General features: G+C 71.0%; 107 protein-coding genes and 1 pseudogene. 42 read left to right on the top strand and 66 right to left on the bottom strand.

Annotation, left to right across the window (positions count from 1 at the left end):
* Nucleotides 1–463: 463 nt before the first annotated feature.
* Both typA and KUM40_RS09445 read right to left on the bottom strand, forming a co-directional pair.
* A complete protein-coding gene (gene typA / locus KUM40_RS09450) occupies nt 464–2,371 on the bottom strand; it encodes a translational GTPase TypA (protein WP_217164983.1) in 1,908 nt (635 codons plus the stop codon).
* Nucleotides 2,372–2,503: 132 nt separating this feature from the next.
* A complete protein-coding gene (locus KUM40_RS09445; RefSeq protein WP_217164974.1) occupies nt 2,504–4,807 on the bottom strand; it encodes an ABC transporter family substrate-binding protein in 2,304 nt (767 codons plus the stop codon).
* Between the two features lie 309 nt (nt 4,808–5,116).
* On the opposite strand from KUM40_RS09445, the gene KUM40_RS09440 reads away from it, so the two are divergent.
* Genes KUM40_RS09440 through KUM40_RS09425 form a run of 4 tightly spaced genes read left to right on the top strand, consistent with a single transcriptional unit; the run spans nt 5,117 to nt 9,114 of the window.
* Entirely contained in the window at nt 5,117–5,407 is a 291-nt protein-coding gene (locus KUM40_RS09440) for a hypothetical protein (RefSeq protein WP_217164971.1), read from the top strand.
* A 55-nt stretch (nt 5,408–5,462) separates the two neighbouring features.
* Entirely contained in the window at nt 5,463–6,299 is an 837-nt protein-coding gene (locus KUM40_RS09435; protein ID WP_217164969.1) for a hypothetical protein, read from the top strand.
* Nucleotides 6,300–6,325: 26 nt separating this feature from the next.
* A complete protein-coding gene (locus KUM40_RS09430) occupies nt 6,326–8,350 on the top strand; it encodes a fumarate reductase/succinate dehydrogenase flavoprotein subunit (RefSeq protein WP_217164967.1) in 2,025 nt (674 codons plus the stop codon).
* Nucleotides 8,347–9,114: a succinate dehydrogenase/fumarate reductase iron-sulfur subunit gene (locus tag KUM40_RS09425; protein WP_217164965.1), complete on the top strand. Its 768-nt coding sequence runs from the start codon at nt 8,347–8,349 to the stop codon at nt 9,112–9,114. Before KUM40_RS09430 ends, KUM40_RS09425 begins: the two co-directional genes overlap by 4 nt.
* A gap of 15 nt (nt 9,115–9,129) precedes the next feature.
* Here the strand turns inward: KUM40_RS09425 and KUM40_RS09420 are convergent, their stop codons facing one another.
* The 8 genes from KUM40_RS09420 to KUM40_RS09385 form a co-directional block, all read right to left on the bottom strand.
* Nucleotides 9,130–10,311: a glycoside hydrolase family 18 protein gene (locus tag KUM40_RS09420; RefSeq protein WP_308401099.1), complete on the bottom strand. Its 1,182-nt coding sequence runs from the start codon at nt 10,309–10,311 to the stop codon at nt 9,130–9,132.
* A gap of 245 nt (nt 10,312–10,556) precedes the next feature.
* Nucleotides 10,557–13,169 (bottom strand): SpoIIE family protein phosphatase, encoded by a 2,613-nt coding sequence (locus KUM40_RS09415; RefSeq protein WP_308401098.1) that lies wholly within the window; start codon nt 13,167–13,169, stop codon nt 10,557–10,559.
* A 291-nt stretch (nt 13,170–13,460) separates the two neighbouring features.
* On the bottom strand, nt 13,461–13,922 hold the full coding sequence (locus tag KUM40_RS09410) for an ATP-binding protein (RefSeq protein ID WP_254394825.1): 462 nt from the start codon (nt 13,920–13,922) through the stop codon (nt 13,461–13,463).
* 5 nt (nt 13,923–13,927) lie between these two features.
* Nucleotides 13,928–14,356, bottom strand: coding sequence for a (deoxy)nucleoside triphosphate pyrophosphohydrolase (locus tag KUM40_RS09405; RefSeq protein WP_217164959.1), 429 nt, complete (start codon nt 14,354–14,356; stop codon nt 13,928–13,930).
* 75 nt (nt 14,357–14,431) lie between these two features.
* Nucleotides 14,432–14,623, bottom strand: a complete 192-nt coding sequence (locus tag KUM40_RS09400; protein ID WP_217164958.1) for an SPOR domain-containing protein — start codon at nt 14,621–14,623, stop codon at nt 14,432–14,434.
* Nucleotides 14,624–15,060: 437 nt separating this feature from the next.
* Nucleotides 15,061–15,813, bottom strand: coding sequence for a GntR family transcriptional regulator (locus tag KUM40_RS09395; RefSeq protein ID WP_217164956.1), 753 nt, complete (start codon nt 15,811–15,813; stop codon nt 15,061–15,063).
* Nucleotides 15,814–15,960: 147 nt separating this feature from the next.
* Complete coding sequence (locus KUM40_RS09390) at nt 15,961–17,118, bottom strand: DUF4190 domain-containing protein (RefSeq protein ID WP_217164954.1); 1,158 nt, start codon at nt 17,116–17,118, stop codon at nt 15,961–15,963.
* A gap of 223 nt (nt 17,119–17,341) precedes the next feature.
* Entirely contained in the window at nt 17,342–18,172 is an 831-nt protein-coding gene (locus KUM40_RS09385; RefSeq protein WP_217164952.1) for an oxidoreductase, read from the bottom strand.
* Nucleotides 18,173–18,279: 107 nt separating this feature from the next.
* On the opposite strand from KUM40_RS09385, the gene KUM40_RS09380 reads away from it, so the two are divergent.
* Nucleotides 18,280–19,203 (top strand): LysR family transcriptional regulator, encoded by a 924-nt coding sequence (locus KUM40_RS09380; RefSeq protein ID WP_217164950.1) that lies wholly within the window; start codon nt 18,280–18,282, stop codon nt 19,201–19,203.
* A gap of 30 nt (nt 19,204–19,233) precedes the next feature.
* On the opposite strand, the gene KUM40_RS09375 is transcribed toward KUM40_RS09380, so the two are convergent.
* The gene (locus KUM40_RS09375) at nt 19,234–21,444 is read right to left on the bottom strand and encodes a DEAD/DEAH box helicase (protein ID WP_217164947.1); all 2,211 of its coding nucleotides are present in this window, start codon (nt 21,442–21,444) and stop codon (nt 19,234–19,236) included.
* Between the two features lie 65 nt (nt 21,445–21,509).
* A complete protein-coding gene (locus KUM40_RS09370; RefSeq protein ID WP_217164945.1) occupies nt 21,510–22,082 on the bottom strand; it encodes a helix-turn-helix domain-containing protein in 573 nt (190 codons plus the stop codon).
* A 125-nt stretch (nt 22,083–22,207) separates the two neighbouring features.
* On the opposite strand from KUM40_RS09370, the gene KUM40_RS09365 reads away from it, so the two are divergent.
* Complete coding sequence (locus KUM40_RS09365; protein ID WP_217164943.1) at nt 22,208–22,834, top strand: bifunctional 2-polyprenyl-6-hydroxyphenol methylase/3-demethylubiquinol 3-O-methyltransferase UbiG; 627 nt, start codon at nt 22,208–22,210, stop codon at nt 22,832–22,834.
* 51 nt (nt 22,835–22,885) lie between these two features.
* On the top strand, nt 22,886–23,404 hold the full coding sequence (locus KUM40_RS09360) for a DinB family protein (RefSeq protein WP_217164936.1): 519 nt from the start codon (nt 22,886–22,888) through the stop codon (nt 23,402–23,404).
* A 45-nt stretch (nt 23,405–23,449) separates the two neighbouring features.
* Here the strand turns inward: KUM40_RS09360 and KUM40_RS09355 are convergent, their stop codons facing one another.
* The 19 genes from KUM40_RS09355 to KUM40_RS09270 all read right to left on the bottom strand — a co-directional run bounded on the left by KUM40_RS09355 (nt 23,450) and on the right by KUM40_RS09270 (nt 44,646).
* Complete coding sequence (locus KUM40_RS09355) at nt 23,450–24,646, bottom strand: FAD-dependent monooxygenase (protein WP_217164934.1); 1,197 nt, start codon at nt 24,644–24,646, stop codon at nt 23,450–23,452.
* Complete coding sequence (locus tag KUM40_RS09350) at nt 24,643–26,040, bottom strand: MFS transporter (RefSeq protein ID WP_217164932.1); 1,398 nt, start codon at nt 26,038–26,040, stop codon at nt 24,643–24,645. Before KUM40_RS09350 ends, KUM40_RS09355 begins: the two co-directional genes overlap by 4 nt.
* 14 nt (nt 26,041–26,054) lie before the next feature.
* The gene (locus tag KUM40_RS09345) at nt 26,055–26,888 is read right to left on the bottom strand and encodes a YoaK family protein (protein ID WP_217164930.1); all 834 of its coding nucleotides are present in this window, start codon (nt 26,886–26,888) and stop codon (nt 26,055–26,057) included.
* On the bottom strand, nt 26,885–28,696 hold the full coding sequence (locus tag KUM40_RS09340) for a gamma-glutamyltransferase family protein (RefSeq protein WP_217164928.1): 1,812 nt from the start codon (nt 28,694–28,696) through the stop codon (nt 26,885–26,887). The genes KUM40_RS09345 and KUM40_RS09340 overlap by 4 nt, the downstream gene beginning before the upstream one ends.
* Before the next feature lie 52 nt (nt 28,697–28,748).
* Entirely contained in the window at nt 28,749–29,903 is a 1,155-nt protein-coding gene (locus tag KUM40_RS09335) for a DUF3500 domain-containing protein (RefSeq protein WP_302180829.1), read from the bottom strand.
* Nucleotides 29,900–30,712, bottom strand: coding sequence for an alpha/beta fold hydrolase (locus KUM40_RS09330; RefSeq protein WP_217164926.1), 813 nt, complete (start codon nt 30,710–30,712; stop codon nt 29,900–29,902). The genes KUM40_RS09335 and KUM40_RS09330 overlap by 4 nt, the downstream gene beginning before the upstream one ends.
* A 221-nt stretch (nt 30,713–30,933) precedes the next feature.
* Complete coding sequence (locus KUM40_RS09325; protein ID WP_217164924.1) at nt 30,934–31,551, bottom strand: TetR/AcrR family transcriptional regulator; 618 nt, start codon at nt 31,549–31,551, stop codon at nt 30,934–30,936.
* Between the two features lie 73 nt (nt 31,552–31,624).
* Complete coding sequence (locus tag KUM40_RS09320; RefSeq protein ID WP_374227362.1) at nt 31,625–32,794, bottom strand: pyridoxal phosphate-dependent aminotransferase; 1,170 nt, start codon at nt 32,792–32,794, stop codon at nt 31,625–31,627.
* A 50-nt stretch (nt 32,795–32,844) separates the two neighbouring features.
* Nucleotides 32,845–33,504 carry an RraA family protein gene (locus tag KUM40_RS09315; protein ID WP_217164922.1) on the bottom strand — a complete coding sequence of 220 codons (660 nt, stop codon included), beginning with the start codon at nt 33,502–33,504 and terminating at the stop codon, nt 32,845–32,847.
* A 140-nt stretch (nt 33,505–33,644) separates the two neighbouring features.
* A complete protein-coding gene (locus tag KUM40_RS09310) occupies nt 33,645–36,146 on the bottom strand; it encodes an FtsX-like permease family protein (protein WP_217164920.1) in 2,502 nt (833 codons plus the stop codon).
* Nucleotides 36,143–36,988, bottom strand: a complete 846-nt coding sequence (locus KUM40_RS09305; protein ID WP_217164918.1) for an ABC transporter ATP-binding protein — start codon at nt 36,986–36,988, stop codon at nt 36,143–36,145. Before KUM40_RS09305 ends, KUM40_RS09310 begins: the two co-directional genes overlap by 4 nt.
* A 186-nt stretch (nt 36,989–37,174) precedes the next feature.
* Complete coding sequence (locus tag KUM40_RS09300; protein ID WP_217164911.1) at nt 37,175–37,852, bottom strand: response regulator transcription factor; 678 nt, start codon at nt 37,850–37,852, stop codon at nt 37,175–37,177.
* A complete protein-coding gene (locus tag KUM40_RS09295; RefSeq protein WP_217164910.1) occupies nt 37,849–39,087 on the bottom strand; it encodes a sensor histidine kinase in 1,239 nt (412 codons plus the stop codon). The genes KUM40_RS09300 and KUM40_RS09295 overlap by 4 nt, the downstream gene beginning before the upstream one ends.
* Before the next feature lie 57 nt (nt 39,088–39,144).
* Entirely contained in the window at nt 39,145–40,224 is a 1,080-nt protein-coding gene (locus tag KUM40_RS09290; RefSeq protein WP_217164909.1) for an acyl-CoA desaturase, read from the bottom strand.
* A gap of 102 nt (nt 40,225–40,326) precedes the next feature.
* On the bottom strand, nt 40,327–41,583 hold the full coding sequence (locus KUM40_RS09285; protein WP_254394822.1) for an acyltransferase: 1,257 nt from the start codon (nt 41,581–41,583) through the stop codon (nt 40,327–40,329).
* Complete coding sequence (locus tag KUM40_RS09280) at nt 41,583–42,557, bottom strand: alpha/beta hydrolase (RefSeq protein ID WP_217164908.1); 975 nt, start codon at nt 42,555–42,557, stop codon at nt 41,583–41,585. The genes KUM40_RS09285 and KUM40_RS09280 overlap by 1 nt, the downstream gene beginning before the upstream one ends.
* A gap of 161 nt (nt 42,558–42,718) precedes the next feature.
* Nucleotides 42,719–42,844, bottom strand: coding sequence for a hypothetical protein (locus tag KUM40_RS42075; RefSeq protein ID WP_302180828.1), 126 nt, complete (start codon nt 42,842–42,844; stop codon nt 42,719–42,721).
* 179 nt (nt 42,845–43,023) lie between these two features.
* Nucleotides 43,024–43,926: a trans-aconitate 2-methyltransferase gene (locus KUM40_RS09275; protein ID WP_217164907.1), complete on the bottom strand. Its 903-nt coding sequence runs from the start codon at nt 43,924–43,926 to the stop codon at nt 43,024–43,026.
* A gap of 126 nt (nt 43,927–44,052) precedes the next feature.
* Entirely contained in the window at nt 44,053–44,646 is a 594-nt protein-coding gene (locus KUM40_RS09270) for a helix-turn-helix domain-containing protein (protein ID WP_217164905.1), read from the bottom strand.
* Between the two features lie 156 nt (nt 44,647–44,802).
* On the opposite strand from KUM40_RS09270, the gene KUM40_RS09265 reads away from it, so the two are divergent.
* The 12 genes and pseudogenes from KUM40_RS09265 (at nt 44,803) to KUM40_RS09210 (ending at nt 57,911) form a co-directional block, all read left to right on the top strand.
* The gene (locus KUM40_RS09265; protein ID WP_217164903.1) at nt 44,803–46,392 is read left to right on the top strand and encodes an MFS transporter; all 1,590 of its coding nucleotides are present in this window, start codon (nt 44,803–44,805) and stop codon (nt 46,390–46,392) included.
* A 269-nt stretch (nt 46,393–46,661) separates the two neighbouring features.
* A pseudogene (locus tag KUM40_RS42635) lies at nt 46,662–46,961 on the top strand (serine/threonine protein kinase); the annotation flags it as partial.
* 985 nt (nt 46,962–47,946) lie between these two features.
* Nucleotides 47,947–48,138: a hypothetical protein gene (locus KUM40_RS09255; RefSeq protein ID WP_217164901.1), complete on the top strand. Its 192-nt coding sequence runs from the start codon at nt 47,947–47,949 to the stop codon at nt 48,136–48,138.
* Between the two features lie 139 nt (nt 48,139–48,277).
* The gene (locus KUM40_RS09250) at nt 48,278–49,504 is read left to right on the top strand and encodes a hypothetical protein (protein ID WP_217164899.1); all 1,227 of its coding nucleotides are present in this window, start codon (nt 48,278–48,280) and stop codon (nt 49,502–49,504) included.
* A gap of 45 nt (nt 49,505–49,549) precedes the next feature.
* Nucleotides 49,550–50,461 carry a GNAT family N-acetyltransferase gene (locus tag KUM40_RS09245; RefSeq protein WP_217164897.1) on the top strand — a complete coding sequence of 304 codons (912 nt, stop codon included), beginning with the start codon at nt 49,550–49,552 and terminating at the stop codon, nt 50,459–50,461.
* Nucleotides 50,448–51,686 (top strand): arginase family protein, encoded by a 1,239-nt coding sequence (locus KUM40_RS09240; protein ID WP_217164895.1) that lies wholly within the window; start codon nt 50,448–50,450, stop codon nt 51,684–51,686. Before KUM40_RS09245 ends, KUM40_RS09240 begins: the two co-directional genes overlap by 14 nt.
* Nucleotides 51,683–52,876: a hypothetical protein gene (locus KUM40_RS09235; RefSeq protein ID WP_217164893.1), complete on the top strand. Its 1,194-nt coding sequence runs from the start codon at nt 51,683–51,685 to the stop codon at nt 52,874–52,876. Before KUM40_RS09240 ends, KUM40_RS09235 begins: the two co-directional genes overlap by 4 nt.
* Nucleotides 52,845–54,320: a hypothetical protein gene (locus tag KUM40_RS09230; RefSeq protein WP_217164891.1), complete on the top strand. Its 1,476-nt coding sequence runs from the start codon at nt 52,845–52,847 to the stop codon at nt 54,318–54,320. The genes KUM40_RS09235 and KUM40_RS09230 overlap by 32 nt, the downstream gene beginning before the upstream one ends.
* Nucleotides 54,321–54,322: 2 nt before the next feature.
* Nucleotides 54,323–54,829 (top strand): hypothetical protein, encoded by a 507-nt coding sequence (locus tag KUM40_RS09225; RefSeq protein WP_217164889.1) that lies wholly within the window; start codon nt 54,323–54,325, stop codon nt 54,827–54,829.
* Entirely contained in the window at nt 54,822–55,367 is a 546-nt protein-coding gene (locus tag KUM40_RS09220) for a 2OG-Fe(II) oxygenase (protein ID WP_217164887.1), read from the top strand. The genes KUM40_RS09225 and KUM40_RS09220 overlap by 8 nt, the downstream gene beginning before the upstream one ends.
* Nucleotides 55,277–56,692: an MFS transporter gene (locus KUM40_RS09215; protein WP_308401096.1), complete on the top strand. Its 1,416-nt coding sequence runs from the start codon at nt 55,277–55,279 to the stop codon at nt 56,690–56,692. The genes KUM40_RS09220 and KUM40_RS09215 overlap by 91 nt, the downstream gene beginning before the upstream one ends.
* 232 nt (nt 56,693–56,924) lie before the next feature.
* A complete protein-coding gene (locus KUM40_RS09210; RefSeq protein ID WP_217164883.1) occupies nt 56,925–57,911 on the top strand; it encodes a helix-turn-helix domain-containing protein in 987 nt (328 codons plus the stop codon).
* Nucleotides 57,912–57,991: 80 nt separating this feature from the next.
* On the opposite strand, the gene ychF is transcribed toward KUM40_RS09210, so the two are convergent.
* A complete protein-coding gene (gene ychF / locus KUM40_RS09205; protein ID WP_217164881.1) occupies nt 57,992–59,080 on the bottom strand; it encodes a redox-regulated ATPase YchF in 1,089 nt (362 codons plus the stop codon).
* A gap of 362 nt (nt 59,081–59,442) precedes the next feature.
* On the opposite strand from ychF, the gene KUM40_RS09200 reads away from it, so the two are divergent.
* The gene (locus KUM40_RS09200) at nt 59,443–59,841 is read left to right on the top strand and encodes a DUF6542 domain-containing protein (RefSeq protein WP_374227360.1); all 399 of its coding nucleotides are present in this window, start codon (nt 59,443–59,445) and stop codon (nt 59,839–59,841) included.
* 10 nt (nt 59,842–59,851) lie between these two features.
* Here the strand turns inward: KUM40_RS09200 and ppgK are convergent, their stop codons facing one another.
* Nucleotides 59,852–60,592 (bottom strand): polyphosphate--glucose phosphotransferase, encoded by a 741-nt coding sequence (gene ppgK / locus KUM40_RS09195; RefSeq protein ID WP_217164874.1) that lies wholly within the window; start codon nt 60,590–60,592, stop codon nt 59,852–59,854.
* 29 nt (nt 60,593–60,621) lie between these two features.
* Entirely contained in the window at nt 60,622–61,692 is a 1,071-nt protein-coding gene (locus tag KUM40_RS09190) for a 4-hydroxy-3-methylbut-2-enyl diphosphate reductase (protein WP_217164872.1), read from the bottom strand.
* 104 nt (nt 61,693–61,796) lie between these two features.
* Here KUM40_RS09190 and KUM40_RS09185 point away from each other — a divergent pair, with 104 nt between their 5' ends.
* The 3 genes from KUM40_RS09185 (at nt 61,797) to KUM40_RS09175 (ending at nt 64,747) form a co-directional block, all read left to right on the top strand.
* Nucleotides 61,797–63,179 carry an APC family permease gene (locus tag KUM40_RS09185; RefSeq protein WP_217164870.1) on the top strand — a complete coding sequence of 461 codons (1,383 nt, stop codon included), beginning with the start codon at nt 61,797–61,799 and terminating at the stop codon, nt 63,177–63,179.
* An 86-nt stretch (nt 63,180–63,265) separates the two neighbouring features.
* Nucleotides 63,266–64,474: an exodeoxyribonuclease VII large subunit gene (xseA, locus tag KUM40_RS09180; RefSeq protein WP_217164867.1), complete on the top strand. Its 1,209-nt coding sequence runs from the start codon at nt 63,266–63,268 to the stop codon at nt 64,472–64,474.
* A gap of 9 nt (nt 64,475–64,483) precedes the next feature.
* Nucleotides 64,484–64,747 carry an exodeoxyribonuclease VII small subunit gene (locus KUM40_RS09175; protein WP_217164865.1) on the top strand — a complete coding sequence of 88 codons (264 nt, stop codon included), beginning with the start codon at nt 64,484–64,486 and terminating at the stop codon, nt 64,745–64,747.
* A gap of 40 nt (nt 64,748–64,787) precedes the next feature.
* Here the strand turns inward: KUM40_RS09175 and KUM40_RS09170 are convergent, their stop codons facing one another.
* Entirely contained in the window at nt 64,788–65,009 is a 222-nt protein-coding gene (locus KUM40_RS09170) for a DUF4287 domain-containing protein (protein ID WP_217164864.1), read from the bottom strand.
* Between the two features lie 257 nt (nt 65,010–65,266).
* On the opposite strand from KUM40_RS09170, the gene KUM40_RS09165 reads away from it, so the two are divergent.
* Complete coding sequence (locus KUM40_RS09165; protein ID WP_217164862.1) at nt 65,267–65,857, top strand: malonic semialdehyde reductase; 591 nt, start codon at nt 65,267–65,269, stop codon at nt 65,855–65,857.
* 75 nt (nt 65,858–65,932) lie between these two features.
* Here the strand turns inward: KUM40_RS09165 and KUM40_RS09160 are convergent, their stop codons facing one another.
* Nucleotides 65,933–66,457 (bottom strand): DUF4245 domain-containing protein, encoded by a 525-nt coding sequence (locus KUM40_RS09160; protein WP_254394840.1) that lies wholly within the window; start codon nt 66,455–66,457, stop codon nt 65,933–65,935.
* A gap of 134 nt (nt 66,458–66,591) precedes the next feature.
* Between KUM40_RS09160 and glpX the strand changes: the two genes are divergently transcribed.
* Nucleotides 66,592–67,623, top strand: a complete 1,032-nt coding sequence (gene glpX / locus KUM40_RS09155; protein WP_217164856.1) for a class II fructose-bisphosphatase — start codon at nt 66,592–66,594, stop codon at nt 67,621–67,623.
* 171 nt (nt 67,624–67,794) lie between these two features.
* Here the strand turns inward: glpX and KUM40_RS09150 are convergent, their stop codons facing one another.
* Together KUM40_RS09150 and KUM40_RS09145 are read right to left on the bottom strand one after the other, a co-directional pair.
* On the bottom strand, nt 67,795–68,172 hold the full coding sequence (locus tag KUM40_RS09150) for a WhiB family transcriptional regulator (protein ID WP_003973931.1): 378 nt from the start codon (nt 68,170–68,172) through the stop codon (nt 67,795–67,797).
* Nucleotides 68,173–68,276: 104 nt separating this feature from the next.
* Nucleotides 68,277–68,981, bottom strand: coding sequence for a DUF1707 domain-containing protein (locus KUM40_RS09145; protein ID WP_374227359.1), 705 nt, complete (start codon nt 68,979–68,981; stop codon nt 68,277–68,279).
* Between the two features lie 215 nt (nt 68,982–69,196).
* Here KUM40_RS09145 and KUM40_RS09140 point away from each other — a divergent pair, with 215 nt between their 5' ends.
* From KUM40_RS09140 to KUM40_RS09125, 4 genes are all read left to right on the top strand, one after another.
* A complete protein-coding gene (locus KUM40_RS09140) occupies nt 69,197–70,888 on the top strand; it encodes a fumarate hydratase (RefSeq protein ID WP_217164853.1) in 1,692 nt (563 codons plus the stop codon).
* 104 nt (nt 70,889–70,992) lie between these two features.
* Complete coding sequence (locus KUM40_RS09135; protein WP_217164851.1) at nt 70,993–72,396, top strand: aspartate ammonia-lyase; 1,404 nt, start codon at nt 70,993–70,995, stop codon at nt 72,394–72,396.
* 88 nt (nt 72,397–72,484) lie between these two features.
* Entirely contained in the window at nt 72,485–73,198 is a 714-nt protein-coding gene (locus KUM40_RS09130; RefSeq protein ID WP_217164850.1) for a DUF402 domain-containing protein, read from the top strand.
* 297 nt (nt 73,199–73,495) lie between these two features.
* Nucleotides 73,496–75,628: a SpoIIE family protein phosphatase gene (locus KUM40_RS09125; RefSeq protein WP_217164848.1), complete on the top strand. Its 2,133-nt coding sequence runs from the start codon at nt 73,496–73,498 to the stop codon at nt 75,626–75,628.
* Nucleotides 75,629–75,740: 112 nt separating this feature from the next.
* Here the strand turns inward: KUM40_RS09125 and KUM40_RS09120 are convergent, their stop codons facing one another.
* Nucleotides 75,741–78,092 (bottom strand): transglycosylase domain-containing protein, encoded by a 2,352-nt coding sequence (locus KUM40_RS09120; RefSeq protein ID WP_217164846.1) that lies wholly within the window; start codon nt 78,090–78,092, stop codon nt 75,741–75,743.
* A 248-nt stretch (nt 78,093–78,340) separates the two neighbouring features.
* Here KUM40_RS09120 and KUM40_RS09115 point away from each other — a divergent pair, with 248 nt between their 5' ends.
* The 5 genes from KUM40_RS09115 (at nt 78,341) to KUM40_RS09095 (ending at nt 83,296) form a co-directional block, all read left to right on the top strand.
* The gene (locus KUM40_RS09115; protein ID WP_217164844.1) at nt 78,341–79,279 is read left to right on the top strand and encodes an SPFH domain-containing protein; all 939 of its coding nucleotides are present in this window, start codon (nt 78,341–78,343) and stop codon (nt 79,277–79,279) included.
* Nucleotides 79,276–79,629, top strand: coding sequence for a hypothetical protein (locus KUM40_RS42630; protein WP_374227358.1), 354 nt, complete (start codon nt 79,276–79,278; stop codon nt 79,627–79,629). The genes KUM40_RS09115 and KUM40_RS42630 overlap by 4 nt, the downstream gene beginning before the upstream one ends.
* Nucleotides 79,630–79,746: 117 nt before the next feature.
* Nucleotides 79,747–80,271, top strand: a complete 525-nt coding sequence (locus KUM40_RS09105) for a PadR family transcriptional regulator (RefSeq protein WP_217164842.1) — start codon at nt 79,747–79,749, stop codon at nt 80,269–80,271.
* Nucleotides 80,268–80,957, top strand: a complete 690-nt coding sequence (locus KUM40_RS09100; protein WP_217164840.1) for an ABC transporter ATP-binding protein — start codon at nt 80,268–80,270, stop codon at nt 80,955–80,957. Before KUM40_RS09105 ends, KUM40_RS09100 begins: the two co-directional genes overlap by 4 nt.
* Nucleotides 80,954–83,296 (top strand): ABC transporter permease, encoded by a 2,343-nt coding sequence (locus tag KUM40_RS09095; RefSeq protein WP_217164838.1) that lies wholly within the window; start codon nt 80,954–80,956, stop codon nt 83,294–83,296. The genes KUM40_RS09100 and KUM40_RS09095 overlap by 4 nt, the downstream gene beginning before the upstream one ends.
* A 114-nt stretch (nt 83,297–83,410) precedes the next feature.
* On the opposite strand, the gene KUM40_RS09090 is transcribed toward KUM40_RS09095, so the two are convergent.
* Nucleotides 83,411–84,349 carry a hydrogen peroxide-inducible genes activator gene (locus KUM40_RS09090; RefSeq protein ID WP_217164836.1) on the bottom strand — a complete coding sequence of 313 codons (939 nt, stop codon included), beginning with the start codon at nt 84,347–84,349 and terminating at the stop codon, nt 83,411–83,413.
* Between the two features lie 138 nt (nt 84,350–84,487).
* Here KUM40_RS09090 and KUM40_RS09085 point away from each other — a divergent pair, with 138 nt between their 5' ends.
* Both KUM40_RS09085 and KUM40_RS09080 read left to right on the top strand, forming a co-directional pair.
* A complete protein-coding gene (locus tag KUM40_RS09085) occupies nt 84,488–85,042 on the top strand; it encodes a peroxiredoxin (protein WP_217164834.1) in 555 nt (184 codons plus the stop codon).
* Nucleotides 85,043–85,048: 6 nt separating this feature from the next.
* Nucleotides 85,049–85,585 (top strand): alkyl hydroperoxide reductase, encoded by a 537-nt coding sequence (locus tag KUM40_RS09080; protein WP_217164832.1) that lies wholly within the window; start codon nt 85,049–85,051, stop codon nt 85,583–85,585.
* Nucleotides 85,586–85,649: 64 nt separating this feature from the next.
* On the opposite strand, the gene KUM40_RS09075 is transcribed toward KUM40_RS09080, so the two are convergent.
* From KUM40_RS09075 to KUM40_RS09065, 3 genes are all read right to left on the bottom strand, one after another.
* On the bottom strand, nt 85,650–87,146 hold the full coding sequence (locus KUM40_RS09075; protein ID WP_254394821.1) for an AI-2E family transporter: 1,497 nt from the start codon (nt 87,144–87,146) through the stop codon (nt 85,650–85,652).
* 139 nt (nt 87,147–87,285) lie between these two features.
* Entirely contained in the window at nt 87,286–87,993 is a 708-nt protein-coding gene (locus tag KUM40_RS09070; protein ID WP_217164830.1) for a transglycosylase SLT domain-containing protein, read from the bottom strand.
* Between the two features lie 439 nt (nt 87,994–88,432).
* Nucleotides 88,433–89,758 carry a PhoH family protein gene (locus tag KUM40_RS09065; RefSeq protein WP_217164828.1) on the bottom strand — a complete coding sequence of 442 codons (1,326 nt, stop codon included), beginning with the start codon at nt 89,756–89,758 and terminating at the stop codon, nt 88,433–88,435.
* 964 nt (nt 89,759–90,722) lie between these two features.
* Here KUM40_RS09065 and KUM40_RS09060 point away from each other — a divergent pair.
* Nucleotides 90,723–91,955 (top strand): winged helix DNA-binding domain-containing protein, encoded by a 1,233-nt coding sequence (locus tag KUM40_RS09060; RefSeq protein ID WP_217164826.1) that lies wholly within the window; start codon nt 90,723–90,725, stop codon nt 91,953–91,955.
* Nucleotides 91,956–92,004: 49 nt separating this feature from the next.
* Here the strand turns inward: KUM40_RS09060 and KUM40_RS09055 are convergent, their stop codons facing one another.
* The 6 genes from KUM40_RS09055 to KUM40_RS09030 all read right to left on the bottom strand — a co-directional run bounded on the left by KUM40_RS09055 (nt 92,005) and on the right by KUM40_RS09030 (nt 97,359).
* Entirely contained in the window at nt 92,005–92,814 is an 810-nt protein-coding gene (locus KUM40_RS09055) for a class I SAM-dependent methyltransferase (protein WP_217164824.1), read from the bottom strand.
* A 121-nt stretch (nt 92,815–92,935) separates the two neighbouring features.
* The gene (locus KUM40_RS09050; RefSeq protein WP_217164822.1) at nt 92,936–93,811 is read right to left on the bottom strand and encodes an LLM class flavin-dependent oxidoreductase; all 876 of its coding nucleotides are present in this window, start codon (nt 93,809–93,811) and stop codon (nt 92,936–92,938) included.
* Between the two features lie 137 nt (nt 93,812–93,948).
* Complete coding sequence (locus tag KUM40_RS09045; protein ID WP_217164820.1) at nt 93,949–94,986, bottom strand: hypothetical protein; 1,038 nt, start codon at nt 94,984–94,986, stop codon at nt 93,949–93,951.
* A complete protein-coding gene (locus tag KUM40_RS09040; RefSeq protein ID WP_217164818.1) occupies nt 94,974–95,639 on the bottom strand; it encodes a hypothetical protein in 666 nt (221 codons plus the stop codon). The genes KUM40_RS09045 and KUM40_RS09040 overlap by 13 nt, the downstream gene beginning before the upstream one ends.
* Before the next feature lie 334 nt (nt 95,640–95,973).
* Nucleotides 95,974–96,486, bottom strand: coding sequence for a hypothetical protein (locus KUM40_RS09035; RefSeq protein WP_217164816.1), 513 nt, complete (start codon nt 96,484–96,486; stop codon nt 95,974–95,976).
* Nucleotides 96,487–96,696: 210 nt separating this feature from the next.
* Entirely contained in the window at nt 96,697–97,359 is a 663-nt protein-coding gene (locus KUM40_RS09030) for a hypothetical protein (RefSeq protein WP_217164814.1), read from the bottom strand.
* Nucleotides 97,360–97,679: 320 nt separating this feature from the next.
* Between KUM40_RS09030 and KUM40_RS09025 the strand changes: the two genes are divergently transcribed.
* A complete protein-coding gene (locus tag KUM40_RS09025; RefSeq protein ID WP_217165119.1) occupies nt 97,680–98,054 on the top strand; it encodes a DUF192 domain-containing protein in 375 nt (124 codons plus the stop codon).
* Nucleotides 98,055–98,150: 96 nt separating this feature from the next.
* On the opposite strand, the gene KUM40_RS09020 is transcribed toward KUM40_RS09025, so the two are convergent.
* The 4 genes from KUM40_RS09020 to KUM40_RS09005 are packed head-to-tail and all read right to left on the bottom strand — an operon-like array spanning nt 98,151 to nt 101,385.
* On the bottom strand, nt 98,151–99,053 hold the full coding sequence (locus KUM40_RS09020; RefSeq protein WP_254394819.1) for a hypothetical protein: 903 nt from the start codon (nt 99,051–99,053) through the stop codon (nt 98,151–98,153).
* A 3-nt stretch (nt 99,054–99,056) separates the two neighbouring features.
* Entirely contained in the window at nt 99,057–99,773 is a 717-nt protein-coding gene (locus KUM40_RS09015; RefSeq protein ID WP_217164812.1) for a hypothetical protein, read from the bottom strand.
* A complete protein-coding gene (locus KUM40_RS09010; RefSeq protein ID WP_217164810.1) occupies nt 99,773–101,077 on the bottom strand; it encodes a putative T7SS-secreted protein in 1,305 nt (434 codons plus the stop codon). Before KUM40_RS09010 ends, KUM40_RS09015 begins: the two co-directional genes overlap by 1 nt.
* Nucleotides 101,078–101,079: 2 nt before the next feature.
* The gene (locus KUM40_RS09005) at nt 101,080–101,385 is read right to left on the bottom strand and encodes a hypothetical protein (RefSeq protein WP_217164809.1); all 306 of its coding nucleotides are present in this window, start codon (nt 101,383–101,385) and stop codon (nt 101,080–101,082) included.
* Between the two features lie 252 nt (nt 101,386–101,637).
* Here KUM40_RS09005 and KUM40_RS09000 point away from each other — a divergent pair, with 252 nt between their 5' ends.
* The gene (locus tag KUM40_RS09000; protein ID WP_217164808.1) at nt 101,638–102,033 is read left to right on the top strand and encodes a DUF192 domain-containing protein; all 396 of its coding nucleotides are present in this window, start codon (nt 101,638–101,640) and stop codon (nt 102,031–102,033) included.
* Here the strand turns inward: KUM40_RS09000 and KUM40_RS08995 are convergent.
* On the bottom strand, nt 102,030–102,203 hold the full coding sequence (locus tag KUM40_RS08995; protein ID WP_217164806.1) for a hypothetical protein: 174 nt from the start codon (nt 102,201–102,203) through the stop codon (nt 102,030–102,032). The two genes, KUM40_RS09000 and KUM40_RS08995, sit on opposite strands and share 4 nt — an antisense overlap.
* Nucleotides 102,204–103,102: 899 nt before the next feature.
* Here KUM40_RS08995 and KUM40_RS41165 point away from each other — a divergent pair.
* Genes KUM40_RS41165 through KUM40_RS08980 form a run of 3 tightly spaced genes read left to right on the top strand, consistent with a single transcriptional unit; the run spans nt 103,103 to nt 104,289 of the window.
* Nucleotides 103,103–103,486 (top strand): hypothetical protein, encoded by a 384-nt coding sequence (locus KUM40_RS41165; RefSeq protein WP_254394818.1) that lies wholly within the window; start codon nt 103,103–103,105, stop codon nt 103,484–103,486.
* Between the two features lie 43 nt (nt 103,487–103,529).
* The gene (locus KUM40_RS08985) at nt 103,530–104,087 is read left to right on the top strand and encodes a hypothetical protein (RefSeq protein ID WP_217164804.1); all 558 of its coding nucleotides are present in this window, start codon (nt 103,530–103,532) and stop codon (nt 104,085–104,087) included.
* Between the two features lie 10 nt (nt 104,088–104,097).
* Complete coding sequence (locus KUM40_RS08980; RefSeq protein ID WP_217164802.1) at nt 104,098–104,289, top strand: hypothetical protein; 192 nt, start codon at nt 104,098–104,100, stop codon at nt 104,287–104,289.
* A gap of 15 nt (nt 104,290–104,304) precedes the next feature.
* Here the strand turns inward: KUM40_RS08980 and KUM40_RS08975 are convergent, their stop codons facing one another.
* From KUM40_RS08975 to cpaB, 12 genes are all read right to left on the bottom strand, one after another.
* Complete coding sequence (locus KUM40_RS08975; protein WP_217164800.1) at nt 104,305–104,847, bottom strand: hypothetical protein; 543 nt, start codon at nt 104,845–104,847, stop codon at nt 104,305–104,307.
* A 44-nt stretch (nt 104,848–104,891) separates the two neighbouring features.
* Nucleotides 104,892–105,515, bottom strand: coding sequence for an OmpA family protein (locus KUM40_RS08970; protein ID WP_217164798.1), 624 nt, complete (start codon nt 105,513–105,515; stop codon nt 104,892–104,894).
* An 8-nt stretch (nt 105,516–105,523) separates the two neighbouring features.
* Nucleotides 105,524–106,114, bottom strand: a complete 591-nt coding sequence (locus tag KUM40_RS08965) for a hypothetical protein (protein WP_217164796.1) — start codon at nt 106,112–106,114, stop codon at nt 105,524–105,526.
* Nucleotides 106,115–106,147: 33 nt separating this feature from the next.
* The gene (locus KUM40_RS41160) at nt 106,148–106,747 is read right to left on the bottom strand and encodes a pilus assembly protein TadG-related protein (RefSeq protein WP_254394817.1); all 600 of its coding nucleotides are present in this window, start codon (nt 106,745–106,747) and stop codon (nt 106,148–106,150) included.
* Complete coding sequence (locus tag KUM40_RS41155) at nt 106,744–106,944, bottom strand: Flp family type IVb pilin (protein ID WP_254394816.1); 201 nt, start codon at nt 106,942–106,944, stop codon at nt 106,744–106,746. Before KUM40_RS41155 ends, KUM40_RS41160 begins: the two co-directional genes overlap by 4 nt.
* Nucleotides 106,945–107,274: 330 nt before the next feature.
* On the bottom strand, nt 107,275–108,210 hold the full coding sequence (locus KUM40_RS08955; protein ID WP_254394815.1) for a DUF5936 domain-containing protein: 936 nt from the start codon (nt 108,208–108,210) through the stop codon (nt 107,275–107,277).
* A gap of 14 nt (nt 108,211–108,224) precedes the next feature.
* A complete protein-coding gene (locus KUM40_RS08950) occupies nt 108,225–109,169 on the bottom strand; it encodes a type II secretion system F family protein (RefSeq protein ID WP_217164792.1) in 945 nt (314 codons plus the stop codon).
* Between the two features lie 10 nt (nt 109,170–109,179).
* Nucleotides 109,180–110,517 (bottom strand): CpaF family protein, encoded by a 1,338-nt coding sequence (locus KUM40_RS08945; protein WP_217164790.1) that lies wholly within the window; start codon nt 110,515–110,517, stop codon nt 109,180–109,182.
* 24 nt (nt 110,518–110,541) lie between these two features.
* Nucleotides 110,542–110,892 (bottom strand): TadE/TadG family type IV pilus assembly protein, encoded by a 351-nt coding sequence (locus tag KUM40_RS08940; RefSeq protein ID WP_217165110.1) that lies wholly within the window; start codon nt 110,890–110,892, stop codon nt 110,542–110,544.
* Between the two features lie 193 nt (nt 110,893–111,085).
* On the bottom strand, nt 111,086–111,415 hold the full coding sequence (locus KUM40_RS08935; RefSeq protein ID WP_254394829.1) for a pilus assembly protein: 330 nt from the start codon (nt 111,413–111,415) through the stop codon (nt 111,086–111,088).
* Between the two features lie 92 nt (nt 111,416–111,507).
* Complete coding sequence (locus KUM40_RS08930) at nt 111,508–112,764, bottom strand: P-loop NTPase (protein WP_217164785.1); 1,257 nt, start codon at nt 112,762–112,764, stop codon at nt 111,508–111,510.
* Nucleotides 112,765–112,771: 7 nt separating this feature from the next.
* On the bottom strand, nt 112,772–113,479 hold the full coding sequence (gene cpaB / locus KUM40_RS08925; RefSeq protein ID WP_217164783.1) for a Flp pilus assembly protein CpaB: 708 nt from the start codon (nt 113,477–113,479) through the stop codon (nt 112,772–112,774).
* Between the last annotated feature and the right edge of the window lie 73 nt (nt 113,480–113,552).

Raw genomic sequence — 113,552 nt, 5'->3', positions numbered from 1 at the left:
CTGCCATCCTCCGGGGAACGAACCACAGGTTCGAGGTCTCGGTTCGATCACAGATAGGGGCCAGATCTTTCAAAATCCGGACAAAGGGTTTGGTGCGAGATCGATGCGAAACGGACTTGTTACACATCTAACGGTGGTGACTGTCCGTATAACGGACGTCTCCGCGACAGAAATTGATTGCGCGTAACGTGCGCTCGGTGCAAGCTGAGCCGCAGGTCTGTCTCGCGTCCGGCACATCGCGTCCGGCACATCCGTCGGCGCCGGGCGCGGCGGAGTGCCCCCGCGCAGGCTAGTGCGGGTCCGCCCGCCCGGCGCGGGCCCGCCGGCAAATCTAGGGTTTTCCCTATTTTCCCTATAGCTGAGTCGTGCCTGCGCCGCGCTCGCGCCACCCGTCACGCCGAACGGCACCGGACACCACGTCAGTCGTGGTCTCCGGTGCCGTCCGGGTGTTCCCGCGGTGGGGTCAGCCGTGCTTGGCGCGGCTCGCGGCGCGGGCGCGCTCGCGGGCGACCAGGTTCACCTTGCGGATGCGCACGGACTCCGGGGTCACCTCGACGCACTCGTCGTCGCGGCAGAACTCCAGCGACTGCTCCAGCGAGAGCTTGCGCGGCGGGACGATCGCCTCGAACGAGTCGGCCGCGGCCGACCGCATGTTGGTGAGCTTCTTCTCCTTGGTGATGTTGACGTCCATGTCGTCGGCGCGGGAGTTCTCGCCGACGATCATGCCCTCGTACACCTCGGTGCCGGGCTCCGTGAAGAGCACGCCGCGCTCCTGGAGGTTGGTCATCGCGAAGGCGGTGACGGCACCGGAGCGGTCGGCGACCAGCGAGCCGTTGTTGCGGGTCGTGAGGGTGCCGAACCAGGGCTCGTGGCCCTCGTGGATGGAGTGGGCGATGCCGGTGCCGCGGGTCTGGGTGAGGAACTCCGTCCGGAATCCGATCAGACCGCGGGAGGGGACCACGAACTCCATGCGGACCCAGCCCGAGCCGTGGTTGGACATGTTGTCCATCCGGCCCTTGCGGACGCCCATGACCTGGGTGACCGCGCCCATGTGCTCCTCGGGAACGTCGACCGTCATGCGCTCGACGGGCTCGTACGTCTTGCCCTCGACGTCCTTGGTGACGACCTGCGGCTTGCCGATGGTCAGCTCGAAGCCCTCGCGGCGCATCTGCTCCACCAGGATGGCCAGCGCCAGCTCACCGCGGCCCTGCACCTCCCAGGCGTCCGGACGCTCGGTGTCCATGACGCGCAGCGAGACGTTGCCGATCAGCTCGCGGTCCAGACGGTCCTTGACCTGGCGGGCGGTGACCTTGCGGTCCTTGACGGCCGCCTTGCTGTCCGCGCCCTTGCCGGTGGCGCCGCGGCCGACCAGCGGGGAGGTGTTGGTGCCGATGGTCATGGAGATCGCGGGCTCGTCCACCGTGATCAGCGGCAGCGGGACCGGGTTCTCCTGGTCCGCCAGGGTCTCGCCGATCATGATGTCCGGGATGCCGGCGACCGCGCAGATGTCACCGGGGCCGGCCTTCTCGGCGGGCTTGCGGGTGAGCGCCTCGGTCATCATCAGCTCGGAGATCCGCACGTTCTGCACGGACCCGTCGCGCTTCATCCAGGCGACGGTCTGCCCCTTCTTCAGCTCGCCCTGGTGGACGCGGAGCAGGGCGATACGGCCGAGGAAGTTGTCGGCGTCCAGGTTGGTCACGTGCGCCTGGAGCGGGGCCTCCTCCTCGTACGTCGGCGCCGGGATGTAGTCCAGGATCGTCGAGAAGAACGGCTCCAGGCTGGTGGAGTCGGAGGGGACCGTGCCGTCGTCGGGCTTGGTGAGGGAGGCGACGCCGTCCCGGCCGCACGCGTAGACGATCGGGAACTCGATCTGCTCCTCGTCGGCGTCCAGGTCGAGGAAGAGGTCGTACGTCTCGTTGACGACCTCGTCGATCCGGGCGTCGGGGCGGTCCGTCTTGTTGATGCAGAGGATGATCGGCAGCCGCTGGCTCAGCGCCTTGCGCAGCACGAAGCGGGTCTGCGGCAGCGGGCCCTCGGAGGCGTCCACGAGCAGCACGACGCCGTCGACCATCGACAGACCGCGCTCGACCTCGCCGCCGAAGTCGGCGTGGCCGGGGGTGTCGATGATGTTGATGGTGATGACGTCGCCGCCATCCTTCGGGTGGTACTTCACCGCCGTGTTCTTGGCGAGGATCGTGATGCCCTTCTCACGCTCCAGGTCGTTCGTGTCCATCATGCGGTCGTCGACGGTGTCGAGCTGGTGCGCGGCGAAGGCGCCGGCCTGCTTGAGCATTCCGTCGACGATCGTGGTCTTGCCGTGGTCGACGTGAGCGACGATGGCGACGTTGCGGATGTCGTGGCGCGTGGCCATATGAGGCGTACTCCCGGAGGGTGTGAGGACGGCCCTCGCGGACGTCCTTGTCACGCGGGCCTGCCGGGCGGTACATGCCACGGCCTCACCCAATGGTACGGGGCCCCGGGGGCTGCGGCTTGCCGGGAGGGTTCAGGACGAGGGCGAGGCGGAGGGCCTGGAGCCCTGGGCGCCCTTCTTGAGGAAGCCCATGTCCTCGTAGACCGGCGTCTCGAAACCGAAGGCTCCCGCGTTGGCGAGGTTCTCGCGGGCCGCCATGAGCTGGGGACGCTGGTAGAGCGGGATGGAGCCGGCCGCCGCCCAGATCCTCGAGTCGGCCTTGCGCAGCAGGTCCCGGGCCTCCTTCTGGTCCAGGGTGGCCAGGGCCCGGTCGAAGAGCTGGTCGACCTGGTCGGTGCCGACCCGGGTGTAGTTCTGCGCGACGTTCAGGGAGCCGTCGGCGGCCGGGACGGGCTTGGCGTAGATGGGGCGGGCGTCAGTGGCGGGAAAGGCGGAGGCGGGCCAGGAGTAGAGCGCCAGGTCGTACTCGCCGGAGGCGATGTGGTCCTTGAAGTAGCTCTCGTCGGGCACCTTGGTGATGTCGGTGCCGATGCCGATCTCCTTCAGCATCTTTGAGACACGGTCCGCCACGGTGCGCAGCGCCTCGGATCCGGGGCCGGAGGGGAGGACGAAGCGCAGGGTGAGGGCCTTGCCGTCCTTGGCGAGCGGGGCCGTCACCGAACCGGCCGGGGCCGCGGTGCCCTTGGGCGCGTAGGCGCCGGGGGCGCCGCCCTGTGCGGTGTTCTTGCCGCTGCTGTGCTTCTCGTCGCTCTCCTGGTCGGTGCCGTCGGTTCCGTCGGCTCCGTCCTTGCCGTCCTTGCCGTCGTCACCGGTCGCGTTCTTGTTGTCCTCGCCGACGATGTACGTGCCGTCGTCGCCGTCCTGGGACTTCTTCTCGGCCTTGTCGCCTTGATCCTTCTTCTTGTCCTTCTCGGCGCCGGCCGCCTTCTCCTCCTCGGTCTTCTTCACCGGGCCGCCGGGGACCCACCCGGCGTCCGCGAGCAGGGCCCGGGCCTCCTTGGCGTTCTGCTCGCCGAGTGCGCCGCTGCCGTCGGCGTAGGCGGGCTGGCCGGACAGCGCGAGGTGGCTGCCGAGGGGCTCGGCGGGCAGGCCCAGCGGCTTCAGCACCGCCTCGGCCAGCTCCTCCCGGTCCAGGGCGCGGGCCACGGCCCGGCGGACGCGTTCGTCGGCGAGCGGGCCGTCGGCGCCGTTGAGGGCGAGCTGGGTGTAGGCGGGCTCCAGCGACTTGCGGACCTCGAAGCCGCTCAGGGCCTTCTGCCGGCGTTCGAGCTTCGCCTGCGCCTTGCGCCGCTTCTCGCGGGCGAGGATCTCCTCCTCGGCGGCGTCCTCGTCGGAGCCGTTGGCGATGGCCCAGGAGCGCAGCGCCTGGGCGGCGGACCTGCCCTGCGGGCCCTGGGCCGGTGCGCCGCCCGAGCCCTCGGCCGGGGTGCCGGACGGGTCCGCGGCCGGGGTGCCCGACGCACCCATGAGCGGGGTGCCTGAGGCCGCGTTTCGGGGGCCGGCGGCCAGGCTGACCTGCTCGGCGGTGTCCGGGTCGATCTCCGCCAGGTCGAGCTTTCCGGCGACCAGCTCGGCGACCCGCTTGTCGCGGGGGACGGCGCGCAGCACGATCTGGTCCAGCTTCGCCGGCTCGCCCCACCAGCGCGGGTTGCCGGTGAGGACGACCTGGTCGGCCTTGGTGTCGACCTTCTTCACGGCGAAGGGCCCTGCGGTGATCTTGAGCTCCCGCCGCGCGCCGTCGTTGAAGGCGTCGGGGGTGCCCATGACGTCCTTCGGGTACAGCGGCGTGAACAGGGCCTGCCAGTCGGCGTAGGGGCGGCTGAAGGTGACCTTGACCTCCAGGTCGTCGGCGCCGCGCTCGATCTTCTCGATGCGGTCGTACCCGGCGTTGCGGGCGGTCCAGTAGGCGCTGTCCTTTCCGGACAGGGCGCGCCACTGGGCGGCGAAGTCCGCGGCGCCGATCTCGCGGCCGTCGCTCCAGACGGCCTGCTGGTTCAGCTTGTAGACGACGACCTGCTTGGGCTCGGTGTCGACGACCTCGGCCGACTCCAGGTAGGCGGGGTTGCGCACCGGGCGGCCGGTCTCGTCCATCGTGTACATCGAGGGAAGCACGGCCTGCGCGACGCGGGTGGTGGTGGCGTCGGCGTCCGACTGGAAGGCGTTCAGCGTGTCCGGTACGGAGTCCACGGCCCAGCGCAGGGTGCCGCCGTCTGAGATCCGGGCGCGGGCCGCGGCGGCGACGTCCTGTTCGGCGAGCGGCTCGCCCGAGGGGTCCTTCGAGGTGCAGCCGGCCAGCGCGGGGACCGCGAGGACACCCGCGGTGAGGAAGGCGACCGAGCGCATGACCGCGCGCGGTGCGACGCCGACGTGGGACATCTCTGCTACCTCCGGAAGGCGCCGTATGCCTTGTATGCCTGATATGCGGTATTCAAGTTGATCATTTGTATCCGGACGGGGATGCGGCCACTGAAGAGGAAACGGTTCGGCGACGCCGGGAGACACGGCGACGGTGGTGCGTAAGGCCACCCGTGCGGCGCAACGCCACCCGCGGTGCACCGATACGCCCCGGCCAATCGCTGCACATCCCTTCACAGCGACAGGTGTGACGCGCAACACTCGCAGGCGCATGAACGGCACCACCCAAGGCCGGCCCCGTGCCGTGTCCGACGGAAGTGAGGTCACGTCATGTCCGTGCACGACGACCTGTCATCGATGCAGCGCAGCCTGGACGAGCTGACCCGGACGGTGGCCCGGCTGGAACAGCGGCTGGGCGGCGGCGGTCTGGAGGTCCGCCGGGTCCGCACCGACGCCGACCACCTGCGCGAGAGCGTCGCGCTGCTGCGGGCGGCGGAAGCCGCGCCGGACGCGCCCAAGCGTCCGGACCTCGTCCCGATCCCCGACACGCCGTACGACGGCTCGCTGTGGACGGACTCGGACGACGAGGGCCTCGGCGCCCGCGACCGCCGCGCCCCCTAGGCCTGTCCGACAGGCCCCAGAACCGGCCCTCAACCCGACCGACCGGAGTCGCCCAGTGGCCACTGGTACGGAACCGCCAGCCACCGAAGCCCATCCCCCGGGCGGTGGCGTCCACACCCGGACGCGCGCCGCCATCCGCGCCCCGCACCTGCGCACCGACCGCTGGTGGCTGGCACCGGCCGCCACCGCCGCGGGTCTGCTGGCCTTCGTCGTCTACTCGACCTGGCGGGCCTTCGCGGGGTCCGACTACTACGCGGCCCCCTACGTCTCGCCCTTCTACTCCCCCTGCCTGGCGGAGAACTGCGAGCCGATGCGCTCCGGGCCCAACTGGGAACTCTTCGGCGGCTGGTGGGGCATCTCCCCCGCGATCATCATCCTGATCTTCCCGCTCGGCTTCCGCCTGACCTGCTACTACTACCGCAAGGCCTACTACCGCGGCTTCTGGGCGTCCCCGCCGGCCTGCGCGGTGGCCGAGCCGCACCAGAAGTACACCGGCGAGACCCGCTTCCCGCTCATCCTGCAGAACGTCCACCGGTACTTCTTCTACGCGGCCCTGCTGGTCGCGGGCATCCTCACCTACGACACGGTGCTCGCCTTCCGCGACGAGGACTACGCGTGGGGCCACATGGGCCTCGGCACCCTGGTGTTCCTCGCCAACATCGCGCTGATCTGGGCGTACACCCTCTCCTGCCACTCCTGCCGGCACATCGTCGGCGGCAAGCTCAAGCACTTCTCCCGGCACCCCGTGCGCTACCGGATGTGGCAACTGGTCGGCAAGCTCAACGCGCGGCACATGCAGCTCGCCTGGGCGTCGCTGGTGAGCGTGGCGCTCGCCGACTTCTACGTGTACCTGGTCGCGTCCGGTGTCTTCGACGATCCGCGTTTCTTCTGATGATTTCCGATGAGTGAGGCCTTCTGATGTCCGTGGTCGACCGGCAGGAGTGGGACGTCGTCGTGGTGGGCGCGGGCGGTGCCGGGCTGCGCGCCGCCGTCGAGGCCCGCGAGCGAGGCGCCCGTACCGCCGTGATCTGCAAGTCCCTGTTCGGCAAAGCGCACACCGTGATGGCCGAGGGCGGCATCGCCGCCGCCATGGGCAACGTCAACTCCGGCGACGACTGGCAGGTCCACTTCCGCGACACCATGCGCGGCGGCAAGTTCCTCAACCAGTGGCGGATGGCCGAGCTGCACGCCCAGGAGGCCCCGCAGCGGGTGTGGGAACTGGAGACCTGGGGCGCGCTGTTCGACCGTACGAAGGACGGCCGGATCTCGCAGCGCAACTTCGGCGGCCACGAGTACCCGCGCCTCGCCCACGTCGGCGACCGCACGGGTCTGGAGCTGATCCGCACCCTCCAGCAGAAGATCGTCTCGCTCCAGCAGGAGGACTTCCGGGAGACCGGGGATTACGAGTCCCGGCTCAAGGTCTTCCAGGAGTGCACGGTCACCCGCGTGCTCAAGGAGGACGAGCGCAGCGAGGTGGGGGTCCCCCCGGCCGAAGGCTGGGGGAAGGTCTCGGGCGTCTTCGGCTACGAGCGCGAGACCGGCCGCTTCTTCGTGCTCGAGGCGCCCTCGGTGGTGATCGCCACCGGCGGCATCGGCAAGTCCTTCAAGGTGACGTCGAACTCGTGGGAGTACACCGGGGACGGCCACGCGCTGGCGCTGCTGGCCGGGGCGCCCCTGCTGAACATGGAGTTCGTGCAGTTCCACCCGACGGGCATGGTCTGGCCGCCGTCGGTGAAGGGCATCCTCGTCACCGAGTCGGTGCGCGGCGACGGCGGGGTGCTCAGGAACTCCGAGGGCAAGCGGTTCATGTTCGACTACGTCCCCGACGTCTTCAAGGACAAGTACGCGGTGACGGAGGAGGAGGGCGACCGCTGGTACGACGACCCGGACCACAACCGGCGGCCCCCCGAGCTGCTCCCCCGGGACGAGGTCGCGCGCGCCATCAACGCCGAGGTGAAGGAGGGCCGGGGCTCGCCGCACGGCGGGGTCTTCCTCGACGTTTCGACCCGGATGCCCGCCGAGGTGATCCGGCGCCGGCTGCCCTCCATGTACCACCAGTTCAAGGAGCTGGCGGACGTCGACATCACGGCCGAGGCGATGGAGGTCGGGCCCACCTGCCATTACGTGATGGGCGGCATCGCGGTCGACTCCGACACGGCTGCCGCGCGCGGGGTGCCGGGGCTGTACGCGGCCGGTGAGGTGGCCGGCGGCATGCACGGCTCCAACCGGCTGGGCGGCAACTCGCTGTCCGACCTGCTGGTGTTCGGGCGCCGGGCGGGCCGGTACGCGGCCGAGTACGCGACAGGGCGGGCGCGGGGGGCACGCGCCCGGGCCGACGACGCCCAGATCGACGCCGCCGCCGCGGAGGCGCTGAGACCGTTCTCGGCAGAGACGCTGGAGCCGGACGCCGGGCCGCCGGAGAACCCGTACACCCTCCACCAGGAACTCCAGCAGACGATGAACGACCTGGTCGGCATCATCCGCCGCGAGCCGGAGATGAAACAGGCCCTGGAGAAGCTGGCGGAGCTGCGGGTACGGGCCCGCCGGGCCGGCGTGGAGGGGCACCGGCAGTTCAACCCGGGCTGGCACCTCGCCCTGGACCTGCGCAACATGCTGCTGGTCAGCGAGTGCGTGGCGCGGGCCGCGCTGGAACGCACCGAGTCGCGCGGCGGGCACACCCGCGAGGACCATCCGACGATGGACCGGCGCTGGCGCCCGGCCAACCTGCTGTGCTCACTGGCCGACCGAACGGGCGATCCGACGGGCGACACAGCGGGTGATCCCACGGGCGATCCGACGGGCGACCGGGCGGTGGCGGACCAGGAGCGTGGCCGGATCAGCCTGGAGCGGCAGACCACCGAGCCCATCCGACCCGACCTGCTCGCCCTCTTCGAGAAGGAGGAGCTGGTGAAGTACCTCGCCGACGAGGAGCTGTCCGAATGAGCGGCTACGAGGCCCGCTTCAAGGTGTGGCGCGGTGACGTCGAGGGCGGCGGCCTGGAGGACTTCACCGTCGCGGTGAACGAGGGCGAGGTGGTCCTCGACATCATCCATCGCATCCAGGCCACCCAGGCCCCCGACCTGGCGGTGCGCTGGAACTGCAAGGCCGGCAAGTGCGGTTCGTGCTCGGCCGAGGTCAACGGGCGGCCGCGGCTGCTGTGCATGACCCGCATGTCCGTGTTCACCCCCGAGGAGACGATCACCGTCACGCCGCTGCGCGCCTTCCCGGTCGTGCGCGACCTGGTGACGGACGTCGGCTTCAACTACACCAAGGCGCGCGAGGTACCGGCGTTCGTGCCGCCCGCCGACCTCGGTCCCGGCGAGTACCGGATGACGCAGGAGGACGTGGACCGCTCGCAGGAGTTCCGCAAGTGCATCGAGTGCTTCCTGTGCCAGGACACCTGCCACGTCGTGCGCGACCACGAGGAGAACAAGCCCGCCTTCGCGGGCCCGCGTTTCCTCATGCGCGTCGCCGAGCTGGACATGCACCCGCTGGACTCGGCCGAGGACACCGGCCTGGACCGGGGGCGCACGGCCCAGGACGAGCACGGTCTCGGCTACTGCAACATCACCAAGTGCTGCACGGAGGTCTGCCCCGAGGGCATCAAGATCACGGACAACGCGCTGATCCCGTTGAAGGAACGGGCCGTGGACCGCAAGTACGACCCGCTGGTCTGGCTGGGGTCCAAGATCAGGCGCCGGTCCTAGACCACCGGACGGGCTCTAGCGGACCCAGCCCTCGCGGTACTCCTTCCAGTTGGTCTCCGTCGCCGCGAAGTCGATGTACGGGGCGACGCCGAAGAGCTCCCGGTCGGCGTCCGTCCGGGACAGTCCGAGGCGGACGCCGCGTACGGCGGCGGCGACGGTCTCGGCGTGGCCCCAGTGGTCGAAGTTGCTCTCGTAGTAGAAGGGCAGGCCCATCAGCAGGTGGGTGGTGGGCGGCGTGACCTCCAGGGCGAGGGAGGTCTGCTGGGCCACGTAGCCGCCGTAGGTGCCCTCCAGCGGCTGCGCGGTGTCGTACGACATCACGGCGATCTGGTCGACGCGCCGGGCGACCTGGCCGAAGAACTCCTGCGACCACCACTTGGGGTGCTTGGTGAACAGGCCGAAGACGGAGTGCAGGGCCGGGAGCGGGTCGATCTGGTGGGCGGCGACGGAGAGCTGCGCGTCCCGGGGCCGGGTGACGGCGCGTACGTCGTCCAGGAGGGAGAGGTAGTCCCGGTCGCCCGAGTGCAGCGGTTCCAGGTCGAGGTGGACTCCGTCGTAGCCCACGTCCAGGACCTGGCGGGCCGAGTCGACGACGGCGGCGCGGGTGTCGGCGTCCGCCAGGCGCATGCCGTCGGGGCCCTCGGTGGCGAGGACGTCGCCGAGGAAGGCCTGGACGCGGACGCCGGGCAGCTCCCGGTGCACGGCGTCGATCAGCCAGCGGGCCTTGGGGTAGAGGGACTCGGGCAGGGTGCCGTCGTGCTCCATCGGGCCGGTGTGGACGTACAGGTCGCGGATGCCGGACGCCTTGACGCGGCGGGCGAAGGCGGCGAGGTCCGCGTCGTCCTTGCGGCCGTCCACCCAGGCGTGGCCGAGCCACATCGCGTCGCGGTTCCTGGTGTACGTGCCGTCGGCGGGGTCGCCCATGTAGTTGACGCGGAGGGCCGTCTCGGCGGTGAGGAGGGGGAGGAGCAGGATCAGGAGGATGGTGATCGTCGTCCGGCGGATGCGGCGGATGCGGCGGGTGCGGGTGCCGGTGCCGGTGCCGGTTGCTGCGGTCGCCTCGGCTTCGCCTTCGGCGTCCCGGTTCCCACCCGCACCACCCGTGCTGCTCTCGTTGTCGGGTGTGGGTGGCCCCGGTGGGGTGCCCTCGGCGTCGGCGGCTGCCGGTTCGTTTTCTCTTGGTTCCGTGTCCTCCACGGTGTCCCCTCCCTGTGGTCCGTCCGTCCCCGGTCGCGGTGGCCGGTTCTCGCGCATACGCTCCGAGCGTGCTGCCAGCGGGGACGAGTCGAACCGGTGTTCCGGTTGCGGTCAGGGGTGCGTGGCGATGATCTCCGTCGATCTGGTGCCGCCCCTGGTCACGGCCGGGGCGGCACTGCTGCTGGCCGGGTACGGCCATGTGCGCCGCACCCGGCGGGCCCGGACCCGGACGACGCCGGGGCGGGTCAGAAGAGGCTCAGCAGTGCCTCCGCCGGGTCCGTGAGCCGGGTGTCGGCGCCCGGCAGGGGCAGCTCGAACCAGACCGTCTTGCCGCGCGGCGTACGGCGTGAGCCCCAGGCAGCGCTGAGCAGGCCGACCAGTTGCAGGCCGCGACCGCCCTCGTCGGTGTCCCGGGCGCGGCGCCGGCGGGGCTGGACCAGGCCGGAGTCCCAGACCTCGCAGACCAGGGTGCGGTCGAGGAGGAGGCGGAGCCTGATCTCGCCCTCGCCGTACCGCAGGGCGTTGGTGACGAGTTCGCTGACGAGCAGTTCCGTGGTGTCGACCAGCGGCTCCATGTCCCAGTCGAGCAACTGGGCGCGGGCGTACTCGCGGGCCCGGCCGACGCTGCGCGGCTCGCGCGGCAGGGTCCAGTCGCCGACCGAGTCGCTGGGCAGTCCCTGGACGCGGGCCATCAGCAGCGCGATGTCGTCCTCGCCGTGGTGGCTGTCGAGGGTGTTGAGGACCTGGTCGCAGACGTCCTCGAGGGGCTGCGTGGGGTCGGTGAGGGCGCCGACGAACGCCTGGAGACCCTCGTCGAGGGGGTGGTCGCGGCTCTCGACAAGGCCGTCGGTGTAGAGCGCGAGCAGGGCACCCTCGGGCAGTTCGACCTCCACCTCCTCGAACGGCTCCCCGCCGACGCCGAGCGGCAGGCCCGGCGGTACGTCGAGCATCAGGGCGCTCTCGCCGGGCTCGACCAGGACGGGCGGCAGGTGGCCCGCGTTGGCGAAGGTGCAGCGCCTGGTCACCGAGTCGTAGACGGCGTACACGCAGGTCGCCAGGTAGACCTCGGAGAGGTCGGCCTCGCGGGGGCGGCGGGCGGCCCGGGTGGCCTGCTGGACGCCCGAGGGGGCGCCGAGTCCGCGCGCGATCTCGTCCAGTTGGGAGAGCACCTCGGCGGGTTCGAGGTCGAGCTGGGCCAGGGTGCGTACGGCGGTGCGCAGTTCCCCCATCGCGACGGCGGCGCGCAGGCCGCGGCCCATGACGTCGCCGACGACCAGGGCGGTGCGGTGGCCGGGGAGTTCGATGACGTCGAACCAGTCGCCGCCGACCTCGCTGGCCCGGCCGGTGGCCGCTTCGCCGGGCAGGTAGCGGCAGGCGATGTCGAGTCCCGAGGCCTCCGGGTCGCCGGGCGGGAGCAGGGAGCGTTGCAGTATCAGGGCGCGTTCGTGTTCGCGCCGGTAGAGGCGGGCGTTGTCGATGCAGACGGCGGCGCGCGCGGCCAGCTCCACGGCGAGGGCGCGGTCGCGGTCGCCGAACGGCTCGCTGCCCTTGGTGCGGGCGAACTGGACGAGTCCGACGACCGTGTCGTGGGCGACCATCGGCACGGCGAGCGTGGACTGCACGAGGCTGCCGTCCTCGGGGGGCAGGGCGCGGGGGCGGGCCGTGCGCAGGGCGTCCGCGCAGGGCGAGTTGAACGGGTAGTGGTGGACGGCGCCGAGCTGGACGCGCTCGCCGGCGCCGTTGAGCGGGGCGTCGGAGACGGCGCTGGAGAAGGCGACGCGGCGCAGTTCCGCGCTGCCGTCGGCGAGGCCGGGCGGCGTCTCGTCGCCGACCAGCAGCCCTTGGTAGAGGTCGACGGTGGCCAGGTCGCAGAAGCCGGGGACGACGACGTCGAGGAGTTCGCGGGCGGTGGTCTCCAGGTCGAGGGAGTTGCCGATGCGGGCGCCCGCGTCGTTGAGGAGGGCGAGGTTGCGCCGGGCGGCGGCGGCCTCGCGGGCGGCCTGGCGGCGGGCGGTGATGTCGGTTCCGAGCCAGGCGACGCCGATGGGCCGGCCGGAACCGCTGTGCACGCGGTAGAGGTTGACGGACCAGTGGCGGCGTTCCCCGGTGCCCGGCACGGGGCCTGTGACGTGCATGTCCGTGATGGAGTCGCCGGTCTCGAGGACCCGGCGCAGGGTCGCGGTGACCCGGTCGCCCTCGGCGCGCGGCAGGTAGTCGTGGACGCCCCTGCCTCGGTGGTCGTCGGGGGTGCCGCCGAAGGTGGAGGCGAACCGCTGGTTGGCGCGGCGCACCCGCAGGTCGGGGTCGATCAGCAGGAAGCCGAACGGAGACTGGCCGAATATGGCCTGTGAGGCGGCGAGGTCGGTCTCGATGCTGCGCAGGACGCGGACGTCGACGACGATGCAGACGGCGGCCTTCTCGCCGTCCTCCGTCCGCGTCGGCATGACGTACACCTCGGCGAGCCCGCGCTGTCCGCGGCCGCGCTGCCCGGGTGCGGTGGAGGCGTCAGGGGCACGGAAGGGGACGACGCCGGTCCACTCCCGGCCGTCGAGGATCTCGGCCATCTTGCGCTGGCCGCGCTCGCGCAGGTCGGGATCGACGAAGGCGTCGATGGGGTCGGTGCCCACGGCGTGTTCGGCCGGAATGCCGAGGAGCTGCTCCGCACGCAGGCTCCACTGGTCGACGAGCCCGTCGGGGCCGATGGAGAAGGACGCGACCTTGATGTAGTCGTAGATGGAACCGGGCGGACTGCTCTGCCACACCGCGTCACCGAGTGGCGCGTCCTCCGACGGACCCCCGGACTCCGTGGACTCCTCGGAATCCGTGGACTCCGTGGCCCTCGCTGGTATCTCGCTCACGCGAACCGTCCCCTCCAGCTCACCGCGTCCGGCACCGGTCACCGGGAGCGGCTGCCCGCAGTATCCAGCACTACGGCGCCGCACGACACGGTGTTCACGATCACAGCACGGTCCCGATGGTTTTCGGTCCGGACCGTGACAACACTTCCAGTCTTCTAACCAGCGGACACGGCATCGAACCACGGAGTTCGACAACTGCCAGTGGCCTGAACCGGTTGACCCTCGGAGCAGAGGTATATATTGGGACATTTCGCCACGCCGGTAACGGTGCGTCACGCACCTGTCGCGCTGTCAGGGCACCGTGAGTTCGAACCACACCGTCTTGCCCGCCTCGCCGGGCCGGGTGCCCCAGCGGCGGGTGGCGGCCGCCACCAACTGCAGACCCCGGCCGTCCTCGTCCTCGGGGTGGGCGACGCGCTCGCGGGGCGGGTCCCGCAGCGGGTCGGAGACCTCCACCAGCAGCACCCCGGCGGCTCCGGCGGGCCGGCGGACCAGGCGGACGCCGATGGGTCCGGTGGCGTGCCGCAGGGCGTTGGTGACCAGTTCGCTGACCAGCAGGGCGGCGATGTCGCCGACGCCGTCGAGGTCCCACTCGGCCAGGGTGCGGCGGACCAGGGAGCGGGCGGTGCGCACGGCCTCCGGCGCCGCGGGAAAGACCCACTCGGCACAGCCGCCCTCGCTGTCGATCACGCCGCTCACTTCCCCGGCCGGCAACCCCACCCTTGTCCGGTTTCGTGGGGTTAATGGGCACATACCCTTTATCCGGGCTCGGTACCGCCGTTCACGGTGTTCGTCGCGAGGTGTCCGAGCACCTGCTCGACGGCCGGCACGTCCTGGTCGAGCCAGGGCACGTCCCACACCTGGGCGGGGGTCAGCCAGCGCAGGTCGTCGTGGTCCTCGAGGGGTTCGGGGGCGGCGGAGCCGGGGAGGAGGCGCGCGATCCACACGTGCAGGACGAACGGCGGCCTCAGGGGCCACTGCCCCGGGACGCGCTCACCGGGCTCGGCCGCCACCCCGAGTTCCTCGCGCAGTTCGCGCACTAGGGCCGCCTCGGGCGTCTCGCCCGCCTCGACCTTGCCGCCGGGCAGCTCCCACCGTCCGGCCAGTTCGGCCGGCGCGCTGCGGCGCGCGGCGAGCAGACGCCCGCCGTCGACCAGGGCGGCGCCCACCACGATCCGTTCCGTCATGCGCCGGAGCCTACGGCCCGTCCGGGGCGGCCCGCGCCGCCAGGGCAGGCGGCGCGGTCAGTCCGTCCGGCGCGGTCAGTCCACCGTGCCCGTTCCGGTCGTGCCGAGCCTCTCGACCCAGTAGAGCTGCCGCTGCCCGCGACCGTCGAGGGTGTCCGCGATCTTCTGGGCCTCGGCCCGGGTCGCGTACCTGCCCACGCGGTAGCGATTGCCGTTGTCGTCCTGCCGGAAGACCAGCCAGGGAAGAGTGACCGTACTGTCGTTCATCGCGCCCCTCCACTTCCCGCCCACGGCTTGCGCCGTGCCCCACCCGCCAAGGAAACCGCAATCCGCATATGCCCGAGCCTACGCCCAACCTTCACGGAGCGAATACGGCTTTGCACAAAGAGGTACGCAACCAGCCAGAACGCAGGGGGCGCACGATACAGAACGCGCCGTCCCCGCACGCCGATGCCTCCGGTCACAGGCATAACGGCACCAAGGGAAGCGACCTGCGGGAACGACCGGATTCCGGCGCCGCGCGGACGCCGGCGCGGGCGGCGGACACGTGTGCGAGCGGAGGAAAAGGGCGTGGACGGCGCACGACAGGCGTGCGCCATCTCACACCACGGCTTCACGCCGGGGCTTCACGCCACGGCTTCACACCACGCCCTCAGCGCGGCCTCACGCCACGGAAGGGCGCGTGAACTCCCTCGGCGACGCCGCTACTTGACGGGCAGGTGGTACGCCACCCGGTACCGGTCGGCCGGGACGACCACGTCGGCGGTCTCGACCGCGCGGCCCGAGGCGTAGAACGTGCGCTGGATGACCACGACCACGTGCCCCGGTACGCCCCCCAGGGCGAGCAGCTCCTCGGCGAGGCCGGGGCGGGCGCCGACCTCCTCGGTGACGTTGTCGACGACGACGTCGATGGCGGCCATCCGCTCGACGACGCCCATGCCGCCCAGCGGCCCCTCCTCGGGCAGCATCACCGGCGTGCGGCCGGTGAGGTCCAGCGGCTCCCACGAGGTGGAGAGCATGATGGCCTCGCCGGCCTCCCGGAAGACGTACCGCGTGCACATCACCCGGTCGCCGGGCTTGATCCCGAGCCGCTCGGCCACGGCTCCGCTCGCCTCGGCCTGCTCGCTGCGCGACTCCCAGGTGCCGCGCGCGTCGCCGTCGGCCTGCTCCTGCCGGAAGGGCGTGGCGCCGCCGGCCGGCCGGTACCCGGAGCGGGCGACGCGCCGGGGGACGGGCCGCTCGCGCACATAGGTGCCGGAACCGGAGCGGCCCTCGACCAGACCCTCGGCCATCAGCACCTTGCGCGCCTCCAGGGCGACGGTGTCCGAGACGCCGTACTCCTCGCGGATCCGCGCCTGGGACGGAAGGCGGGTATGGGGCGGCAGCAGGCCGTCGGCGATCTTCTTGCGGAGATCACCCGCGACACGCAGATACGCCGGCTGCTCACCGAATGTCACTGGCCGCTCCCATCAGGTTGTACAGACAGCAACAGCGTGGCAACCGTAGGTTGTACCAGGCAAGCGAAGGCCAAAGAATCACTCGATGTGATGACTTGCGGAGCCCGAGGGCTATGCGCAGGCACTTTCTCCCCGCTATGGCCGCCGTCACACCTCCAGGCCGGGTTCGTCTCCCCCACCGCCGTCGCCGTCACCGCCGCCCTCGTAGTCGGGCGGCGTGGTGGCCAGGCCCAGAGCCTTGCGGGCGGTGACCGTGGTGTCGGCCACGACGAGGTCGTAGCCCCTGCCGTAGTGCTCGTAGAACGCGTCGAGACCGGTGGCCTTCGCGGCCAGGCCCCACTCCTTCCGCGCCGCCTGAAGGTCCTCGACCAGCCCGGCGACCGGACGCTCGGCGCCGGCGGGCCAGCCGTGCCGCTCCAGCATGGTGATCTCGCCCCTGAGCGCCTCCGACACCTGCCCCGCCCAGACCCGGTAGCCCGCGAAGTCGTCCTCGACGGCCGCCGCCTCGGGCACCTCGTCCATGGCCCGGTTCAGGTAGCCCTCCGCCAGCAGGTACGTGTGCTGGTCCGGGTCGAGCCGGGCGACGTCGTTGCGCAGTGAGCCGGTCAGCGTGGAGCGTTCGTCCGTGTTCCCGAACAGGCAGGTGATCTCGCGGTCGCCGGTCCGCCAGCTCCCGGAGGTCGGGGTCAGGTAGTACACGTCGACATCGGCCGGCAGCGCCCACCGGTCCATCGCGTAGGCGTCCTGGAGGGCGTAGCACCGGTCGTCGGCGGCCCGTGTGAGGTCCGCGTCGCCCGGGTAGGAACCGCCCGGCAACTCGAAGGAGGCGAACACCTCGCCGTCGTGCTCCTCTTCGCAGGGCACCTGGTCGACGTCGTACGTCACGCCCTGGAGGGAGCCGCCCGGAGTGGTGAAGCACTGGCCCTTCTCGAGGGAGTAGGCGGTGCCCTCGCCGCGCGCGACGTCCCGGAAGCCGTCCCAGAAGCCGGCGACGGCGCCCGTGGAGAGCGCCACCACCCACAGTGCGAGCCCCACCGAGGACAGCACGCACCCGGCCACCGCGAACCCCTTGCCCCGCTCCCCCCGCCTGCGGATCCCGGCCAGCGCGATCAGTCCCAGCACGAGCCCGACCGCCGGCACGAAGCACAGGACACCGAGCACGAACGCGGCGACGGCAAGCCCGTTGAGGGGCGCCTGCCGGGGGTGGACGCCGTAGGGCTGCCCCCAGGCACCCGGGTAAGGCCCCTGCGGATACGGCCCCTGGGCGTAGGGCCCTTGGGGCCCGGGCGGCGGCGGTATGGACACGTGTACCGTGCTCCTCTTCCAGGGTTCGGGCGAAGACGCGGAGGCGCGGAGGCGCCGCGAAACGGTGGCCGGCCTCGCGGGTGGCCGACCGATCACTGAGCGCATGGTATGCGCGCGGCGGCACGTGTTCTCCACCGTGGGCGTGTGGCCCCTGTGGCCCCTGTGGCCCCGGAACCGTACCGCGGAGACGGCAGGCCCCTCTCCTCCTGCGTCCGCCCGCGGCTCAGTCGTCGAACGCGGTGGCCCGGGTGTGCTTCTCCCAGGCCTCGACGTCCTCGCGGACCTGGCCGAGGTGGCCGAGGACGGCGCTGACCCCGTCGTCGCCGAGCGGCAGCCGCAGCGGGGTGTGCTCGGCCGCCAGGGCGGCACGGATGACGGCCGCCGCCTTGGCGGGGTCACCGGGCTGGCTGCCGTCGCTCCCGGCGATCATCCCGCGGGTCTGGCCGACCTTGGCGTACAGACCGCTGTCCGTGCTGATGCCCGCGTTGCCAGCCTCGAAGAGCCCAGTGCGGAAGGAGCCCGGCTCGACGATCAGCACCTTGACGCCGAACTCCCGCACCTCGTCCGCGAGCCCCTCGGACAGGCCCTCCAGCGCGAACTTCGTGCCGCTGTACGCGGAGAACCCCGCGAAGGACAGTTGCCCGCCCATGCTGCTCATCTGCACGATGGCGCCCGAGCGCCGCTCCCGCATGTGCGGCAGCACGGCCCGGGTCAGCGCGGCAGGCCCGAAGACGTGCACGTCGAACAGCGCCCGCAGTTCGTCCTCGCCGGTCTCCTCGAAGGCACCGACGTGTGTCCGGCCGGCGTTGTTGACCAGCACGTCGATCCGACCGTGCCGCGCCACCACGTCCCGTACGGCGTCCCCGGCGGCTGCCGTGTCGGCTACGTCGAGGCGCAGCGCCTCCATCTGGTCGGGGTGCGCGGCCACGAGGTCGTCGAGCGCCTCGGGGCGCCGTGCCGCGCCGACCACGACATCACCGTCGGCCAGGGCGGCCTCGGCGATCGCCCGCCCGAATCCGCTGCTCGCACCGGTGATCAGCCATACCTTGTTCATATCGACTCCCTCGCGGCTCGTCTTTCCGTCCGGCTTTCCGTATCCGCCAACGACTGTGCCCGGAGGTCCGGTTGCCCGTCCAAGACCCATGGTGATAACCATCGGTTATGGCGACGGACGTACACGTGCGGGAGCTGCGCTACTTCGCGACGGTGGCCGAGGAACTGCACTTCACGCGGGCGGCCGAACGGCTGTACGTGTCCCAGCCGGCGCTGAGCAAGCAGATCCGGGCGCTGGAGCGGCAGTTGGGGGCCGAGCTGTTCCGTCGCGAGTCGCACGGCGTGACGCTCACCGAGGCGGGCACGGCGCTGCTGCCGCACGCCCGGCGGGTGCTGGCCGACTGGGCCGAGGGCGCGGCTGCGATGGCGGCGGTCCGGGCCGCGCGGCGCGGCACTCTGGTGGTCGGGATGAGCACCAGCCCCGGCCGCGGCGGCCTGCTGCCGGCGATCCGCTCCCGCTTCACCGCGGCCCACCCGGACGCGGTGGTGCGGCTGCGGCAGATGACCTGGGAGGACCCGACCGCCGGCTTGGCCGACGGCACGGCCGACGTCGCGTACGTGTGGCTGCCGCTGCCCGACGCCGGCCGCTACGCCTGGACGGTGGTCGCCGAGGAACCGCGCCTGGTCGCCCTCCCCGAGACCCACCGCCTCGCCGCCCGCACGGAACTCGACTTCGCCGACCTGGCCGACGAGCCGTTCCTCGCCCTGCCGCCGGAGGCGGGCGTGCTGCGCGACTTCTGGCTGGCACTGGAGGAACGGCGCACGCTGGAGGGCCCCGAAGTCCGACCCCCGCTCGTCGGCGCCGAGATCTCCGGCACGGAGGAGACGTACGAGGCCCTGGTCGCCGGCCTCGGCATCTGCCTCGTGGCCGTGGGCAACGCCCCGCTGATCACCCTGGGCGGCGTGACCACCCGCCCGGTCAGGGGCCTTGGCCCCAGCCGCTACGCCCTGGCCTGGCGCCGCGAGGACGAGGAGCGGCCCCTGGTCAGGGGATACGTGGAGGCGTGCCGCCGGGTGGCCGACGGGGAGTGACGCGGCTCAGGGCGCGGGACGCAACGCGGCTCAGGGCGTCGGTGCGGGACGTTCGTCGCTCAGGCCGAGGCGGGTCTGTTCCTCCTCGACGATCCGGCGGGCCAGGTCGGTGTCCGACACGTCCACGGCGTCCGGCGTCGACTCGGCCACGGCGCTGCGCCGGGCGTAGGCGTCGAAGAGGCGGGCCTTCCTCTCCAGCATCCGCACCATCCGCTCGTCCACTCCGCCGGTGGCCAGGAGCCGGTGCACACGGACCGGTCGGACCTGACCCATGCGGTGGGCGCGGGCGATGGCCTGGTGCTCGATGGTCGGCTTGATCTGGGGCTCGCACAGGATCACCACCGAGGCGGCCTGGAGGTTGAGCCCGACCCCGGCCGCCTGGATCTGCGCGAGCAGTACCGCCGGACCGGACGCGGCGGTGAACTCGTCGACGATCTGCTGCCTGCGGGCGGGCGGCACGGCACCGGTGAGCGGACCGAACACGCGGCCGTGCGCACCGGGTCCCGCACCGACCAAGGTGTCCTTGGTGTCCTTGGTGTCCAAGTCGTCCTCGACCACGCTCAGGACGTTCCGGAAGTGGGAGAAGACGACGACCTTGAGCCCGTTCTCCCCGGCCTCCCGCACGATCTCCCGCAGCCGCCCGAGCTTGGCGGACTTCTCGGGGCGCGCGTACGCCGCCCTGCGCATCGCCATGAAGTTGCCGTCGGCCACGGCCTCGCGGTAGGCCTCCTCGTCGCCGGCGCTCAGCTCCTCCCACTCGTCCGTGTGCTGGAGACTGGGCAGTTCGGTGAGGACGTCCGTCTGGTTGCGGCGCAGGTAGACCGGGGCGACCGCCTTGCGGAAGGCCACCGAGCCGGCCAGTCCGGTGCCGTCCTCGAGACGGTCGGCCACGCCCGGGTCGAGCATCCGGACCAGGTTGCGGAACTCGGCGACCCGGTTCTCCATCGGCGTACCCGTCATGAACAGCACGTGCTCGCCGTGGGCGGCCCACCGGTCGACCGCCTGCGACCGCAGGGCCTGCGGATTCTTCACGGAGTGCGCCTCGTCGACCACCAGCATCGCGAGTTCGCCCCCGTCCGGTTCCGGGAAGCCGCGCAGGGATTCGAAGGTGGTCACCGCGACCCCGCCCCGCTCCCGCCAGTCGGTGAAGGCGTCCTGCCGGTCCGGGCCGTGCAGCGGCATGGCCCGCAGGGTGCTGCGGGTCTCGATCTCGCGCGTCCAGTTGACCAGGACGCTCGCCGGGCACACCACCAGGAAGTGGGTCCGCCCGCCGGCCGCCAGGTGGGCCAGGGCCGCGATGGCCTGGATGGTCTTGCCGAGGCCCATCTCGTCGCCCAGCATCACCCGGCCGAGCGCCAGGGCGAAGCGCGCGCCGAACGCCTGGTATCCGCGCAGGGACACCCGGCGGTGGGAGTCGTCGAGGCGCAGGCCGCGCACCCGCTCCGCGATGTCGTCGGGCAGGAATCCCTCGGCGGCCGCGGTGTCGGGGGCCCGTCCGGCGATCTCGCCGAGCAGGCCGTAGTACTCGGCGGAGCGCAGTTCGAAGTCGGTCCAGGCCGCGAGGTCGCCCGCCGGTCCGCGCAGCAGGTCCACCGAGGCCTGGGCGAGCAGTTCGTGGGTGCCCGCCCGCTCGGCCTCCTCGGTGAGGGACCGGATCGCCGCGACGGCCTCCAGCACACGGGCCTTCCTGGCCCGTCCGGCCAGCAGCAGTCCGGTCCGCCCGGCGGCCGGGCGGGCGTCGGCCAGCAGCGGTCCGAGCCGCCGGGTGAGCGCGGTCGCCGCGTCGGCCGCGCGATGTGACTCCGGGCCCGCCTCCGCCAGCACGTGCAGGGCCACGACCAGCGCGGTCGTGCGCGGCTCGGGCCGGTCCACGTCCAGGTGCACGGCGGCCGTCTCACCGGCCGCCTGAGCCAACTGCCGTGCGGCGGCGACGATCTGGTCGACGGTCCGCTGCCCCACGCCCGGTATCTGCCGCAGCCGGTAGGGGCCGGCGTCGAGTACGGCCCGGACCGTGCCGAGGCCGCTCTGCTCGACGGCCCCCAGCCGCAGCCGCCCGTCGGTGACGTCCTGCAGCCGGGCCACGGGGATGGCGTCGAGGGCCTGCGCCACGGCCTCGTCGTGCAGTGGCTCAAGGGCTGCCCGGACGGCGTCGACGGCCCGTTCGTGGTCACCGGCGAGCGTCAGCGCGGCCTCGTGGAGCCGGGTGCCGCGTGCGACGGCCTCGCGCTCAGCGCGTCCCATCGGGTACCGGGCCCCCTCCCGGTCGCCGGAGGCCGGGCCGCCGCCCCGCCCGTTCCGGTGGCCGCTCAGTCACCGCGCACATGCGCCCGTACCCCTTGCAGGCCGAACAGGACGAGGAGTTCGACCGTGCCGCCGTCGGCGCTGCCCAGCCAGTGCGGCAGGGACGTGTCGAACTCGGCCGCCTCGCCCGGCGACAGCGTCAGGTCGCGCTCGCCGACCAGCAGTCGCAGACGGCCACCGAGCACGTACAGCCATTCGAAGCCCTCGTGGGTCTGCGGGGTCGGTTCGAGGGGTTCAGGACGGCTCGGGATGATCATTTTGAAGGCCTGGGTCCCGCCCGGCCGCCTGGACAGGGGTACGAAGACCATCCCGAACTTCCGGATCGGCTTCAGGTGGATCCGGGGGTCCCCCGTGCGGGGCGCGCCGACGAGGTCGTCCAGGGGAACGTCGTAGATGCGGGCGAGCGGCAGCAGCAGCTCCAGCGTCGCCCGGCGCTGTCCGCTCTCCAGCCGGGACAGGCTGCTCTCCGACACTCCGGTCGCCGCCGCGAGGTGGGCGAGGGTGATGCCGCGCTCGCGGCGGAGCGCGCGCAGTCGGGGGCCCACGGCGTCGAGTACGTCGTCCGTTCCGGCGTCCATCGGGCCACCTTGCCACAACAGCAAGATTTCGTGCCACATCGCGCCGCTCCTGGTGAGACTGGGCGCAGCCCCTGACCCCTACGCCCCTCACCTCTACAGCCCTCACCTATACAGATGGAGTTGCGATGAGCGCCACCGACGCGGTCGATTTCTGGGACGGTGTCTACGCCGCCCGACCGGCGGTCGCAGAACCCCGGCCGAACGAGCGTCTCGTCGAGACGGTCGCGGAGCTGCCTCCCGGCGACGCGTTGGACCTGGGGTGCGGCGAGGGCGGCGACTCGCTGTGGCTCGCCCGCCGGGGGTGGCGGGTCACCGCCGTCGACATCTCGGCCGTGGCGGCCGAGCGGCTCACCGGGCACGCCCGCTCGCACGGCCTCGGCGACCTGGTCCGGGCAGCGCGGCACGACCTGCGCGACTCCTTCCCCGAGGGCCGGTTCGACCTGGTCTGCGCCCACTACCTCCACACTCCCTTCGACCTGGACCGGTCGGCCGTCCTGCGTACGGCCGCGCACGCGCTGCGCCCCGGCGGGCGGCTGCTGGTCGTCGACCACGGCTCGACCGCGCCGTGGTCGTGGAACCAGGACCCCGACGTCCGCCACCCGAATCCGCGTGAGGTCGCGGCGGGCATCGGCCTCGACCCGGCGGCATGGGCGGTGGAGCGGGCCGACGCCCCGCGCCGGACCGCGACCGGCCCGGGCGGGCGCACCGCCGAGGTCGTCGACCACGTCCTGCTCATACGCCGCACGGCCTGAACACCCCGCGCCCGCGCCTGCGCCTGCGCCTGCGCCTGCAAGGAGGTCACCATGCCCAACACCACCCCCCGCACCCCCCGCACCGGCCGCACTCGCCGCCGGGACACCCCGCCGCCGAGGACCGGAAGCAGCGAGGCCGAGACCCTGCGCGGGTTCCTCGACTACCTCCGGACCTCGATCGCCGGCAAGGTCGACGGCGCCCCGGAGCCCCAGGTCCGTACGGCCGCGGTGGCGTCCGGCACGAATCTGCTCGGCCTGCTCAACCACCTCACGCACGTCGAGCGCGCGATCTTCCTGGGTCACGAGGTGGCCGACTGGCAGGCGACGTTCCGGGCCGCGCCGCAGGACGGCGTGGACGAGGTCGTCGCCCGTTACCGGGAGGCCGTCGAGCGCGCGAACCGGGTGCTCGACGCGTGCACCGACCTCGGCGAGCCGGTTCCCCGGCCGCGACCGGGCCGCCCCGCGCCCAGCGTCCGCTGGGCCCTCACCCACATGATCGAGGAGACCGGCCGGCACGCCGGCCACGCGGACATCCTCCGCGAGCTGATCGACGGGGAGACCGGGCGCTGACGCCGGTCGGTGGCCGCGCTCTCGTCCGGCGGCGCGGCGCCCGGCTCAGGGCATGGGCGTGAACGTGGGCAGTGCGAGGGCCGAGTGGGCCGGTCGTCCCGCCGGGGCGGGGATGGCGCTGAGGCCGCGCAGTCTGGCGTTGCGCTGTTCCAGGTCCCGGGCGGTGGTCGGGAAGAGGGTGGCGCCGCCCCGGCCGACCAGCCCCTGGTTCGCGGTCACGAACTCCCGGGTGTCGCGTTCGTAGGCGGCGAAGCCCGCGACGTGGCCCCGGTCCGCGAGGGAACCGGCGAGCATGTACGCGCCGACGAGGGCGAGACTGGTGCCCTGCCCGGTGAGGAACGAGGGTGCGTACGCGGAGTCGCCGACCAGGGCGATCCTGCCGCTGGTCCAGCGGGGCATGCGGATCTGGCTGACGCCGTCGAAGAACAGGTCGTCCGTGTCGCGCAGGGCGGCCAGCATGCCCGGGACCTCCCATCCCGCGTCGGCGAAGACCTCGGCGACCAGGTCGCGCTGGGCCTGCGGGTCCCGGAAGGCGTCCATCGGCGGCTCCGGCCGGGCGAAGTTCAGGAAGGCGTGCACCTCGTCGTCGTCGCCCACGGCGTAGAGGGCCGCGGCCCTGCCCGGGGTGTTCCACATCATGGTCTCGTGGGAGAGCCCGAAGGTGTTGCGCATGGTGAACACGGCGAAGCAGTAGCCGAGGTAGCGGTGGAACTGCTCCTCGGGGCCGAACAGCATCTCCCGGGTACGTGAGTGCATGCCGTCCGCGCCGAACACCATGTCGTACGTACGGCTTTCGCCCCCGCGGAAGGTGACGTCGACCCCGTGGCCGGTCTGGTCGAGGGTGTCGACGGAGTCGTTGAACAGGAACTCCACGTCGTCACGGACGGCCGTGTAGAGGGCGTCGGTCAGGTCCCCGCGCCGCACCTCCAGGTCCCGTCCGGCGACGCCGCCGGTGACGGCGTGGGGGTGCAGCGAGGTCACCTCGCCGCCGTCCCCGTCGAGGAAGGTCAGCCGTCGCAGGTCGATGTGCGCGTCCCGCAGGGGTGGCAGGATCCCCATCCTCTCCACGACGTCGAGTGCCGTGCCGCGCACGTCGATGGGGTAGCCGCCGCTGCGGAGTGTGCCGGCCCTCTCCACCACGGTGACCTCGTATCCGTAGCGGTTGAGCCAGTAGGCCAGGGCGGGTCCGGCGATGCTGGCCCCGGAGATCAGGACCTTGCGCCTCGGTGCGGTGCGGGTCATGCTTTGACTCCTTTGCTCATGGTGCGGGTGACGAACAGGGCCAGCGACACGACGACGCCGGCTATGACGAAGCCGGTGACGTAGGCCGATTCGGCCGCGACCTCCGACCCGGAAGGGGTCCCGGCGGTGAGCAGCGCACCGCCGAGCTGGCCGCCCACGGCGGAGCCGACCACGCGGCTCACCAGGATCAGGCTGGTGGCGATGCCGGTGTCTTCCTTGTCGACGGCGGTGGCGGTGCTGGTCATCATCGCCGTGACGCACAGGCCGTTGGCCAGCGCGATCAGCACCTTGCCGACGACGAGATGCCAGATCTCGCTGTGTACGGCCGCCACGGCGAGCAGGCCGACGGCCATCATGACGACGCCGGTGTTGACCACGGCGCGCGAGCCGAACCGCCGGTCCCCGATCCCGCCGAGCGGCCCGGCCAGCGTCGCGGCGATGGCGCCGGGCAGCAGGAAGAAGCCGATCTCGGTGGCGCTGGCGCTGAATCCGTATCCGTCGCCGCGCTCGTCGAGGAGCTGCGGAATCAGATAGACCGCCATCATGGTGCCGAGGCAGATGACGAACGTGAGCACGCACGCCTTCCATATCGCGGGCCGTGCCAGCATGCGCAGGTCGATCATCGGCGCGGCCGCACGCCGTTCGACCCTGATCCATCCGGTGACGAAGACGCCCAGCAGTACGACGAGGGCGGCGAGTACGAGTGGTGCGGAGCCGGCTTCGGGCGCCAGTGCGAGGACGAGCATGAGCGTGACCAGCATGCCGCTCAGGAGCAGCAGGCCGGGCCAGTCGATCCCGGAGTCGTCCGACCGGCCCGGCGCGTCGGCCGGCATCAGCCTGTTCACGACGAGGGTGGACGCGATGACGGCCATCGTCGGCAGCGCGAACATCCAGTGCCGGGAGAGCTGTTCCGCCACCGGCCCGGCCGACAGCATGCCGACCATCGACCCGCCGACGAAGAGCCCGCTGACCACGCCGATGGCCACCTTGGACTCGCCGGCGGGGAGGTGTTTGCGGACCACGATGAACGACAGGGGCAGCGCGCCGATCATCGCGCCCTGCAACACCTGACCGACCAGCAGCACCGGCAGGTTCGGGGCCAGGGCGGACACCGTGCCGCCGAGCGCGACCACGGCCATCAGCCGGATCAGGATCTTCTTCCCGCCGTAGCGGTCGCCGAACTTGCCCGCCAGCGGTGTGATGAGCGCGCCGGTGATGAGGAGGACGATGCTGAGCAGCGCCGACTCGGACTGGCTCATGTCCAGTTCGCGTTCCAGGAGCGGGATCGTCGGTGACACCACCGACTCCAAAGCGCCGGTGGACAGTGCCAGCACGCCGAGGGCTCCGACGGCGGCCTTCCCGATGGGGACCGGGGGAGCCAGGGTTGTGGTCATGAGTGTCCTTTCCGTCATGGCCGGGTGGGGGCCGTCGATGGAGCGGTCGATGGAGCGGTCGAGGAACTGCTCGGGGTCGCGGAAGTGCTCGGTGCGCAGGTGGTGGAGCCGGTCGTGGCTGCCGCCGCGTGGCCGAGGGCGGTCACGGTCAGTACGACGAGCGCTGCCGCCGCCACCGCGAGGCCTCCGTGCACCTGGCACAGCACGGCGCCGGTGACCGCTCCGAGGACGATGAGCGTGACGGCCGCGACGCGCCGCAGTGCCCCTTGGGGGCGGGCCGCTCCCAGCCGGGAGTCCGCCGCGAGACCGGTCAGCGTGGACGTGACGACCACGGTGGTGACGTCCTTCACCGCCAGGTGTCGGGCCGTCGCCGCCTGCGTCCCCATCGCCAGGGCGAGCGACGACGCCATCCACGCCCGGGTGCCGGAGGTGTCCGCGCCGATCACGGACAGGGCGAGCGCCGTGGCGGCCAGGGCCAGTGAGACGCCGCCCAGCAGACCCGTGCAGCGGCGGCTCCAGCCCGGGGCGGCGGTGCGCAGCACCCGCCCGGCCGCGGCCGCGCCGGCGAGAAAGGACACCAGCGCCACGGCCGGGCCGAGCACCGGCAGGTCCGTACCGCCCGAGGCCGCCATGCCGAGGATGACCACGTTGCCGGTCATGTTGCCCGCGAACACCTGGTCCAGGCGCAGGTATCCGACGGCGTCGACGACGCCCGTGGCGAAGGTGAGCGCGAGCATCAGGCCGGGCGGCGTCACGCGCTGCCGCACCAGCCGCCCGAGCCGGTGACCGCGGGTGGGGGTGGTGGGGGTGCGAGTGCGAGTGCGGGTGCGGGCCGCGCGGGCGCTCATCGCCCCGCCGCGTATCCCTGGGCGCCGCGCGGGTTCGCCGCCGCCCGCAGGACGCCGCTGTCGGGATCACGGGTGACGACGGACAGCCGGCCCTGGCTCCAGGGTCCGGAGACGGTCACGTCGTGGCCGCGTGCGCGCAGCTCGTCGACGACGGCGTGGTCCGCTCGTTCCTCGATGACCAGTCCGCCCGGTGTCCAGGTCCGCGGCCAGAACGAGCTGGGTACCGCGGTGGTGTGGAACGCGGGTGCGTCGATCGCCTCCTGCGGATCCATCCCGAAGGCGAGCGTGCGCACCAGGTAGAGCAGTTGCCACTGGTCCTGCTGGTCGCCCCCGGGCGTGCCGAGCGCGGCCACGGGAACGCCGTCCCGCAGCAGCAGGGTCGGGGTGAGCGTCGTACGGGGCCGCCGACCCGGCGCCAGGCGGGACGGCGCGGCCGGGTCCAGCCATGTCATCTGCAGCCGGGTGCCGAGCGCGAACCCGAGCTCCGGCACGGTGGGCGAGGACTGGAGCCAACCTCCCGACGGGGTGGCGGAGATGATGTTTCCCCAGCGGTCGACGACGTCGATGTGGCAGGTGTCGCCCCGGGTGTCGCCGGTCTGCTGCACGGTGGGTTCGCCCACGCCGTCGGCCCGGAGGGCGGGCCGGCCGGTGACCAGCGGTGGTATGTAGGGCCGGAAGCCGATGTCGCCGGGCCGGAACGCGGTCGACGCGGCCGCGCCGATCTGACCGGCGCGCTCCTTGCCGTACCGGGGCGACAGCAGCCGGCGCAGCACGGCCTCCGCGTCCGCCGGGTCCAGATGCCCGTAGAACGCCTCCCGGTCGGCCATGGCCAGCTTCAGTGCCTCGGTGATCGTGTGGATGCCCTCGGCGCTCGACGGGTCGATCCGCTCGTCGTCGAAGTGGTCGAGCAGGGTGAGGGCCTGCAGCAGCACGGGACCCTGGGACCACAGGCCCGCCTTCGCCACCGTGGTCCCCCTGAACCGCGCGGTGACCGCGGGCTCGAGGGAGGGAACGAAGTCGGTGAAGTCGGCGGCGGTGATCACTCCGGCGTGGTCCCCGCCCGAGGAGTGCCGGTGCGGTACGGCGGCGAACCCGGCCACGGCGTCTGCCACGAACCCCGTCCGCCAGGCGCGTCGGGCGGTTTCGATCCGTCCCGTTCTGCTCTCGCCGGCACCCGCGGCGCCCAGCCGGCGCAGGGTCCGCGCGTAGGCGGGGTTCGTGAGAGTGGCATGCGTCCGCGGGACTCGTCCTTCGGGCATCCACAGCGCGTACGACGTCGGCCAGTGCGTGCGGAAGAGTTCCTCGACGGTGGCCAGGACCCGCGCCAGTTGGGGCACGACGGGGACGCCGCGCTCGGCGTAGTGGATCGCGTACGCCAGGACGTCGGCGATCTCCCAGGTGCCGAACTGGGCGAGCAGCCACAGCCAGGAGTCGACGGCACCCGGGACGGCGGCGGCCAGGGCACCCGCGCCGGGGACGTGGTCAAGGCCTTCGGCCCGGAAGTGCTCGATCGTGGCCCCTCGCGGGGCGTGGCCCTGTCCCGCCAGTACGAGCGGCGGGGAGCCGGCCGCGGTGGCGAGCACGGCGACGAGGTCACCGCCGGGCCCGTTGAGGTGGGGTTCGGCCACGTGCAGCACGAAGGCGCCCGCCGTGGCCGCGTCGAACGCGTTGCCGCCCCGCTCCAGTACGGACTGGGCCGTCGCGGACGCCAGCCAGTGTGTGGACGCGCACATGCCGAACGAGCCGTGCAGCGTGGGGCGGGACTTGTGAGGGGGAGTATCGGTCGGTGACGGTTGTTGACCGGCCATGTGTGTCACATTCCGTTCCGGAGACGCGTGGTGGCCTGTGGCGCGTGGTGGCTTATCGCGCGTGGTGGGCGGCGTGGTGGGCGGCCAGGACGTCGCCGCCGAAGTCGGTCGCCGGATCACGCCATACGGCGTGGGCGTGGTTGGCGCCGCGGTGGACGTTGGTCCACTCGACGAGCAGCCGCGGGCCTTGCAGGCGGTAGTAGTGCGGTTCGCCGGCCGCGGTCGAGCCGGCCCAGGCGAGGTGTACGGCGTCCAGCGCCGCCGGGTCGTCGTAGCGGGGCAGCGGGGAGACCCCGGGCGGGACGCGGTCGAGGTAGGTGCCGAGCAGGGCCCGCAGCAGCTCCCGCTGGGCGGAGTCGAGTTCGGCGCCGGGCACGCCCCTGGGCGCCGGGGTGAGGGCCAGCGCCCGCCGGTTCGCGCCGTCGAGGCCGGTGGCCGGGTGCTCGGCACGGTCCGGGAGGTGCGGGCCGGGGCGCCACAGTTCGGCTCGCTTCACCACGCGGTCGTCGATCCGGGGGCTGTTGCCGGCCACGATGTCGTTCGGGGCGCGGGGCAGCAGTACCGCGCGGGCGGCGGACTCGGGGCGCAGGGAGCGGACCAGCTCGCGGGCCATGTCCTCGGCGGTCCCCAGCGGGCGCAGTGCCGCGCCGCCCAGCAGGGGCGACCCGGCCGGGTCCGCGCCCAGGAAGCACGGCGTGGTGGCGGCGACCCGCCCGTCCACCACGAGGTTGTTGAGCGAGACGTGGTGGCCGCCGAACCGCCATCCCCACGGCCGCGGTCCGCCGGGATCCCCGAAGACCCGCAGGTAGTACATGCTGGGATCGCGGGACCGTTCCCGTCCCCAGTTCACCGAGAAGCCCTCGGTGCGGTCGAGCACGTTCTCCAGGCCGAGCACGGTGGCGACCGTGGTGTATCCGGCTTCGGACAGTCCGCTCGCGACCAGCCGCATCACCAACCGCTGCTGGGCGGGGCGCTGCTGGTGGAAGGTCAGGCCGCCGTGGTCGGTGGGGGTGTAGAACCAGCGGGTGCGTTCGGCCTCTGCCGTGCCGTCGGCGCCCGGTGGCGGTCCGACCGCGGCCCCGCGCTGGTCGGCGTCCAGGGAGTCCAGCCACTCCTGGGCCGCCTCGGCCATCCGGTGCGCGGCCTCGCGGCTGAGGTCGGGGTCGGAGTCGGGGCCGAGGTCGCGCCCGGGGTCGGGGCCGGTCATGGCCTTGCGGGGGCGAGGAGGTACTCGCGCACCCAGCGGGCGATCGTGTCCGCGAACTCCACCGCGATGCCGTGCCGCCCGCCCTCGATCGAACGGAGTTCGGCGTTCGGGATCCGTCGCTCCATCAGGACGGCACCGGCGTAGGGCGCCAGCCGGTCCTCCGTGCCGTGCACGATCAGGGTGGGTGCGGCGATCTCCCCGAGGCGGTCCCGGACCTCGTGCTGCCGGGCGACGTCGTGGCGGCGGACGCCCTGCTCGGGAGTACGGGCGGTGAGCGTCCGGGCGGGCCGGGCGCGCTGCTCGGCCTGGCCTTCGGGGGTGAAGAAGAAGTCCCCGACCGCGTTCTGCCGCTCCTCGTGGGACATGTGCAGAAGCTCGTCGATCGCCTCGCTGCCCATGGCGAAACTCGGCGTGGTGGCGACCAGGACGAGGGACGCGACCCGTTCGGGGTGCCGGAGCGCGACGTGCTGCGCGACGGCGCCGCCGAACGAGGTGCCCAGCAGGTGCGCGCGCTGAAGCCCCAGCGCGTCCAGCAGGGCGACGAGGTCGTCGGCGAGGACGCCCAGCGTGTAGGGAACCGGGGGGTTCACGGTGATCCCCGAATCGCGTTGGTCGTAGGAGATCGCCCTGATCCCCGCGCCAAGTCGGGCGCGGAGGATGGCGAACTGGGTGCGGTCGCTCTCGCCGCCGTGAACGAGCACGAGTGGCACGCCGTCGCCCTCGTCGATGAACCCGACGTCGAGATCTCCCGCTCGTACGGTCGAACTGACCGGTTCGGCGGGTTCGTGCTTTTCCCGTTGCGTTGTCACCGCTGACCTCCTTGTCGATGCGGCACGTAGACGCTCATCCAATTTGAGAGGAGATTATCACTTAATGGTGCCGCTGAATCCTGTCTGCCGAACGAGAGGGAGTGTGCGGGGACGGCTGCGCGCCGGGCGTCATACCCGGGAGCCAATGTGGAGGTGCTACCCCGGTAGGGGGTGCGAGAGGTGCGAGAGGTACAAGAGGTGCGAGGGGTGGGGCGGGGCGGTCAGCCTGCTCGCGCCCAGCCGCGCAACGCGCCGCGGTACGCCTCGGACAGCCGGGTGACGACCTCCCGGCGGGACAGCCGCGTCTCCCGCGAGAGGTCCTGGATCTCCCGCGGGTCGAAGATCATGTTGCTGAGGAACAGGGCGTGCTCGAGCATCCCCTGCGGGAGCCCGAGGTCGTCGAGCAGTCCGCGCACGGGACCGCTCCAGGCGTCCCGCATGGCGACGATGGTCTCGTTCCCGGCGTGGAGCCGCTCCAGGTAGCCCCGTCGGGAGCGAAGCTGCACCAGCGCCGGGCCGTGCTCGGCGAGCAGGTCCACCCACTTGTCCACGACGGCGTCGAACAGCGGTCGCCCCTGGGCGGTCGACGTCTCGCTGAAGTCCCGGAGCTCCTCGACGACGCTGAGCACGTAGGCCTCGAGCACATCGTCCATCGAGGAGTAGTAGCGGTAGGCGGTGGCCGGGCCGATCTCCGCGCGGGACGCGACCGCCTGCATGGTGAGCTCGTCGGGCGTCTCCCGGGCAAGCTCGCCGACGGCCTCGAGGAGGCGCCGGCGGTTGCGGCGGGTGTCGCTGCGCAGCTTGCGCCCCCCGCGCGGGGCGGCCTGCTGATCGCTCACGGGCCTCCTCCGCCTCGTAGAAGTGCAGGCAAAGGGTATCGCCTCCGGGTGCGACACGTCCGACCCCTCGGCGTCAGGTTCCCGTGACGCCCAGGTGACGGACGATGCGGGCGAGCCCGGTCCGCAGGTCGTCCTCGGAGGCCGCGAACGAGATCCGGATGTGCCCCTCGCCCGAGGGTCCGTACTCGGCGCCTGCCCGCACCATCACCTTCCGTTCGGCCAGCTCGCGGGCGACCGTCTCGGAGTCCGGGCCGGCGTCGTAGCGGAGGAAGCCGTAGAACGCCCCCTCGGGCGGGACCAGGTGCAGGCCCGGGACGTCCGAGAGGTGCGCGACCACCAGCTCGCGGCGCCGGCGGTACCGGTCGACCATGGCGTCCACGACGCCGTCCGGCAGTTCGAGGGCGGCGAGGGCCGCGTGCTGGACCGCCGTGTTCAGCGAGCCGTTGAGGGTCCGGTGCACGTGAGCCGCCGCGTCCACCACCTCGCGCGGCCCGGTCAGGTATCCGACCCGCCAGCCGGTCATCGCGTACGTCTTGGAGAACGTCTGCACGTACACCGTCCGGTCCCGCAGCGATTCGACCGCCAGCGCCGAGGTCAGCTCGTGCCCCGGGTAGACCAGCCGGTGGTACGCCTCGTCGCTGACGACCAGGACGTCGGTGCCGTCGAGGAGGTCACCGAGGGCCTTGAGCTCCCGCTCGCCGTGCACGATGCCGGTCGGGTTCGACGGGTTAGAGAAGATCACCATCGCGGCGCCGGGCAGCGCGGCGGCCAACGCGTCGAGGTCCCAGTGCAGGTCGGGGCCGAGCGGGACGAAGTCCACGGTGCCCCCGGCGAGGACGACCAGGTCGGCGTAGAGCGAGTAGGCGGGCTCCGGGACGACCACGCGGTCGCCGGGGCCGACCGTCGCGAACACGACCGCGGCCAGCGCGGCGGTGGCGCCGTGGGTGACCACGACGTCGTCCGCGCTCCACGTCCGGCCGGGTAGCGCCGGCAGCCGGGACGCGAGCGCGGCGCGCAGTTCCCGCAGGCCCTTCTGGTCGGCGTAGTGGGTGTGTCCCCGGCGCAACGCGGCCACGGCGGCCTCGATCACCGGCGGCGGGGTCGGGAAGTCCGGCTCGCCCATGGCGAGGGAGACGGCGCCCGGCGGCGCGGGGGCGAGGGCCGGGCGCCGCGAAAGGCGCCGCAGTTCCCCGATCCGGAAGGCGGACGGTGTGCCGGTCGTCGGGCCACCGCCCCCGGTCACCGGGCCACCGCCGGTCACCGGGCCCTCGCCGGTCACCGCGCCACCGCCGGTCACCGGGCCACCGCCGCGCGGTCGGGGCGTGCGGCGAGGATGCGCTGCCGGAGCGCCTCCTCCTTCTCGCCGATCCCGTCGACCGCCTCGACGACCTCCCGCACGCGGTGCCGCGGGACGACGACGACGCCGTCGAAGTCGCCGACGAGCACGTCCCCCGGCGCCACCGCGACGCCGCCGACCGCCACCGGGAAGCCGATGGCGCCGGGGCCGTCCTTGAACGGTCCGGCGGGGGTGACCGCCCGCGCGTAGACGGCGAGCCCCATCTCGGACAGCGCCTGGACGTCGCGGACCGCGCCGTCGACGACGGCGCCGGCCACCCCGGCGTTCACCATAATCTCGCCGATGAGGTCGCCGACCAGCGCGCGGGTCATGTCGCCGTGCCCGTTGACGACCAGGACGTCGCCCGGCCGGGCCTCGTCGAGCGCTCGGTGGACGGCCAGGTTGTCGCCCGACCGCACGTCCACCGTCAGGGCGTTGCCCAGGAGTGCGGCGCGCCCGGTGAGCAGCCGGATGCCACCGTCCATCACGGTCATCCGTTCCAGCGCGTCACCGACGTTGGCGGCCGGCACCTCCCCCAGCCGGCGGATCTCCGCCGCCGCTGTGCGATCCCAGCTCGGAGCGATGGACACGCTGTCCGTCGCCGCGGCAATGAACACAATGACACCTCGTTCTTAAATAAGAAGACTGTCTCAGATAGAACGACCATAGCCTTCCAGGCGTCCGGCCACAACGGTTCGAGGGGCGGGATCGGCGTCACGCCGACTCCCGCCCCGTGCGCCCGCGCTACGACCGGCGGCTACGACCAGCGGCGCAACGCCGCCCGGGCCGGCAGGGTGACCGCGAGCAGGGCCAGGCCGCCCGCGGCGACCGCGAAGGACCCGTACACCAGCGGAGGCACATACGGCATGTCACCGGTCACGCCGCTCATCATCGGGATCAGCGTGGCCGCGGCGATCGCGGAGCCGATGACCAGGCCCACCCCGGCGACCAGCAGGCCCTCCCAGCGGAGCATCGTCATCACCTGACGCCGGGTGGAGCCGACCAGGCGCAGCGTGCCCAGTTCGCGGCGGCGGTCCAGGACCGTCATCACCAGGGTGTTGACGGCGGCGACGGCGGCGAATCCGCCGAGGACCGCGGCCATGGTGTTGTTCATCCAGGCGCCCAGCTTCGCGTCGCGGTTCTGCTCGGTGGCGTAGCCGGAGGCGTCGGTGACCTCGCCCAGGGCGGTGAGTGACTTCTCCGAACCGCCCCGCACCAGCAGTGTGCTGTCGAAGCCCGAGGTGACGTGCCCGGCCAGGGACGCCCGGTCCATGGTCACCGTGGACAGCCCGAGGCCGCGCCCGTAGACCGCGACGATCTCGGGGCTGGCCTCGGTGCCGTCGGGCAGGTAGAGCGGGAGCCGGTCGCCGACGCCTGCGTCCGCCGAGGTCGCCAGGGTCTTGTCGATGGCGATACGGCCCTCGCCGAGCCGGTCGAGGCTGCCCTCGCGTACGTCCAGGTCCTGCACCTTCGCCAGCTCGGCGCCGGAGCCGGTGACGCCCTGGGTGGCCGCGCCCAGGAGCGACTTGAACTCGCCGGAGCCGGTCGGCACCAGCACCTGCGTGTTCAGCAGCCCGACGGCCGCCTCCACGCCCGGCGCCCGTGCGGCGCGTGCCGCCGCGTCCACCGGGAGCCCGGCCGGGTCCGTCACCACGTGGTCCGCGGTGATGCCCGCGCGCAGTTGCTTGTCGGCGGCGTGGGTCTCGCTCGTGTGCATGAACACGAGGGTCGAGGAGAAGGCCACGGCGAGCACGATCGGGGTGATCGCGGAGGCGAGGCGGCGGGCGTTGGCACGGGAGTTGGCGGCCGCGAGCTGCGCGGCCGGGCCCGCGCCGCGCAGCGGGAGGCCGAACAGGCCCGCGCACAGCCGCGCCACCAGCGGGCCGAGCAGCCCGACGGCGAGCATGAAGAGCATGACGACGCCGAGGGCGGCACCGGCCGCGTCGTCCCCGGCGGAGCGGGCGGACACGCCGGTGAGGATCGCGCCGCCGACGAGGGCGCCGACGCCGAGGAGGGTACGGATCAGGCCGGGCCGCAGCCGCTCCACCGACGCCTCCGACAGTGCCTGCCCCGGCTTGATCTTCGCGGGCCGGCGCCCGGCCATCCAGCCGGCGCCGAGCGCGGTGAGCAGCCCCATGACGACGGCGGCGAGCAGCGGAAGCCCGGAGACGTGCAGATCCACGGCCTGCGGAATGGCGCCGCGGTCCTGCAACTGCCCGAACCACCAGTGCGCGAGCCCGATGCCGGGCAGGCAGCCGATGATCCCGGCGAGCGGTGCGACGAGCAGTGCTTCGGAGGCGACCGCGCGGCGGACCTGCCGCGGGGTGGCGCCGACGGCGCGCAGCAGGGCGAATTCGCGGGCCCGCTGACCGACCGAGAGCGCGACGGTTCCGGCGGCGGTGAAGACCGCGACGATGGCGGCGATGCCGCCGAAGGAGCCGCCGATTCCGAAGAGCGTCACCTTGGCGTACCCGAGGCCCGGGTCCTCGACGGCACCGCGGTCGTCGCCGGTGTGGACCTGGGCGCCGGAGCCCGCCAGGGCCTGCTTCACGGCGTCGGCGAGGGCGCCGGTGTCGGTGCCGTCCTCGGCCAGCACGATCACGGCGTCGGCCTTGCCGGGGTGCCCGGCGAGCGTGGGCGCCTGGGTGTCGGCGAACCAGGCCGTGGCGCCGGCGGCTTCGGTGTCGCGGGCGGTGTCCGCGGATCCGGCCTCGGCGACGCCGGCGACGCGGAAGTCCTGCTGCCCGGCGGCGGTCTGGAGCACCACGGTGTCGCCGACGGCGGCCCTCTCGGCGCCGGCCGTACCCGCGTCCAGCACGACTTCACCCTCGCGGGGCGCGGAACCGCTGGTCAGCGCGGTGCCGGTGAAGGCGTGCGAGCCCCATCCGTGCGCGGTGAGCGACCCTTCCCCGGCCCGTACGGGGAAGGTGAAGTCCGGGACGGCGGTGGCCGCACCTGGCGCGTCGGCGGCCTTCGCCGCCAGCCCCGCGTCGAGCCGTGCCGTGTCCGGCAGCGGGACGGCCTCCTTCTCGCGGTCCTCGCCGCTGCCGGTGACGATGTATTCGTTCTGGTCCGCGGCGGCCACGACCGGCGCGTTCGCGTACCGCTCCGGCGGCACCGAGGCGCGCAGGCTGGTCTCGAGCAGGATGCCGCAGGCGGAGACGATCAGGGCCGCCATCATCAGCGCGAGGAAGGTCCCCGCGAAGGACGCGGGCTTGAAGCGGACGGCCTCACGGGCGAGTCCGTTGGGGCGCCTCATGCCGCGACTCCCGCCATCGCAGCGGAGCGGGAGGCGCGCGAGGTGAGCACGGCCATGCGTGCCGCGATCTGCTCCGCGGAGCCGCGCTCGAGGTGGTCGGCGAAGGCGCCGTCGGCGAGGAACAGCACGCGGTCGGCCCAGGCTGCCGCGGACGGGTCGTGGGTGACCATGACGACGGTGGCGCCGAGGGTGTTCACCGCGTTCCGCAGCAGGCCCAGGACCTCGGCGGCGGTGCCGGTGTCGAGGGCGCCGGTGGGTTCGTCGGCGAAGATCACGTCGGGGCTGGTGACCAGGGCGCGGGCGACGGCCACGCGCTGCTGCTGGCCGCCGGAGAGCTCGCCGGGCCGGCGCTTCGCCTTGTCGGCGAGCCCGACCTGGGCGAGCACCGCCTGCGCCTGGTGGTGGTCCTGGCGCTGCCCGGCCAGGCGCATCGGGAGCAGCACGTTCTGCTCGACGGTGAGGGAGGGCAGGAGGTTGAAGGCCTGGAAGACGAAGCCGAGGCGGCTGCGGCGCAGCTCGGTCAGCTCGTTCTCGCTCATGCCGGTGATCTCCGTGCCGCCCAGGAACACGGATCCCGCGGTCGGCCGGTCGAGCCCGGCGGCGCTTTGCAGGAAGGTGGACTTGCCGGACCCGGACGGGCCCATGACCGCGGTGAACGTGCCGCGCGGCAGGGCGAGGTCGACGCCCGCGAGGGCGTGCACCGTGCCCGCCCCGCGGCCGTACTGCCGCCGGACGTCACGCAGTTCGACGGCGAGACCGGGCGTGGCTGCCGGGACCCCGGGCCGGTTGTCCACCTCCGGCCGGTTGTCCGCCTTCTGCCGCTTGCCCTTGCGTAGCCTCATGTCCCGTCTCCCTCTTACGCGCTTACGCGCACTTTCTGTGACGGGTGAAGAGTGCGGGGACGGCTGCGCGCCGGGCGTCATACCGGGGAGCCAATGTGGAGGTGCTACCGCGGTAGGGGGTGAAGGAGGGAGACGGGCGGAGGAGAGGGGCAGGGCGGGGCAAGGGGCGCGGGGCGCGGGCGGGTCCTACTCGCCCGGGGCGACAAGACCCGACTCGTAGGCGAAGACCACCGCTTGGGCGCGGTCGCGCAGGTCGAGCTTGGTGAGGACGCGGCTGACGTGCGTCTTCACCGTCTGCTCGGCCAGCACCAGGGTCTGGGCGATCTCCGTGTTGGACTGGCCGCGGGCCACCAGGGTGAGGACCTCGGTCTCGCGCTCCGTCAGGCCCTTGAGCCGCAGCGCGGGCTTGCCCCGCGCCGCGGCCGGCCGCTGCTTGGCGAAGTCCGCGATGAGGCGGCGCGTCACGGAGGGGGCGAGCAGCGCGTCGCCCGAGGCCACGACGCGGACCGCCGCGATGAGGTCGGCCGGCGGCGCGTCCTTGAGCAGGAAGCCGCTCGCGCCCGCCCGCAGCGCCTCGTAGACGTAGTCGTCGACGTCGAAGGTGGTGAGCATCAGGACGCGCGGCCGGTGGGTCACGCCCGGCGGCGGCGACAGGAGACGGCGTGCGGCCTCCAGGCCGTCCATCTCGGGCATCCGGACGTCCATCAGCACGAGGTCGGGATGGGTACGCCGGCTCAGCTCGACGCCCTGTACGCCGTCGGGGGCCTCGCCCACCACGTCGATGTCGCTCTGGGCGGCCAGCAGCGCGGCGAAACCGGCCCGCACCATGGCCTGGTCGTCGACGATGATGACGCGCGTCGTCACGTGAAGTCCTTTTCAGTAAGGGGAAGTTGGGCGGCGACCCGGAAGCCGCCGTCCGGCAGCGGCCCCGTGTCGAGGCTGCCGCCGATGATCCGCACCCGCTCGCGCATGCCGACGAGCCCGTGCCCGGTGCCGCCCACCTCGAGCGGCGTGCCGGACGGCTTGGGCGACGGCCCGTTGACGACCAGGACGATCAGCCGCGCGCCCTCCGCCGGATCGGGCTCCGACACCGACAACGACACCTGCGTGCGGGCACCCGGCGCGTGCCGCACGACGTTCGAGAGGGCCTCCTGGACGATCCGGTACGCGGACAGGCCGACCGCCTCGGGCACCTCGACGTCGCAGGGGGTGAACTCCACCGGCCCGCGGGCCCTGGCCGTCGCCTCCACCAACTGCCCGATCTGCGCCAGGCCCGGCTGGGGCACCAGCTCGCCCTGCGCCTCCTCGTTGCGCAGCACACCGAGGAGCCGTCGCATCTCGCCGAGCGACTCGCGCGCGGTCGCCGCGATGGAGGTGAACTCCTCCCGCACGTCGGGCGGCATCCTGTCGAGGCGGTACTCCGCGGTGTCCGCCTGCACCGTGATGACGGACATGTGGTGTGCCACCACGTCGTGCAGCTCGCGGGCGATCCGGGCGCGCTCCTCAAGGAGTGTCCGCCGGCCGCGCTCGGCCTCGCTGATCGTCTCCTGCTCGACCAGCCTGCGCTGCACCTCGGACCGCTCGCGCAGCACCCCGCCGAGCAGGAGCGCGACGCCCCCGAGGATGGTGAGCAGCAGGTCCTTGGCGCTGGAGCCGTGGGGCGGGACGAACCCCAGGGCCACGTTCGCGCCCGCCGTTGCCAGCCACACCAGCAGCAGCGTCCGGCGCCGCTCGCGCAGGCCCAGGGCGAGGCAGAGGCCGACGTACCCGACGATCTCCATGGGCGGGAACGGCCACAGCAGCCGCTCCTGGAAGTCGACGGTGAGCAGGACGAGCGCGCCGGCCACGTCCGCGGCGAAGACCACGTACCAGGCCTGCAGCGGCCGTACGACGGCGAGCAGCAGCGGCGCGGCCTGCGCGACGGCCAGCCCGGCGGCGACACTGCCGTTGAGGCCGTAGTCGGCGGTGAGGACCACGATGGTCGTGGGCAGCAGGGCCACGCACAGCACGAACGCCACGGCCCACGGCAGCCCCCGCACCCACCGCCGCGAGGCCCCCGCGAGCAGCGCGCGCGGGCGTTCCTCCTCCACTGAGGTCATGCGCACCAGCCTATGTGCGCCGCGACGGCGTCCGGACAGGCGCAAGGTGTCGGCTCCTCAGATGTCGGCACGCAGCGGTTCTCCCACTTCGTACATGTGCCGCAGGGCCTGCCGGTAGGAGTCGACGAGGCCGGTCTCGGTGTAGGGGATGCCGAGGTCGCGGCAGCGGGCCCGCACCATGGACTGGGCGAGCCTCAGGTGCGGGCGGGGCATGCTGGGGAACAGGTGGTGCTCGATCTGGTAGTTGAGGCCGCCGAGGAACCAGTCGGTGAGGAAGCTGCCCCTGACGTTGCGGGAGGTGAGGACCTGGCGCCGCAGGTGTCCCCACTTCTCGCCGTCGCGGTCCGGGTCGGGGTCGGGCATGTCCATCCCCTTGTGGTTGGGCGCGAAGGCCATGCCCAGGTGCAGCCCGAGCAGGGCCTGGTGGAGCGCCGCGAAGACGAGTGCGTGCGTGAGCGGCATGGTCGCCAGGAGCAGGGTGACGTACCCGGCGACGTGGGCGACGAGGAGGGTGCCCTCCACCAGCCGTTCGCGGCCGGTCCGGCGTCGCAGGTCCTGGAAGCCGTAGAGCTTCAGGGCGAGCCCTTCGAGGAGGGTCAGGGGGAAGAAGAGCCATGCCTGGTGGCGGGTGAGCCAGCCGCGGAAGCCCGTGCGGACGGCGGCCTGCTCGCTGGTGAAGACGAGGACGTCGGCGGCGACGTCGGGGTCCTTGTCGCGGTGGTTGGGGTTGGCGTGGTGGCGGTTGTGCTTGTCGTTCCACCACGCGCTGCTCATGCCGAGCAGCAGGTTGCCGTGGATGAGCTGGATGCGGCGGTTCGTGGCGCGGCTGCCGCTGATCTGGGCATGGCCCGCGTCGTGGCCGACGAACGCCGTGCGGGCAGACAGCACGGCGAGGACGGGGGCCAGCGCGACGACCCACCAGGAGCCGCCGACGAGCACCATGCCGGTGACGACGGCGGCCAGACCGAGCGCGTTGACCGCGATCATGCGCGCGTACCAGCCGCGGCGCCGGTCGAGCAGCCCTTGTCCCCTGACATCACGCAACAGCGGCGTGAACTCGCTGCCCGCGTCCGGTGGGGGCTGCGTCGCGGTGGCGTTCTCGGGGTGCGGCAGAGCGGTTTCGCCGACCGGGGACATGGTTGTACTCCTGTGTTCGGTGAGTGGTGGGAGTGGTGGGACTGCTGGGAATGGTGGGAGTGCTGGGGGCGGTGGAGTGATACGGCGATGGGGTCGTGTCCCTCACGCCGCCAGCGCGAAGTAGCCGAAGCCCGCGGCCAGCACGCCCGCCGCCGCCCGCCGGACCGTCCCGGCGCGCTCCCACGGGCTCTCCAGGGGCCGGGCGAACTTCGCGATCGCCACGAGCAGTCCCGCGAAGAGCGGCATCCAGGCCAGCCGCGCGAAGATCCATCCGGCCGTGTCCGGCGCCGCGGTCAGCCCGGGAATCTCCCCGAAGTACGAGGCGGGGACCGCGGCGGCGAGCATCGCCGTCTGGTGCCAGCACAGGATCGTCATCGCGGACAGGTTGATGATCACCACCGGGGCCCACAGCACGGGACGCCGCAGCAACCGGGCCAGCCGGTCGCGCAGCAGGATCGCCGCGCCGGACTGGGTCGCCGCGAGCGCCAGGACCAGCAGGGACGGCGGGTGGGAGTTGGTACGGGCCTCGCCGGGCACGCCCACCATCGACATCGGGTAGTGGAAGGCGAGCAGCAGGGTGGCGAACAGGGCCGCGCCGCCGGCGAGCAGCAGCCACGCCTCGCGTCGGCCCAGCCGCCTGTCCGCCCAGGACACGCCGAGCTGGTAGGCGAACATCCACCCCGGAAGCAGATTGAGCAGACTCAGCCAGGAGGGCATCGCGTCCGCGTACGGCCCGTAACGGAGGAAGTCGACCGCGGCGACCGAGCCGAGCAGCGGGGCGGCGGCCCAGAAGCCCAGGCGCTTGGACGCGTGGACGCAGTACGGCGTGAGGGCCGTGATCACGGCGTAGACGCCGACGAACCACAAGGGCTGGACGACCAGCGTCGACGCGGTGTGCAAGGTGGCGGTGGGGACCCCGAAGCCGTAGTGGAGGGTCGGCAGCAGCAGCGCGCACACGGCGGTGGCGCCCAGGACCGGGCGGCCCAGGCGGCGGAGCCGACCGGTGATCCACTCGCGGGTCGAGCCCTTGCGCCGCTGGTGGGAGAGGTACGAGGAGTAGCCGCCGACCAGGAAGAAGATGCCCAGTAGCTGCAGGATCCAGCCGGCCGGGGCCAGCGCGTCGAACGTGACCAGCGGGCTGGCGTTGTGCAGGCCGCCACCGGTGTCGCGGGTGAAGCCGCCGAGCAGCCAGTGGCCGGTCGGGACGGCCAGGAGTGCCAGCGCGCGCAGGCCGTCGATGGCGCGGTCGCGGTGGGCGGGGGTCCGGCCGTCGATCTTCGCGCTGAGCCTCGCGAGCTTCGCGGGGGTCTTCAGGGTCTTGAGGTTCGTCAGGGTCGTCAGGGTCGTCAGGGACTTCATCACAGGCCTCCGTCGGCGATCGCCGCGAACGCGGTCAGAGTGGAGGTGCCGGGCGTGAAGTACTCGTCGTGCGCCGGAACGTCGTCGGCGGGCAGGACGCTCGCGCCGAAGCCGGGCGAGGTGGGGTCCGCGCCGTGGCCCAGGCCCAGGAACTCGACGTTGGGGACGCGGTCGATCCAGTCGGCCGGGGACTTCGCCGCCCAGACGTGGGCGTCGGTGCCGAGCGCGGTGACGCTGTCGGCGCGCATGCCGGGCGAGCCCATGACGACGATGTCGCTCGCGTCGGTGCCGGCGGCGGCGAGGCCGCAGACCACCGAGCCGTAGCTGTGGCAGAAGAGGGCAGGGTCGGGCAGTCCGGCGGCGTCCAGGCCCTCGGTGAAACGGACCAGCCGCTCGGCGCCGGCCTCCGCGAGCCGGCCCGTCGCCAGGTCCAGGCCGATGCCGGAGGGGGTGGTGTAGCCGGCCCAGGCGATGACGGCCGTGTCGTCACCCGCCTCCTCCTGGAGGTCGGCGGCCCGCTCGGCCGTACGGTCGAACCTCGAGATGTCGATGTCCGAGCCGGGGACGACCACCGAGACGTGGGCGGCGCTCTCCAGGTCGCCCACGACCTGCGCGATCAGGCCGCGACCGCGCGCGTCGTACGCCAGGACCTGGTCGCCCGCGGGCGCGTTGGCCTCGTACCGGAGCTTCACGGGGGCGCCGTCGAGGTTGCCCACCACAGTGGGGTGGTCCTCGACGAGCCGCTGCCCCTGAGCGCGGGTGAGCCCGGCGAAGAAGGCCGCGACCTCGGACGGGGTGGCCGTGGCGGGGTCCGGCAGCTCCCTGCCCAGGGAGTCGTCCGCCAGCCAGGCGGCCGTGCCGGGGAGCGGACCGCTCGGCGCGCTCTCACTGCTCGCCGAGGCCCCGCCGGCCGTGCCACCGACCAGCAGCGTGGTCAGTACGGCGGTGGTCAGCAACGTCCTGAAGCGGCGCATTCCGCCCGCCTCCCTCTGTCTCGTCCTGTGTCGTCCGGGGTGACGAGCAGAAAGTAGGGAGACGGTGACGGCCGACGCGTCACACCGGGGAGCCAAGCCGCCGTGATACCGGGGTAGGGGGTGGACCAGGCGCCGCCGCTACCGGTCGCGCCCGCCGCAGCTCACGCGGTGAGCCGGTGTGCGATGTCCCGCGCGACGCGGCGGATCTCGGCGTCGGTGGCGTCGAGGCCCTGCGAGGCGAGCAGCACGATATTCGCGCTGAGCAGCGCGGACCGAAGACGCAGCACGTCCTCGGCGGGGGCGTCCGGACCGGCGACGATCGCACACAGCTCGGAGTGCCGTTCGAAGGCGCTCGAAGGCGCTGCTCCCCTCGTCCGGCCGGAGGTCGCGCATCACGCGGTGGTTGGCCACCACGAAGCGCAGCGCTGGAACAAGGTCCACGACCTGCTTGGCCGGCCATCCGTGGTCAGGTGCGGCGGGCAGCCCAGACGGTGCGCTCCGTGCGTACCGTCAGGTCGTCGCGGCGCAGGATGCTGTGCGGGCCGCCGGTGTCGAGGAGCTGGTCGAGCGCGGTGAGGTCCTCAGGGGTGAGCCTGTCGGCGACGATGCCGCGGATGCGCCGCAGGATGCCGGTGGCGTAGCGGCCGATCGCTTCGCTGCGACTGCCGTCGAGGTTCACGGTGATGGCGCGTTCGCCCTCGACGGTGAAGCCGGCGGCCGTCAGCATCGGCCCCCAGTCGGCGCCGCGGTGGGGCATGTGTCCGGCTTGGCGGCGGTCGGCTGCGGCGTGGATGCGCTCTTCCAGGCCGGGACGCTCCTCGGGGGCGTCGGCGGGCAGGAAACGGGGGTGGCCGGCCAGTTCGACGACGGCGAACAGGCCGCCGGGTACGAGTGCGTCGTGGACGTTGCGCAGCGCGCGCTCGGGGTGGGCCATGTGGTGCATCGAGGCCGACGCCCAGACCAGGTCGGGTGAACCGAGGTCGGGCCAGGTGGCCTCGTCGAGGTCGGCCTGCACGGTGTGCACGCGCTCCTGTGTGCCGCGGGTGCACGCCTTGGTGCGCAGGCGTTGCAGGTGTTCGGCGGACGCGTCGACGGCGGTGATGTGCGCGCCGGGGAAGCGGTCGAGGAGGGCGAAGGTGCCCGCGCCCGTGCCACAGCCCAGGTCCACGATGTGGTGTGGGGCGGTCGGCAGCGGCAGCCATGCGGTGACGGAGGCGGTGTGCTCTGCAACGACCTCGGCGTCCAGGTCGAGGATCTCCGCCTGGCCGTCCATTGCCTGCTCGTGGGCCTGCTCGTGCGCCTGTGCCTGCTCGTGGTGGTGACCGTGCGAAGCACCGTGATGGGGGGTGGGCGTGTGCGCGTGGTTCATGCGTTTCACACTAGGACGACCCATGCGCCTCTGGCATGAGATCTCCCAGTTCACGCAAGGCAATGGCCCTGGGTGCTGCTCGAGACGCAAAAGGACACCGGGGCACCACCACGCGGCCCCTTGCCGTCATTCGAGAGCGCCCTGGGCGTCGTCGCTGTCGCCGCCGGACCGGTGGCCGCGGCGGGCGTCCCGGTCGAAGATGCCCAGGATTTCGCAGGGCCCGCCGTCGGCTCCGATCGCGTGCGGCATCATCGTGGGGAACTCGGCGGCCTGGTTGGCCTCGAGGCGGAAGCGGCGGTGGCCGAGCATGAGGATCGCCGTGCCGGACAGGACGACGATCCATTCGCGCCCCGGGTGGGCGCGCATGCGCGCCGGGTTCTCCGGGGGCGGTTCGGTCATGCGCTGGCGCACCACGCTCATTCCGGGGTCGGCCTTGATGGTCCAGCGCATCCGGCCGTGGGTGCTGTCGATCGTGGGGCTGGTGACGACGTCGTCGGCGGCGGTCTCCACGAGCTGATCGAGTGTGGTGTCCAGGGCGCGGGCAAGGGTGACCAACTGGTCCAGTGCGAGGCGCCGCCGGCCGTTCTCGATGCGGCTCAGCGAGGACTGACTCAGGTGGGCGCGCGAGGCCAACTCCTCCAAGGACCAGCCCTGCGCCACCCGCAGAGCGCGGATGCGTTTGCGTACGAGGCTGTCCAGATCTCCGTCTTCTTGCGTCATGAGCAACATCGTATGCCGCTGATGCAACACGGGCTTAGCGTCACGTGTGGATGGTCCGCGGCGCGGCGGCACTGACCCCGGCCCACCCCTCTTTCTTCACTCGGCGACCGGATCGACTCCGGTGCTGACTCGGCATGCCCCTTTTGGGAGGAATCCATGAGTACGAACCAGCCCGTACCGGCCGCGCAGGCCGGCCGGGGCGGCCCCGACGCGCGTCCGCTGCGCAAGATCCTGATCACCGTCTCCATCGCTCTGATGGCGGTCATCGCCTCGGTGACCGGGCTGAACGTCGCACAGACCCACATGGCCGTGGAATTCGACGCCTCCCAGAACACGGTCCTGTGGATCATCAACATCTACACCCTCGCCCTGGCCGCGCTGCTGCTGCCGCTCGGTGCCCTGGGCGATCGCCTGGGCCGAAAGCCCATGCTCGTCGCCGGACTGGGTGTCTTCGGCATGGCCACCGTGGTCGCGGGCCTGGCGCCGACGGCAGAGGTGATGCTCGGGGCCCGCGTGGCCGGCGGCATCGGCGCCGCCATGATCATGCCGATCACGCTCGCCGTCATCACCTCCACCTTCCCCGAGGAGCAGCGCGGCAAGGCGATCGGCGTGTGGACAGGTGTCGCCGGAGGCGGCGGCATCCTGGGCATGTTCCTCTCCGCGCTCCTCGTCGACGTCGCCGACTGGCGCTGGCTGTTCGTCCTGCCCGCGGCTCTGGTCGGCGTGGCCCTCGGGATGACCCTCAAGTGGGTTCCCAACTCCCGCGAGACCTCGGCCCATCGATTCGACACCGTTGGCGCTCTGGTCTCCGTCATTGCCGTGGTCGGCCTGATCTTCGTGCTGCAGGAAGGCCCCGAACGCGGCTGGACCGCCCCCGAGACGCTGATCAGTCTCGCTGTCGGCCTCATCGCCGCGGTCGGGTTCGTGGCCTGGGAGCTGTACCGCCGCGACGCCTCCCTGCTGGATGTGCGCCTGTTCCGGGAGCGCGGACTGTCGGGCGGCTCGATCACGCTGCTGGTGGTCTTCGGTGTCCAGGCGGGTATCGGCGTGGTCCTCTTCCCGTTCTTCCAGGCCGTACTCGGCTGGTCGGGTCTGCTGTCCACGGTCGCGATGATGCCCATGGCCGTCGCGATGATGGTGTCCTCCGGCCTGGCCCCCAGGCTGGCCGCCGGCATCGGCGCCCGCTCGACCATGGTGGTGGGCATCGCACTGGCCGGCGTCGGCATGGCGCTGATGGCGCTGTTCGTCTCCGTCGGCGGGGGCTACCCGGCCGTGCTGCCCGGCCTGCTCGCCATGGGCGTCGGCATGGGCCTGTCGATGACCCCGTCCACGGAGGCCATCACCGCCTCCCTGCCGCGCGAGAAGCAGGGGGTCGCCTCCGCCCTGAACGATGTCACCCGCGAGTTCGGCACCGCACTCGGCGTCGCGCTGCTCGGTGCGCTCGTGTCCGCCGGCTACCGAAGCTCCATCGACGACAAGCTGACCGGTATCCCCCGGGGCGCCGCGGACACCGCCCGTGAGGGTGTCGCCAACGCCGTCGAGGTCGCGGACAGCACCGGCCCGCACGCACAAGACCTGCTCCACGCGGCCCAGCAGTCCTTCGTCGACGGCTGGCAGCAGGCCATGTGGGCGGGCGCGGCCATCATGGCCGTCCTGTTCTTCTGGATCGCCGCCCGCGGACCCGGGAACACACCCGCCGCGGACGCCGATGAGCAAGCGCCCGCCGAGACCGTCACCGTCGACTGACCCCACAAAGGCCGGGCCGGCGGCCGGAAGGGCGCGACGAGCCCGAACCAAGGTCGGCCGGCGCCGTACGAACACCATGCGGTGACCGTCGGCCGTTGCCACCAGACATCCACCGATGGGCCGCGCACGCGACCGTACACGCGCTCGAAGGCGGGGCTACGCTGCGTTCTGCTTGCTGGACCGTGGCGCGGTCTGGGGGACTTGGGGCTGTGGTGGTGCGCGTACTGGCTGACCGATACCGGCTCGTCAGGCTGCTGGGGCGCGGCGGGATGGGGGCGGTGTGGGAGGCCCGCGACGACGTCCTGGGCCGTGGCGTCGCCGTCAAGGTGATCTCGGTACTCACGGGCGTCGGCAGCACCGCCGACGAGGCACGCGCCCGATTTCTGCGCGAGGCGCGGGTCACCGCCGCCCTGCAGCATCCACATGTCGTGACCGTGCACGACCTCGGCACAGCCGCCACCCCGGAGGGCGGCACACCGTTCCTGGCACACGCGGCCGGCGTCCTGCACCGTGACATCAAGCCCGCCAACATCTTCGTCGCCTCCTCCGGCCAGGTGAAAGTCCTCGACTTCGGCATCGCCCCGGGCCGCCGGCCCCTCGGCCACCGACGGCCGCATGACCCGCACCGGCGTCGTCGCCGGTTCGGCCGCGTACATCGCCCCCGAACAGGCCCGCGGCTACCCGGAGCAGCGCAGCGACCTGTAGGCGTTGGGCTGCGTCCTGTCCGAACTCCGCACCGGCCGAATGCCGTGCACCGCCCCGGACACCCTCGGGTTCCTGACCGCGCACCTCAACGACGCGCCGCCCGCGCCGAGCAGCGTGGCACAGGACATCTCGCCCGCCTGGGACCGGTTGATCCTCCGCCTCCTGGCGACGGACCCCGGTGACAGGTACGGCTCGGCCGCCGAAGTCGCCGATGAGCTCCGCGCGCTCGGCGGCCCGGCCGCCTCCACGCCACCGGTACCGTCGCCGCGCCCTGGACCCGCGGACACCGCTCCGTCACCCGAGGCCCCTCCCACCGTCACGGCCACGCGCCTCGACTCCCCCGGAGAGGCCGGCGAGGGACCACCGCTGAACCCAGGGACTCGAGCATGACGGCCCCCGGGGACTCCCAGTTCGGACTTCCTGGCAGGCGCTCTCCCCCGCACATTCGGCTCCCACCTCTACCGCGTCTTCCCAAGCTCGGCATCACCGCCCGCTCCCCACTGCGCGACGTGGTCGACGACACCCTGCCGGGCCGCGTACCAGCACAGTGGCACGCGCCTCACCCGTAGTCCGCCGCCGACCGGGTCGGGGAGCGCGCTTCACCATGGTTTTGCGCGACAGCGCAAAGGCTGGTGTGTGCGCCGTGTGTTGATGAGACTCCTCTACGACAGCGCGCTCCCGGTGGGGATGCCCCGTACCGGGACGCGCGTCCGGGACAGCTCCATCGCGGAGTACGGGGGACCCGTTTCTTTCGGCACCGACCTGTGGTCGTGTGCGGCCTCATGTGTCAGAGGCTGCTGTCTCCGTCCCATCGCGTTTCCGATCCCCATGGACCGCAAGGAGGAAGAAATGGCAGTCGTCGAAGCCGAGCTCCAGGAGCTCGAGAGCAAGCTGTCGGAGGTCTTCGAGCAGGAGGACTGGTCGCTGCCGGCAGACGAGTCGCTGTCGGTCACCCCGGTCGGGGAGACCGCCGGCGGTCTTGAGATCAACATGGATCTCAACACACTGGGCGGCAGCCGTCCGCGGCTGAACGAGGGCTGACGTCCGGCACCGTTCCAAGGCTTGTGCGTGGGCCGGGCTGCACCGGGCCCGCGCGCAGGCGCCCGACAGCGTGTACGACGAGGACTCCGGCCCGATGGCCGTTTCGGGGCCTCTCGGGTCACCTTGGAGGAAGGTAACGATGGTGACGCAGACGGCGCTTGCCGCGTCGGGCAGCCCGGCCGCGACCGGGAACGACGCGCTCTACTTGATGCCCCCTGAGGGCCTGCTGCGTGCTGCCGAGCGCGTCGGCACACCGGCGCTGATCTACGACATCGACGGTGTCGGCCATACGCTGCGACGGATGCGTGAGGACCTCGCCGCCGTGCCGGGTGTGGCGCTCAACGTCGCTCTGAAGTCCTGCCACACCCTCGCCGTGCTGCGGCGGATGACCCAACTGGGCGTGGGCTGCGACGTGGCGAGCGTGGGCGAACTCGACCTCGCCCGTCGGGCGGGGTTCAGGGAGATCACCGCGACGGGGCCCGCCTTCTCCGCCGACGACTTCCAGCGGATGAGGTCGGCCGGTGTCGTCGTCGATGTCGACTCGGCATCCCAACTCGCTCTGTACGGGGCGCACTTCCCTGGCACGGACGTGGGTCTGCGGGTGCGGGTTCCGCTCCCGGCGCCACTGGAGTCCGCTGCGACCTTCGGCCGGGACAGCCGGTTCGGCGTCGCCCCGACCGACCCGCGAACCGCCGAGCTCGTCGCGCGCCACGGGCTGCGGGTGACACGGCTGCACACGCACACCGGCCAGATGACGCCCGAGTCACTGCTGTTCAAGACCGCGTACCTCCTCCTGGTGGCGGAACATCACCGGGACGTGCACACCGTCGACTTCGGCGGGGGTTTCTTCCACCTGTACGAGAACCGGCCCAAACTCCTGCTCGCCCTGCGCAGGATGGCCACGATGGTGACCGACTGGCGCCGACGCACCGGCCGGAACATCCAGCTTCGGTTCGAACCCGGCGGTGCCGTACTCGCGCCGTACGGCTATCTGGTGACCGAGGTACGAGCGGTGGAGGACCGCCATCCCGTGTTCGGGCAGCGGGTGGTCACGGTGGACTGCTCGGCGTGGAACCTTGCTCCCTGGCACCGGCCGCAGGCGCTCCCGCTGTACGCGTCCGACGCCCCCGCGGAGCCCGTGCTGATCGCCGGGAACACGCTGTACGAGAACGACTTCTTCGGGCTGAGCGTGGACGGTGGACGGCATCCGATGCGGCTGCCGCCGCCCCGGGTCGGCGATCGGGTGGTCCTGACCGCCGCCGGCGCGTACACCATGACAAACTCCCGCAGATTCAACCGGATCGAGCCGCCGTCCGAGTACCTCTTCGACGACGGATCGCTCACCGCGGTGACACCAGCCTCCTAGGGCCGTGTTCCGCCCGACCCACCAGACGGAGGATGCTCGTCTGTCATGACCACCATCTCACTCCGCCCCGCCCGCCCGTCCGACCTGACGTTCATCGGCAAGCTCTGCGCGCGCAGCAGCACCGTCCCTGCCGAGGGCATCGGATACCCCCGCTGCGAGGACGAGACCGAACTCCTCGCGGAACTCGCCCTGTACGACTCCTCCCTCGAGGAGTTCGTGCACGTCGTCTGCGACTCCGAGGGCGCGCCGGTGGGCTTCACCGGGTTCCTGGTGTCCGACACCGACGACACGACGTACGTGTTCGGCCCGCTCCTCGACGAGGCGCACCACGACAGCAGGACGGCCGCCGCCGCGCTGAGGCTGCTCACCGCCGTGCCCACGGGTGGGCGCGTGTTGTTCAACTACGTGCAGGAGGAGAACACCGTGCTGGCCACAGCGCTGGTGGACTCAGGATGGCGGGCCGACTCACGGCAGTTGGAGATGCGGTACGCGGTGCAGGAGGCCCCGGCACCTGGTACGTCCGGCCCGGGGACCCCGTGGATCAGGGCGCTCACCGACCGGGACGACGCCGCGTTCGCGGCCGTCTCCGCGCTGCTCGCGCGTCAGCACCACTGGAGCTCCGACCCCGTGGCGCGGCTCGCCGACTACCTGGACGACGGCTACCAGGTCGCCGTGGCCGAGCGGGACGGCCAGGTGGCCGGCTGCGTGTTGTGGATCAGGGTCGACGACACCGACTTCGCGCGCCTCGACTACCTCTCCGTCGACGAGCCGCACCAGCGCCGGTCACTGGGCCTGGCGCTGGTCCGGCACACCCTGGAGGCCGTCCACGCCGCGGAGGACATCGAGTACCTCTATCTGAACGTCGACCCCCTCAACGAGACGGCCCACCGGCTCTACCTGCGCTGCGGGTTCACCGACAACGTACGGATCAGGAAGTACGTCCATGACCGTGACTGAACCGGACACCCAAGGTGTCGAGGCCGCACTGCTCGTGGTCGATCCCGACCTGGCGATCCTCTCCGCCGACCGCGAGACCACAGTCGTGTGGCACACGAAGAAGACCCACCGTGTCAGCCTGCGCACCGCCACCGCCGGACTGTGGCGCGCCTTCGCCGTGCCGCGCACCGTACGCAGCGTCGTCGAGCCGCTCGTCGCCGACAGCCCGGCGCTGCGGGAGCGGCTGTACGCGTCCGTGGCCGGGCTGCGCGAACAGGGCCTGCTCGTCCCGTACCTGCCCGACGGGGTGACGCTGCCCACCGGTCGCGGCGGCATGTTCAACGCGCCCGTCCTGCCGCTGGCCGACGCGCTGCGCGGGAACGCCAGTGACCTGGTCTTCATCGGCATGCCCTACGACGTCGGGGTGACACACCACCCCGGCAGCCGCTTCGCGCCCAACTTCCTGCGGCGGACGAGCGGGGCGCTGTTCCAGTACCGCGACACGGCCGACGGACCGCCGGGTGCATACGACCCGGTCGGCGGCCGGCAGTTGCTCGCCGGGCGACGGCTCGCCGACGTGGGGGACATCTCGCAGGTCGTGCACACCCGCAACGGGCCGAGTTTCGCGATGCTCACCCAGGTCGTGTCCGCCACCGCCGCCGCGGGCCGCCTGCCGGTCGTGATCGGCGGCGACCACTCCATCACGTGGCCCGTCGTCCAGGGGCTGACCGGGCATCACAAGGCACTGGGCGTGCTGCACATCGACGCGCACACCGACTACGCCGAGCCCCGTACGGACGGCTGGGAGCGGGATCTGCACCACGGCAACGTGATGAACTGGGTCATCGGACACGACAGCGTCCACCGGGTCGTCCAGTACGGAATCCGCCAGCTCGAGCAGCCGCGCTGTTCCCCCAGCGACAAACGCCTGGTGTGGCCGGGCACCACGGCCGCCACCGCCACGCCGCAGCAGCTCCTGGCCCAGCTCCCCGAGGACATCGCCTACCACGTCACCATCGACGTCGACGGCCTCGACCCCTCCGCTCTGGGCAGTACGGGGACCCCGCTGCCCGGCGGGTTCACCCATCGGGAGCTGGTGGCCCTGCTGGGTCTGCTCTGCCGCAGCCGTCGCATCGCGGGGATCGACATGGTGGAGGTGCTGCCGTCGGCGTCCGAGGTGGACGGACTCGTCGCCGCCGATGTGCTGCTGCGCACCGTGGACGCCGCCACCGGGCCCCGCTCATGACCGCCGCCGTCGAATCCGGCGCCGCCGTCGTCCCGGACACCGCGTCCTCGGCCCTGCGGCGCGCCGCTGCCGTCGTGGGCAGCCCGGCCCTCCTGTACGACGCGGCGGCGATCACCCGTACGGTGGAGAGCCTGCGCGCAGATCTCGCCCCTGTGTCCGACGCGCGGCTGTGCTTCGCCGTCAAGGCCAACCGGTTTCCCCCGCTGCTGCGGCACCTGGCCGCACTCGGGCTCGGCGCCGACGTGGCCAGCGAGCCCGAACTGGAGGCCGCGCTCGCCTCCGGACTCCGCCCCGTCCACGCGACGGGCCCCGCGCTGTCCGCTGCCGCCCTGCGCGCGAGCAGGGACAACGGGGCGCTGCCGGACGTCGACAGCCTGGCCCGGCTGCGTCAACTGGCCGCGGTCGCCGACCCGCCGTCGTCCATCGGACTGCGCGTGAGAGTGCCGGTGTCGCCGTCCGACGCGGAGGGGGCCGGGCTGCGCTGGAGCCGGTTCGGCGTCGACGCGACCGACCCCGAGCTGCACCGGCTGCTGGCCGACTCGGGTATCCGTGTGGTCCGGCTCCACGCGCACACAGGCGAACTGGCCACACCGGAACGAGTCGTGGCGCTGGTGCGGCTGCTGCTGAACTGTCTGCGGGTCTTCCCCGACGTCACCAGCGTCAACATCGGCGGCGGCCTGACCCTGCTGTACGCGGTACGCGACCGGGCCCGGCGGGCGTGGCGGGAGACCGGCCTCCTTCTGGACGCGTACCGCACCGCGCACGGACGCTGCCCGGAGCTGGTCGTCGAGCCCGGCATGCTCGTGACGGCGATGGCCGGCTTCCTCTCCGTCGCGGTCACCTCCGTGGACCGCGACCCGGGAGGCAGGCGCATCGTCACCGTGGACGCCTCCGGCTGGGCGTTGCTCGACTGGGCCAGGCCGCGGGTCGTGGGGGTCACACCCGACCGCGACGGTCTGGCCCGGCCCTACGACATCGCGGGCGCAAGCTGCTACGAGAACGACTATCTCCTGCGCGCCGCGACGCTGCCGCCCGTCGAGGAGGGCGACCGACTGCTGCTGTCGTCCGCGGGCGCCTACGTCAGCAGCATGGCGCGCATGATGCACGGTCTGCCGCTGCCCGCCGAATGGCTCGTCGACGGCGAGGAGGTGACAGGCCGTGGTGGAGAATCCCTCCGCGTGCCGCGCTGAGGGCGAGCGGCTGCTCGCCCTGGCCGGCCAGTTGGAAGCCCTGCCGGAGGGGCGCGACGAGACGGCGTGGAAAGCGTGGCGTGGCGCGGTCGCCGAGGTACTCGAAGGGGCACGGTGCGAATCGGTCGACGGCGAGCGGCTTCTCGACGAACTGGCCGCGCGCCTCAGGGAGATCTGGCTCACTCAGGCGCATCGCAGCACAGCCCGCCACTTCCGCTCCCCGCCGCTCACCGCGGACCTGCCCCGGCTGCCGTCCGGTCGCACTGTCGCCCACAGCTACGAGCGCAACATCCCGGCCACCGCCCTGGAGCGCCGGTGTGCCGCGCACGCGGCGGTACCGCAGGCGTGGCAGCCGGCCTTCGTGGCGTACGGCACCGGCATGGCCGCGCTCGCCGGTGTGCTGCAGACCTATCTGAACATGTCCCGCCCGACGCCCGGGGTCCCGCTGCGCCTGGGCCAGTGGGGCGCGTACTTCGAGACCGGCGTCCTGATCGAACTGCTGCGCGGGCCCGGCTTCGCCCCTCGGGCGTTCGGATCGCAGGGTGAGTTGCAGGGCGCGGTCGGCGCCGGTGAGCTGGATGTCGTCCTGGTCGAGCCGGTCCGCTACGACTGGGAGCTGGAAACGCTGGACCTGGCCGGGCTCGCACGGGCGTGGGGTGCCGCCGGTCCCGGCGGGCCCCGCGTCCTGGTCGTGGACACCACCCTCGTGTCCCCGGCCTGGTCCACCGGCGGCCTCCTGAACGCCCTCGCCGCCTGTCCGCCCGACCTGGTCGTCGAGATCCGCTCCGGGCTCAAACTCGACCAGCAGGGACTGGAGTTGGCGAACGCCGGATTTGTGGGTCTGTACACCCGTCACTCGGCCGGGGCGCAGGCCGGGGACATCGCGTCCGTGCTGCGCAAGATGCGCACGATCACCGGTACGGGCCTTTCGCTGTACGAACTGGCTGCCCTGGAGGCCCCGTTCGTCCTGGACCCGCGGACGACGCGGCAGCACGGCCAGTCGGTGTTCCTCAACAACGCCCTCGTGGCGACCGTGCTGTCCCGGCACCGCGGCGGCCTGTTCCGGCGGATCGTCCATCCGTCGCTGGGCGGTGATGCCCACAAGCCGTGGGCGCGGGCGCCTTTCGTGGTGTGCCATCTCGCCGAGGACTCCCTCGACAGCCACGGGCTGCTGCTCGCGGTCGTGGAGCACGAGGCCCGCCTCCGGGGGCTGACGCTCTCGCGGGGCTCCAGCTTCGGCTTCCGCGGCCACCGCTTCGAGACGATCGTGCCCCGACTCAGCGACCGGCGCGGACTCTTCAAGATCGCGATGGGGGCACGCAACGGCCCCTCCCGGGACCGCGTCGTCGGCCTGTTCGCCGAGCTCGCCGGATACCGCGACATCGCGGCACTCCGCGCCGCCTACCCCGATGTCGTCCCCGTCGACCTGAACGATCTGGAATGACCATGTCCCTCACTGCGAACACCCTGCCGCCGCTGGTGCTGCGCCCCGGCCTGGTCCGTGAGAGCGCCACCGTCATCGAGCTCGCCCGCGCCGCCCCGTACACGCCCGTGGCGGACACCGGGGCCCTGGAGACACTGTCCGACCAGCACGGCGTATCCCTGCCCGAAGGCCCCGAACGCGACGCCCTCACCGCCCGGATCGACGTCGGCGTCCTGCCCGGCGAGCCGCTCCGGATCGCCCTGCACCGCTACTCGCCCGGGGGCTACGCCCTGCCGCACCGGCTCCGGGACCGGTTGCCGGGGGCGTCGGACGGCCTCGCCTGGGTCGTGGTGTGCACGCTGACCGGCGCGGCCCTCGACGGCTGCACCGTGTGGGACGGCGAACGCTTCGTACGGGTGGCGGACGAGCCGGGCCTCGGCCTTCAGGCACGGCCCGACACCTGGTGCTGGACCAGCCCGGTCCTGGGCGACACCCGCTACACCCTCACCCTGGGAGGCCGCCGTGCGTGAGCTGCGTGTCATGAACAACGTGGTCGCCAACCACGCCCAGATCGTCGCTCTGGCCGAGCGCCACCGCGCCCTCTTCGCCGACTACCCGGCCCGGCGGACTCCGAGTGAACGGCTCGCGGACAGAGAGCCGTTCGACCCCTACCGTGACTCGGAGTACGAGGACGACGACCAGTACCACGTACTGCAGGCAGATCGGATGCCCCAGGAACTGCACGCCGCCATCCTGGCCGGAATCCTCCCGCCCGGCACCGTGCCCCCGGACCTGTACGTCCAGATCAACCGCTACGACCCGGGCGACTACGTGCTGCCGCACCGGGACTCGCTCCAGCAGGGCCTGTACATGCTGACCACGTCCGACACCGATGCCCTGGTCGCACAGGACGCCGACGGGCGGGCGGTCAGGGTCGTGGACCGGGCGGGGCGCTACATCACGCACGACCCCAAGGCATGGCACTGGGTGGATCCCGTCACCAGCGCGGCCCGCTACACCCTCGTCACCATTCCCGCACTGTCGTACCCGGAGCACTCGCAGCCATGAGCCAAGACGGCTACCGACAGTTCAGAATCATGTGGATCGGGCAGTTCGTGTCGCTGCTCGGTTCCGGCCTCGGCTGGTTCGCGGTGACCGTCTGGGCCTGGCGCACCAGCGGCTCCGCGACCCAGTTCGCGCTGCTCACATTCTGCTCGTTCGCCACCGGTCTCCTGCTCAGTCCGCTCGCGGGTGCCCTGGCCGACCGGCTGAGCCGCAAGGCACTGATGCTCCTGTGCGACACCGGACTCGCCCTGTGCAGTACCGCCCTGCTCGGCCTGTACGCGTCCGGCCAGCTCCAGGTCTGGCACCTGATGGTGCTCGCCGTACTGGAAGGAGCGCTGGAGTCCTTCCACTGGCTGGCGTACTCCGCGCTGGTCAGCGACCTGGTGCCGGACGACCGACGCAGCAGGGCGAACGGGCTGGTGGCCCTGGGCGACCCGGCCTCCGAGGTGCTCGCCCCGGCGGCGGGTGGCGTGCTCCTCGCCGTGTTCAGCCTGGGTGGTGTCATCCTCGTCGACCTGGCCACGTATCTCGTCGGGGTGTGCGCGCTCCTGATGACGCAGGTCCCCGATCACCGGGCCGGGGCGGACCCGAAGCACGCGCCTGCGGCACCGAGAACCCTGCGCTCGGACTTGCTGTTCGGATTCCGGTACATCTGGCGCAGTGCGCCGCTGCGTGCCCTGACCGGGTTGTTCCTCGTCATGAACCTGGTGGGTGGCGTCGCCTACGCCCTCAACCTGCCGCTGGTACTGCTGCGCGGTGACGACAGCAGTGTGCTGCTGGGTACGGTGGTCGCGGCGGGCGGCACCGGCGGGGTGCTCGGGGCGCTGCTGATGAGCGTGTGGCAGGGGCCACGCGCACGAGCCCGGTTCGTGGCACTGGGCATGGCGGTGGGCTGCGCTCTTGGCCCGATGCTGATGGCGGTCGCACACACGGCTGTACTGCTGGCCGCGGCGGCGTTCCTGGCCGCGTTCGTGCCGCCGGTCATCAACACCTCCTACCAGACCCTGTGGCAGGGCGAGGTCCCGAGTGAGCAACAGGGCAGGGTCTTCGGGGCCCGACGGGTGCTGACCCAGATCACCCTCCCCGTCGGCCTGCTGGGCTCGGGGCCACTGGTCGACTCCGCCCTCGGCGATGCCATCGGCGAGGGTACGGCCGCGGCCGACATGCTGGGAGCGGGCAAGGAGGGCGCCGCCGCGCTCGCGATCGGCATGGTGGCCGTCGTCGGCGTGATCGCCGCCTGCGCCGGAGCGCTCGCACCGTCGCTGCGGCGCCTTGACCACGCGTCCGCCGCACGGTCCGCGGCCGAGCCGCTGACGCACGCGCCTTGAACACCTCGGGGCCCTGAGCGCCGCCTACCCATACCACCTCTTGTCCACTTCTGTCACCCCCTGATGTTCCGGTTGACGCACGGGCGACGAGTACGTGAGGTGGGGATGCCGCCATCGACCAACGGCGGCGCCGACCACGGTAGGACGGGCGGACTTCCGCTGCCGTCGGGGCGCAGGCGTCTCGACGCGAGGGCAACGGCCGCACCGCAACGGGGGAAACGGGGGAAACGGCATGCTGCGGATCCACTTCACGGCTGAGGACAGAGGGCGCGTCCGGTTCGCGCAGGTAACGGACCCGCTGTGGGAGACCGTCCTCAGCGTGCATCAACTCGTCGGCCCGGCCGCCTTCTTCGCGCCCTGGCAGCGGCGCGCCCGTACCGCGCTGTCCACGGCTCGGCTGGGCGCGGACCTGAATCTGCTGACCACACTGGCCCCGGCCCGTTCCTACTTCCCCGACTTCCTCACCCCGGCCCTCGACTCACCGGGGTGTGTGGACACCGCGATCGACACGGTCATGTCCACGCGCCCCCGGCGGCTGCGCACCGACATCGGCCTCCTCGCCCAGGGGCTGCCGCGGCCGCCCATGTGGCTCGACGACATCGCCCGCGGCCGGCCGACCGCGCTGGCTCGTCTCGGCTCGGTGCTGCGCCGCTACTACGCTGCGGCCATCGCCCCGTATGTGGCGGACATGGCGCTGGGCATGGCCCACGTCCGTGACACCCTGTCGCGGCGGGCGCTGACGGAGGGCCCCGAGACCGTGCTCGGCCTCCTGACGCCCACGGCCCGTTGGCGCCCTCCCGTGCTGGAGGTCGACTATCCGGTGGAGCGGGACCTCCATCTGTACGGCCGTGGTCTGACACTGATCCCGAGCTTCTTCTGCCACCACCACCCCATCGCACTCGCCGATCCGGCGCTGCCGCCCGTCCTGGTGTATCCGGCGGGCCGGGGCAAGGTATGGATTCCGCGAACCGGCTCCGACCCGCGCACCGCATCTGCCCTGGAGTTCCTGATCGGCCCGACCCGTGCCGCCGCGCTGCGCTCGCTGGCCGTCGGGCACACCACGTCCGCGCTGGCTGCCAGAATCAGTACGTCCGTGCCCACGGCCAGCCGCCATGCCGCTGCGCTGCGCCAGGCAGGTCTGGTGTCGACGGAGCGTCAGGGTACGTCCGTTCTGCACACACGAACGCCGCTGGGCACACGACTGGTCCACGGGTGGTGAACCCTCGCGGTGCGTACGTACGGACAGCAAAGGCCACCCAACCGCTCCGTCGCAGGTCAGACGGCCTTTCGCCGGACGTATCAGACGTTGAAGCGGAACTCCACCACGTCCCCGTCCCGCATCACGTACTCCTTGCCCTCCATCCGCGCCCTGCCCTTGGCGCGGGCCTCGGTGACCGAGCCGGTGGCGACCAGGTCGTCGTAGGAGATGACCTCGGCCTTGATGAAGCCCTTCTGGAAGTCGGTGTGGATGACACCGGCGGCCTCGGGGGCGGTGGCGCCCTTCTTGATGGTCCAGGCGCGGGATTCCTTGGGGCCGGCCGTCAGGTAGGTCTGGAGGCCGAGGGTGCGGAAGCCGACGTGGGCGAGGGTGGCGAGGCCGGGCTCTTCCTGGCCGACGGACTGGAGGAGTTCGAGGGCCTCGTCCTCGTCCAGTTCGGCGAGGTCCGACTCCAGCTTGGCGTTGAGGAAGATCGCCTCGGCGGGGGCGACGAGGGCGCGCTGGTCGTTCTTGAAGTCGTCGTCGGTCAGCTCGTCCTCGTCGACGTTGAAGACGTAGAGGAAGGGCTTCGTCGTGAGGAGGTGGAGGTCGTGCAGGAGTTCCGCGCGCTCCGTGCCCTGGAGGATGCCCCGGGAGGAGAGGGTGTCGCCCTTGTCCAGGATCTCCTTGGCCTCCTCGATCGCCTTGACCTTGGGCTGGATGTCCTTCTTGATCCGCGACTCCTTCTGGAGGCGCGGCAGGGCCTTCTCGATGGTCTGAAGGTCGGCGAGGATCAGCTCGGTGTTGATCGTCTCGATGTCGTCCTTCGGCGAGACCTTGCCGTCGACGTGCACGACGTTCTCGTCCTTGAAGGCGCGGATGACCTGGCAGATCGCGTCGGACTCGCGGATGTTGGCCAGGAACTTGTTGCCCAGGCCCTCGCCCTCGCTCGCGCCGCGCACGATGCCCGCGATGTCGACGAAGTCGACCGTGGCCGGGAGGATCTTGTCGGAGGAGAAGATCTCGGCCAGTTTCGTCAGGCGGGGGTCGGGGACGCCCACGACGCCGACGTTGGGCTCGATCGTGGCGAACGGGTAGTTGGCCGCGAGCACGTCGTTCTTGGTCAGGGCGTTGAACAGGGTCGACTTGCCGACATTCGGCAGACCGACGATTCCGATCGTGAGCGACACGTTGCGACTTCCCGTACGTGAGGATGCGGAGGGGTGGGGCGGGGCGGGCCAGGCGTGGGCCGATCCACCAGTCTACGGGGTGGCCGGTACCGCCCCCGCTACGAGTCGAACACTTGGCCAGGCTCCGACCGACGGCGTGTCTGTCGGCCTATTCGGCACATAAACCGACCTAAGTTGGTCCAGTGGAGCAACACAGGACGCGACCCCCGCAGTACGTACCGCGACGAAGCCGGGCGCCGCTGCCCCCGCAGGGGCGGGGCGGCGCCGCTGCCGCCCGGCGGGTGGGACCTCGTGCGGCGGCGGTGCGGCCCGCCCCGCCGTCCGGTTCGCCCCTCGCGCGGGGGGTGCGTGCCCTGCGCGCGATGCCCAACCCCCGGCTGACGGGCCTGGGCAGCGGCCTGTTCTGCGCGGCCGTGATGGTCGTGCTCGGCTTCCTGGACGAACTGCTGTTCGGCGCGTCCCTGACCGTCTACGGCGTGCTGTTCGTGCCGGTGAGCCTGCTGACCGCGCTCTGGGTGCGCAGGGGCGACCTGCTGACCGCCCCCGTCATCGTGCCGATCGCCTTCGCCGTGGGTCTCGTGCCCGTGGCCGAGAGCGGGGACGGCGGCCTCGGTGGGCGGCTGATGGGGATCGTGACCGCGCTGGCCACCGAGGCGGGATGGCTGTACGGCGGGACGCTGGTCGCGGGCTCGACCGTGATCGTCCGCCGGATCCGGCTGATGCGGCGACGGGCCGCCGCCCGCAACCGGCCCCCGGCCTGACCGGCCCCGCTCAGCCGGCCGCCCGCATCGCCGCCCCGACGATCCCGGCGTTGTTCTGGAGCTGCGCGGGGACGATCTCCGCCTGGATGCCCTCGATGTGGGGCAGGAACTTCTGGGACTTCCGGCTGACCCCGCCGCCGATGATGAACAGCTCCGGCGAGAACAGCATCTCGACGTGGGCGAGGTACTTCTGGACGCGGTGGGCCCAGTGCTCCCACGACATGTCGTGGTCGTCCTTGACCTTGCTGGCGGCGCGCTTCTCCGCGTCGTGTCCGTCCAGCTCCAGGTGACCCAGCTCGCTGTTGGGGACGAGGACGCCGTCGGCGAAGACGGCGCTGCCGATGCCGGTGCCGAAGGTGAGCAGGATGACCGTGCCCTTGCGGCCGCGACCGGCACCGAAGTGCATCTCGGCGACGCCCGCCGCGTCGGCGTCGTTGACGACCGTCACGTCCAGCCCGCCCAGCCGGTCCGCGAACAGGGCCCGCGCGTCGGTGTCGACCCAGCCCTTGTCGACGTTGGCCGCGGTGCGCACCATGGCGCCGCCCGTCACCACGCCCGGGAAGGTGAGCCCGACCTGGCCGGTCCAGCCGAAGTGCTCCACGACCTCCTTGACCCCGTCGGCCACGCCGTCGGGGGTCGCCGGGTGCGGGGTCAGCACCTTGCAGCGCTCCTGGGCCAGCTCGCCCCTGTCGAGGTCCACAGGGGCGCCCTTGATCCCGGATCCGCCGATGTCCACGCCGAAGATCTGCATGGCCCTACGTTACGACGGAGGACTGACGGTCACTCCCCCGGCGTACCCGCCGCACCTGACGTGCCTGCCGTGCCCGCCGCACCTGCCGTGCCCGCCGTGCCCGAGCCGCCCCGCTCCGCCACCAGGGACGCCGCCTCGTCGCGCAGGTCGCGGCGCAGTTCCTTGGGCAGCGAGAAGATGATCGACTCCTCGGCGGCCTTGACGATCTCCACGTCCTCGAAGCCGCGCTGCGACAGCCACTCCAGGACCTCCTCGACCAGGACGTCCGGGACGGAGGCGCCGGAGGTCACGCCGACGGTGGTGACGCCGTCCAGCCAGGCCGCGTCGATCTCGGCGGCGAAGTCCACGAGGTACGCGTCGCGGGCACCGGCCTGCTTGGCGACCTCGACGAGCCGCTTGGAGTTGGAGGAGTTGCGGGAGCCGACGACGATCACCAGGTCGGCCTCGGCGCCCATCTGCTTGACCGCAAGCTGGCGGTTCTGCGTGGCGTAGCAGATGTCGTCGCTCGGCGGGGAGATGAGCTGCGGGAACTTGTCCTTGAGGGCGTCGACGGTCTCCATCGTCTCGTCGACGGAGAGGGTGGTCTGCGACAGCCACACCACCTTCGACGGGTCGCGGACCTCCACGTTCGCCGCGTCGTCCGGACCGTCGACGAGCTGGATGTGGTCGGGGGCCTCGCCGGAGGTGCCGATGACCTCCTCGTGGCCCTCGTGGCCGATCAGGAGGATGTCGTAGTCGTCGTTCGCGAAGCGGACGGCTTCCTTGTGCACCTTGGTGACGAGCGGGCAGGTGGCGTCGATGGTGGCGAGCCTGCCGCGCTCGGCCTCCTCGTGGACGACGGGGGCCACGCCGTGCGCGGAGAACATCACGATGTTCCCCTCGGGGACCTCCTCCGTCCGCTCGACGAAGACGGCGCCCTTCTTCTCCAGGGTCTGGACGACGTACTTGTTGTGAACGATCTCGTGCCGGACGTACACGGGAGCCCCGTACTGCTCCAGGGCTTTCTCGACGGCGATCACGGCGCGGTCCACACCCGCGCAGTAGCCACGGGGGGCGGCGAGCAGGACACGGCGGCCAGGCGAAGCAGTCATGGCACCCATCGTAAGGCCGCGTTCGGCGGGTCAAAGATCGCGTGGGTGCGGCGTTGCCGGGGAGACTGGCGGGAACGTTCCCAGGCAGAGTCCGAGGCGCTGGCGGAGGCACGATGTCGCAGACCGGTACGACGGCCCCGGGGGCCGGTGGGGAACAGCGGTTGAGGCGCAGTCTCGGCTTCAGGGACCTGGTCGTCTACGGGCTGCTGTTCATCGCGCCCATGGCGCCGGTCGGCGTCTTCGGCACCCTGGACGCCAAGTCGCACGGGGCGGTCGCCCTCGTCTACGTCGTCGCCACGATCGCGATGGCGTTCACCGCATTCAGCTACGCCCAGATGGTGCGGGTCGTCCCCCAGGCGGGGTCGGTGTTCGCCTACGCGCGCGTGGGGCTCGGCAACGGGGCCGGTTTCATCGCCGGCTGGATGGCGATGCTGGACTACGTCCTCATCCCGGCCGTGGCCTACCTGTTCTCCGGCATCGCGATGGAGGCGCTGGTCCCCGAGGTGTCCCGGTGGGTGTGGACGGCGATCGCGGTGGTCGTCACGACCCTGCTGAACCTGTGGGGGGTACGCGCGGCGGCCCGGGTGGGCTTCCTGGTGCTGGCGATGGAGATCGTGGTCCTGGTGGTGTTCGTGGTCACGGCGATCGTGGTCCTGGCGCAGGACGGGGCCACGCGCGACTGGCTGTCACCGCTGTCCGGGGACGGCACGCAGGGGGCGTTCGCGCTGTCGGCGGTGGTCGGCGCGGTGTCGGTGGCAGTCCTGTCGTACCTGGGCTTCGACGCGATCGCGACGTTCGCCGAGGAGGTCACCGGAGGGTCGGCGAAGGTCGCGCGGGCGCTGCTGTTCTGCCTGGCGCTTGCCGGTGTGCTGTTCGTGGCGCAGACGTACCTGGTGGCGCTGCTCGAGCCGGTGTCGTCGGCGCAACTGGCGGCGGAGCCGGAGCGGCAGGGGTCGGCGTTCTACGACGCCGTGGACGCCTCGGTGGGCACGTGGCTGCACGACCTGGTGGCGGTGAGCAAGGCGATCGGCGCGGCGTTCGCGGCGCTGGCGGGGCAGGCGGCGGCCGGGCGGCTGCTGTTCGCGATGGGCCGCGACCGGCGGCTGCTGGGGGCGCTGTCGCGAACGGATGCCGGGGTGCCGCGGGTGGCGCTGCTGGTGTCGGCCGTGATCACGATGGCGGCGGCGGTGTGGGCGGCACGCCGGGACGACGGTCTCGACCATCTGGTCTCGGTGGTCAACGTGGGCGCGCTGACCGCGTTCACGCTGCTCCACGCGAGCGTGGTGGGCTGGTTCGCGGTCCGGCGCGGATCGGGCCCGGTGAGCTGGTGGCGGCACGTGCTGATCCCGGTGCTGGGCGCGGCGATCACCATCGCGGTGATCGTGGAGGCGTCGGGAACCGCGCAGGTGGTCGGGGCGATCTGGCTGGCGGTGGGCCTGGTCGTGCTGGCGGCGCAGTGGCGGGGGCGGCGGGACACGGGCACCGCGAAGGTGTGACGCGTAGGTGTGACGCGAAGGTGTGAGACGGGGGCCGCCTCGGCGGGCCCGGGTCAATGTCGGACCCGGCCGTTACGCTCGGTCGCATGGCTGCCAACTCGACTCCCGAAAGTCCGCTGCCCGTGGGCGAGGTGTCACGGCTGATCGGGGGCTGGATCGACCGGCTCGGCGCGGTCTGGGTCGAGGGGCAGATCACGCAGTTGTCGCGGCGGCCTGGCGCCGGTGTGGTGTTCCTGACGCTGCGCGACCCGTCGTACGACATCTCGGTGAGCGTGACCTGCTACCGGCAGGTGTTCGACGCCGTCGCGGACGTGGTCGGCGAGGGTGCGCGGGTCGTCGTGCACGCCAAGCCGGAGTGGTACGCGCCGCGGGGGCAGCTCTCGCTGCGGGCCGCCGAGATCAAGCCGGTGGGCGTAGGGGAGCTGCTGGCGCGGCTGGAGCAGCTCAAGAAGGCGCTCGCGCGCGAGGGGCTGTTCGCGGCGGAGCGCAAGAAGCCGCTGCCGTTCCTGCCGCACCTGATCGGCCTGGTGTGCGGGCGGGCCTCGGCGGCCGAGCGGGACGTCCTGGAGAACGCCCGGCACCGCTGGCCCGCCGTCCGCTTCGAGGTGCGCAACGTCCCGGTGCAGGGCGTGCACGCCGTGCCGCAGGTGGTGCAGGCGGTGAAGGACCTTGACGCGATGGACGACGTGGACGTGATCGTCGTCGCGCGCGGTGGTGGCAGCGTGGAGGATCTGCTGCCGTTCTCCGACGAGCAGTTGGTGCGGGCGGTCGCGGCCTGCCGTACGCCGGTCGTCTCGGCGATCGGCCACGAGCCGGACAGTCCCCTGCTTGACCTGGTCGCCGACCTGCGCGCCTCCACGCCGACCGACGCCGCGAAGAGGGTCGTACCGGACGTCGGCGAGGAGTACGAGCGGGTACGGCTGCTGCGGGACCGTGCCCGGCGCTGCGTGGCGGCGTACGTCGACCGTGAGGAGCGGGGGCTGGCCCACGCGCTGGCCCGGCCGTCGATACAGGATCCGCACCGGATGCTCGACGAGCGGGCCGAGCAGGTGACGGCCCTGCTGGAGCGGGGCCGCCGCTCGCTGCGGCACCACCTCGACCGGGCCGACTCCGAGCTGACCCACACGCACGCGCGCGTGGTGGCCCTCTCCCCCGCGGCGACCCTCAAGCGCGGATACGCCGTGCTCCAGCGGGCCGACGGCCACGCGGTCCGCGACCCCGGCGAGGTGGAGCCGGGCGAGACCCTGCGGGCGCGCGTGTCCGAGGGCGATTTCTCCGTACGAGTCGACACATAGGGTGGGTGGATGACCAGCGAGGTGGAGCAGCCGACGGCGATGTCCGAGGCGCTCGGGTACGAGCAGGCGCGGGACGAGCTGATCGAGGTCGTCCGGCGGCTGGAGGCCGGCGGTACGACGCTGGAGGAGTCCCTCGCCCTGTGGGAGCGGGGCGAGGAGCTGGCGAAGGTGTGCCGCCGCCGGCTGGACGGCGCCCGGGCCCGCCTGGACGCGGCGCTGGCCGAGGAGGCAGGCCCGGAGGACGGGGACGGGGACGCGGACGGGGCCTCCTGAACCGGGCCGGCCCCAGCTCGCCTTCGTCAGCCCGCCTTCGTCAGCTTGCCTTCGTCGTGTCCTCGGCCAGCGTGTGCGCGACGAGCGCGTTGGCGTGCCCGTGGCCGAGGCCGTGCTCGGTCTTGAGCCAGGCGACCAGTTCCATGTGCTTGGTGAGCGGCGAGGAGCGGATGAGGTCCTTCCATTCCGCGACCGGGCGGCCGTACTTCTTCTCGATGGACGGGAAGTAGGAGGCGGGGCCCTTCGGGGTGTTGCTGCTCATGTCGGTGCGCTCCTTGGATCCGGATGACGGCGTACTGCCATGCAGGACCTCGTGCGGCCGGAGAAGTGATCGCCGGACACCTGTGATCCACGCCACTTGACAGATAACCCCGTGACCCCGGCGACCCTGTGAAGCGGATCACCGCACTCCTTTTTTGGTTGAAGCTTGAACTTCTTTGTCGTAGTGTCGCCCTCGTCAACGGCTCTCCGGCCCCCACGCCGCGCGCAGCCGACGCACCCCCAAGGAAGATCAACGCCGTGTCACTGATTCTTGACCCCGCCGCCCAGGACCTGCTGTTCCGCGAGGCCCGTACCGCGAACGCCTTCACCGACGAGCCGGTGACCGACGAGCAGGTGCAGGCGATCTACGACCTGGTCAAGTACGGCCCGACCGCCTTCAACCAGTCGCCGCTGCGCGTCACGCTGGTCCGCTCCGCCGAGGCCCGCGAGCGTCTCGTGCGGCACATGTCCGAGGGCAACCGGCCCAAGACGGCCACCGCCCCGCTGGCCGCGATCCTGTCGGCGGACAACGAGTTCCACGAGGAGCTGCCGCACCTCCTCCCGCACGCGCCCCAGGTCAAGGACGCCTTCTTCAGCGAGCGTCCGGTCCGCGAGGGTGCCGCGACGCTCAACGCGTCCCTCCAGGCCGCGTACTTCATCGTGGGCGTCCGCGCCGCCGGTCTGGCCGCCGGCCCGATGACCGGCGTCGACTTCGAGGGCGTCCGCAAGGAGTTCCTGGACGACGACCACACCCCGCTGATGGTCGTCAACATCGGCCGCCCGGGCCCCGACGCCTGGTTCCCGCGCTCCCCGCGCCTGGCGTACGACCAGGTCGTCACCACGGTCTGAGACGCGCCGCCGTCCACACGTGGCGAAGCCCCCGGCGTCTCGCCGGGGGCTTCGTCAGTCACTGCCTGCCATCCATCACGCCAGCTTCAGCGCCGCCGCCATCCTGCCGAGCTGCTCGAACGACCCGGTGCCGGCCACGACCGTCGTCGCGCCCTTCATGTCCCCGGTCCCGTGCAGCACCAGCGCGTCGTACCGGCCGCCCGTGTACCGCGTCCACGTCCGGCCGCCGATCTCCTCGGTCCGCTCGGTCGCCCGCGCCCCCTGGCTGGCGTCGTCGATGAACGTGGACGCCTTCTTCGTGGACTGCTCGACCGCCACGTACTCGCCGTCCGGGGCGCGGAAGCCCAGGTGCCAGGCCTCGGAGTCGGCGCCCCGGAAACGGACTGAGGTCGGCTTCCAGTCCTCGGACAGACCCTCCGGCGCGGCCACCGGGTACGACGCGGCGCGCTGCGCGGTGAGCAGCTCGACCCGGTAGTCGACCCGCTTCATGTCCGGTTCGCTGTCGTCGTGCGGAATGAAGATCCAGATCACGCCCGCCGCGAGGACGATGAGCCCGAGGGAGAGAATCATGTCCCGGGCCGACTTCTGCTTGCCTGTCATACCTGCCACGTCCCCTATCGTCGCAGGTGCCTGATCCGCTCATACGTGGGGTCCCCTGCTCATTTTGTCGGACTGGCGATAGAGTCTGGGCACACCCTCATCCGGCCGTCGTCGTATCAGAAAGGTGCGTTCCGATGACCGAGCATCATCTGCCGTCCGAGTTGGACGTCCCCTCAGAGGCCCCCGACCGCAACCTCGCCATGGAACTGGTACGGGTCACCGAAGCCGCGGCGATGGCCGGCGGCCGCTGGGTCGGGCGCGGTGACAAGAACGGTGCCGACGGTGCCGCGGTGCGCGCCATGCGGGCCCTCGTCCAGACCGTCTCGATGAACGGCGTCGTCGTCATCGGAGAGGGCGAGAAGGACGAGGCCCCCATGCTCTTCAACGGGGAGCGGGTCGGCGACGGGACCGGGGCCGAGGTCGACATCGCCGTCGACCCGATCGACGGCACCACGCTGACCGCCAACGGCATGACCAACGCGATCGCGGTACTGGCCGCCGCCGAGCGCGGCTCCATGTTCGACCCGTCCGCCGTCTTCTACATGGACAAGCTGGTCACGGGTCCGGAGGCCGCCGACTTCGTCGACATCAACGCGCCCGTGTCCGTGAACATCCGCCGGATCGCCAAGGCCAAGCGCCGCACCCCCGAGGACGTCACCGTCGTCATCCTCGACCGGCCCCGGCACCAGAGCCTCATCAAGGAGGTCCGGGAGACCGGCGCCCGCATCAAGCTGATCTCCGACGGCGACGTGGCCGGCTCGATCCTGGCCCTGCGCGAGGGCACCGGCATCGACCTGCTGCTCGGCGTCGGGGGCACTCCGGAGGGCATCATCTCGGCCTGCGCGGTGAAGTGCCTGGGCGGCACCATCCAGGGCAAGCTGTGGCCCAAGGACGACGAGGAGCGCCGGCGCGCGATCGACGCGGGGCACGACCTGGAGCGGGTGCTGACCACCGACGACCTGGTCTCCGGGGACAACGTCTTCTTCGTGGCGACCGGCATCACCGACGGCGAGCTGCTGCGCGGGGTGCGGTACCGGTCCGAGACGGCCACGACCGACTCGATCGTGATGCGGTCCAAGTCGGGCACGGTGCGGCGGATCGACTCCGAGCACCGGCTGAGCAAGCTGCGGGCGTACAGCGCGATCGACTTCGACCGGGCGAAGTGACTCCGTCGGTCTCGCGGGGCGCCCGCGCCCGCGCGGCGGAGCCGCAGACCGGACACGGCCCCGCGCCTCGCAGGGCCTCTGCCGACCCGGCGTGAGAAGGGCACCCTCTGTGCGGAGAGGGTGCCCTTTCGCGTGCGTGCGTTCTGTCCCGCCGCGGCTGTCCCGCCGCCGCTAGCCGGCCGCCGCTATGCGGCCCGTCGTGCGGGCCGCGTTCTTCAGTTCCACGTCGCGGCGGCGGCGCCTCGCGAGGACCACGCGGCGTTCGGCGGCGGTGAGGCCGCCCCAGACGCCGTAGGGCTCGGGTTGCAGAAGGGCGTGCTCGCGGCACTCGACCATGACCGGACAGCGCGCGCAGACGCGCTTGGCGGCCTCTTCGCGGGAGAGCCGGGCAGCGGTAGGTTCCTTGGAGGGGGCGAAGAACAGTCCGGCCTCGTCGCGCCGGCACACCGCCTCGGTGTGCCAGGGAGCGTCTTGGTCCCTGTCCCGCACGGGCACCCGCTGGGCCGGAACGGCAGCGACCTGCAGGGACGAATGCGGCGGTTGCAGCACGGTCTACTCCTGACGACGGCTTCGCGAGCGAGAGACGATGCGTCAAGGCTTACCCGTTGTGCGCGCGCCTATGCACAGGGTCCGCGGCGGCTGCCGGTGCGGCGCTACAGGTGCTTGCGCAGCCCCTTCTCGACCCTGCGGTGCACCCGCTCGAGGATGTCCGCGACGACCTTGCCGCGCTTGGGACGCGCCTCGACGCTGCCCAGCACCGCCCAGCCGTCCACGTAGATCACGGGCGCGTCGGGCTCGGTGGAGTCGAGGGTGTGGACCTCGAAGCTGCCGAGCACGCAGCCGCCCGCGCCGCGCACCGACACGTTCTCCGGGACGCGCACCTCGACGCTGCCGAAGACGGAGAACGCCTTGATGACGACCTGCTGGTACTCGAAGACCGCCTCGCTGAGGTCTATCTCGACGCTGCCGAAGACCGCGTACGCGTGGATGCGGCGGTTCGCCCGCCAGCGGCCCTTGCGGACGGCGCTGCTGAACACCGCCACCACGTTCTCGTCGGGTTCCGCCGGGATGGCGCCGGCGGTGGGGCGGCCGGGAGCCGGGGCGCCGGTGTCCCGGCCGCGGTGTCCGGCGGGCAGGTCCCGCACGAAGACGTCCAGCTCACCGACGGTCTTGGCGGCCAGCACGCCCTCGACCCGCTCGGCGTGCTCGGCGGCGTCGAGCCGCCCCTCGGCGAGGGCTTCGCGCAGCATGTCGGCGACGCGGTCACGGTCGGCGTCCGAGGCGCGCAGCTCGGAGGTGCGCACTGCGGTGCCGCGCGGGGCCGCGTCCTGCGGTTGGGCGTGCTTCTGAAGGTCCACGGCAGTAGCGTACCGAAACGCGATAGATCGCGACTACCCCTGTGGACAACCTTGTCGCGGACCCGTCGTCGCGGACCGGTTCGTCGCGAACTGAGCCTTACCTCACAAGCTCGGCGCCGCGGGCAGGTTTTACGCTGGTTGGCGCTGCCGATGGAGGCCAGCCGTCGTTGCTGAGGAATCCAGCCGCGCGTGATGTCGAGTGAGGAATGGGCGAGATGCCTGAGTTCGCGTACACCGATCTGCTCCCCCAGGGCGAGGACACCACTCCGTACCGGCTGGTGACCGCCGAGGGTGTCTCCACCGTCGAGGCCGACGGGCGGACCTTCCTCAAGGTGGAGCCGCAGGCGCTGCGCAAGCTGGCCGAGGAGGCCATCCACGACATCCAGCACTACCTGCGCCCGGCCCACCTGGCGCAGCTCCGCCGCATCGTCGACGACCCCGAGGCGTCCGCCAACGACAAGTTCGTGGCCCTCGACCTGCTGAAGAACGCGAACATCGCGGCGGCGGGCGTGCTGCCGATGTGCCAGGACACCGGCACGGCGATCGTCATGGGCAAGCGCGGGCAGAACGTGCTCACGGCGGGCGGCGACGAGGAGGCCCTGAGCCGGGGCATCCACGACGCCTACAAGAACCTGAACCTGCGCTACTCGCAGATGGCTCCGCTCACCATGTGGGAGGAGAAGAACACCGGCTCCAACCTCCCGGCCCAGATCGAGCTGTACGCGACCGACGGCGGCGCCTACAAGTTCCTGTTCATGGCCAAGGGCGGCGGCTCGGCGAACAAGTCGTTCCTCTACCAGGAGACGAAGGCCGTCCTGAACGAGTCCTCCATGATGAAGTTCCTGGAGGAGAAGATCCGCTCGCTCGGCACGGCCGCCTGCCCGCCCTACCACCTGGCGATCGTCGTCGGCGGCACCTCGGCCGAGTACGCGCTGAAGACCGCCAAGTACGCCTCCGCGCACTACCTGGACGAGATCCCGGCCGAGGGTTCGGCCCTCGGACACGGCTTCCGGGACAAGGACCTGGAGGAGAAGGTCTTCGAGCTGACCCAGAAGATCGGCATCGGCGCGCAGTTCGGCGGCAAGTACTTCTGCCACGACGTGCGCGTGGTACGCCTGCCCCGGCACGGTGCCTCCTGCCCGGTCGCCATCGCCGTGTCCTGCTCGGCCGACCGGCAGGCGACCGCGAAGATCACCGCCGAGGGCGTCTTCCTGGAGCAGCTCGAGACCGACCCGGCGCGATTCCTGCCGGAGACGACGGACGAGCACCTCGAAGGCGACGGTGCCCGCGGCGAAGCCGCTGAACGGCAGAGTGTGAAGATCGACCTCAACCGGCCGATGGACGACATCCTCGCCGAGCTGACCAGGCACCCCGTCAAGACCCGGCTTTCGCTGACCGGTCCGCTGGTCGTGGCCCGCGACATCGCGCACGCCAAGATCAAGGAGCGGCTGGACGCGGGCGAGGAGATGCCGCAGTACCTGAAGGACCACCCGGTGTACTACGCGGGTCCGGCCAAGACGCCGGAGGGGTACGCGTCCGGGTCCTTCGGGCCGACCACCGCCGGGCGGATGGACTCCTACGTCGAGCAGTTCCAGGCGGCGGGCGGCTCCAAGGTGATGCTCGCCAAGGGCAACCGGAGCAAGCAGGTCACCGACGCGTGCGACAGCCACGGCGGCTTCTACCTCGGCTCCATCGGCGGTCCCGCGGCCCGGCTCGCCCAGGACTGCATCAAGAAGGTCGAGGTCGTCGAGTACGAGGAGCTCGGCATGGAGGCGGTCTGGAAGATCGAGGTCGAGGACTTCCCGGCGTTCATCGTGGTGGACGACAAGGGCAACGACTTCTTCCAGGATCCGGCGCCGGCCCCGACGTTCACGACGATTCCGGTGCGGGGCCCCGGACTCGCCTGAGCCCTGCCCGTGACGGTTCACCTCCACGGGGAAACGGGGAACACGGGGAATACGGGGAACAGTGGTCGCATCCAGGACGCTGTGACCGGTGGAGGTGATCGTCGATGGCCGACGAGCAGGACAGGACCGGGTTCCGCACCGAGCACGACTCGATGGGCGAGGTGCGGGTGCCCGCCCACGCCAAGTGGCGGGCCCAGACGCAGCGCGCCGTGGAGAACTTCCCCGTCTCCGGGCAGCGCATCGAGCGCGCCCACGTCGAGGCGCTGGCACGGATCAAGGGCGCGGCGGCCAAGGTCAACGCCGAACTGGGCGTACTCGACAAGGACGTCGCCGGCGCGATCCAGGACGCGGCCGGCGAGGTCGCCGACGGGAAGTGGGACGAGCACTTCCCCGTCGACGTGTTCCAGACGGGGTCGGGGACCTCGTCCAACATGAACACCAACGAGGTCATCGCCACCCTGGCCGGTGAACGGCTCGGCCGCGACGTGCACCCCAACGACCACGTCAACGCCTCCCAGTCGTCCAACGACGTCTTCCCGTCCTCGATCCACATCGCCGCCACCGCCGCCGTCACCCGCGACCTGATCCCGGCCCTGGACCACCTCGCCGGGGCCCTGGAGCGCAAGGCGGAGGAGTTCGCCGACGTCGTGAAGTCCGGGCGTACCCACCTCATGGACGCCACGCCCGTCACCCTGGGCCAGGAGTTCGGCGGATACGCCGCCCAGGTGCGGTACGGCGTCGAGCGGCTGGGCGCCTCCCTCCCGCGCCTCGCCGAGCTGCCGCTGGGCGGCACCGCCGTCGGCACCGGCATCAACACCCCGCCCGGCTTCTCCGCCGCCGTCATCGAGGAGGTGGCCCGCGCGACCGGGCTGCCGCTGACCGAGGCGCGCGACCACTTCGAGGCGCAGGGCGCCCGGGACGGCATCGTCGAGACGAGCGGGCAACTGCGGACCATCGGCGTCGGGCTGACGAAGATCGCGAACGACCTGCGCTGGATGGCGTCCGGGCCGCGTACCGGGCTCGCGGAGATCTCGCTGCCCGACCTCCAGCCCGGGTCGTCCATCATGCCCGGCAAGGTCAACCCGGTGATCCCCGAGGCCGTACTCATGGTCGCCGCCCAGGTCACCGGCAACGACGCCACGGTCGCCGCGGCGGGAGCGGCCGGCAACTTCGAGCTGAACGTCATGCTGCCGGTCATCGCCAAGAACGTACTGGAGTCGGTACGGCTGCTCGCCAACGTCTCCCGGCTGCTCGCCGACCGGACCGTGGACGGGATCGTCGCCCACCGCGAACGGGCCCGCGAGTACGCCGAGTCCTCGCCGTCCGTGGTCACGCCGCTGAACAAGTACATCGGGTACGAGGAGGCCGCGAAGGTCGCCAAGAAGGCGCTGGCCGAGCGGAAGACGATCCGTCAGGTCGTCCTGGAGGGCGGGTACGTCGAGCGCGGCGACCTCACCGGCGAGCAGTTGGACCAGGCGCTGGACGTGCTGCGGATGACCCGTCCGTGACCTGTCCGTAACCTGACCGCCGTCGTGAACCGGGACGCCCTTCGCGATCATCGGCGCGTCGGGTGGCCATGGCACCTAATATCTGTCCATGGCAGACGGTGAAACGGTGAGCGCGGCGACGGAGGCGGGCACTCCGGTGGCCCCGGCGGCCCCGGTGGACTACTGGGCGCCCGGCAGTCACATCCTGTGGCGGTACCGGGAGAACGGCGGCCCGCACTTCCACATCGCCCGCCCCGTCACCGTCGTACGCGACGACACCGAACTGCTCGCCGTGTGGCTGGCACCCGGCACCGAGTGTGTGAAGCCGGTACTGGCCGACGGTACGTCCGTGCATCTGGAGCCGCTGGCCACCCGCTACACCAAGCCGCGCACCGTGCAGCGCGACCGGTGGTTCGGCACGGGCGTGCTGAAGCTGGCGCGGCCCGGCGAGCCCTGGTCGGTGTGGCTGTTCTGGGATCCGGGCTGGCGGTTCAAGAACTGGTACGTGAATCTGGAGGAGCCGCTGACCCGTTGGGAGGGCGGGGTCGACTCCGAGGACCATTTCCTGGACATCTCCGTCCACCCGGACCACACCTGGCACTGGCGGGACGAGGACGAGTTCTCGCAGGCCCAGCGGGACCGGCTGATGGACACCGGCCTCGCCGGGCGGGTGCGCTCCGCGGGCCGTGCCGCGGTCGCGGAGATCCGTTCCTGGGGGTCGCCGTTCGCCGACGGATGGGAGGACTGGCGACCCGATCCGGCGTGGGCGGTACCGTCGCTGCCGGGGGACTGGGATCGCACGTCCGCGCACGTGTCCTCATGAGACCCTTGATGTGCCCCCGGGCAGGAAACGTAGGATCGTCCTCCGCAAGGAGCGCGGCAGCGGCAAACGGCGGAGCGTGCGCTGTGCTTGACCGATCGTCACCGAGGGGCGGCAGGACGTGAGCGAGGGGTACGAGGGCAACACGGAGACGGGCCGCAGACGGTCCGCCGGTGACACAGGAACAGCCTCTGACCACGCGGGAATCCCGTTCCTTGGACAGGTATTGCGGGTATCGGGATTTCTGCGGGACGAACTGCACGCGCCGCGGGCAGTCCCGGACGGACGGATTCGACACGCGTGACGGAGCACCCGACCTCCTTCGACCGCCCCTCGACGGGCGCCGACCCCACGGATCCCCGCGGGGCGCTCCTGCGTACCCCCGTGCCACCGCGCGACTCCGGGTCCGCGTTATCGGCACAGGGGCGTACCGGGGAGACGCCGCCCACCGCGGGCGCGGACTCCCCCGGCTCCCCCGGTTCACCTGGCTCCTTCGAGCACTCCCAGCCGGGCGCCGAGCAGGCCGCCAAGCCCGACACGCACCGGCCGCGGCCCGCGTCCGAGGGCGTCCCGGTGCAACCGGGCAGCGCGCAGTCCGGCGGCGCGCAGTCCGGTGGCGTGCAGCCGGGTCCCGCGGCGCCGGCCGGCGCGGCGGACCGCCGTGGCGCGCTGTCGGACTCGGAGCGGCGTACCGGGCAGCTCACCGCGCCCGGACAGCCCACGCCCATGCGGCGGGACGGGGACCGGCTCCGGTTCGTGGGAGCCGCGACCCGGCGGATCGCCCGGGGCATGGACCTCGACGAGATCGTGATGGGGCTGTGCCGGGCCACCGTGCCGACGTTCGCGGACGCGATCCTCGTCTATCTGCGCGAGCCGCTGCCGGTCGGCGACGAGCGGCCCACCGGCCCCCTGGTGCTGCGGCTGCGGCGCACCGACCGCATACCGGCCGAGCGGGACACCGAGAGCGGTTTCACCCCGGCCGCCCAGCCCGAGCCCTCCGAGCTGGAGTCGGTCGGCTCCGAGCTGTGCGAGGTGCGGCCGGGCAGTGCGCTGGCCGAGGTGCTGCGCGGGGTGCGCCCGGTCTTCACGGACACCCCCGCCGCCCGCGCCGCGCTGCCGGAACTGCTCGGCGACGAGCGCGACTTCGCCGTCCCCGACGGCCGGCGGGCGATTCTCGCCCCGCTGCGCGGCCGGCGCCGGGTGATCGGCGCGGCGCTGTTCCTGCGCGGCCCGGAGCGCGTCGCCTTCGAGGCCGACGACCTGCTGGTCGCCGCCCAGCTCGCCACGCACAGCGCCCTCGGCATCGACAAGGCGGTGCTGTACGGGCGTGAGGCGTACATCGCCGACGAGCTGCAGCGCACGATGCTCCCGGAGAACCTGCCGCGCTGCACCGGCGTGCGGCTGGCCTCGCGCTACCTCCCGGCCGCCGAGACGGCGCGGGTCGGCGGCGACTGGTACGACGCCATCCCGCTGCCCGGCAGCCGGGTCGCGCTGGTCGTCGGGGACGTGATGGGCCACTCCATGACGTCGGCGGCCATCATGGGCCAGTTGCGGACCACGGCGCAGACCCTGGCCGGTCTTGACCTGCCGCCGCAGGAGGTGCTGCACCACCTCGACGAACAGGCCCAGCGCCTGGGCACGGACCGCATGGCGACCTGCCTGTACGCGGTGTACGACCCGGTGTCGCACCGCATCACCGTCGCCAACGCGGGCCACCCGCCGCCCGTCCTGCTGCACCTGGGTGGTGCCGCCGAGGTGCTGCGGGTGCCGGCGGGCGCCCCGATCGGCGTCGGCGGCGTGGACTTCGAGGCCGTGGAACTGGACGCCCCGGCCGGCGCGACCCTGCTCCTGTACACGGACGGGCTGGTCGAGTCCCGGCTGCGCGACGTGTGGACCGGCATAGAGCAGCTCCGGGAGCGCCTCGCGGCGACCGCGCAGCTCACCGGTCCCGACCATCCGCCGCCCCTGGAAGCCCTGTGCGACGAGGTGCTCGACATGCTCGGGCCGGGCGACCGGGACGACGACATCGCGCTGCTCGCCGCCCGCTTCGACGGCATCGCGCCCAGCGATGTGGCGTACTGGTTCCTGGAGCCCGAGGACGCGGCCCCGGGCCGTGCCCGCCGGCTGGCCCGGCGCGCGCTCGCCCGCTGGGGCATGGAGGACCTCACGGACTCCGTGGAGCTGCTCGTCAGCGAGGTCGTGACCAACGCGGTGCGGTACGCCACGAAGCCGGTCACTCTGCGCCTGCTGCGCACGGACGTGCTGCGCTGCGAGGTCGGCGACGACGTGCCGCAGTTGCCCCGGCTGCGGCAGGCGCGGGCGACGGACGAGGGCGGGCGCGGGCTGTACCTGGTGAACCGGCTGGCCCGGCGCTGGGGCGCGACGCGGCTGAGCACGGGCAAGGTGGTCTGGTTCGAGCTCAACCGGGGCTGAGCCCGGGCTGAACCGAACCGGCCCGAGACGTACGCGAAGGGGCGCCCGGTGAGCACCGGGCGCCCCTTCGCGCGTGTCCGCGGCTTTCGCAGCTCTCGCTGGTCTCGCGGGTCTACAGCCCCCAGTCCCCGTCGTCCCCGCCGGGGAAGTCCGGGTCCTCCGGCTCCGTGGACCCGCCGCCGTCCGGCGGTGGTTCGGTGGACGGGCTGTTCGACGGCGAGTTCGAGGGCGACTCCGGAGGGTCCTCCGTCGTCGGCGGATCGTTCGACGGGGGCGGCTCGGTCGTCGGGTCGTCCGACGGGGGCGGCTCGGTCGTCTCCTCCTGGCTCGGCGACTGGGTGGGCGACTCGGGGGCCGACGGCGAGTCGCTCGGTTGCACCGCGGCGCCCTGCTTGGTCTCCAGGTCGAACTTGCTGACCTCGTCCATGACTCCGAAGGTGTACGCGGCCCAGATCTCCGCCGGGAAGCCACCGCCGTTGACGCGGTATTCGACGCCGCCGGCCTTGTACATCGGGACCTGCGGGTGCGGTGCCTTGTCGTCCTCGCCGAACAGGCCGACCGAGGTGACCAGGTCGGGGGTGAAGCCCGTGAACCAGGCCGACTTGTTGTTGTCGGACGTACCGGTCTTGCCGGCCACCTTCTGGCCGTCGCGCAGCGGGTTGTCCCGTACGGACGTCTTGGCCGTACCGTCGTTGACCACGCCGGTGAGTACGGAGGTCACCGTGTCGGCGGCTTCCCGGCTGATGATCTGCTCGCCGATGGGGTCGGGCATCTCGATCGTGCGGTCCTTGTGCTCGACCGACTTCACGATCGCCGGGGTGACCTTCTTGCCGTGGTTGTCGAGGGTGGCGTAGGCGCCGGCCATCTCCAGCGGGCTGGCGCCCATACTGCCCAGGGTCTGGGCGGGCACGGCCGGCAGGTCCTCGGTGTCCATGCCGAGTTCGCCCGCGACCTTCAGCACCTCGGTCATGCCGACGTCGATGCCCATCTGCGCGAAGACGGAGTTGACGGACTTGTTCATCGCCTCCTGGACGTCGATGTCGCCGTAGTCGACGTCGTCCTCGTTGGGTGGCGCGAAACCGACCTTCTGGTCGCCGTCCATCACCTGGCGCTCGCTGGTGCCGTCGTAGATGGTGTTGGCCGTGATCGGCACGCCGTCCTGGGTCTCGGCGTCCTGGTCGACGGCGGCGGCGAGGATCATCGGCTTGAAGGTGGAGGCGGGCTGGTAGTCGTCGCGGGTGGCGTTGTTCGTGTAGTGCTCCAGATAGTTCACGCCGCCGTACATCGCCACGACGGAGCCCGTCTTCGGGTCGACGGAGACGGCGCCGGCCTGGACGTCCGCGTCGACCTTGCGCTTGTCGGGGTCCAGCTTGCTGGTGAGCTTGGCCTTGACCGCCTTCTCCAGCTCGGCCTGCTTCTTCTTGTCGATGTTGAGGGTGACGGTGTAGCCGCCGAGGTCGACCAGGGCCTTGGCCTGCTCCATGTCTTCGGCGGCGCCCTGGGCGACGAGCTGCTCCTTGAGGGCGTAGTCGGCGGCGTCCACCAGATAGCCGACCTGGCCCTTCTTCCCGGCGGCGGCCTTGGGCTCCTTGGGCTTCGGGAACGTCATGCCCTGCCGGTCGCCCGCGTTCAGCCACTTCTGCTCGACCATGTTGTCCAGGACGTAGTTCCAGCGCTCCTGGGCGAGCTTCTTGCCGGTCGCGCTGGCGATCGCCCAGTCGTACTGGTTCGGGGCCTGGAGCAGGGCCGCGAGGTACGCGCCCTGTTCGACCGTCAGGTCCTCGGCGTCGACGCGGTAGTAGGCCTGCGCGGCGGCCTGGATGCCGTAGGCGCCGCGGCCGTAGTAGCTGGTGTTGATGTAGCCGGCGAGGATGTAGTTCTTGGACTTCTCCCGGTCCAGCTTCAGGGAGATGACCAGTTCCTTGAGCTTGCGGGAGACCGTCTGCTCCTGGCTCAGGTAGTAGTTCTTGACGTACTGCTGGGTGATCGTCGAACCGCCCTGCGCGCCCTTGCCGGAGAGCGTGTTGAGCACGCCGCGCGTGGTGCCCTTGAGGTCGACGCCGGCGTCGTCGTAGAAGGTCTTGTTCTCGGCGGCGACGAAGGTGCGCTGGACGTCCTTGGGCACCTTGGCCAGGTCGACGATCTCGCGGTTGCGGTCGCCGGTGCGGACCATCACGCTGCCGTCGCTGTACTTGTAGACGTTGCTCTGCAGCTCGGCCTCGGGGTTGCCCTCGGGGATGTCGATCACCATGTACAGGACGATGAAGGCGCCCATGGCGAGCAGACAGAGCCCGAAGAACGTCCCGAGGATCTTCTTCCAGGTGAACAGCCGGCGTATGCGGCTCTTCCCGCCGGTGCCTCCGCCTCCGCCCGCGCTCCCGCTCGCGCCCGACGAACGGCGGCGTTTCGGCGCGGCGCGGCGGCCGCCACGCTGTCGCGCTTTTCTCTCTTCCGCTCGCCCCATGGGTCCGATCCGCTCCGCTTCGGTCGTCTGTGGGCACGTCTCGCTCACGCGTCACACAGGTTCGTCGCTCAGGTCAGCTCAGAAAGCTAACACCGGGAGATGTGACAAACGGCAACTGATCCAGCCTTGTGGGGACGTGAGAATCAGCACCCGTTCCATAGGAACCGACGTACGAGAGGGGTTGAGGGTTGTCATTTGCTGGTAAAGTGATATCACTTAGCTAGAAAAACGAGAACGGGGGACCACCCATGTCCACGCACGATGCCCCACAGGTCACCGCGGATGTGCCCGAGATGCCGGCGCCACGGGTGCGCGAGAATCAGGCACACAGCATCGGCGGCGGCTTCGCGCTGCTGCTCGGGCTGGTCGGACTGCTCGTGGGCGCGGGCCTGATCGTCACCGCCACGGCGGTCGACTCGTCGGGCGGCAAGGCGGTGCTGATCATCGGGGGCATCCTCGTCGCCCTGGCCGCCTTCCTCGCGATGTGCGGGCTGAACATGGTCGCGCCGGGCGAGGCCCGCGTGGTGCAGCTCTTCGGGCGGTACCGGGGGACGATCCGGCAGGACGGACTGCGCTGGGTGAACCCCTTCACCTCGCGCACCAAGATCTCGACGCGGGTGCGCAACCACGAGACGGCCGTCCTGAAGGTGAACGACGCCTACGGCAACCCCATCGAGCTGGCCGCCGTCGTGGTGTGGCGGGTGGAGGACACCGCGCAGGCCACCTTCGAGGTGGACGACTACATCGAGTTCGTCTCCACCCAGACCGAGGCGGCCGTGCGGCACATCGCCATCGAGTATCCCTACGACGCCCACGACGAGGACGGCCTCTCACTGCGGGGCAACGCCGAGGAAATCACCGAGAAGCTCGCCGTCGAGCTGCACGCGCGCGTGGAGGCGGCCGGCGTGCAGATCATCGAGTCCCGCTTCACGCACCTCGCGTACGCGCCGGAGATCGCCTCGGCGATGCTCCAGCGGCAGCAGGCCGGTGCGGTCGTCGCGGCCCGGCGCCAGATCGTGGACGGCGCGGTCGGCATGGTCGAGGCGGCGCTCGCCCGGATCAACGAGCAGGACATCGTGGAGCTGGACAACGAGCGCAAGGCGGCGATGGTGTCCAACCTGATGGTCGTGCTCTGCGGGGACCGCGCGGCCCAGCCGGTCCTGAACACGGGGACGCTCTACCAGTGACGACCCCGCCCGAGGATCCGGAGAGGGATCCGGCAAAGGACTCGACAAAGGACTCGGCGACGGATGCGGCGACGGATGCGGCGACGGGTTCCGCGCCCGCCGAGGGCCCGGTCCCCAGGCGTCGGCCGCAGCAGCGCAAGCAGGTGCTGCTGCGGCTGGACCCACAGGTGTACGAGGCGCTGGCCCGCTGGGCCGGCGACGAACTGCGCTCGGCCAACGCCCAGATCGAGTTCCTGCTCCGCAGGGCCCTGGCGGAGGCCGGCCGCCTGCCCGGCGACACCGGGCCGCTGCCGCGCCGGGGCCGCCCACCGAGGAGCGGCCCCGGCCCGGGGGCCACACCACCGCCGTAGCGGAACCGTGACAATCACTCCCCACCTGCGATCCCGTACGGCATCCCGCACGCGCCGCCATGATCTCTGCACACGACGTATACATACCGCGTATACACCGTGTGTAGAGTGCTCCGCATGTCCATCGGTCACACCCTCCTGGGACTCCTGGAGTCCGGGCCGCGCCACGGTTACGACCTCAAGCGCGCCTTCGACGAGAAGTTCGGTCACGACCGGCCACTGCACTACGGCCAGGTCTACTCGACGATGTCCCGCCTGCTGAAGAACGGCCTCGTCGTCGTCGACGGCATAGAGACGGGCGGCGGTCCCGAGCGCAAGCGGTACGCGATCACCGACGAGGGGATCACCGACGTACAGCGGTGGCTCGCCACGCCGGAGAAACCCGAGCCGTATCTCCAGTCGACGCTCTACACCAAGGTCGTCCTGGCGCTGCTCACCCACCGCGACGCCGCCGACATCCTCGACACGCAGCGCTCGGAGCATCTGCGCAGCATGCGCATCCTCACCGACCGCAAACGCAAGGGCGATCTCGCCGACCAGCTCATCTGCGACCACGCCCTGTTCCATCTCGAGGCCGACCTGCGCTGGCTGGAACTCACCGCCGCGCGCCTCGACAAGCTCCGTGAGGCGGTAACCCGATGACTCCTCCCGCAGGTTCGCTGCTCTCGGCCGAGCAACTGTGCAAGGCCTACGGCCCCACTCTCGCCCTCGACGGCGCCGAGTTCTCCATCCACCCCGGCGAGGTCGTCGCCGTCATGGGCCCCTCGGGGTCCGGCAAGTCGACGCTGCTGCACTGCCTCGCCGGCATCGTCCCGCCCGACTCGGGGACGATCACGTACAACGGGCGTGAGCTGTCCGCCATGTCCGACGCCCAGCGCAGTGCGCTGCGCCGCTCGGAGTTCGGGTTCGTGTTCCAGTTCGGTCAGCTCGTGCCGGAGCTGACCTGCGTCGAGAACGTCGCCCTGCCGCTGCGTCTGAACGGCACCTCCCGCAAGGAGGCCGAGCGGGCCGCGCTGACCTGGATGGAACGGCTGGAGGTCGACGACCTCGGGAAGAAGCGCCCCGGCGAGGTCTCCGGCGGCCAGGGACAGCGGGTCGCCGTGGCCCGGTCCCTGGTCACCAACCCGCGTGTGCTCTTCGCCGACGAACCGACCGGCGCGCTGGACTCCCTCAACGGCGAGCGCGTCATGGAACTCCTCACCGACGCCGCCCGCTCCACCAACGCTGCCGTCGTCCTGGTCACCCACGAGGCACGGGTGGCCGCCTACTCCGACCGCGAGATCGTCGTACGCGACGGCAAGTCCCGGGACATGGAGCGGGTCGTATGAACGTCCGCCAGTGGGCCGCCGACCTGACGCTGGGCGTCCGCTTCGCCTTCACCGGCGGGCGTGAGGGCTGGACGCGGGCCGTCCTGACGGCCGTGGGCGTCGGACTCGGCGTGGCGCTGCTCCTGCTGACGACGGCGCTGCCGAACGCGCTGACCGTCCGGCACGAACGGGAGTCGGCACGCTCCGACATCTCCTTCTCCAGCCAACAGATGCCGAAGGCGAACGACACCCTCGTGGTCGCCAGGGTCGACACGGACTTCCGTCAGGACAACGTCCGGGGCCGGGCTCTCGAGCCCGAGGGGCCGCGGGCGCCGCTGCCGCCGGGTCTGGAGAAGTTCCCGGCGGAGGGCGAGATGGTGGTGTCCCCCGCGCTGAAGGAGTTGCTGGAGTCGGACTCCGGCGCCCTCCTGCGCGAGCGGCTGCCGGACCGGATCGTCGGCACGATCGGGGAGAGCGGGCTGATCGGCTCGGCCGAACTCGCCTTCTACCAGGGCGCCGAAGGGCTCGCGTCGCACTTCCAGAGCGGCCGGATCGAACGGATCGACCGGTTCGGAGACCCGGAGCCCGTTTCCGAGCGGTCCGACCCGGTACTGCTCCTGCTGATCCTCGTCGTCTTCGTGGTGCTGCTGATGCCGGTCGCCGTCTTCATCGCCGCGGCCGTACGGTTCGGCGGCGAGCGGCGGGACCGGCGGCTCGCGGCGCTGCGGCTGGTGGGCTCGGACAGCCACATGACCCGGCGGATCGCCGCCGGCGAGGCAATGGCGGGCGCGGTGCTGGGGCTCGTCTTCGGCGCCGGGTTCTTCATGGTCGGGCGCCGGCTCGCGGGCTCGGCCGAGGTGTTCGGCATCAGCGTGTTCCCGAGCTACCTCAACCCCTCGCCGCTGCTGGCCCTGCTGGTGGCGGTGGCGGTACCGGCGGCGGCCGTACTGGTGACGCTGTTCGCGCTGCGCGGGGTGGTCATCGAACCGCTCGGCGTGGTGCGTTCGGGGAGCCCGCGGCGGCGCCGGCTGTGGTGGCGGCTGCTGCTGCCGCTGGCCGGACTGGCCATGCTCTACCCGATGATCGGCAACGGACGCGAGAACGGCGACTTCAACCAGTATCTGGTGACCGGCGGCGTCGTGCTGCTCCTGGTCGGCGTGACCGCGCTGCTGCCGTGGATCGTGGAGGCGGTCGTCGGCCGGCTCGGTTCCGGCGGCGTGGCCTGGCAACTGGCCGTGCGCAGGCTGCAGCTCAGCAGCGGTACGGCCGCCCGTATGGTCAACGGCATCGCGGTGGCGGTGGCCGGGGCGATCGCGCTGCAGATGCTGTTCGCCGGCGTCGAAAACGACTACACCAAGTCCACCGGGCAGGACACCTCGCTGGCACAGATGGAGGCGACGCTGCCGACCGAGGTGCCGCTGGCGTCCGCCGCCCAGAAGTTCCGCGACACCGAGGGCGTGACGGCGGTCTACGCCTACGGCGAGGGCTACCTCGGCGACAGCGCCGCGGACCCGGAGAACGGCACGATGCTGACCGTGGGCGACTGTACGGCGCTGCGCGAGATCGCCAACCTCTCCTCGTGCCGCGACGGTGACGTGTTCGCCGTGCACGGCTCCGAGTGGGACACCGGGCTCGACGAGTCCGAGTTCGGCGAACCGGGCCGGAAGCTGTACGCGGACCCGTCGTACGAGGGCAGTCCGAAGGGCCGGGAGGTCCCCTGGACGGTGCCGCAGGACGTGAAGGCGGCGAAGCCGCGCAAGGGTCTGCTGGCCGGGACCGACCGCGGCGGCTTCCTGATCACGCCGAAGGCGATGCCCGAGGCGCTCGCGCCGACCCTGGAGGGTCACGCCTACCTGAAGCTCGACGAGTCGGTGGCGGACGTGCACGACCTGGTGCGGAACACCGCGGCGGGCATCGACCCCCTGGCGGACACCATGACGTGGTCGGAGACGGAGCGGACCGACCGCTTCGACGCCATCCGCACCGGTCTGCTCGTCGGGGCGGCGTGTGTGCTGGCGCTGATCGGGGCCAGTCTGCTGGTCTCGCAGCTTGAGCAGTTGCGCGAGCGCAAGAAGCTGCTGTCGGCCCTGGTCGCCTTCGGCACCCGGCGCCGCACGCTGAGCGTGTCGGTCCTGTGGCAGACGGCGATTCCCATCGCGCTCGGCCTGGTGCTGGCCTCGGTGGTGGGGCTGACGCTGGGCACGGTGCTGCTGAAGATGACGAACACCCCGGTCCACGTCGACTGGACCGGCGTCCTGTCCATGACCGGCATCGGCGCGGCGGTCGTCCTGGCGGTGACGCTGTGCAGCCTGCCTCCGCTGCTGCGGCTGATGCGGCCGGAGGGGCTGCGCACGGAGTAGCCCCGCGGTTCGATGACCGAGGGGCAGGGGGACCGAGGGACTGAGGGACCGAGGGACTGAGCGGCCGCGCGACCGCCCGGGTGGCCGCTCGGTCCCTCAGTCGTGCGCCGTCCCTCAGTCGTGCACCGTCCGGACCGGCAGGTCCGTCATCGCCTCCCGGAGGGCCGACGCCAGTTCCTCGTACTCCGCCGAGCGGGCCGCGCCCGTGCGCATGGCGAGGGCGATGCGGCGGGTGGGGGCCGGGTCGGCGAAGGAGGCGGTGAGGAGCTGGCTGGAGCGGGAGGTCTCCACGCGGACGGCGGTGCGCGGCAGCAGCGTCACCCCGAGCCCGCCGGCCACCAGTTGCACCAGCGTCGACAGACCGGCGGCCGTGGTCGTCGCCGGGACACCCGCGCGGCCCGCCTCCCGGCAGATGTCGAGCGCCTGGTCGCGCAGGCAGTGCCCCTCGTCGAGCAGCAGCAGCTTCAGCTCGCGCAGCACCGCACGCGAGAGCCCCTCCCGGCCCCCGAGCCGGTGGTCCAGCGGCGTGACGAGGACGAAGTCCTCGTCGAAGAGGGGGAGTTCCGTCACTCCGGGCACGCCCAGGGGCACCGCCAGCAGAAGCAGGTCGAGACGGCCGGTCGTGAGGCCGTCCAGAAGGCTCGCGGTCTGCTCCTCGTGGACCTGGAGGTCGAGGTCCGGGTAACGGTCGTGGACGAGACGCAGCACGCTCGGCAGCAGGTACGGCGCCACCGTCGGGATGACCCCGAGCCGCAGCGCCCCGGTGAACGGCGCCCGTACCGCCTCCGCCTCCGCCAGCAGCGCGCCCACCTCCGCCAGTACCGCCTTGGTCCGCACCGCGAGCCGGGCGCCGGCCGGCGAGAGCAGCACCTTGCGCGTCGTACGCTCCAGGAGGGTGACACCCAGTGCCTCCTCCAGGGCGGAAACGGCGCCCGAGAGCGCCGGCTGGCTCATACCGATCGCGGCGGCGGCGTCGCGGAAATGCAGATGCTCGGCGACCGCGTCGAAAGCCCGCAGTTGGGCGAGGCTGGGCTGCCTCTTCTTACCTGCCACTAATAGCCACCTCCGATCAACTCGACCAAGTGTAGCTATTTCACTAATCAATGCACCCTGTGCCAACATCATTAACGTCCAACCCGTGGGAAACGCTCGCAATCCGGGCGTTTCCTCGCTGCACTTTTTGGAGAGCGCGTGCTCACTGTCGGTGACAAGTTCCCCGAGTTCGATCTGACCGCCTGTGTCTCGCTGGAGAAGGGCGAGGAGTTCGAGCAGATCAACCACAAGACCTACGAGGGTCAGTGGAAGGTCGTCTTCGCGTGGCCCAAGGACTTCACCTTCGTGTGCCCGACCGAGATCGCCGCCTTCGGCAAGCTGAACGACGAGTTCGCCGACCGTGACGCCCAGGTCCTCGGCTTCTCCGGCGACTCCGAGTTCGTCCACCACGCCTGGCGCAAGGACCACCCGGACCTGACCGGCCTGCCGTTCCCGATGATGGCGGACTCCCGGCACGAGCTGATGCGCGACCTCGGCATCGAGGGCGAGGACGGCTTCGCCAAGCGCGCCGTGTTCATCGTGGACCAGAACAACGAGATCCAGTTCTCCATGGTGACCGCCGGCTCGGTCGGCCGTAACCCCAAGGAGGTCCTGCGGGTCCTCGACGCCCTGCAGACCGACGAGCTCTGCCCGTGCAACTGGAGCAAGGGCGACGAGACCCTTGACCCGGTCGCGCTGCTCTCCGGGGAGTGATCTGACATGTCTCTCGACTCCCTGAAGTCCGCCGTACCGGACTACGCCAAGGACCTGAAGCTCAACCTGGGCTCGGTCATCGGCAACTCCGACCTCCCGGCGCAGCAGCTCTGGGGCACCGTGCTGGCGACCGCCATCGCCTCCCGCTCCCCCATCGTGCTGCGCGAACTGGAGCCGGAGGCGAAGGCCAACCTCACGCCCGAGGCGTACAAGGCCGCCAAGTCGGCCGCCGCCGTCATGGCGATGAACAACGTCTTCTACCGCACCCGGCACCTGCTGTCGGACCACGAGTACGGCACTCTGCGCGCCGGCCTGCGGATGAACGTCATCGGCAACCCGGGCGTCGACAAGGTCGACTTCGAGCTGTGGTCCTTCGCGGTGTCCGCCATCAACGGCTGCGGCATGTGCCTGGACTCGCACGAGCAGGTGCTCCGCAAGGCCGGTGTCGACCGCGAGACGATCCAGGAGGCGTTCAAGATCGCCGCCGTGGTCGAGGCCGTCGGCGTCACGCTGGACGCCGAGGCGGTCCTGGCCGCCGAGTAGGCACTCCCGTTCGCACGACGCGAAGGGCCCGCTCACCGAGAGGTGGGCGGGCCCTTCGCGTTCGTCACGCCGGGGAGGTGTCCGACGGTGGATCGCCCTCCGGCGACGCCGACGACTTGGACAGCTTGGGCGACTTGGGCGACTCGGGCGGCTCGGGCGGCTCGGGCGGCTCGGGCGGCGGATCGATCGCCGGTGAGGCGTCCGTGGAGGTGGCGCCGTGCGGCTTCGGCGTATGCCGTACGGCGGCCTCGCGGGAGTACGCCCGCAGATAGCCCACGACGGTGTTGGTCACCGCCACCAGCGGTACGGCGACCACCGCGCCGCCGATGCCGGCCACCAGGCCGCCCGCGGCCACCGACAGCACCACCGCCAGCGGATGTACCCGCACCGCGCGCCCCAGGATGAACGGCTGCAGGATGTGCCCCTCGATCTGCTGCACCACCAGCACCACCACGAGCGTCATGACCGCCGCGAACATGCCCTGCGTCACCAGTGCCACGACGACCGCGAGCGCGCCCGACATCACGGCGCCGACGAGCGGGATGAAGGCGAACAGGAAGATGAACACGGCCAGCGGGACGGCCATCGGCACGTCCAGGAAGTAGATGCCGAGGCCGATGAAGATGGCGTCGATCAGCGCGACTATCACCGTGCCGCGCACATAGGCGGTCAGCGTCCGCCACGCGCGGGGTCCCGCACCTGCCACGCCCGGCCGGGCGGCCGCCGGTACCAGCTTCAGCGACCACTGCCAGATGCGCTTGCCGTCGTAGAGCAGGAAGAGCGTGGAGAAGGCGGCCAGCAGGATGCCGGTGAGCGCCTCGACGACGACCGTGACGCCCTCGAGCCCGGCCGACGTGATCTGGTCGGTGTTGGCGCCGACCGCGTCGCGCAGGTTCTTGGCGATCTCGTTGATCTGCTTGTCGGTGACGTGGAAGGGGCTGTTGAGCAGCCAGTTGCGCAACTCGTCGATGCCGTCCTGGACCTGGTCGGAGAGGTTGTCGATGTTCTCCATGACCTGCCAGGTGACGAACCAGCCGATCAGCCCCATCACCACGAACCCGAGGATCGCGGTCAGGGCGGTGGCAGGACCCCGCGGCACCCCGTGCCGGCGCAGCCAGGCCACGGTCGGCTGGAGCAGCGCCGTGATCAGCAGCGCGGCCACGAACGCCAGCACCACCAGTTGTACGGCGCTGATGACCCGCATCAGCACCCACACGGTGCCCGCGAGCACCAGCAGCCGCCACCCGGCCTCCGCGGCGACCCGTACTCCCCAGGGCACGGCCTGTGCCGGGTCGGCGGGGGAGTGCGAGGAATATGAGGAGTGTTCAGGTGCCGCGTCCTCCGGGGACGACGACACACGGCCGGAGTGGCCGGAGTCGTCGGAGCGACCGGAGCGGCCGGAGTGGTTGGAGCGGTCGGAGTGGTTGGAGTGGTTGGAGGCCGGCGTCGGTCCGGCGTCGGCGTCGTCCCGCCGCGCCGCCTCGCGACGCTGGTCCAACCGCTCGCTCATCTGCGTCAGTCCGGCGCCGAGCCGGCCGAGCCACCCTGGCACTCGCGACATGATCCGTCCTCTTCCCCCGTATTTCCCCACCACTCCCCCCGGAGTCGTTTCGGGTCCGACCGTACATGGCAGGAGCGCGAAAGCCCCTCACCGTAAGGACGGTGAGGGGCTGTGCGGGGTTGAGCGCGGGGCGCCGGATTCAGTAGCTGCCGTTCGCCTGCCAGTACGCCCAGGCGTCACACGGGCTGCCGTAGCGCTCGTTCATGTAGTTGACGCCCCATTTGATCTGGGTGGCCGGGTTGGTCCGCCAGTCGGCGCCCGCGGACGACATCTTGCCGGCGGGCAGCGCCTGGACGAGTCCGTACGCACCCGAGGAGGGGTTGACCGCCTGGTAGTTCCACGTGGACTCGTGGTCCACGATGTTGCTGAAGCACTGGAACTGCCCGCTCGGCACGATCTGCCGGGCGATGGCCTGCACCTCGGACACGGAGTACGAGCTCTGGACCGGGATGTCGGAGGCGTCGCGGCTCGCGCTGCGGCTGGCGGCCTGCTCGAGCTTCTCCCGCTCCTCGGCCTCCTTCTTCGCCTTGGCCTCCTTCTCGGCGGCCTCCTTCTTGGCGATCGCGGACTCGGCGGCTGCCTTGCGGGCCGACTCCTCGGCATCCTTCTTGGCGGTGGCGTCCGCGGCGATGGCCTGCACGTCGGCCTGCTGCGTCAGGGACGCGGTCTGCACCTGCGCCTGCTCACCCATGGGGATGTCGGCAAGCAGCGTCGTGCCTGCTGCCGTCGCCTCCGCGTCGTCGTTGTTCTGCGCGACGCTGCCCGAGGCAACTCCGACGACGCTTCCGACGGCGGTGACCGCCGTGGCCGAGGCCACTGCGAATCCCCGGACCGAGATCCGGCTCACACGGTTTCCTTCCAGCATCGCCCGCTTCGGTGACCCTCGCGGACGCAATCGTGCCCCTGGCGCTGGCCTCCCCAACTAACGGGTCACGGGAGACACGGGCCCGGTGGACAACTCCCCGACGGGGAGCGCCGCGTGGTGCTCGGGCGGCATACGACTCGGCTATGGAGTTGGCTCTGGTGCTTCTGTGGTGCCGTACCGCTGGGGGTACAGGTGTGTCGTATGCGGGGCCTGACAGGACTGAGACTCTGCCGTAACCCTGCGGGGTGAGGCAATTCTGTGTTGCGTGTGAAAGCTCACATCCCGTTTGGCCCAGGGGATTCACGGAAACCCGCACACGCCGAGGCGCCGCCCGGCTAGGCTCTTGGCCTTTCCGGACGGCGCCGACTGCCGGGTAACCGACCCTTGCCGGGTCGGAGTTCTCGGACGGGTCAGAGACGGGTCAGATGTGGCCGTCCTCCAGCATTTCGGTCACCAGGGCCGCGATCTGGGACCTCTCGGAGCGCGTCAGGGTGACGTGCGCGAAGAGCGGATGCCCCTTCAGCTTCTCGATGACGGCGACGACTCCGTCGTACCGACCCACCCGCAGATTGTCCCGCTGTGCCACGTCATGGGTGAGTACGACCCGTGAATTGGCCCCGATCCGGGACAGCACGGTCAGCAGGACGTTCCGCTCGAGCGACTGGGCCTCGTCCACGATCACGAACGCGTCGTGCAGCGAGCGGCCGCGGATGTGGGTGAGCGGGAGGACCTCCAGCATGCCGCGGGCGGTGACCTCCTCGATGACCTCCCGGCTGGTGACCGCCGACAGGGTGTCGAAGACCGCCTGTGCCCAGGGGCTCATCTTCTCCGCCTCGGAGCCCGGCAGATAGCCCAGCTCCTGCCCGCCCACGGCGTACAGCGGCCGGAAGACCATCACCTTCTGGTGCTGCCGGCGTTCCAGCACGGCCTCCAGCCCCGCGCACAGCGCCAGCGCCGACTTGCCGGTGCCTGCCCGGCCGCCCATCGACACGATGCCGACGTCCGGGTCGAGGAGCAGGTCGAGCGCGATCCGCTGCTCGGCGCTGCGGCCCTTGATGCCGAACGCCTCCCGGTCGCCGCGCACCAGGCGGACGTTGCCGTCGGGCGTGACCCGGCCGAGGGCCTTGCCGCGCTCCGACTGGATGGTCAGACCGGTGTGCACCGGCAGGTCGGCGGCCTCGGGGACGTAGATCCGGCTCTCCTCGAAGAGCACGTCCACCTGCTCACCCGGCAGGGTGAGTTCGGACATTCCGGTCCAGCCGGAGGCGTCCGTGATGGCCAGCTCGGCGCGGTACTCCTCGGCGAGGAGACCGACGGAGGACGCCTTGATCCGGAGCGGGAGGTCCTTCGAGACGACGGTGACGTCGAATCCCTCCGCCTGCAGATTGCGGGCGACCGCGAGGATGCGGGAGTCGTTGTCCCCCAGGCGGTAGCCGCTGGGCAGCACGCTGGGGTCCGAGTGGTTGAGCTCGACCCGGACGGTGCCGCCGAGATCCCCGATCGGAATGGGGGCGTCGAGGCGACCGTGCCGTACCCGGAACTCGTCGAGCAGGCGCAGGGCCTGCCGGGCGAAGTAGCCGAGTTCGGGATGGTGCCGTTTGGCCTCCAGCTCCGTCACCACGACGATCGGGAGCACGACTTCGTGCTCGTCGAAGCGGTTCAGAGCGTTCGGGTCGGCCAGCAGGACGCTGGTGTCGAGAACGTAGGTGCGCCTATCGGGCTTGTGGCGCTTTGTGCTGGTCACCACGGAAGGACGTACCCCCTCGGAAGAGGTCGGGGAGCGACGGAGTGGACGCTGGGCCGGGAGGGCGGGAACGAGCCGACCGCTCTGAGGCCTGCCGGACGGGAACAGTCAGACAAGTCCTCGGGGCCGCCCTGCACTGGCGCGGACCGCGGACCGGTCCTCCGCCGCGTCTTCCGTGCCGTGACCGCACGGTGGGGCTGGTGCAAAGGGCCTCCCGGGCGGACGGCTCCGTGCCGTCCGCTGAGATCCGACACCCGTGGTTCGGGCATCGACCTGCTTGCCTTATGCCCTGGAACAAGCGCCGCCATGCCACGACACAGGACGGCGCACCGGTGAACTCCTCGTTACGGGCGTACCGCCAGAAGCTGCGGCGCGGGAACGGAACCGGCGAGAGAGCCCGCGAGAGGCCCGCGGGTGGGCAGAAAAAACGGGCCGGTCCGTGGGGGGGGGGATACGGACCGGCCCGAGGGGGGGTTTCCACCATAACCCTTTGTAAGTGATGCCGTGTGCATCGGCGTGCCACAACTACTCTCCGAAGTCGCCCGGCGACGCCTGGATGACCACGGAAGCCCTTGTTCCGCCCTGAATCATGGCCAAATCACAGCGGATCCTTCGGCACGCCACCCGATTCACAGACGAGCCCGCACCCCCCATCCGGGTGACGCCGGCGACGCGCGCCCACTTGACTCGGCACCGCGCAGCCCCCTCCACTGCGCGGTGCCACACGCGCAGCTTTGCTCACGCGAATTACCTGGGTTCGAACTTACGCGACCAGGCGGGCTGGTTCGACCCGAAGAGGACAACGGTGAATAACGATGTGGACACCCTGTGAGGATTGGCGGGCGATTTCGCACCCTGCCATCACCCGCGTGAATATTTGCGAAGGTGCGCCACTTACGCCCGGAAGATCCCCACTCCGACGACGAATAGGACAGGATCTGACCTATCCACCTCCTAACGTCACCTCATGACAAGGACAACGGAGATCACTTGGGCGGCGGCGAGCGCACGACGCTTCGAACGACAGTTCCTGGCCATGTCCGCCCGAACGGGCACGCCCGTCGCCGACGTGGCCGCCACGATGCCCGGCGTCCACGCCCAGGTACTGTCGGCGGCCGAGCTGTCGGTCGGCCTGCGGGCCGACGGAGTGACCCGCGCGGACGTACGCAGCGCCCTGTGGCCGACCGCTTCGCCCGCAGCGCCCGCGTCACCGGCGACGCCTGCCGCACCGGCAGCTCCGCCGCCGCCCTCGCTGGTGAAGACGCACGGCCCGCGCGGGACGGTGCACCTGCTCCCGACCCCCGACCTGCCGATGTGGTGCGCCGCGCTGCCCGCGATCCCCACCGGTGCGTCCGCCTTCCCGGCCGACGTACGCCTCACCGGGGAACGGGCCGAGCAGGTCGTGTCGGCGATCGGCGACGCGCTCGAGGGCACGTTCCTGACCATCGACGAACTCGGCGAGGAGGTCGTCGCCCGCACCGGTCCCTGGGCCGGCGATCTGGTGATGCCCGCGTTCCAGACCATGTGGCCGCGCTGGCGCCAGGTACTGCACCGGGCCGGCCAGTGCGGCGCCCTCTCCTTCGGCCCGAACCGCGGCCGCAAGGTGACGTACACCCGCCCGCCCCACTTCACCCCGCTGCCGCCCGAGGAGGCGTCGCGACTCCTCGTACGCCGTTACCTGCACGCCTACGGACCCGCGACACCCCAGCACTTCGCCCGTTGGCTGGCCGCCCCACCCGGCTGGGCGCGGTCCCGCTACGCCGAGCTGGCCGCCGCGGGCGACATCGAGGAGGTCCGCTTCGAGGGCACGCCGGCGTGGGTGGTGGCCGGCGACACCGACTTCCCGGCCGGACAGGAACGGGACGAACTGACGCGGGGGGTGCGGTTGCTGCCGTACTTCGACGCGTACGTCATCGCCGCGCAGCCCCGGGAGCTGCTCTTCCCGGGGGCCGCCTACCAGCGGGCGCTGGCGGGCGGGCAGGCGGGCAACTTCCCCGTGCTGCTGGTGGACGGGGTCGTGGCGGGCGTCTGGCACCAGCGGCGCCGGGGCCGCCGTACGACCGTCACGGTCGAGCCGCTGGGACGCCTGACGGCACGGCAGGAACGGGAACTGGCGGCGTGTGCGGAACGGGTGGGGGACGTACTGGAGGCGGCGGCGGAGCTGGTGATCGGCGAGGTGACGGTGGGAGCGCACGCATGAGGAGGCGAACTCGAAGGTGCCACAGCCACCACGACGACCGCCACTACCGCTATGGCTTGGGATCCGGCTTGCGCACGTCGAAGAGATGACGGGAACTGTGGGCGACGAAGGGGCCGTCGGCCTCGATGCGCTCGTGCAGTGCGCGCAGCCGGTCCCGGTACGCCTCGACGGTGAAACCGGGGACCATCCACACCACCTTGCGCAGAAAATGGACGACGGCGCCGACGTCGAGGAACTCCATCCGCAGCCGCTCCGCCCGCACGTCCACGACCTCGAGCCCCGCGGCTTCGGCGTCGGCACGCTCACGCTCGGGATGCCGGTGGTGGCGACTGGATTCCGGCAGCGGCCCGAGGAAGTACTCGATGAGCTCGAAGACACTGGCCGGCCCGACGTGCTGGGCGAAGTACGTGCCCCCGGGCGCGAGCACGCGGGCGACGTCGTCCCAGTGCGGCTCGACCGGATGTCGGCTCACGACCAGGTCGAAGGCGCCGTCCGCGAAGGGAAGCGGCGCGTCGTCGGCCGAGGCGACCACCGGCACACCGCGCCGGCACAGCAGCCGGGTGGCCTTGGCGACGTTGGGCGCCCAGCCCTCGGTGGCGACGACGAGAGGGGGCCGCTGAGGGCCGACGGTTTCGAGGGCGAAGTCCAGCACCTCCCCTCCCCCGGTCTGCACGTCCAGTACGGCCGCGGCCTCGGCCAGCCGCCCCGCCATGGACCGCGCGTACCCCCACGACGGCCGCGCCTCGGTGGCCCGCCCCTCGAACCAGGAGAAGTCCCACCCCTCGGTGGGCACGGAGGCGCCTTCGTCCACGAGCTCGTCGAAGGAACGCGGGTTGGGGGTGGCGTGGGGCTGCGCCATGGGGACGGATCCGATCCAACGAAATGAAAGACGAACGAACCAAGAGACGTGATCGCCAGGACCGACCCGGACCGGACCGGACCTGGTGGCCAAGCAGAGCCGCCCCTGGGTCGAACTCGAACTAGACCCCCACCAGGGGCCGGACCTGCTCGGCGGCGAACCGCACGAACCGCTCCGGATCGGGCTCGTCACCGGTCGGCTGGAGAATCACCGTGTCGGCCCCGGCGTCGGCCAACCGCTGCACGGCCTCGGCAACGGCACCCGCGTCCCCTGCGACCCCGAGATCGGGCACGGCCTCGACGCCTTCGGCGACCAGTTCGGCCCGCAGGCGTTCACGGGCGCCTGCCCCGGTGGCGGCAAGGAGATACACGACGACCTTGTGCGCCCCCGTCCGCCCGGCCGCCGCGCGCCCTTCGTCGATGAGCCGCCGGGCTTGGCGCACACCGTCGGGCGGAGTGTTCGCGGTGAGAACGGTCCCGTCGGCGGCCTCACCGGTCAGCCGCAGCGAACGGGGCCCGGTGGCACCGGCGAACACCTCGACGGCCTGCTCAGGCGGCCAGTCGAGCGCGACGCCGTCGAGCCGGACGTAGCGCCCCTCGGTCGTCACGCGCTCCCCACCCAGCAAGGCCCGCAGCGACACCAGATACTCCCGCAACAGCGTGACGGGCGACTCGACCCGCGCCCCGACCTGCCCCATCCAGTCCTGCACCCCATGCCCCACGCCGAGGACGGCACGGCCGGGGAACATCCGGTCCAGCGTGGCGGCCTCCATCGCGGTGAGGGCCACGTTCCGCAACGGCACGGGCAACAGCCCGACCCCGACCCGCACCCGCTCGGTCCACGCGAGGGCAGCGGCAGCGGTGGAGATCCCGCCTTCCCGGAAACAGTCCTCCCACAACCACAACTCCTCGAGCCTCACCTCATCGGCAACCCGAGCCACGGCACGCAACCGCTCGGGGGCAAGCTGAGGACGGAATACGGCACCGAGTCCAGTCATGCGCTCTTCCTACCCGCATCCCGGTCCGCCGGACAACACCATTACGAGGCCGCCCCACTGCGAATGAGCCTTGGTAGCTGCCGTCGAGAAGCTTGGTCGAGGGGATCAAATACGGCACGGCGGGCTGGTGACACCGATCAGCGGTTGACGGCCTGGATCTCCTGGACGACGACGTCCTGTTCTCCGCCGAAGTTCCCGTCGGGCAACGGCTGCTCGCCTGCGACGCCGGTACCGGTCCAGTGGATCTTCCAGGTGACCGTGGCCTTGAGCTGGTACGACCCGTCGCCCGACGAACGGAGGTACTTCACGCCGCAGGGCGGCGTCTCATCGGCCTTTCCCTTCGCGTAGGGCTCACCGATGCTCCCGTTCGCGAACTCGCACACCCCGGAGGCCGGATAGGTCTCGGCGTCCGCCGTACCGGGTTCGATTTTCACCGACACCGGCTCAGCCGTGGTGGTCGCCTCGACTCCCAGCAGCGGCACGGAAGCCGTCACCGACACGGGCTTGAACGTCGCCGCGTCGAGCCAGGCCCACGTCGGGAGGTTCACCTTCGTCGCGCCTGCGGGTGCCAGGTCCACCTCGGTGGTGGGTACGCGGATCTCGGCGTAGGCGAGCTGGGCGAGGACCTCCGGCGTGATCGCCTCCGGGATGTCCGCCGGCGGATCGTCACCGGTATCCACCCAGAAGGTCTCCTTCGTGCAGTCGAGCGCGCCCGGGTCGCCTTCCCGGCCGACGGCGACATAGGAGTCCCACCAGTAACCCTCGCCGGCCTTCTCCTTGTTGAAGTCCTTGTACGGGTGCCCGTTCACGTACTTGTCACGCTGCTCCGCATCCCACTCGTAGCCCGTCGACCCGGCCTCCCAGACAGGCTCCTTGACCTTCTGCAACTGCTCTGGGGTGTACTTCGGAGCGTAGTAGCAAGCGGGCGGCGTCCAGTTCGTCGCAGCAGCCACGGGGCCGACGGACTCCCCCGAGCCATTCCTGGAACGCTCGTAGACGACGGCACCGGCGGTCGCGGAGACGGCTTGGTTCTCCTTGCCTCCGTTCACCTGTGTCTCAGATCCCGTGCCTTCACCACCCGGCACGACATCGGCCCAAGCCGTCGACCCTGAGGCCAGTACCGTGACACCCGCCAACACGGCTGCGCACACCGACACTCTCACTACGGCTGGCATTGAGCCGCCCCCCTCGTAGAGATGATTTGCGATGTCTGCCAGACACCGTCGGCGTTTTTGTCGAGCCTGGTGTTGTACAGGACGTAGCTGTTCTTTGTGACAGGCGTCTTGGCGACCTTGCCGGTCTTCTTGTCCTTGCTGAAGCCCTTGCTCTCATCCGCGCAGAACGTGAGGACGGCAGAGGCCTTGTCCTTGAGCGTCACCTTCCGATCGAAGTACCGAACCTCACCGGTCACAGTGGCATTGGCCTGTTCGAACTGCCCGACCCACGACACGGCTGCTTCCAGGGCCTTACCCGTGTTGTAAAAGCCGAGCGCCTTGCTCTCGGGGTCCGTTCCGGCGATCGCGGCGTCTACGGCACGCATCCGTTCCGCGCTGTCGGCAAGTACAGCGTCCTTCACAGGGTCTCCCGTCTCAGCCCCCTCGAAGGTCAGTTCCAGGTCTGCCGGAAGCTCCACCTTGGGTCGGTCGGCTGCTCCAGTGGACGAGGGGGACGGGCTCGGCGAGGCCGACGGATCACTGCCCGTGTCCGCTCCCGCGATCTTGTCGTTGTCGCCGGAACTGTCGTCGTCGCTTCCGCACGCAGACATTGTCAGCGCCGCAGCGGCGGTCAGCGCGAGCGCTGCGAGCAGGGTGGGGCGGCGGCGATTCACTGTCGGCTCCTGGGTGGGACGAGGCTTCTCTTCAGCGAAGCAACGCTATCCAGCGGGGCCGAGGGACACCAGAGTGAGTCCTGTCTCCTTGCAGTGTCCCACGGCTTCAAATCAGCTGTACGTGTGACTTCTTGGGCCATAACGGTTGCACAACCCGAAGGCGGCAACCTCCGATCGCACGATCCACGGCTGCATCCCAGCTCGTTTCGCACCGGAAGCAGCAAAGAGGGACGGCGATCGCGAGGGTCCGGGCTGTCAAACGATCGGCTCTGTTCCATAGTCGGTGGTGACGGTCACGCCCGTCCCGCTGCGGCAGCGGCAGCGGCACGCGCGTCTACGACTGCCAAGGCGATTCATCGGTGGCCGGGGCGCCCTCCAACGGGAGGCGGTCGCGGTAGTACTCCGACTCCAGCCAGTCCTCCCTCACGAAGACCGGCCGCGACATCCGCACGCCACCTACCTCTTGTGAGCGCAGAAGAACCCCCAGATCGGTCAGGGCGAGGGAGTCATCGCGGGTGTACAACAGGCAACTCCCGTGCTCGGCGGCGTAGTCGAGAAGGAACCTGTGCGCCTGCTCGGGATCGCGGCCGACCAGTGCAAAGCCCGCCAGCATGACCTGCGGACCCGTGTCCGCATCCAGGACAATGCACGCCAACTTGCCTGCATCGTAGAACACCTTCACCCCTCCGGCGAAGTCTTCCTGCGTGTAGGGACCGCCCACCCGTTTCTGCGGCTCAGAGACCCGGAGCGCGCCGGCGACCTCGGCCGGGCTCATCCCGAACCGCAGTGGCCCCAGACCGGCGCCGGGCAGCAACTCCCAGTGCTGCCGTCCCTCGCTTGCGCTCACGTGATCCGCCCCCTGCAAGTGGCCACCCCCTTGTGGCCGGCATGGTGTGGGCGACCAGTGCCCAAAGTGCCAGCTGAACTGACCGAGCACCAGGCTGAAATGCCCGGCCGCATCGCATACTCGGCAAGATCGTGTTACGAGTTCTACGCCACCATTACCCCACGGACACTGGAACAAGCGTGACAACGGACGCACCCGTTGGATAGTTCCTCATGGCTGGCACTGCTTGTCCCCCCGGTGTGACGCGATGTCGGTCGTCTGCCAAACACCCTCAGCGTTCTTCGTGAGCTTTGTGTTGTAAAGGACGTAACTGTCCTCCGTCGTCGGCGTGCTCTCGACCTTTCCTGTCTTCTTGTCCTTGATGAATGACTTACTCTCATCTGAGCAGTAAGTGACGTACGCCTGCTCGCCTCCGGATAGATTCACCTTGTAGTCAAAGTACCGAGTCTCACCAACCCACGTATGCTTCTCGTTGATGTACCCCAGGGCATACGTGATGGAGTCACTCAGGGCCGACTCGGCGTTGTAGAAGCCGAGGGCCTTGGTGTCCGTGTTTCCCTCGAAGATCGCCTCATCAACGGAGTTGACACTCAGCGTACTGTCCGCGAGTGCCGCGTCCTTCGTTGCATTTCCAGTCTTCTCATACTCGAAAACGTTCTTCGCTTCAGAAGGGAACGTGATTTTGGGGCGGCCGTCGGTGTCCGACGCGCTGGGACTTCGGGCCGCCGACGTCACATTGCCCGTCTCGACGCCCGCGATCTTGTCACTGTTTTCAGCAGCGCTGTCGTCACCACTTCCGCACGCGGACAGCGTCAGGGCCGCAACGGCGGTCAGCGTGCGGGCTGCGAGCAGGGCGGGGCGGCTGCGATTCACTGTCGACTCCTGGGTGAAACGAGGCTTCTCTTCAGAGAAGCAACGCTATCCACCAGGGTCGATCGGCACCAGAGTGAGACCTGTCTCCCTGCGGTGTCCTATGGCTTCAAATCAGCCGTACGTGTGGCTTCTTGAGCCATGACGGTTGCATAACCCGAAGGCGGCAACCTCCCGTCGCACGATCCACGGCTCCGTCCCGGCTCGTTTCGCACCGGAAGCAGCAAAGAGGGACGGCGGACGCGAGGTGCCCTGGCACCATGTTGGATCTACTTCGGCACGGATACGTTCGACCGGACGGCGGCCTGCGGGAGGCCATCGGTATGGGACGGCGGCGCTGGAGGGACGGGGCGGGCACGTTGGTTGTGGAGGGGCGGGCCGGGAGTGGGAGCGTTCGGGTTCCGCTCGAGATCGCCGGCTCCTACCGTGCACGCGCCAAGGGGCTGCTGGGGCGCCACTCCGTCGACGGCGCGATGCTTCTGGCCCCCGCCAGCAGCGTGCACACCTTTCGGATGCGGATGCCAGTCGACGTCGCCTGCCTGGACCGGCGGCTCACGGTCATCGCCGTACGCGCCATGCGGCCGGGCAGGTTCGGGCTGCCCCGGACGCGCTCCCGGCACGTGTTGGAGGCGGAGGCCGGAGCGATGAGCGAGTGGGGAGTGCGGGTGGGGGCGCAGATCACGGTCGAGGAAGCGTAGAGGGTCGGAGCGACACCTATCGGGCCGCAGCCCGTATTTCGTCAGGCTGCTGCCGACGCGGACCCTGCCTGCCGTCCATGCTCGAGTTGCGCACTCCTATTCGTGCGGGACTTCCTCGATCACGGTCTCACCGAAGCGCCACGACCCGCGGTTGCCGACCGCCTCCGCCCGCAGGCCCATCTCCCAGGCGATTCGAGCAGCTCGCTGTTGCGATATGTCGGGGTAGCCCTCCGGGGGGACCTTGATGTAGCCGCGCCGATCGGCGGGGTAGGAACGCAGGGCCTCCCGGAGCTTTTCCTCTTGCTCCTGGGGTGTGGTGTGGTTGTGGGTGACGGTCTTGTACACCTTGCGCATGCGGGCTGACGGTTTGCCGTCGTCTCGCCGTTTCGCGGCGTCCGATCCTCGCCATGTCATCCACCCCACGGAGCCGAGTGCCGCTAGAGCAAGCGCCGCAGCACCTAGCAGTTCAGCCGTTACATCCACCTGCCCCGGAGTCTGGGGACGCAGTTCACCTTCCGGATCCTCGATCACCGTGAGCACCTGGCCGACGTTGTACAGATCAGACGTCGTTTCCATCTCGGGACCCGAGACCCTGGTGCCATCTTGTCGTTCAAGCGTGTAGTGGGAATGACGCCCCTTACGGCCCTGGGCCGGGTCGAGCCGTTCCTTCACGACCGTGGCCGTCACCTCCTCGCCACGCTGCTGAAGGGTGAGGTCACTACGCACCATTCCCATGACGTACACGGACATCGCGGAAGTGATGACGATGAACAGAGCCGCGTACAGACTCGATTCGGTGGCCCCCAACTTCTCGATGAGTACGACGAGAATCACGCCGTGCACAATCCACAGGGGGACCAGCAGGACAAGTCCCAAATCGTCCGCCAGTAGGAACATGCCCGCGACAACGGCGAGCACATAACAACAAGTGCCGATCACCAACGGTTTGCGGTAGCGCGTACGGCTCACCGACGCCCCGCCCTCCGCACTAGCGCTCATACTTCACTCTCCGTTCTTCCCGCTGCCCGGACTATCGGCCCTCGTAGGATTCCCCTCGTCCGGCGAGACCGATTTCATGATGCCGCTGAGCACGTCGAGATACTCTGCCCAGTGCCCGGTGTCCTCGGTCATGAACATGAAGATGGCGGACCCCGGGCCAGTCTGCAACGGCACACAGAACTGCACCTGCCGTACGGTGGCGAGTATGGGCTCATCCAGGCCGAAGAGAGCACCCGGGATCTGCAGTTCCTGATCCTTTATGCAGAGCGCTGCGATGCCGTACGGCAGCATGACCAGCCCGACCTCCGCATCCGGATACAAGTCGCGCCACTGAACGGCCGTACGCCTCGCGGCCCCCTGCCGGTCCTGGCTTTGTGGGCCGACGTCCGGCCTTTCGATGAACACGCAGAGCGTGCCCTGGGAAAGCTTGTCCCCGGGCATCCGCAGCAAGCAGCTCGAAACGTGTTCGGCGCCTGCCGCGATCAGCGTCTGCAGGAGGTACTCGCCCGAGACAACGAGGCTGAACTTCTGCTCTTGAGTTGCACTGGTGAAGAGTAGGTCGGCTGCGTCCGTCATCCTCAGCAGGCGAGGCTCAGGATCCTCGTCGAGATCGAACTGAATGAAACCGGGTGGCAGGTCGAACCACAGGTCAGGGGCCTCGGTGGAGGAGTCGGTCGTCGCGGACAGCGTCGTGCGGATCGGCGCGTCGGTGGGTTCCATCAGTCCGTCAGCTCCCAAGCGCCCAGGCCGATGGTGCTACCGACGGCGACCAAACCGCCGAACTTCCCACCGCCGGCGCCTGTGGCAATGTTACCTACGCCGGTCCCCCAAGTGGCGGCGTCGTACCGGCCGGTACTCGTCGCATAAACGTTGATCGCGGTCGGCGCCGTCCACGCAAGCTGCGCAGCGGCCTGTATGCCTTCGGTGGCGGTCAGGGCGGCACCGCGCGAGACCCCCAACTTGCTGGCAGCGGCCATCACAGGCTTGTCGATCACCATGGCTACCGGGTCGGCCTCCTTCGCCAGTCTCCTCGTCGCAGAAGCGGCTGTCTTGATGCCGGCCCGACTGCCCTTGGCAACACCCCCAGCCGCTCGTGCAGCTTTGTATCCGGCCTTGATCCCACCGACACCGGGCACCATGCCGAGCGCGTCGCCGCCCAGTGTGAGCCAGTTGCCGATGTTCTTTCCGGTGGGCGGGAAGAGCCCGTTCACGCCATAGGCCGCCGCATGAGCGAAGAACGCCACGGCACTCAGGCCAACCGCCAACGGGGCGAGCACCGGACAGAAGATGGCGACGACACCGATGACCGAGGCCGCGACGGTGATCCAGTCCGCGTGGCTCTTGATCCAGTCGCCGATGTCGGACAGGAGTTCGCCCACCTGACCGGGGAGATCGGCTATCGCCTCGCCGAGATCCGCGATGGCGTCGCCGAGCTTGTCCCACATGCCGGGTTCGTTCGGAGCGATGTCCATGGCGTTCTTCAGGCGATCGGCTATTTCCTTGCCGTACTCCCGGTAGTTGCCAGCCATGCGGCGGCCGCGACGGCGGAACTCCTCAAGTTCGAGTTCCTTGGAGTTCACCGTGCGATCGGCGTCCCGGACCCTCTCCTTGTGATCCTTGGTGTTCTCCTTGTCGCCGTCCGCGTCCTTGAGCTTGTCAGCCTTCGAGTGCGCCTTGCCCAACTGCTCATTGGCCTCTGCCGCCTGAGCCTCCAGACGTACGGCGTCCGCCTGCTTGGTCTCCATGTACGCCGCCCAGTCCTCCAGGACGGTGGCGGCGTCGCAGAACGAGTCACGTGCGTCATCCATACGAGGGCGGAACTCGTCGTCGAACTTCTCCCGGAAGACCTCTGCCGCCTTCCCCTTCCAGTCCCCCACACCGCTGCCGTGCAGGACCTCGGATATCTCGACGAGGGCCTTCGCCGTCCTGCGGACTGTCTTGGCCACGTCGTCGGCCATCGTTTGGTCGCCCGGGCAGGGCACGAATCCAAGGGCCGGGAAGCTCTCCAGTCTCGTCGCGGTCATGGCTACTTACCGCTTCCCTTGCCTTGCTTCTTGTTGGCCGCGGCGAGTTCGTCGTCTAGTTTCTCGAAGGCCTCTTTGACCGTGAGCAACGCCTTGGAAGCCTTCTCGGAGAACTTCGTGAGTTGTTTGATTCCGTACGACCACTCGTCGCCGAAATCGTCCATGCGCCGGGCAAGCTCGGGTACCCCCATGGAACTGCCGGTGACCTCTTCCATCTCCCGTCCCGGCTTCTTCATCAATTCCGCTATGTGGTCGAGGTTGTGCCTCACCCGGTTCAGCACCTCGTAGTCAGCCGTCAGATCGCTCACAGTCCCCCGGTTCCCTTCCCACGGCGTGCAGGTCGACCGACACCCACTTCCCCCGGAGCCGCAAGGTCAGCAGCAGCGACGGCATCTCCTCAAACACAGCAAACCTATCCAGAAGCTGCATGGGAACACCAGTTCGCATGCACCTCTCCAGCCACAGCGAAACCCGGCTACCAGGGATATCTTTGGGCTCGCGTGGCGTGGGCGGGATGCGTTCGGCTGCGGTGGGGCGGCGGGCCATGGGGAGGCGGCGAAATGGGACGGCGGCGCTGGCGGAACGGGCCGGGTGTGCTGATCGTGGCGGTGCCGGGCGACGCCGGGAGCGTGCGGGTTCCGCTGGAGATCGCCGGGTCGTACCGGGCTCGTACCAAGGGGCTGTTGGGGCGGGATTCCGTCGACGGGATGCTGCTCCTGACACCCGCCAACAGCGTGCACACCTTCCGCATGCGCATGCCCATCGACGTCGCCTACCTCGACCGGCGCCTCACGGTCATCGCCGTACGCACCATGCGGCCGGGCAGGCTGGGGCTGCCCCGGTGGCGTTCGCGGCACGTGCTGGAGGCGGAGGCCGGGGCGATGGACGGGTGGGGAGTGCGGGTGGGGACGAGGGTGGAGATCGTGGAGAACCGGCGGAGCAAGGGCCGGTCCTAGTCGCTGACGTCGATGCCGTGACCATCGCCGCACCCCTCGAAGATGCTCGGGGCGCCGTGAGTGATCACGAGGACGTAGGAGGTCGGCACGAGGGCGCAGTCCTGCTCTTTCCACTGCACGGCGAAGACCGTCCATATGACAAAGAGGATCACTACGATGATGGACGGCACGCTCCTCGTGGTGTGCCCTGCGCCGTCACTGTCCTCCGTGCGGTGGTGTCCCGGTCCTCCAGGGCTCGCTGGGCCGCCAGGGCCCGCTGTCGGTGGTCCGCTTCGGGCCGTCGAACGTTCCCAGGGGCGTCTGCCCTCGGGCTCCCCCGTGTCGTCCGGTCTCATCGCGTTGGCTTCTCCTCTGTCCGGTGCGTTCGACGTCTTCGGCGGCGGACATGTCCACGCCTATTTACTGTGCCGCGGATTGACGGCCCCGTCGTCAGCGGGGAGTGCAGTCCTCTTTGCCGTGGAGTGCGGCTCGGGGAGATGTGGGGAGCAGTCGGCCGGTCGATGCCGAGCTCGGTGCGCCGATCGTCAAGAAGGTCTGCACCCTCAGCGAAGGACAGGGCCAGTAGTGTGTCGGACAGTGATGAGCCGGTTCACAACAGAGAGGTTCGGCGGGGGAGTTGAGCAGTTCAGGTGGGAGCGGCTCAGGCGGGGGCGGTTCGCCGGGCCGGCGGAGGATCGGGGAGTGGGCGGCCGTGGTCTCGGCGATCACCGCTGTCGCGGGGCTCCTCCTGGCACTCTTCGGAATACCTCTCGTGGGAAGTTCCTCGCCGCTCAGCCGGAGCGTCGCGAACTCCGAGTCCTCCCCCACTTCCGCCGCGCCCACGTCGCCTTCGTCTTCACCGTCGTCCTCGGCGCGGTCCTCACGTTCTCCTTCACGGCCGTCTCCGTCCTCAGCTCCGCCTTCATCGGCATCACCGACTCGGCAGCCAGCGGGCGGGAGCAACGGGGCCCGCCCTGCCGAAGCGTCCTGCTCGTCCTCTCTGCCCAAGAAGTGGCATCGGGTCAAGGAGCCCGATCTGACCGTCTGCTTCGGCCTGCCGGACGGATGGGGCGAGACACCCGCCAGTGAGGTGCAGAGCACCTGGCACTCGCCGAACGGCGCACACGCCCTGAGCGTCAAGCGGGACACCTCGTACGGATCGACCGCTCAGGCGGCCTCCGCGGGGCAACTCGCCTGGTACCGCGATACCGCCGAATCCTCGATGGCCGACATCGAGGTCACCACGCATAAGACGCGCCAGAACGGCCGCGAGGCTCTCTGGTTGGAGATCGACTATCACTGGGCGAAGCAGAGCGAACCCCGCAAGCGCCTGGAGGTCTTCGTCGCGGGCAAGACGGGCTACGTGTACCAGTTGCTGGTCGATACCGAGGCGACCTCGCAACGGCTCTCCGAGCAGGCCCGCTTGTTCTCGACGGCACGCGCGAACCTTCTGATCGACGTCACCACGACTTGAGGTCTGGTGGATCCCGGCGGTGGCCTGGTTGCATACTCACCGCATGGCCTTGCCCTCCGGTCGGTTCCGGGATCCGCGCAGCACCGAGTACGACTTCATCGGCTCGATCATGGTGCGATGCCCCGGTTGCGAGAAGGTCGCACGCGTGATTCCAGTACCCGGCGACTCCGAACACGGGGGAGGCAGGACCCTGTTCAGGCCGCGGCGCCTGGTCTGCCGTGGATGCGGGCTGGCACGGTCGTGGGGCGGACGTCTTGTCACGCTCGCCCGTGGCACGGCACAGCCCGCGACGGACCCGTACTTCGGCATGCCGCTGTGGCTCCAGGTGGAGACCCGGCACGGATGGCTGTGGGCGTACAACCTCGAGCACCTCGACCTGATCCGCCGCTTCGTCCAGGGGTCGCTGCGGGAACGAGCGCCCTGGTACGACACCGGGCAGAGGATGACCTTGGTGGCACGCCTGCCGGCATGGATCAAGCGAGCGAAGAACCGGAACGAGATCCTGCGCGCGGTCGGCCGGATCCACGCTTCGCTGGGCGCCGCTGCACTGTCTGCAGCGGGCTCACGCGATCTCATTCACCACGTTGCCCGTGAACGCTGAGGACTGGCCAATGACTGGTATCGACTGGGAAGAACCGTTCTGCGGGGAAGGCAACAACTGCTTCCGCCTCGGCACCGGCTCCGAAGGCCGCGCCTACATCGCGGTGGCCGGGCAGGAGGGCCGCTACCTTGCCGACAGCCGGGAGGCGCTTCGGGCGTTGATAGCCGAGATCAAGGCGGGGAAGGCCGACCACCTGCTGTAGCTTCCGCGCCTGCCTTCAGGGCGAGACGATGTGGAGGCGTGCCGTGCCGTTCGCGCCGGTCGTTGCCTGGATCACCACCGCGTCGGGCTGGGCGCTGGGGCGTGTGTCGGCCAGGCCTCCGCAGGAGTTGCCGCTGCCGTTGGAGCGGAGGACGGTGATGCAGCCCTGGCCGGGGCCGCTCGCGCCGCCCTTGGACTGGCCGTTGCCGGACTTCACCTCGTACTCGATCTTGTCCGGGCCGACCTCGGTCACGGACAACGTTGCCGCGGTGCCGTCCGGTCCCTGGAAGCGGATGGTCACGGGCTTCGTCACCGTGATCTCACAGTTGCCGTCGGTGCAGGCGTCGGTGTTCTGGCCGTCCGCTGCCGAGGGGGCCGGCGGCTCGGTCTTGCGAGTGTGCTCCGGGGGCGGGGGCTGCGTGGCGGAGCCGGTTGCGGTGGGGCGTTCCGGTGGGGAGGACGGTGCCGCGTCGGTGTCCGGCGTATCCGGTGACGTGCTGCAGGCTGCCGCCGTCAGCGCCATGAGCGCCGCAAGGGCGGGCAGTGAGTACCGGCGCATGCGCTTCCTTCTGGTGATTGCTCGGGCTGGGCGTCGTCGGCTCGTCAGGGTTCCGTGCGGGGGAAGGTGATCTCGACCCTGCGGTTCTTCTTGCGGCCGGCTTCGGTCGAGTTGTCGGCGATGGGGTACTGCTCGCCGTAGCCGCGGACCTCGTAGGTGATGCCGGCGTCGTTCAGGGACTGGGACAGGACGTCGTGTACGGCGTTGGCGCGCTTCTTGGAGAGCACGTCGCCGTGGGCGGAGGAGCCCAGGTTGTCGGTGAAGCCGAAGACGCGGATCCTTGAGGCGTTCTGGGTCCTGATCTCGTCGGCGATGCCTGTGATGCGGGACTTCGCCTCGGCGCCCAGTTTCGCGCTGTCCTTGCCGAACAGCACCTCGGCCTGGAGCGCGAGGGTGACGCTCGTGTTGGTGTCCTCGCGGCGTTCGTCGCCGCTCTGCTCTTCCACGACCGACTTGATGTCCAGGACCTTGGCCTGCGCGAGCGTGGCGCCGTCGGGGATTTTGAGATCCGGGTCGTTGGGGTCCACCTCCACGGGGGCGGAGGCGGAGGGCTCCGTGCCCGGGGGGTCGTTGGGGTCGTCGTCGGCGTGGGCGGCCGTGGTGGTGCCGTAGAGGGTGGTGGCGAGCAGGAGGCTGACGGCGGCTGCCAGGCGTGGGGGTGAGGTCATGGCGTGCCTCACCCGGAGATCTTGATGGTGCCGGTGGTGAACATGGGCAGTTGGAGCGTCACCTCGGTCGCGTCGGCGGGGGGCGCGGGGAATTGCATGAAGACCGGGAGGGACTCGCCTGCCTTCAGGGCTGGGAAATTGGTGGTCGTGAGTGGCCGACCGTCTGTGTCGCGCAGTACGTAGTAGCGCTTCTTGCCTTTGGAGTCCACCAGAGTGGCACCGCCGAGCGAGCTGCCGTTCCGGATGATCTCGGTCTCGTTGCCGCTCAGTTGGGCGGGAACGTTGACGGTCTCGCCGCCGTCGTTCTTCAGCTCGCCGCTGACCGTGATGAAGCCACCGGCATCACGTTCTGCGGAGGTGACCTTGAGGAACAGGCCGCTGGGTCCCTTCAGCTCGGCCAGTGTCTCCGTCGTGTCCCCCTCCTGGGTGTCCGGCTTGGCCTCGCTGCTCCTGGAAGCCGACGCCGACGCCTCCGGCTTGTCGTCGCCGTCTCCACCTCCTCCGCCGCCGCCACAACCCACCAGGCCGAAGGCCAGCACGATCGCAACGGGCCACGCGGCCAGTCCCCCGCGGGCCCTTGTTGTGAACCGAATGCTCATGACTCCGCTTCCTTCGTCCTCGTCGTTCGCTTGTCAGCTATCGGCCAGATGGACATCGAAGAGATCCTCGGGTTTCGGTAGGTCCGAGAGGTCGTCCGGATTCAGGTCCCAGTCCTCGTCACCGTCGCAGGAAAGGCTGGGCAGCGCTTCGTCGTCCGCATTGTCGGCGGGCGGCTCGGGGGAGCAGCGGGCTTCGATGACGGCGGTCGCGGTCTCCGTCGCCTTCTGCTCCTCCGTGCCGGGCACGATGCTGTCTCCGACGGTGTCGTTGGTCTCGGCGACGACGGTGTAGCCCAGGAGCCCGTCCGGTGCGCAATCCGCGCTCGCGTCGTTGCGTGCCGCCATCTGCTGAGCGCGCCAGCACGCGCTGGGGACCGGCGCTTTCCCGTCGAAGATGTCCTGCCACGCATCCGGTTCCAGGACGTTTTCGATCCACTGGTCCGCGAGGCGGTCCCGGGTTTCCAGAGCGGCTGCGAGTGCGGCGGCATCGGCTGCCGTCTGCGCATCGCTACGAGTCGCTGCGGCCTGGCCGACCGCGAAGTACGCGAGCGCGAGAAAGAGCAGGCCGGCCACCACCGTGATGTAGATGGGGAATGCCTGCCCTGCGTCGCTGCGTCCGCGTGCAGGCGTCAACCGCCGGTGACCTCGGTGATCTTGTCCTTGATCGCGTTGTAGATCGTCTGCCCGATGTCCGTCCCCGTGATCGCCAGCACGATCGCCACCACCACCGCGATGATCCCCAGGTACTCCACGGCCGTCTGGCCCTTGTCGTTGCGGGCGGCGGCGCGGGAGTGCAGGTATGCGGCGGTGGTGTGCAGCCAGTTGGTCATGGTGTTCCCCTCCAGAGTGGTCGAAGCCGCGTTCCTCGCGCGGGACGTACGGGTGGGCGGCGGGGATCTGCCGGATGGTCAGGCCGGACGGGATTGCGTCGTTCACGATCTCCACCTCCCTTGCGCTCGGTTGGGACCTCGACCTGGCGGGAGTACCAGACAACGACTGTCCCACAGCGGATTGCAAGTGCGAAAGGTATTGCGTGAAAGTAGCTCGACTGAGCTGTAGATTGGCGGTTGTTGACGTTCTTGATACGTGTGCAGTCGCACCTTTGTGATGTACGTCCTCCCCTTTCCCCGACTGTGTGAGCGACATGCCGTTCTCCTCCCCTACTCGCCCGTGATCGTTCCGAAGTCCGTCCCGGAGCCCAGGATCAGGCCGGCGCCGAGGAGGATCATCGTGGCCGGGACCATGAAGGTCGTGATCATCATCGTGGCCTTGGGGACCGCGCGGGCGGCCTTGCGGCGGGCGTTCTGGGCGTCGGTGCGGCGCATGTCCTTGGCGAGGGAGACGAGGGTGTCGACGATGGGGGCGCCCAGTTCCTCGCCCTGTTGGAGGGCCGTCACGAACATCGCCACCTGTTCGGAGTCGTTGCGCCGGCGCAGCTCCGTGAACGCCTCGCGGCGGCTCATGCCGAGGTCCATCTGGCGGAGCGTGATGCGGAGTTCGTCGGCCCAGGGGCCCTCGTAGCGCGTCGCCACCCGGTCCAGTGCCTGGCGGAAGCCCAGGCCCGCGCTGACCACGACCGCCAGGACGTCCAGGAAGTCGGGGAGCGTGCGCTCGATGACGTCCTTGCGGATGCGGATCGCCGACCAGATGCCCACCTCCGTCCAGAACGCGCCGAAGGACAGCAGGAGGAGCGCCATCAGGTACTGGCCGCGCAGGGCGAAGACCAGGAAGCCGACGGCGCCCAGGAAGCCGTAGACCGCGCGGCGGGCGGCGTAGCGGTCGATGGTCAGGCCGCCGGGGTTGCCGGCCAGGTCGATCCGGCGCCGGTATCTGGCGACCAGGGCCGGGCCCATCAGGCGCAGTACGGCGGGGGCGTAGCGCATGCCCATGCGGTCGATGAGGGAGTCGACCGCGCCGGTGCGGGTGGACCCGACCTCCAGGGCGAGGGCGAGGTCGTCGGGGAGTTTGGCGTCGGCCCGGTACATGCGGACGCCGGCGAAGATCCCCCAGACGCTCAGGCCCATGAGCAGTGCGAGAGGCAGGCCCAGTTCCGGGCCCAGTTCCGGGCCCAGTTCCAGTTCCAGTCCCAGTGGCATGCTCTTCCCCCTCCTCAGACGTCGATGCGGGACAGGCGGCGGATGAGGACGAAGCCGACGGCGTACAGCGCGAAGGCGGTGATCACCGCCGCCTGGCCGACCGGGGAGCCCGTCATGCGTTCCAGGGCGCCGTCCTTCACCCCGTTCATCAGGAACAACGAGCCGACGCCGAGCACGGGCACGGCGTACGACGTCATGCTGACCTGGGAGAGCTGGGTGCGGACCTCGCGTCGGGTCTCCTTGCGCTCCTCCAGGGTCTCCGTCAGGTTGCGCAGCGCGCTGACCACCTGGCCGCCCGCGCGGCTGGACAGGACGAGGGTGGTGACGAGGACGACCAGTTCGCGGGAGGGGAGGCGGCCAGCGAGTTCGCCGAGGGCGTCGTCCATCGAGGAGCCGATGGCCAGTTGGTCGGCCACCTTGCCGAGTTCCTCGCCGGCCGGGGCCTCCAGTTCCTCCGCCGCCATGCCGATGGCGGTGCGCAGGGCGAGACCGGCCTGGGTGGCGTTGGCGAGGATGCGGGCGAGTTCGGGGAGTTGGTTGATGAACTTCTCGATGCGTTTCTGGCGTTGCCAGTTGAGGAACTGGACGGCCACGCCCACGCCCAGCAGGCCGGCCAGGGGGCCGAAGAAGGGGGCCAGGGCTGCCTGGCCGATCAGCCACAGGCCGGCCACCACGGCGAGCATGTAGGCGAAGAACTCGCCGGGTGTGACGTCCAGGCCGGTCGCCGCCAGGCGCAGTTCCAGTTTCCTGCCGAGCTTGGTGCGGCGCAGGCGGCGGTCCAGCCCCGGGAAGCGGCGTCGGCGTCCGGGCATCGGTGCCTGCCCCGTCGCGGCGAGGCGTTCGACCAGGGCCGCGCGCTGGGCCTTTCCTGCGGTGTAGGAGTGCAGGCCCATGACCGCCAGGACGCAGGTCAGCAGTGTGACGCCGGTGGTGAGCGTGACTAGCGATTCCAGTTCCATCGGGCGGTTCCTACCTGGCCTCTCGGGTCGTGAGCTGGTCCGGGGAGTGGGCGACTCGGAAGGCCTGCGGGATCGGCTGGCCCGCCATGTAGAGGCGTTCGGCGGTGCGGTGCGGGAGGGGGTGGTACTCGTACGAGCCGTGGATACGGCCGTCGGGGGTCATCGGGTGGGCGTTGAAGCGGGCGACGGTGGCCAGGCGGTACGGCTCGCCCCCGTGGCTGGCCAGCAGGGCGATCTCGGTGATGCGGCGGGCGCCGTCGGCGAAGCGCGTGAGCTGGACGAGGACGTCGACGGAGCTGTTGATCTGGTCGTGCAGGGCCACGAAGGGGATCTCCACGTCCGACATCGAGGCCAGGGTCTGCAAACGCATCAGGGCGTCCTCCGCGCTGTTGGCGTGGACGGTGGCCAGCGAGCCGTCGTGGCCCGTCGACATGGCCTGGAGCATGTCCAGGGACTCTCCGCCTCGCACCTCGCCGACGACGATGCGGTCGGGACGCATGCGCAGCGAGTTGCGGACCAGGTCGCGGATCGTCACCCGGCCCTGGCCCTCGACGTTCGGTGGGCGGGACTCCAGGCGGATGACGTGCGCCTGCTGGAGCTGGAGTTCCGCCGAGTCCTCGATGGTGATGATGCGGTCGGATTCGGGGATCAGGCCGGACAGGGCGTTGAGGAGGGTCGTCTTGCCGGTGCCCGTCGCCCCCGAGACGATGATGTTGAAGCGGGCCTGCACCAGGCCGGCGAGCAGGTAGAGCATGTTCTCGTCGAGCGAGCCGAGGCCGATCAGCTCCTGGAGGGTGAAGGAGCGCGGGAAGCGGCGGATGGTGAGGGTGGGGCCCGTGAGTGCGAGCGGCGGGATGATGACGTTGACGCGCTCGCCGGAGGGAAGGCGGGCGTCGACCATCGGGTTCGACTCGTCCACGCGGCGGTTGACCGTCGAGACGATCCGCTCGATGGTCTGCATCAGTTGGTCGTGGGAGGCGAAGCGGAGCGGGAGCTGCTCGACCCGGCCGCCGCGCTCGACGAAGATCGCGTCGGGACCGTTGACCATGATCTCCGTGATCGAGGCGTCCTCGAGGAGCGGCTCCAGGATGCCTAGGCCGAGGGCCTCGTCCACGACCCGGCGGATCAACTGGGAGCGTTCGACGGTCGACAGGACCGGGCCCTCGCGGCTGATGATGTGGCCGAGGACCCGTTCCAGGCGGGCGCGGCGTTCGGCCATCGCGAGCGAACTCATCTCCGCGAGGTCGATCTCCTCCAGGAGTTTGGCCCGGTAGGAGGCGACCAGGTGTCCGTCCTCGCCCCGGCCGCCGTTCTCCTCGGGCGAGTGGATGCGTGCGCGCAGGCTCATGCGTCCTCGGCTCCTCCGTCGGGGTCAGTGGTCCAGCGGCATGGTGGCGGTCCTGGTGGCGTCCCCGAAGTCCCAACCGGGGACTATCGAGGGGATGTCGACGGTGGCGGTGACCGTCACGTCGTCGCCGGAGTACGACGGGGGGCAGTTCGTGCCGTCCGCCAGCCAACTGCTGACGGCGGCCGCGCACGCGTCCCCGGCGCTCTCCCGCAGCGAGGCGCTGCGGGCCCCGGCCCTGGCCGCCGTGCCGGCCTGCTGGGCGGTGTACGCGATCAGGCCGAGCTGTACGACGGCCATGCCGACGACGATCAGGATCGGGAGGAAGCCGAGGTACTCGATGGCCGCCTGGCCGCGGTCTGTCCGGCGGCCGCTCAGGCGGTCCGTCCGGCGGTCCGTCCTGTGGTCCGTCCTGTGGTCCGTCCTGTGGTCCGTCCTGTGGTCCGTCCTGTGGTCCGTCCGGTGGCCGCTCAGGCGGTCCGTCCAACGGTCCGTCCGGCGGCCGCTCCAGCGGTAGGCCCGGTGGCCGCTCCGGCGGTAGGCCCGGCGGTCGTTCGCGGAGTACGGCATCTCAGTCGTCCTCCTCCTCTACGGCCCCCGCGTGTCCGTGCACGGTGAAGGGGAAGCTGATCGTGCCCGGGAAGAGGATGGGGACCTCGATGCGCACGTCGGCGGTGACGTAGCCGCCCGCGGTGCCGCAGTCCACACCGGCGCCTCCCTCCCACGCGCCCGGCAGCTTGTCCCGGCCCGCCTCCTGGCAGGCGCCCTGCCGCGCCCCCCGCTCGGCCGCCGTCGCCGCCCGTACCGCCTCGTCCGCAGCATTCCCCGCGAGCGTGTACGTGTATCCCACGAGTACGAGCTGCCACAGCACCACCAGCGTCACGATGATCGTCGGCGTCATGCCGAGGAACTCGATGGTGACCTGCCCGCTGTCCCGGCCCTGGTCCCGGCCCCGGCCCCGGCCCCGGCCCCGGCCCCGACGGCGTAACCCGCTCACCCCGCACCGTCCTTCCGGCGTCGGAAGGCGCCCGCCCCCCGGTCCCCGCGGAAGCGGCCGTGTCCCTTGCGGTCGGCGTCGGGTGCGCCGGCCAGGCCCAGTTCGCCCGCGAGGGCCCAAAGGGCCTGCTTCACCGTGCTCTTGCCGTCCAGTTCGTGGACGCGGCCGGCGTCCACGGCGCCCTGGAGTTCCTTGAAGTTGGCGGGGACGGCGGTGGCGGCGATCGCCGTGCCGGTGATCTTCTGGATCAGCGGCGGCTGGATCTCCGTACCCCGCGTGTGCCGGTTGACGACCACGGTCGTCTCCTCCGCCTTGCGGATCTGCAGCCGGTCCCACATCCGCACCGCCCGCTTGGCGCCCCGTACGGCGACCACGTCCGGGGTGGTGACCAGGAGCGCGGTGTCGGCCATCTCCACTGCGGCCGCGCCGGCCCCGCCGAGCTGGGCGCCGCAGTCGACGACGACGACCTCGTACCGGGTGCGCAGCGCACCGATGATCTGGCGGGCGGCGCGGTCGGTGACCTCCTCGCCGCGTTCGCCCTCGCCGGGGGCGAGCAGCAGGGCAAGACCGCTGTCGTGGCGGAAGACGGCGTCGGCCAGGACGCGCGGGGAGATGTCGGTGATGGCGGCGAGGTCGGCCACGGAGCGGCGGAACTGGACGTCCAGGTAGGAGGCGACGTCGCCGGTCTGCAGGTCCATGTCGAGCAGGGCCGTGGACCGGCCGGACGCCTGGGCCGCCAGGGCGAGTTGGACGGCGGTCAGGGTGGCGCCCACGCCGCCCTTCGCGCCGCTGACGGTGACGACGGTGCCGCCGGCTCCGGTGAAGACGTCGACGGCGCTGCCGAGGTGCCGGCGGACGCCCACCGACCACTGGGCCACCGCCTGGACACGGCTGGCGAGTTCCTCGTAGCCGAGCGGGAGGGCGACCAGGCCGCGGGCGCCGTAGTCCATGGCGGCCTGGAAGAGGCCGGGCCCGGGGTCGGAGGTGACGAGGATGACGCCGACGGCCGGGAAGCGGAGGGCGACATCGCGGATCAGTTCCAGGGCGGGGACCGGGCCTATGCGCTCGTGGACGATCACGACCTCGGGCAGTTCGTCGACCGACTCGGCGGCCAGCCGGGCGAGGGTGTCGACGAGCTGGGTGGAGTCGACGACCGGGGCGACAGGTTCGGCGTCCGGGAGCTGGCTGAGCAGCGTCGTGAGGGACCGTACGGCGTCCGCGTCGCCGACTGCCGGGAGGATCCTCGTGGCCATACGGTTCTCACTTGTCCTTCGCGAGTTCGTACGTCCGGTCCTTGTCCGGGACCGCGGTGTCGCCGCCGGGCGCCACCAGCGCTAGCCGGACGCGCCGGGCGAACGACTCGGCGTAGGTGATGCGCTGGGCGTCGATGGTGGACAAGGCGAAGGTGATGGGGACGGCGTCGGTGGGTTCGCGGTCGCGGCTGTTCTCGTCGGGCTCGAGCGCGGTGAGTTCGCCTACGTCGATGACCTCGGCGTTGGTCACGATGATCCTGGACTGGTCGGGGTCGCCCTCGCGCTGTCCCTCGAAGGTGGCGTACACGTTGACGGTGGAGCCGGGGGTGATCTTGCCGGCGACGCCGGTCGCCGCGTCGATCATGATGGCGACCTCCTGCTGCCCGGGGCGCAGGGCGGGGGTGTCGACGATCATGTCGGTCTGGAGGAGCGAGCCCGCCTCGAGGGTCGTCACGGCGATCTTGCCGCGGATCTGGTCGAGGTCGGTGACCGCGTTCTCCGACAGCCAGCGCTCGGGCATCTCTATCTTCTCGAACTGCGTCGCGCCGAGCGACGTGTACGGCTTCACGTCGGATTTCACCCGGTACGCGGTGACCTCGGGGCCGACCTTGGACTTCACGTCGTTGATGACGGCGAGCACGCCGGCGAAGGCGCCGAGGGCGCACAGGACCGACAGGATCAGCAGGATGATGCCGCGGCGCTGACGGGAGTTCATGGGCCGTGCAACCTCATTGGGGGAATCGGTCGGACCGGACCGGACCGGGGCGGATGTCGGGGCGGGCGGGCGG

Source organism: Streptomyces sp. AC512_CC834, from assembly GCF_019049325.1.
Classification (GTDB): Bacteria; Actinomycetota; Actinomycetes; order Streptomycetales; family Streptomycetaceae; genus Streptomyces.
The sequence above is the reverse complement of the archived record's forward strand: the minus strand, read 5'-3'. Positions and strand labels throughout refer to the sequence as shown.

Bases quoted from the DNA above. Each gene is read 5' to 3' on its own strand.
- KUM40_RS09050 (WP_217164822.1), bottom strand. From the start codon at position 93,811: ATGACTGGACTCGGTGCCGTATTCCGTCCTCAGCTTGCCCCCGAGCGG.
- KUM40_RS09425 (WP_217164965.1), top strand. From the start codon at position 8,347: ATGAGCGGCTACGAGGCCCGCTTCAAGGTGTGGCGCGGTGACGTCGAG.
- KUM40_RS09095 (WP_217164838.1), top strand. From the start codon at position 80,954: ATGAACGTCCGCCAGTGGGCCGCCGACCTGACGCTGGGCGTCCGCTTC.
- KUM40_RS09370 (WP_217164945.1), bottom strand. From the start codon at position 22,082: ATGGACGCCGGAACGGACGACGTACTCGACGCCGTGGGCCCCCGACTG.
- KUM40_RS08950 (WP_217164792.1), bottom strand. From the start codon at position 109,169: ATGGAACTGGAATCGCTAGTCACGCTCACCACCGGCGTCACACTGCTG.
- KUM40_RS09310 (WP_217164920.1), bottom strand. From the start codon at position 36,146: ATGAGGCGCCCCAACGGACTCGCCCGTGAGGCCGTCCGCTTCAAGCCC.
- KUM40_RS09200 (WP_374227360.1), top strand. From the start codon at position 59,443: ATGCCCAACCCCCGGCTGACGGGCCTGGGCAGCGGCCTGTTCTGCGCG.
- KUM40_RS09000 (WP_217164808.1), top strand. From the start codon at position 101,638: ATGGGACGGCGGCGCTGGCGGAACGGGCCGGGTGTGCTGATCGTGGCG.
- KUM40_RS09375 (WP_217164947.1), bottom strand. From the start codon at position 21,444: ATGGGACGCGCTGAGCGCGAGGCCGTCGCACGCGGCACCCGGCTCCAC.
- KUM40_RS09430 (WP_217164967.1), top strand. From the start codon at position 6,326: ATGTCCGTGGTCGACCGGCAGGAGTGGGACGTCGTCGTGGTGGGCGCG.
- KUM40_RS09345 (WP_217164930.1), bottom strand. From the start codon at position 26,888: ATGAGCGCCCGCGCGGCCCGCACCCGCACTCGCACTCGCACCCCCACC.
- KUM40_RS09175 (WP_217164865.1), top strand. From the start codon at position 64,484: ATGACCAGCGAGGTGGAGCAGCCGACGGCGATGTCCGAGGCGCTCGGG.
- xseA (WP_217164867.1), top strand. From the start codon at position 63,266: ATGGCTGCCAACTCGACTCCCGAAAGTCCGCTGCCCGTGGGCGAGGTG.
- KUM40_RS09135 (WP_217164851.1), top strand. From the start codon at position 70,993: ATGGCCGACGAGCAGGACAGGACCGGGTTCCGCACCGAGCACGACTCG.
- KUM40_RS09290 (WP_217164909.1), bottom strand. From the start codon at position 40,224: ATGTCCCCGGTCGGCGAAACCGCTCTGCCGCACCCCGAGAACGCCACC.
- KUM40_RS08970 (WP_217164798.1), bottom strand. From the start codon at position 105,515: ATGACCTCACCCCCACGCCTGGCAGCCGCCGTCAGCCTCCTGCTCGCC.
- KUM40_RS09210 (WP_217164883.1), top strand. From the start codon at position 56,925: ATGCTGCGGATCCACTTCACGGCTGAGGACAGAGGGCGCGTCCGGTTC.
- KUM40_RS09235 (WP_217164893.1), top strand. From the start codon at position 51,683: ATGACCGCCGCCGTCGAATCCGGCGCCGCCGTCGTCCCGGACACCGCG.
- KUM40_RS09250 (WP_217164899.1), top strand. From the start codon at position 48,278: ATGGTGACGCAGACGGCGCTTGCCGCGTCGGGCAGCCCGGCCGCGACC.
- KUM40_RS08965 (WP_217164796.1), bottom strand. From the start codon at position 106,114: ATGAGCATTCGGTTCACAACAAGGGCCCGCGGGGGACTGGCCGCGTGG.
- KUM40_RS09405 (WP_217164959.1), bottom strand. From the start codon at position 14,356: ATGACGGAACGGATCGTGGTGGGCGCCGCCCTGGTCGACGGCGGGCGT.
- KUM40_RS09100 (WP_217164840.1), top strand. From the start codon at position 80,268: ATGACTCCTCCCGCAGGTTCGCTGCTCTCGGCCGAGCAACTGTGCAAG.
- KUM40_RS09280 (WP_217164908.1), bottom strand. From the start codon at position 42,557: ATGCGCCGCTTCAGGACGTTGCTGACCACCGCCGTACTGACCACGCTG.
- KUM40_RS09185 (WP_217164870.1), top strand. From the start codon at position 61,797: ATGTCGCAGACCGGTACGACGGCCCCGGGGGCCGGTGGGGAACAGCGG.
- KUM40_RS09215 (WP_308401096.1), top strand. From the start codon at position 55,277: ATGGCACTGGGTGGATCCCGTCACCAGCGCGGCCCGCTACACCCTCGT.
- KUM40_RS09105 (WP_217164842.1), top strand. From the start codon at position 79,747: ATGTCCATCGGTCACACCCTCCTGGGACTCCTGGAGTCCGGGCCGCGC.
- KUM40_RS09385 (WP_217164952.1), bottom strand. From the start codon at position 18,172: ATGAACAAGGTATGGCTGATCACCGGTGCGAGCAGCGGATTCGGGCGG.
- KUM40_RS09365 (WP_217164943.1), top strand. From the start codon at position 22,208: ATGAGCGCCACCGACGCGGTCGATTTCTGGGACGGTGTCTACGCCGCC.
- KUM40_RS09360 (WP_217164936.1), top strand. From the start codon at position 22,886: ATGCCCAACACCACCCCCCGCACCCCCCGCACCGGCCGCACTCGCCGC.
- KUM40_RS09010 (WP_217164810.1), bottom strand. From the start codon at position 101,077: ATGACCGCGACGAGACTGGAGAGCTTCCCGGCCCTTGGATTCGTGCCC.
- KUM40_RS09400 (WP_217164958.1), bottom strand. From the start codon at position 14,623: ATGAACGACAGTACGGTCACTCTTCCCTGGCTGGTCTTCCGGCAGGAC.
- KUM40_RS09305 (WP_217164918.1), bottom strand. From the start codon at position 36,988: ATGAGGCTACGCAAGGGCAAGCGGCAGAAGGCGGACAACCGGCCGGAG.
- KUM40_RS09130 (WP_217164850.1), top strand. From the start codon at position 72,485: ATGGCAGACGGTGAAACGGTGAGCGCGGCGACGGAGGCGGGCACTCCG.
- KUM40_RS09295 (WP_217164910.1), bottom strand. From the start codon at position 39,087: ATGACCTCAGTGGAGGAGGAACGCCCGCGCGCGCTGCTCGCGGGGGCC.
- typA (WP_217164983.1), bottom strand. From the start codon at position 2,371: ATGGCCACGCGCCACGACATCCGCAACGTCGCCATCGTCGCTCACGTC.
- KUM40_RS09275 (WP_217164907.1), bottom strand. From the start codon at position 43,926: ATGAACCACGCGCACACGCCCACCCCCCATCACGGTGCTTCGCACGGT.
- KUM40_RS08985 (WP_217164804.1), top strand. From the start codon at position 103,530: ATGGCCTTGCCCTCCGGTCGGTTCCGGGATCCGCGCAGCACCGAGTAC.
- KUM40_RS09285 (WP_254394822.1), bottom strand. From the start codon at position 41,583: ATGAAGTCCCTGACGACCCTGACGACCCTGACGAACCTCAAGACCCTG.
- KUM40_RS09060 (WP_217164826.1), top strand. From the start codon at position 90,723: ATGACAAGGACAACGGAGATCACTTGGGCGGCGGCGAGCGCACGACGC.
- KUM40_RS09335 (WP_302180829.1), bottom strand. From the start codon at position 29,903: ATGACCGGCCCCGACCCCGGGCGCGACCTCGGCCCCGACTCCGACCCC.
- KUM40_RS09270 (WP_217164905.1), bottom strand. From the start codon at position 44,646: ATGACGCAAGAAGACGGAGATCTGGACAGCCTCGTACGCAAACGCATC.
- ppgK (WP_217164874.1), bottom strand. From the start codon at position 60,592: ATGCAGATCTTCGGCGTGGACATCGGCGGATCCGGGATCAAGGGCGCC.
- KUM40_RS09140 (WP_217164853.1), top strand. From the start codon at position 69,197: ATGCCTGAGTTCGCGTACACCGATCTGCTCCCCCAGGGCGAGGACACC.
- KUM40_RS09240 (WP_217164895.1), top strand. From the start codon at position 50,448: ATGACCGTGACTGAACCGGACACCCAAGGTGTCGAGGCCGCACTGCTC.
- KUM40_RS09160 (WP_254394840.1), bottom strand. From the start codon at position 66,457: ATGACAGGCAAGCAGAAGTCGGCCCGGGACATGATTCTCTCCCTCGGG.
- KUM40_RS09380 (WP_217164950.1), top strand. From the start codon at position 18,280: ATGGCGACGGACGTACACGTGCGGGAGCTGCGCTACTTCGCGACGGTG.
- KUM40_RS09170 (WP_217164864.1), bottom strand. From the start codon at position 65,009: ATGAGCAGCAACACCCCGAAGGGCCCCGCCTCCTACTTCCCGTCCATC.
- KUM40_RS09445 (WP_217164974.1), bottom strand. From the start codon at position 4,807: ATGTCCCACGTCGGCGTCGCACCGCGCGCGGTCATGCGCTCGGTCGCC.
- KUM40_RS09015 (WP_217164812.1), bottom strand. From the start codon at position 99,773: ATGGAACCCACCGACGCGCCGATCCGCACGACGCTGTCCGCGACGACC.
- KUM40_RS09225 (WP_217164889.1), top strand. From the start codon at position 54,323: ATGTCCCTCACTGCGAACACCCTGCCGCCGCTGGTGCTGCGCCCCGGC.
- KUM40_RS09020 (WP_254394819.1), bottom strand. From the start codon at position 99,053: ATGAGCGCTAGTGCGGAGGGCGGGGCGTCGGTGAGCCGTACGCGCTAC.
- KUM40_RS09080 (WP_217164832.1), top strand. From the start codon at position 85,049: ATGTCTCTCGACTCCCTGAAGTCCGCCGTACCGGACTACGCCAAGGAC.
- KUM40_RS09255 (WP_217164901.1), top strand. From the start codon at position 47,947: ATGGCAGTCGTCGAAGCCGAGCTCCAGGAGCTCGAGAGCAAGCTGTCG.
- cpaB (WP_217164783.1), bottom strand. From the start codon at position 113,479: ATGAACTCCCGTCAGCGCCGCGGCATCATCCTGCTGATCCTGTCGGTC.
- KUM40_RS09440 (WP_217164971.1), top strand. From the start codon at position 5,117: ATGTCCGTGCACGACGACCTGTCATCGATGCAGCGCAGCCTGGACGAG.
- KUM40_RS08945 (WP_217164790.1), bottom strand. From the start codon at position 110,517: ATGAGCCTGCGCGCACGCATCCACTCGCCCGAGGAGAACGGCGGCCGG.
- KUM40_RS08980 (WP_217164802.1), top strand. From the start codon at position 104,098: ATGACTGGTATCGACTGGGAAGAACCGTTCTGCGGGGAAGGCAACAAC.
- glpX (WP_217164856.1), top strand. From the start codon at position 66,592: ATGACCGAGCATCATCTGCCGTCCGAGTTGGACGTCCCCTCAGAGGCC.
- KUM40_RS09350 (WP_217164932.1), bottom strand. From the start codon at position 26,040: ATGACCACAACCCTGGCTCCCCCGGTCCCCATCGGGAAGGCCGCCGTC.
- KUM40_RS08935 (WP_254394829.1), bottom strand. From the start codon at position 111,415: ATGACGCCGACGATCATCGTGACGCTGGTGGTGCTGTGGCAGCTCGTA.
- KUM40_RS09190 (WP_217164872.1), bottom strand. From the start codon at position 61,692: ATGGGTGCCATGACTGCTTCGCCTGGCCGCCGTGTCCTGCTCGCCGCC.
- KUM40_RS08955 (WP_254394815.1), bottom strand. From the start codon at position 108,210: ATGCCACTGGGACTGGAACTGGAACTGGGCCCGGAACTGGGCCCGGAA.
- KUM40_RS09120 (WP_217164846.1), bottom strand. From the start codon at position 78,092: ATGGGGCGAGCGGAAGAGAGAAAAGCGCGACAGCGTGGCGGCCGCCGC.
- KUM40_RS09340 (WP_217164928.1), bottom strand. From the start codon at position 28,696: ATGGCCGGTCAACAACCGTCACCGACCGATACTCCCCCTCACAAGTCC.
- KUM40_RS09355 (WP_217164934.1), bottom strand. From the start codon at position 24,646: ATGACCCGCACCGCACCGAGGCGCAAGGTCCTGATCTCCGGGGCCAGC.
- KUM40_RS09025 (WP_217165119.1), top strand. From the start codon at position 97,680: ATGGGACGGCGGCGCTGGAGGGACGGGGCGGGCACGTTGGTTGTGGAG.
- KUM40_RS08930 (WP_217164785.1), bottom strand. From the start codon at position 112,764: ATGGCCACGAGGATCCTCCCGGCAGTCGGCGACGCGGACGCCGTACGG.
- KUM40_RS09265 (WP_217164903.1), top strand. From the start codon at position 44,803: ATGAGTACGAACCAGCCCGTACCGGCCGCGCAGGCCGGCCGGGGCGGC.
- KUM40_RS41155 (WP_254394816.1), bottom strand. From the start codon at position 106,944: ATGACCAACTGGCTGCACACCACCGCCGCATACCTGCACTCCCGCGCC.
- KUM40_RS09245 (WP_217164897.1), top strand. From the start codon at position 49,550: ATGACCACCATCTCACTCCGCCCCGCCCGCCCGTCCGACCTGACGTTC.
- KUM40_RS08975 (WP_217164800.1), bottom strand. From the start codon at position 104,847: ATGCGCCGGTACTCACTGCCCGCCCTTGCGGCGCTCATGGCGCTGACG.
- KUM40_RS09115 (WP_217164844.1), top strand. From the start codon at position 78,341: ATGTCCACGCACGATGCCCCACAGGTCACCGCGGATGTGCCCGAGATG.
- KUM40_RS09045 (WP_217164820.1), bottom strand. From the start codon at position 94,986: ATGCCAGCCGTAGTGAGAGTGTCGGTGTGCGCAGCCGTGTTGGCGGGT.
- KUM40_RS09410 (WP_254394825.1), bottom strand. From the start codon at position 13,922: ATGTGCCCATTAACCCCACGAAACCGGACAAGGGTGGGGTTGCCGGCC.
- KUM40_RS09075 (WP_254394821.1), bottom strand. From the start codon at position 87,146: ATGTCGCGAGTGCCAGGGTGGCTCGGCCGGCTCGGCGCCGGACTGACG.
- KUM40_RS09055 (WP_217164824.1), bottom strand. From the start codon at position 92,814: ATGGCGCAGCCCCACGCCACCCCCAACCCGCGTTCCTTCGACGAGCTC.